104 protein-coding genes and 1 tRNA gene (1 of these 105 only partly in view) are annotated in these 115,343 nt (G+C 40.0%); 56 read left to right on the top strand and 49 right to left on the bottom strand.

Annotated features, from left to right (window positions below; all coding sequences use genetic code 11):
- The 6 genes from AACM45_RS02370 to AACM45_RS02345 all read left to right on the top strand — a co-directional run.
- On the top strand, positions 1 to 529 hold the final stretch of the coding sequence (locus AACM45_RS02370) for an alpha-ketoacid dehydrogenase subunit alpha/beta (protein WP_339140463.1). It extends 1,883 nt beyond the left edge of the window; 529 of the gene's 2,412 nt are visible here — the last part of the coding sequence; the start codon falls outside the window, past its left edge; the stop codon is at positions 527 to 529.
- A 54-nt stretch (positions 530 to 583) separates the two neighbouring features.
- Positions 584 to 1,759, top strand: coding sequence for a helix-turn-helix domain-containing protein (locus tag AACM45_RS02365; RefSeq protein ID WP_339140462.1), 1,176 nt, complete (start codon positions 584 to 586; stop codon positions 1,757 to 1,759).
- A 116-nt stretch (positions 1,760 to 1,875) separates the two neighbouring features.
- Positions 1,876 to 2,367, top strand: a complete 492-nt coding sequence (locus AACM45_RS02360) for a DoxX family protein (RefSeq protein ID WP_339140460.1) — start codon at positions 1,876 to 1,878, stop codon at positions 2,365 to 2,367.
- Positions 2,364 to 2,858, top strand: a complete 495-nt coding sequence (locus tag AACM45_RS02355; RefSeq protein ID WP_339140459.1) for a hypothetical protein — start codon at positions 2,364 to 2,366, stop codon at positions 2,856 to 2,858. Before AACM45_RS02360 ends, AACM45_RS02355 begins: the two co-directional genes overlap by 4 nt.
- Positions 2,855 to 3,247, top strand: a complete 393-nt coding sequence (locus tag AACM45_RS02350) for a hypothetical protein (protein ID WP_339140457.1) — start codon at positions 2,855 to 2,857, stop codon at positions 3,245 to 3,247. Before AACM45_RS02355 ends, AACM45_RS02350 begins: the two co-directional genes overlap by 4 nt.
- A gap of 223 nt (positions 3,248 to 3,470) precedes the next feature.
- Entirely contained in the window at positions 3,471 to 3,851 is a 381-nt protein-coding gene (locus AACM45_RS02345; protein ID WP_339140455.1) for a DoxX family protein, read from the top strand.
- On the opposite strand, the gene holA is transcribed toward AACM45_RS02345, so the two are convergent.
- Positions 3,852 to 4,853 carry a DNA polymerase III subunit delta gene (gene holA / locus AACM45_RS02340; RefSeq protein WP_339140454.1) on the bottom strand — a complete coding sequence of 334 codons (1,002 nt, stop codon included), beginning with the start codon at positions 4,851 to 4,853 and terminating at the stop codon, positions 3,852 to 3,854. It lies immediately after the preceding gene.
- Positions 4,854 to 4,879: 26 nt separating this feature from the next.
- Between holA and AACM45_RS02335 the strand changes: the two genes are divergently transcribed.
- The 3 genes from AACM45_RS02335 (at position 4,880) to AACM45_RS02325 (ending at position 7,279) form a co-directional block, all read left to right on the top strand.
- The gene (locus AACM45_RS02335; RefSeq protein ID WP_339140453.1) at positions 4,880 to 5,326 is read left to right on the top strand and encodes a type I restriction enzyme HsdR N-terminal domain-containing protein; all 447 of its coding nucleotides are present in this window, start codon (positions 4,880 to 4,882) and stop codon (positions 5,324 to 5,326) included.
- Between the two features lie 12 nt (positions 5,327 to 5,338).
- A complete protein-coding gene (locus tag AACM45_RS02330) occupies positions 5,339 to 6,340 on the top strand; it encodes a glycosyltransferase family 2 protein (RefSeq protein WP_339140452.1) in 1,002 nt (333 codons plus the stop codon).
- Positions 6,341 to 6,427: 87 nt separating this feature from the next.
- On the top strand, positions 6,428 to 7,279 hold the full coding sequence (locus AACM45_RS02325; RefSeq protein WP_339140451.1) for an OmpA/MotB family protein: 852 nt from the start codon (positions 6,428 to 6,430) through the stop codon (positions 7,277 to 7,279).
- Positions 7,280 to 7,445: 166 nt separating this feature from the next.
- Here AACM45_RS02325 and AACM45_RS02320 read toward each other — a convergent pair whose 3' ends face one another.
- Together AACM45_RS02320 and AACM45_RS02315 are read right to left on the bottom strand one after the other, a co-directional pair.
- On the bottom strand, positions 7,446 to 8,069 hold the full coding sequence (locus AACM45_RS02320) for an L-threonylcarbamoyladenylate synthase (RefSeq protein WP_339140450.1): 624 nt from the start codon (positions 8,067 to 8,069) through the stop codon (positions 7,446 to 7,448).
- Positions 8,070 to 8,102: 33 nt separating this feature from the next.
- Positions 8,103 to 10,427, bottom strand: coding sequence for an ATP-dependent helicase (locus tag AACM45_RS02315; protein ID WP_339140449.1), 2,325 nt, complete (start codon positions 10,425 to 10,427; stop codon positions 8,103 to 8,105).
- 126 nt (positions 10,428 to 10,553) lie between these two features.
- Between AACM45_RS02315 and AACM45_RS02310 the strand changes: the two genes are divergently transcribed.
- The 4 genes from AACM45_RS02310 to AACM45_RS02295 are packed head-to-tail and all read left to right on the top strand — an operon-like array spanning position 10,554 to position 14,735.
- Complete coding sequence (locus tag AACM45_RS02310; protein WP_339140448.1) at positions 10,554 to 11,090, top strand: DsrE family protein; 537 nt, start codon at positions 10,554 to 10,556, stop codon at positions 11,088 to 11,090.
- Positions 11,091 to 11,101: 11 nt separating this feature from the next.
- Positions 11,102 to 12,382 (top strand): amidohydrolase, encoded by a 1,281-nt coding sequence (locus tag AACM45_RS02305; protein ID WP_339140447.1) that lies wholly within the window; start codon positions 11,102 to 11,104, stop codon positions 12,380 to 12,382.
- Positions 12,383 to 12,401: 19 nt separating this feature from the next.
- Positions 12,402 to 13,961 carry an FMN-binding glutamate synthase family protein gene (locus AACM45_RS02300; RefSeq protein WP_339140446.1) on the top strand — a complete coding sequence of 520 codons (1,560 nt, stop codon included), beginning with the start codon at positions 12,402 to 12,404 and terminating at the stop codon, positions 13,959 to 13,961.
- A gap of 6 nt (positions 13,962 to 13,967) precedes the next feature.
- A complete protein-coding gene (locus AACM45_RS02295; RefSeq protein ID WP_339140445.1) occupies positions 13,968 to 14,735 on the top strand; it encodes a hypothetical protein in 768 nt (255 codons plus the stop codon).
- Positions 14,736 to 14,746: 11 nt separating this feature from the next.
- Here the strand turns inward: AACM45_RS02295 and AACM45_RS02290 are convergent, their stop codons facing one another.
- Positions 14,747 to 16,396, bottom strand: coding sequence for a hypothetical protein (locus AACM45_RS02290; RefSeq protein ID WP_339140444.1), 1,650 nt, complete (start codon positions 16,394 to 16,396; stop codon positions 14,747 to 14,749).
- A gap of 146 nt (positions 16,397 to 16,542) precedes the next feature.
- On the opposite strand from AACM45_RS02290, the gene AACM45_RS02285 reads away from it, so the two are divergent.
- Complete coding sequence (locus tag AACM45_RS02285; protein ID WP_339140443.1) at positions 16,543 to 17,061, top strand: DUF7935 family protein; 519 nt, start codon at positions 16,543 to 16,545, stop codon at positions 17,059 to 17,061.
- A gap of 186 nt (positions 17,062 to 17,247) precedes the next feature.
- On the opposite strand, the gene AACM45_RS02280 is transcribed toward AACM45_RS02285, so the two are convergent.
- Complete coding sequence (locus AACM45_RS02280) at positions 17,248 to 18,162, bottom strand: patatin-like phospholipase family protein (RefSeq protein ID WP_339140442.1); 915 nt, start codon at positions 18,160 to 18,162, stop codon at positions 17,248 to 17,250.
- The gene (locus tag AACM45_RS02275; RefSeq protein WP_339140441.1) at positions 18,159 to 20,246 is read right to left on the bottom strand and encodes a M1 family metallopeptidase; all 2,088 of its coding nucleotides are present in this window, start codon (positions 20,244 to 20,246) and stop codon (positions 18,159 to 18,161) included. The genes AACM45_RS02280 and AACM45_RS02275 overlap by 4 nt, the downstream gene beginning before the upstream one ends.
- 46 nt (positions 20,247 to 20,292) lie before the next feature.
- Here AACM45_RS02275 and recG point away from each other — a divergent pair, with 46 nt between their 5' ends.
- From recG to AACM45_RS02255, 4 genes are all read left to right on the top strand, one after another.
- Complete coding sequence (recG, locus tag AACM45_RS02270) at positions 20,293 to 22,398, top strand: ATP-dependent DNA helicase RecG (RefSeq protein WP_339140440.1); 2,106 nt, start codon at positions 20,293 to 20,295, stop codon at positions 22,396 to 22,398.
- 78 nt (positions 22,399 to 22,476) lie between these two features.
- Positions 22,477 to 24,108 carry a hypothetical protein gene (locus AACM45_RS02265; RefSeq protein WP_339140439.1) on the top strand — a complete coding sequence of 544 codons (1,632 nt, stop codon included), beginning with the start codon at positions 22,477 to 22,479 and terminating at the stop codon, positions 24,106 to 24,108.
- 38 nt (positions 24,109 to 24,146) lie between these two features.
- Positions 24,147 to 24,311: a hypothetical protein gene (locus AACM45_RS02260; RefSeq protein ID WP_339141182.1), complete on the top strand. Its 165-nt coding sequence runs from the start codon at positions 24,147 to 24,149 to the stop codon at positions 24,309 to 24,311.
- Between the two features lie 66 nt (positions 24,312 to 24,377).
- Positions 24,378 to 25,976, top strand: coding sequence for a hypothetical protein (locus AACM45_RS02255; RefSeq protein ID WP_339140438.1), 1,599 nt, complete (start codon positions 24,378 to 24,380; stop codon positions 25,974 to 25,976).
- Between the two features lie 69 nt (positions 25,977 to 26,045).
- Here AACM45_RS02255 and AACM45_RS02250 read toward each other — a convergent pair whose 3' ends face one another.
- The 3 genes from AACM45_RS02250 to AACM45_RS02240 all read right to left on the bottom strand — a co-directional run bounded on the left by AACM45_RS02250 (position 26,046) and on the right by AACM45_RS02240 (position 29,835).
- Complete coding sequence (locus AACM45_RS02250; RefSeq protein WP_339140437.1) at positions 26,046 to 27,323, bottom strand: hypothetical protein; 1,278 nt, start codon at positions 27,321 to 27,323, stop codon at positions 26,046 to 26,048.
- A 27-nt stretch (positions 27,324 to 27,350) separates the two neighbouring features.
- Positions 27,351 to 28,601: a hypothetical protein gene (locus AACM45_RS02245; protein WP_339140436.1), complete on the bottom strand. Its 1,251-nt coding sequence runs from the start codon at positions 28,599 to 28,601 to the stop codon at positions 27,351 to 27,353.
- 124 nt (positions 28,602 to 28,725) lie between these two features.
- Positions 28,726 to 29,835 (bottom strand): DUF2911 domain-containing protein, encoded by a 1,110-nt coding sequence (locus tag AACM45_RS02240; protein ID WP_339140435.1) that lies wholly within the window; start codon positions 29,833 to 29,835, stop codon positions 28,726 to 28,728.
- A gap of 289 nt (positions 29,836 to 30,124) precedes the next feature.
- On the opposite strand from AACM45_RS02240, the gene leuC reads away from it, so the two are divergent.
- From leuC to AACM45_RS02195, 9 genes are all read left to right on the top strand, one after another.
- Positions 30,125 to 31,537 carry a 3-isopropylmalate dehydratase large subunit gene (gene leuC / locus AACM45_RS02235; protein ID WP_339140434.1) on the top strand — a complete coding sequence of 471 codons (1,413 nt, stop codon included), beginning with the start codon at positions 30,125 to 30,127 and terminating at the stop codon, positions 31,535 to 31,537.
- Between the two features lie 50 nt (positions 31,538 to 31,587).
- Positions 31,588 to 31,935 carry a four helix bundle protein gene (locus tag AACM45_RS02230; protein WP_339140433.1) on the top strand — a complete coding sequence of 116 codons (348 nt, stop codon included), beginning with the start codon at positions 31,588 to 31,590 and terminating at the stop codon, positions 31,933 to 31,935.
- Between the two features lie 42 nt (positions 31,936 to 31,977).
- Entirely contained in the window at positions 31,978 to 32,574 is a 597-nt protein-coding gene (leuD, locus tag AACM45_RS02225) for a 3-isopropylmalate dehydratase small subunit (RefSeq protein ID WP_339140432.1), read from the top strand.
- 8 nt (positions 32,575 to 32,582) lie between these two features.
- Positions 32,583 to 34,097: an alpha-isopropylmalate synthase regulatory domain-containing protein gene (locus AACM45_RS02220; protein WP_445227718.1), complete on the top strand. Its 1,515-nt coding sequence runs from the start codon at positions 32,583 to 32,585 to the stop codon at positions 34,095 to 34,097.
- Positions 34,098 to 34,148: 51 nt separating this feature from the next.
- On the top strand, positions 34,149 to 34,418 hold the full coding sequence (locus AACM45_RS02215) for a four helix bundle protein (protein WP_339140431.1): 270 nt from the start codon (positions 34,149 to 34,151) through the stop codon (positions 34,416 to 34,418).
- A 140-nt stretch (positions 34,419 to 34,558) separates the two neighbouring features.
- Positions 34,559 to 35,617 (top strand): 3-isopropylmalate dehydrogenase, encoded by a 1,059-nt coding sequence (leuB, locus tag AACM45_RS02210; protein WP_339140430.1) that lies wholly within the window; start codon positions 34,559 to 34,561, stop codon positions 35,615 to 35,617.
- Between the two features lie 154 nt (positions 35,618 to 35,771).
- Entirely contained in the window at positions 35,772 to 37,385 is a 1,614-nt protein-coding gene (locus AACM45_RS02205; RefSeq protein WP_339140429.1) for a GH39 family glycosyl hydrolase, read from the top strand.
- Positions 37,386 to 37,421: 36 nt separating this feature from the next.
- Positions 37,422 to 38,330, top strand: a complete 909-nt coding sequence (locus AACM45_RS02200; protein WP_339140428.1) for a helix-turn-helix domain-containing protein — start codon at positions 37,422 to 37,424, stop codon at positions 38,328 to 38,330.
- Positions 38,331 to 38,453: 123 nt separating this feature from the next.
- Complete coding sequence (locus tag AACM45_RS02195) at positions 38,454 to 39,290, top strand: nuclear transport factor 2 family protein (RefSeq protein WP_339140427.1); 837 nt, start codon at positions 38,454 to 38,456, stop codon at positions 39,288 to 39,290.
- A 91-nt stretch (positions 39,291 to 39,381) separates the two neighbouring features.
- On the opposite strand, the gene AACM45_RS02190 is transcribed toward AACM45_RS02195, so the two are convergent.
- The 6 genes from AACM45_RS02190 to ilvD all read right to left on the bottom strand — a co-directional run bounded on the left by AACM45_RS02190 (position 39,382) and on the right by ilvD (position 47,241).
- The gene (locus tag AACM45_RS02190; RefSeq protein WP_339140426.1) at positions 39,382 to 40,965 is read right to left on the bottom strand and encodes an NADP-dependent glyceraldehyde-3-phosphate dehydrogenase; all 1,584 of its coding nucleotides are present in this window, start codon (positions 40,963 to 40,965) and stop codon (positions 39,382 to 39,384) included.
- Between the two features lie 151 nt (positions 40,966 to 41,116).
- A complete protein-coding gene (ilvC, locus tag AACM45_RS02185; RefSeq protein WP_339140425.1) occupies positions 41,117 to 42,589 on the bottom strand; it encodes a ketol-acid reductoisomerase in 1,473 nt (490 codons plus the stop codon).
- A 29-nt stretch (positions 42,590 to 42,618) separates the two neighbouring features.
- Complete coding sequence (ilvN, locus tag AACM45_RS02180) at positions 42,619 to 43,143, bottom strand: acetolactate synthase small subunit (RefSeq protein ID WP_339140424.1); 525 nt, start codon at positions 43,141 to 43,143, stop codon at positions 42,619 to 42,621.
- 57 nt (positions 43,144 to 43,200) lie between these two features.
- Positions 43,201 to 43,779, bottom strand: coding sequence for an O-methyltransferase (locus tag AACM45_RS02175; protein WP_339140423.1), 579 nt, complete (start codon positions 43,777 to 43,779; stop codon positions 43,201 to 43,203).
- A 6-nt stretch (positions 43,780 to 43,785) separates the two neighbouring features.
- Positions 43,786 to 45,519: a biosynthetic-type acetolactate synthase large subunit gene (gene ilvB, locus AACM45_RS02170; RefSeq protein ID WP_339140422.1), complete on the bottom strand. Its 1,734-nt coding sequence runs from the start codon at positions 45,517 to 45,519 to the stop codon at positions 43,786 to 43,788.
- A gap of 45 nt (positions 45,520 to 45,564) precedes the next feature.
- Positions 45,565 to 47,241, bottom strand: coding sequence for a dihydroxy-acid dehydratase (ilvD, locus tag AACM45_RS02165; RefSeq protein ID WP_339140421.1), 1,677 nt, complete (start codon positions 47,239 to 47,241; stop codon positions 45,565 to 45,567).
- Positions 47,242 to 47,535: 294 nt separating this feature from the next.
- Between ilvD and AACM45_RS02160 the strand changes: the two genes are divergently transcribed.
- Positions 47,536 to 48,264 carry a nitroreductase family protein gene (locus AACM45_RS02160; protein ID WP_339141179.1) on the top strand — a complete coding sequence of 243 codons (729 nt, stop codon included), beginning with the start codon at positions 47,536 to 47,538 and terminating at the stop codon, positions 48,262 to 48,264.
- Here the strand turns inward: AACM45_RS02160 and AACM45_RS02155 are convergent.
- From AACM45_RS02155 to AACM45_RS02140, 4 genes are read right to left on the bottom strand one after another with little or no spacing between them, the layout of a single operon-like run.
- Positions 48,261 to 49,100, bottom strand: a complete 840-nt coding sequence (locus tag AACM45_RS02155) for a 5-oxoprolinase subunit C family protein (protein WP_339140420.1) — start codon at positions 49,098 to 49,100, stop codon at positions 48,261 to 48,263. The genes AACM45_RS02160 and AACM45_RS02155 overlap by 4 nt on opposite strands.
- Positions 49,093 to 49,824 (bottom strand): 5-oxoprolinase subunit PxpB, encoded by a 732-nt coding sequence (gene pxpB / locus AACM45_RS02150; protein WP_339140419.1) that lies wholly within the window; start codon positions 49,822 to 49,824, stop codon positions 49,093 to 49,095. The genes AACM45_RS02155 and pxpB overlap by 8 nt, the downstream gene beginning before the upstream one ends.
- Entirely contained in the window at positions 49,821 to 50,564 is a 744-nt protein-coding gene (gene pxpA, locus AACM45_RS02145) for a 5-oxoprolinase subunit PxpA (RefSeq protein ID WP_339140418.1), read from the bottom strand. Before pxpA ends, pxpB begins: the two co-directional genes overlap by 4 nt.
- Entirely contained in the window at positions 50,565 to 51,758 is a 1,194-nt protein-coding gene (locus tag AACM45_RS02140) for an Nramp family divalent metal transporter (RefSeq protein WP_339140417.1), read from the bottom strand.
- 178 nt (positions 51,759 to 51,936) lie between these two features.
- Between AACM45_RS02140 and AACM45_RS02135 the strand changes: the two genes are divergently transcribed.
- The 5 genes from AACM45_RS02135 to AACM45_RS02115 all read left to right on the top strand — a co-directional run bounded on the left by AACM45_RS02135 (position 51,937) and on the right by AACM45_RS02115 (position 58,979).
- Entirely contained in the window at positions 51,937 to 52,380 is a 444-nt protein-coding gene (locus AACM45_RS02135; protein ID WP_339140416.1) for a hypothetical protein, read from the top strand.
- A 62-nt stretch (positions 52,381 to 52,442) separates the two neighbouring features.
- A complete protein-coding gene (locus AACM45_RS02130; RefSeq protein WP_339140415.1) occupies positions 52,443 to 54,338 on the top strand; it encodes a glycoside hydrolase family 2 protein in 1,896 nt (631 codons plus the stop codon).
- Between the two features lie 170 nt (positions 54,339 to 54,508).
- Positions 54,509 to 55,936 carry a transporter substrate-binding domain-containing protein gene (locus AACM45_RS02125; protein WP_339140414.1) on the top strand — a complete coding sequence of 476 codons (1,428 nt, stop codon included), beginning with the start codon at positions 54,509 to 54,511 and terminating at the stop codon, positions 55,934 to 55,936.
- A 305-nt stretch (positions 55,937 to 56,241) separates the two neighbouring features.
- Positions 56,242 to 57,972, top strand: coding sequence for an amidohydrolase (locus AACM45_RS02120; protein WP_339140413.1), 1,731 nt, complete (start codon positions 56,242 to 56,244; stop codon positions 57,970 to 57,972).
- A 5-nt stretch (positions 57,973 to 57,977) separates the two neighbouring features.
- Entirely contained in the window at positions 57,978 to 58,979 is a 1,002-nt protein-coding gene (locus tag AACM45_RS02115; protein ID WP_339140412.1) for a metal-dependent hydrolase, read from the top strand.
- 86 nt (positions 58,980 to 59,065) lie between these two features.
- Here AACM45_RS02115 and AACM45_RS02110 read toward each other — a convergent pair whose 3' ends face one another.
- From AACM45_RS02110 to AACM45_RS02055, 12 genes are all read right to left on the bottom strand, one after another.
- Positions 59,066 to 60,601: a YifB family Mg chelatase-like AAA ATPase gene (locus AACM45_RS02110; protein ID WP_339140411.1), complete on the bottom strand. Its 1,536-nt coding sequence runs from the start codon at positions 60,599 to 60,601 to the stop codon at positions 59,066 to 59,068.
- 41 nt (positions 60,602 to 60,642) lie between these two features.
- A complete protein-coding gene (locus tag AACM45_RS02105) occupies positions 60,643 to 62,412 on the bottom strand; it encodes a hypothetical protein (protein WP_339140410.1) in 1,770 nt (589 codons plus the stop codon).
- Positions 62,413 to 62,422: 10 nt separating this feature from the next.
- On the bottom strand, positions 62,423 to 63,715 hold the full coding sequence (locus tag AACM45_RS02100; RefSeq protein WP_339140409.1) for a DUF4249 domain-containing protein: 1,293 nt from the start codon (positions 63,713 to 63,715) through the stop codon (positions 62,423 to 62,425).
- A complete protein-coding gene (locus AACM45_RS02095; protein ID WP_339140408.1) occupies positions 63,712 to 65,019 on the bottom strand; it encodes a DUF4249 family protein in 1,308 nt (435 codons plus the stop codon). The genes AACM45_RS02100 and AACM45_RS02095 overlap by 4 nt, the downstream gene beginning before the upstream one ends.
- Positions 65,016 to 66,323, bottom strand: a complete 1,308-nt coding sequence (locus AACM45_RS02090; protein WP_339140407.1) for a DUF4249 family protein — start codon at positions 66,321 to 66,323, stop codon at positions 65,016 to 65,018. The genes AACM45_RS02095 and AACM45_RS02090 overlap by 4 nt, the downstream gene beginning before the upstream one ends.
- A complete protein-coding gene (locus AACM45_RS02085) occupies positions 66,320 to 67,609 on the bottom strand; it encodes a DUF4249 domain-containing protein (protein ID WP_339140406.1) in 1,290 nt (429 codons plus the stop codon). Before AACM45_RS02085 ends, AACM45_RS02090 begins: the two co-directional genes overlap by 4 nt.
- A 22-nt stretch (positions 67,610 to 67,631) precedes the next feature.
- Positions 67,632 to 70,424, bottom strand: coding sequence for a TonB-dependent receptor (locus AACM45_RS02080; protein WP_339140405.1), 2,793 nt, complete (start codon positions 70,422 to 70,424; stop codon positions 67,632 to 67,634).
- A 75-nt stretch (positions 70,425 to 70,499) separates the two neighbouring features.
- Positions 70,500 to 72,896 (bottom strand): penicillin acylase family protein, encoded by a 2,397-nt coding sequence (locus AACM45_RS02075; protein ID WP_339140404.1) that lies wholly within the window; start codon positions 72,894 to 72,896, stop codon positions 70,500 to 70,502.
- Positions 72,897 to 72,958: 62 nt separating this feature from the next.
- Positions 72,959 to 74,932, bottom strand: coding sequence for a protein-disulfide reductase DsbD family protein (locus AACM45_RS02070; protein WP_339140403.1), 1,974 nt, complete (start codon positions 74,930 to 74,932; stop codon positions 72,959 to 72,961).
- Positions 74,929 to 76,236: a tRNA lysidine(34) synthetase TilS gene (tilS, locus tag AACM45_RS02065; protein WP_339140402.1), complete on the bottom strand. Its 1,308-nt coding sequence runs from the start codon at positions 76,234 to 76,236 to the stop codon at positions 74,929 to 74,931. The genes AACM45_RS02070 and tilS overlap by 4 nt, the downstream gene beginning before the upstream one ends.
- Positions 76,237 to 76,254: 18 nt before the next feature.
- Positions 76,255 to 77,550: an anthranilate synthase component I family protein gene (locus AACM45_RS02060; RefSeq protein WP_339140401.1), complete on the bottom strand. Its 1,296-nt coding sequence runs from the start codon at positions 77,548 to 77,550 to the stop codon at positions 76,255 to 76,257.
- A gap of 10 nt (positions 77,551 to 77,560) precedes the next feature.
- Positions 77,561 to 77,734 carry a hypothetical protein gene (locus tag AACM45_RS02055; RefSeq protein ID WP_339140400.1) on the bottom strand — a complete coding sequence of 58 codons (174 nt, stop codon included), beginning with the start codon at positions 77,732 to 77,734 and terminating at the stop codon, positions 77,561 to 77,563.
- A gap of 131 nt (positions 77,735 to 77,865) precedes the next feature.
- Between AACM45_RS02055 and AACM45_RS02050 the strand changes: the two genes are divergently transcribed.
- Together AACM45_RS02050 and AACM45_RS02045 are read left to right on the top strand one after the other, a co-directional pair.
- Complete coding sequence (locus AACM45_RS02050; protein WP_339140399.1) at positions 77,866 to 79,059, top strand: acyltransferase family protein; 1,194 nt, start codon at positions 77,866 to 77,868, stop codon at positions 79,057 to 79,059.
- Between the two features lie 232 nt (positions 79,060 to 79,291).
- A complete protein-coding gene (locus AACM45_RS02045) occupies positions 79,292 to 80,701 on the top strand; it encodes a DUF3179 domain-containing protein (protein WP_339140398.1) in 1,410 nt (469 codons plus the stop codon).
- A 30-nt stretch (positions 80,702 to 80,731) separates the two neighbouring features.
- Here AACM45_RS02045 and AACM45_RS02040 read toward each other — a convergent pair whose 3' ends face one another.
- From AACM45_RS02040 to AACM45_RS02030, 3 genes are all read right to left on the bottom strand, one after another.
- Positions 80,732 to 81,469: a hypothetical protein gene (locus AACM45_RS02040; protein ID WP_339140397.1), complete on the bottom strand. Its 738-nt coding sequence runs from the start codon at positions 81,467 to 81,469 to the stop codon at positions 80,732 to 80,734.
- 12 nt (positions 81,470 to 81,481) lie between these two features.
- Positions 81,482 to 82,888 carry a dihydrolipoyl dehydrogenase gene (lpdA, locus tag AACM45_RS02035; RefSeq protein ID WP_339140396.1) on the bottom strand — a complete coding sequence of 469 codons (1,407 nt, stop codon included), beginning with the start codon at positions 82,886 to 82,888 and terminating at the stop codon, positions 81,482 to 81,484.
- Positions 82,889 to 82,981: 93 nt separating this feature from the next.
- Positions 82,982 to 83,185 carry a hypothetical protein gene (locus AACM45_RS02030; protein WP_339140395.1) on the bottom strand — a complete coding sequence of 68 codons (204 nt, stop codon included), beginning with the start codon at positions 83,183 to 83,185 and terminating at the stop codon, positions 82,982 to 82,984.
- Here AACM45_RS02030 and AACM45_RS02025 point away from each other — a divergent pair.
- Positions 83,175 to 83,423 (top strand): hypothetical protein, encoded by a 249-nt coding sequence (locus AACM45_RS02025; RefSeq protein ID WP_339140394.1) that lies wholly within the window; start codon positions 83,175 to 83,177, stop codon positions 83,421 to 83,423. The genes AACM45_RS02030 and AACM45_RS02025 overlap by 11 nt on opposite strands.
- A 34-nt stretch (positions 83,424 to 83,457) precedes the next feature.
- Here AACM45_RS02025 and AACM45_RS02020 read toward each other — a convergent pair whose 3' ends face one another.
- Positions 83,458 to 83,916: an Lrp/AsnC family transcriptional regulator gene (locus tag AACM45_RS02020; protein WP_339140393.1), complete on the bottom strand. Its 459-nt coding sequence runs from the start codon at positions 83,914 to 83,916 to the stop codon at positions 83,458 to 83,460.
- Between the two features lie 151 nt (positions 83,917 to 84,067).
- Here AACM45_RS02020 and AACM45_RS02015 point away from each other — a divergent pair, with 151 nt between their 5' ends.
- The 8 genes from AACM45_RS02015 to ribB all read left to right on the top strand — a co-directional run bounded on the left by AACM45_RS02015 (position 84,068) and on the right by ribB (position 93,488).
- Positions 84,068 to 85,291 (top strand): aminotransferase class I/II-fold pyridoxal phosphate-dependent enzyme, encoded by a 1,224-nt coding sequence (locus AACM45_RS02015; RefSeq protein WP_339140392.1) that lies wholly within the window; start codon positions 84,068 to 84,070, stop codon positions 85,289 to 85,291.
- Between the two features lie 66 nt (positions 85,292 to 85,357).
- Positions 85,358 to 86,848 carry a Na+/H+ antiporter NhaC gene (nhaC, locus tag AACM45_RS02010; RefSeq protein WP_339140391.1) on the top strand — a complete coding sequence of 497 codons (1,491 nt, stop codon included), beginning with the start codon at positions 85,358 to 85,360 and terminating at the stop codon, positions 86,846 to 86,848.
- 71 nt (positions 86,849 to 86,919) lie between these two features.
- Entirely contained in the window at positions 86,920 to 87,426 is a 507-nt protein-coding gene (tpx, locus tag AACM45_RS02005; protein ID WP_339140390.1) for a thiol peroxidase, read from the top strand.
- The gene (locus tag AACM45_RS02000; RefSeq protein ID WP_339140389.1) at positions 87,419 to 87,784 is read left to right on the top strand and encodes a diacylglycerol kinase; all 366 of its coding nucleotides are present in this window, start codon (positions 87,419 to 87,421) and stop codon (positions 87,782 to 87,784) included. The genes tpx and AACM45_RS02000 overlap by 8 nt, the downstream gene beginning before the upstream one ends.
- A 61-nt stretch (positions 87,785 to 87,845) precedes the next feature.
- Entirely contained in the window at positions 87,846 to 90,209 is a 2,364-nt protein-coding gene (locus AACM45_RS01995; RefSeq protein WP_339140388.1) for a DNA translocase FtsK, read from the top strand.
- Positions 90,210 to 90,219: 10 nt separating this feature from the next.
- Positions 90,220 to 90,867, top strand: a complete 648-nt coding sequence (locus tag AACM45_RS01990; protein WP_339140387.1) for a LolA family protein — start codon at positions 90,220 to 90,222, stop codon at positions 90,865 to 90,867.
- A gap of 4 nt (positions 90,868 to 90,871) precedes the next feature.
- The gene (locus AACM45_RS01985) at positions 90,872 to 92,353 is read left to right on the top strand and encodes an LptF/LptG family permease (RefSeq protein WP_445227717.1); all 1,482 of its coding nucleotides are present in this window, start codon (positions 90,872 to 90,874) and stop codon (positions 92,351 to 92,353) included.
- Positions 92,346 to 93,488, top strand: a complete 1,143-nt coding sequence (gene ribB / locus AACM45_RS01980; protein ID WP_339140386.1) for a 3,4-dihydroxy-2-butanone-4-phosphate synthase — start codon at positions 92,346 to 92,348, stop codon at positions 93,486 to 93,488. The genes AACM45_RS01985 and ribB overlap by 8 nt, the downstream gene beginning before the upstream one ends.
- A 53-nt stretch (positions 93,489 to 93,541) precedes the next feature.
- Here the strand turns inward: ribB and AACM45_RS01975 are convergent, their stop codons facing one another.
- The 12 genes from AACM45_RS01975 to AACM45_RS01920 form a co-directional block, all read right to left on the bottom strand.
- Positions 93,542 to 94,156: a hypothetical protein gene (locus AACM45_RS01975; protein ID WP_339140385.1), complete on the bottom strand. Its 615-nt coding sequence runs from the start codon at positions 94,154 to 94,156 to the stop codon at positions 93,542 to 93,544.
- A complete protein-coding gene (locus AACM45_RS01970; RefSeq protein ID WP_339140384.1) occupies positions 94,153 to 94,659 on the bottom strand; it encodes an RNA polymerase sigma factor in 507 nt (168 codons plus the stop codon). Before AACM45_RS01970 ends, AACM45_RS01975 begins: the two co-directional genes overlap by 4 nt.
- A gap of 74 nt (positions 94,660 to 94,733) precedes the next feature.
- Complete coding sequence (locus AACM45_RS01965; protein ID WP_339140383.1) at positions 94,734 to 95,933, bottom strand: DegT/DnrJ/EryC1/StrS family aminotransferase; 1,200 nt, start codon at positions 95,931 to 95,933, stop codon at positions 94,734 to 94,736.
- A gap of 258 nt (positions 95,934 to 96,191) precedes the next feature.
- Positions 96,192 to 96,947, bottom strand: a complete 756-nt coding sequence (locus AACM45_RS01960) for a sulfite exporter TauE/SafE family protein (protein WP_339141176.1) — start codon at positions 96,945 to 96,947, stop codon at positions 96,192 to 96,194.
- Between the two features lie 115 nt (positions 96,948 to 97,062).
- Positions 97,063 to 97,953 carry a DUF5777 family beta-barrel protein gene (locus tag AACM45_RS01955; RefSeq protein WP_339140382.1) on the bottom strand — a complete coding sequence of 297 codons (891 nt, stop codon included), beginning with the start codon at positions 97,951 to 97,953 and terminating at the stop codon, positions 97,063 to 97,065.
- Positions 97,943 to 98,491 (bottom strand): YceI family protein, encoded by a 549-nt coding sequence (locus tag AACM45_RS01950; protein WP_339140381.1) that lies wholly within the window; start codon positions 98,489 to 98,491, stop codon positions 97,943 to 97,945. The genes AACM45_RS01955 and AACM45_RS01950 overlap by 11 nt, the downstream gene beginning before the upstream one ends.
- A 1-nt stretch (position 98,492) precedes the next feature.
- Complete coding sequence (locus tag AACM45_RS01945; RefSeq protein WP_339140380.1) at positions 98,493 to 98,903, bottom strand: OB-fold protein; 411 nt, start codon at positions 98,901 to 98,903, stop codon at positions 98,493 to 98,495.
- Between the two features lie 116 nt (positions 98,904 to 99,019).
- Positions 99,020 to 99,280 carry a hypothetical protein gene (locus tag AACM45_RS01940; protein WP_339140379.1) on the bottom strand — a complete coding sequence of 87 codons (261 nt, stop codon included), beginning with the start codon at positions 99,278 to 99,280 and terminating at the stop codon, positions 99,020 to 99,022.
- 8 nt (positions 99,281 to 99,288) lie between these two features.
- Positions 99,289 to 100,143 carry a DUF5777 family beta-barrel protein gene (locus AACM45_RS01935; RefSeq protein ID WP_339140378.1) on the bottom strand — a complete coding sequence of 285 codons (855 nt, stop codon included), beginning with the start codon at positions 100,141 to 100,143 and terminating at the stop codon, positions 99,289 to 99,291.
- Positions 100,140 to 100,550, bottom strand: coding sequence for an OB-fold protein (locus AACM45_RS01930; protein ID WP_339140377.1), 411 nt, complete (start codon positions 100,548 to 100,550; stop codon positions 100,140 to 100,142). Before AACM45_RS01930 ends, AACM45_RS01935 begins: the two co-directional genes overlap by 4 nt.
- Positions 100,547 to 101,110 carry a YceI family protein gene (locus AACM45_RS01925; protein ID WP_339140376.1) on the bottom strand — a complete coding sequence of 188 codons (564 nt, stop codon included), beginning with the start codon at positions 101,108 to 101,110 and terminating at the stop codon, positions 100,547 to 100,549. The genes AACM45_RS01930 and AACM45_RS01925 overlap by 4 nt, the downstream gene beginning before the upstream one ends.
- A 31-nt stretch (positions 101,111 to 101,141) precedes the next feature.
- A complete protein-coding gene (locus AACM45_RS01920) occupies positions 101,142 to 101,534 on the bottom strand; it encodes a hypothetical protein (RefSeq protein ID WP_339140375.1) in 393 nt (130 codons plus the stop codon).
- A 215-nt stretch (positions 101,535 to 101,749) separates the two neighbouring features.
- On the opposite strand from AACM45_RS01920, the gene AACM45_RS01915 reads away from it, so the two are divergent.
- From AACM45_RS01915 to AACM45_RS01905, 3 genes are all read left to right on the top strand, one after another.
- Positions 101,750 to 102,859 carry a LytR/AlgR family response regulator transcription factor gene (locus AACM45_RS01915; protein ID WP_339140374.1) on the top strand — a complete coding sequence of 370 codons (1,110 nt, stop codon included), beginning with the start codon at positions 101,750 to 101,752 and terminating at the stop codon, positions 102,857 to 102,859.
- A gap of 81 nt (positions 102,860 to 102,940) precedes the next feature.
- Positions 102,941 to 103,025: transfer RNA gene (locus AACM45_RS01910), tRNA-Ser, on the top strand.
- A gap of 353 nt (positions 103,026 to 103,378) precedes the next feature.
- Positions 103,379 to 103,576 carry a hypothetical protein gene (locus AACM45_RS01905; RefSeq protein WP_339140373.1) on the top strand — a complete coding sequence of 66 codons (198 nt, stop codon included), beginning with the start codon at positions 103,379 to 103,381 and terminating at the stop codon, positions 103,574 to 103,576.
- Positions 103,577 to 103,704: 128 nt separating this feature from the next.
- On the opposite strand, the gene AACM45_RS01900 is transcribed toward AACM45_RS01905, so the two are convergent.
- On the bottom strand, positions 103,705 to 104,337 hold the full coding sequence (locus AACM45_RS01900; protein ID WP_339140372.1) for a response regulator transcription factor: 633 nt from the start codon (positions 104,335 to 104,337) through the stop codon (positions 103,705 to 103,707).
- Positions 104,338 to 104,393: 56 nt separating this feature from the next.
- Positions 104,394 to 107,300, bottom strand: coding sequence for a ligand-binding sensor domain-containing protein (locus AACM45_RS01895; protein ID WP_339140371.1), 2,907 nt, complete (start codon positions 107,298 to 107,300; stop codon positions 104,394 to 104,396).
- Positions 107,301 to 107,581: 281 nt separating this feature from the next.
- Here AACM45_RS01895 and AACM45_RS01890 point away from each other — a divergent pair, with 281 nt between their 5' ends.
- The 9 genes from AACM45_RS01890 to AACM45_RS01850 all read left to right on the top strand — a co-directional run bounded on the left by AACM45_RS01890 (position 107,582) and on the right by AACM45_RS01850 (position 115,210).
- Positions 107,582 to 108,097, top strand: a complete 516-nt coding sequence (locus AACM45_RS01890; protein ID WP_339140370.1) for a RidA family protein — start codon at positions 107,582 to 107,584, stop codon at positions 108,095 to 108,097.
- 46 nt (positions 108,098 to 108,143) lie between these two features.
- The gene (locus tag AACM45_RS01885; protein ID WP_339140369.1) at positions 108,144 to 108,776 is read left to right on the top strand and encodes a DUF2306 domain-containing protein; all 633 of its coding nucleotides are present in this window, start codon (positions 108,144 to 108,146) and stop codon (positions 108,774 to 108,776) included.
- 121 nt (positions 108,777 to 108,897) lie between these two features.
- Positions 108,898 to 109,689, top strand: coding sequence for a DUF6090 family protein (locus tag AACM45_RS01880; RefSeq protein WP_339140368.1), 792 nt, complete (start codon positions 108,898 to 108,900; stop codon positions 109,687 to 109,689).
- A 33-nt stretch (positions 109,690 to 109,722) separates the two neighbouring features.
- Complete coding sequence (locus AACM45_RS01875) at positions 109,723 to 110,487, top strand: DUF6090 family protein (protein WP_339140367.1); 765 nt, start codon at positions 109,723 to 109,725, stop codon at positions 110,485 to 110,487.
- Between the two features lie 49 nt (positions 110,488 to 110,536).
- Entirely contained in the window at positions 110,537 to 111,814 is a 1,278-nt protein-coding gene (locus AACM45_RS01870) for a metal-dependent hydrolase family protein (protein WP_339140366.1), read from the top strand.
- A gap of 58 nt (positions 111,815 to 111,872) precedes the next feature.
- Positions 111,873 to 113,054, top strand: a complete 1,182-nt coding sequence (locus AACM45_RS01865) for a DUF1624 domain-containing protein (protein WP_339140365.1) — start codon at positions 111,873 to 111,875, stop codon at positions 113,052 to 113,054.
- Positions 113,055 to 113,070: 16 nt separating this feature from the next.
- On the top strand, positions 113,071 to 113,850 hold the full coding sequence (locus AACM45_RS01860; RefSeq protein ID WP_339140364.1) for a DUF6090 family protein: 780 nt from the start codon (positions 113,071 to 113,073) through the stop codon (positions 113,848 to 113,850).
- A 77-nt stretch (positions 113,851 to 113,927) separates the two neighbouring features.
- The gene (locus tag AACM45_RS01855) at positions 113,928 to 114,410 is read left to right on the top strand and encodes a hypothetical protein (protein WP_339140363.1); all 483 of its coding nucleotides are present in this window, start codon (positions 113,928 to 113,930) and stop codon (positions 114,408 to 114,410) included.
- Complete coding sequence (locus AACM45_RS01850) at positions 114,407 to 115,210, top strand: DUF6090 family protein (protein ID WP_339140362.1); 804 nt, start codon at positions 114,407 to 114,409, stop codon at positions 115,208 to 115,210. The genes AACM45_RS01855 and AACM45_RS01850 overlap by 4 nt, the downstream gene beginning before the upstream one ends.
- Positions 115,211 to 115,343 lie beyond the last annotated feature (133 nt).

The raw sequence follows: 115,343 nt of genomic DNA, 5'->3' as shown, positions 1-115,343 counted from the left end.
TAACGAGCCGGCCTTGATCATCGAAAGCTTGAATGGATACCGTCTCAAAGAAGCAAAACCAGCTAATCTAGGGGAGTTTTGTACTCCAATCGGTGTTGTGGAAACTGTAAAGACCGGTAACGATATTACCTTGTTATCTTACGGATCGACACTGCGTATTGTTCAAAAAGTAGCTAAGGAGCTACAAGAAGTCGGTATTGATGCAGAAGTCATAGATGCACAGACCTTACTTCCGTTTGACATCAATCACGATGTCGTCAAAAGTATTCAGAAAACCAATCGGTTATTGATTATCGATGAAGATGTACCGGGCGGATGTTCAGCGTACCTTCTGCACGAACTTATCGATAAACAAGGGGCTTACAAGTATCTCGACAGCGAGCCGCAGACACTTACCGCAAAATCGCACAGGCCTGCCTATGCAACCGACGGGGACTACTTCTCAAAACCCAACGAAGAGGATATTTTTGAAAAAGTCTATGAAATAATGCACGAGGTTGCGCCACATGACTACCCGCAACTACGGTAATTGGCTTCGAAATTCTGAAATTGTTTGTATTTTCAACACAATCTTTAGAATACCATGCTTCTATTGTTTCCAGATTTTAATATCCATAGCACCCCCCTACTCTTTCTTTCCATTCAAGGATTAATTTTTGCACTATTGTTGTGCTACAGGTATTTGAAAAAAAGAAATGTATCCGATTTATTCCTTTTTTTGATATTACTCATTACCTGCTATTCGCAAACCTGTTACACCATTGGTTTTATGGGCTGGTACGATACTTTTAGAAATACAAAGGTGAACTATTGGTTGATTCCAATGTCCGTAGCCCTTTTACCCTTGATATACCTCTATGTAAAGTCCATTACCATGACATCTTTTAAATTTAAAAAGAAGGATTGGCTGCATTTTGTACCTGCGTTTTTAATCATAGCATACCGGGTCGTAATATATACTTACGACGCCTCTTTGGATGGATTCAACACAACCCAAAACGGATATTTGAAAATAAATCTGGACGAACCTTTTGTACTGCCGATTTATGCCATATTAGGTTATTTTCAAAACCTCTTGTACCTCGCCTTTACGTTTCAATTGTTCTACTTCTATAGAAAGAAAATCAAGGGATTTTTTTCCAATACCTATAAAATGGAGTTGAATTGGATCCTTAGCTTTTTGGTGCTGTATGCGCTCTTGTTTGTTTACGACTTCGCACAAACTACAGTGAGCAACTTGGTAATTGAGTTGAATTACATGCAACAATGGTGGATGACCCTATATACAGGCCTCATTATCATCTATGTAGGGGTGATGGGTTTTTTCACGGACACTACGAAACTTCAAAAACTGAATTTCAGCTTTACGCCCAACCGATCTAGTATTCCGAACTTAGATGATGTTGAAAAGTCCATATCGCCTGACGATATTGCCTCCCTAAAGGCACTTATGTCAAATCAAAAACCGTATTTAAACCCTGATTTGAATTTAGCCGATTTGGCCCAAATGGCGCGTATGAACCGGGCACAACTTTCAGAAACCATTAATTCGGGATTTGATATGAACTTCAATGATTTTGTCAACAAATATCGCGTTGAGGAATTCAAACGAAAGCTTGATGATAAGGTCCATCAAAAACTATCACTACTGGGCATAGCTTTTGAATGTGGATTTAACAGTAAGGCAACTTTCAATCGTGTCTTCAAAAAATTGACCAACACCTCCCCTACAGAATATTTAAAGACCGGAATTTCGTAGTCAATTCGATAATCTAAGACGTCTCAAATCGTATTTGAGCCCTTTGAATATCAATTTGAGTCGCACAACGCATGGGCTTTCATGACATTTGTTTCAACAATCACAAAAACAGTATCATGAAGAACATTTTGAAAATTTTGGTTACACCCATTTTGCAAAAGCATTGGTTTGCGGATCTCATTTTTGCGATAATGCGCTTTATTGCAGGTATGTTATTGGCTTTGAGTTTTGGAGCTGATAAGTTCGGTATGCCATGGACCCCTGATGGACAAAACCTCAATTTGTTTGAAGTATCGGCTTGGTTTCCTAAAGATGTTGCCGAATATGGGGGAATATTCGCCTTAATGCCTGTTTTCTTTGCATGGATGGGTGCTTTCAGCGAAGCGGTCGGGGGCCTCTTTCTTGCGTTTGGCCTAAAGACCAGAATTGCCTCTTTCTTGATTATGTGCACCATGCTTGTGGCGATATTCATGCAGAAATGGGGTCAAGGTACTTGGGGCATGCTTCCTGCCATGGGTTTTTTATGGCTCTCTATTTATAATCTTTATCTGGGTTCCGGTCGATTTGGTTTAGACCATATCATAACGAATAAATTTCTAAAATCATGAGGTATCGTATTTTGATTATTGCCGTATTAACAATCAACCATGTAAATGCGCAGCAAACAACCTTGAACATTGAAGATTTAATCTTTTTGGACAATACCCGTTGGAAAGGCACCTTAATGTATGTCAATTATAGCGATGGAAAAGAAGTTGATATTTCAAAAGAATTGAAAATTACGATTCAAGGCAATAAACTTATTATGGAGAACACCTATCCCAATGAACCAAAAGCCAACACACGACAGGCCATAAAACTCCGTAAAAATGGAGCCTACTTTGGAAAGGAAAAAATAAGTTCAGTCGATAAACAATCCAATGGCAATCTTACCATACGCACTAAGACCATAGGAAAGGATAACGGTGTAAAGGCCTTTTTGATCAAAACCTATACAATTGCCAGCGAGACACTGATGATAGCCAAAGAAGTGCAGGTACTTGGCAGTTCTAGAATATTCTTAAGAAATAAATCCTTATTTAAAAAACATCAACCATGAAAATAAAATCAATTATCGGAGTAACTATCGTGACGTTTCTATTTTTAGTAAGCTGTGTTCAGAAAGAACATGAAAAAACCGTCACTTTCAAAGTGAATATGGGACAAGAACAAAACGTGCAAAATGTAGGATTAAGAGGTCAATTCACAAACCCTTCTTGGGAAGTGACCATACCAATGTCAGATGAAAACGGTGATGGAATTTTTGAGGTTACCTTAAATGAAATGACCGCCCAAAATAGTGTGACCTTTAAGTTTGTTAAAAACAATGATGAATTTGAGCTTCAAGATCTGCCCAATCGATTGATACGGTTTAAGTATCGACCGGAAGTCATTATTTATGAAGGGATGTTCGACAATACCAACGGAAAACAAAAAGACATACAATGAAATCAATTGCATGATTATTACCGTTGTGCCCGAAACCTGAGGTGTTGATAAGAACGAAGCCCAAGTCGAAAGGTTGCCCTGATTTTAGTTCAAAAACGTGACTTGTATGTGTTTGTACCATCAAATCAATCACTGCGTTCATCACTTGATTTTTTTGCTAAAAATCTACGGTTTTTCAATTTCTACTGAAAAAGAATACATTTGCGATATAAAATTCCCCCGAATGAAAATCGCAGGTATCCAACATTTAGGTCTCGCCTTGTTACGAATAGTACCATCTGCCATAATGGCTTTCGTACATGGTCTGCCAAAGCTCCAAAATTTATTGAACGGCAACTTTGAGTTTCCGAACCCTATCGGTATTGGAGCCGCCCCTTCTTTGTTTTTGACGGTGATTGGAGAATTTGTAGCACCGATCCTAATCATTATTGGTTTCAAAACACGTATCGCCGCAGTACCGGCATTAATAACGATGTTAGTGGCTGCTTTTATTACCCATGGCGCAGACCCTTTCGCCAAAAAGGAATTGGCAGTACTTTTTGCGGTATTCTTTGCAGTGATCTTTCTAGTCGGGCCAGGGAAGTACAGTATAGACAAAAAATAATTAGAAGATTGCGGCAAGTAGTTCTTTCAAAAGGTCGTGCTGTGACATATTTTGAGACCCGACGCCCTTACCCTTTAAATCAAGGTTTCTGAGTTTGGTTATGATTTGGCTTACCCTTTTCATTGGGTAATTCTTTGAGGCAATCTGATATTCATTCACAAAATATGGATTCACCCCGAGCGCCTTGGCGACCTGCCCCGATGAGCGATCGGTAAGGCCATGGTATCGCAATAATTGGGTGAAGAAATTATAGAGTAAACTAATCGTCAAGACGAATGGGTTGTCTTTTGGGTTTTGACCAAAATAGGTAATGATACGGGTCGCCTTTTCAACATTGTGTTCCCCTACTGCTTTTTTCAGTTCGAAATTATTGAAATCCTTACTGATTCCGATATGTTTTTCAATATGTATCGGGTTAATTTCAGTTTGGCGGTCAATAACCAAGAACAGCTTTTCAAGTTCGTTGTTTATTTTACTTAAATCCGTACCTAAAAACTCTACAAGCAAGGCCGCCGCTTTAGGGGTGATTTTATATCCCTTACCTGAAAGTACCCTTCGTATCCAGTCCGCTACTTGATTTTCATAAAGTTTTTTGCTCTCGAACAATAGGCCATGTTTCATAATGGCCTTGTAAAGCTTCTTTCGCTTGTCGAGCTTTTTGTACTTATAACAAACCACTAAGACCGTTGTTTTCTGCGGGTTTTCAGCATAGCCCACAAGTTGTTCTATTGTTCTTGAAAGGTGTTGCGCCTCTTTCACGATAACAACTTGGTATTCTGCCATCATGGGGTACCTCTTTGCATTCGAGACTACTTCATCGATAGAAGTATCCCGACCATAAATAGTCATCTGATTAAACCCCCGCTCTGCTTCCGTTAAAACATTTTCAGCAATATAATCCGCTATTTTGTCGATGTAATAGGGTTCGTCACCCATCAAAAAGTATATCGGTTTCAACGCCCCGCCATTAATAGCCGTAACAATTTTTTTGGCTTCCTCCATTAAAAAAAAATCATCAAATTTGCGCTATGCAGAAGCTCAACTTTCCGCACTATCATTTTCGGTTTAAAAATACCGAAAATAGTAGCTCTATTTTTGATATTGTACGTAAAAAGTTTGTCATCTTACAACCAGAAGAATGGGTGCGACAGCACGTTGTTCGTTTCTTAAATGAAACCAAGGGCTATCCGTTAAGCCTCATCAATGTTGAAAAACAATTATTGATCAATGGATTGAGAAAAAGATATGACATCATTGTTTTTAATTCAGATGGAAGCGTTCGGATCCTTGTAGAATGTAAGGCTCCTGATATTACGATACATCAACATGTTTTTGACCAAATAGCAATCTACAATCGAGATGTGAAATCAAGTTTTCTAATGGTAACCAATGGTATGTCGCACTATTATTGCCATATGGACGCCAAAGCGGAAAAGTATCATTTTCTCAAGGAAATTCCTGATTTTAACCGTTAATTTGCATCCGTTTTGAGACTAGCGATTGTCATATTGAACTGGAACGGGGCACAATTACTGAAAGATTATGTTCCTTTGGTATTGAAAAACTCCAATGATGCAAAAGTCTACGTTATTGACAATGCCTCAACTGACGATTCGGTACAAATACTTCAAGATCGCTTTCCAGAGGTGGTCATTGTTCAAAACAAACAGAATCTTGGTTTCGCAGGTGGATACAATGAAGGTCTAAAGACCATCGATGCTGATATTTTTTGCCTGCTCAATTCCGATGTTGAAGTAACCCCTGATTGGACAAAACCCATTTTAAGGGTCTTCAAAGACAATGCGGACGTTGCCATTGCCCAACCTAAGATATTGGATTTAAAAAAGCGTGACCATTTTGAGTATGCCGGTGCTGGTGGTGGTTTTATTGATAAGTTTGGCTATCCCTTTTGCAGGGGAAGAATATTTCAAGCAATTGAGAAAGATAAGGGTCAGTATGATGATATCACCGAGGTTTTCTGGGCAACCGGTGCATGTATGTTCGTAAGAAAGTCCGTTTTTTCTAAATTGAATGGGTTCGATGCCGATTATTTTGCCCATCAAGAGGAAATTGATCTATGTTGGCGTGCACAAAACAAAGGATTAAAAGTATTTTATATTGGCCACAGTAAAGTATACCATTTGGGTGGTTTTACCTTGAAAAATTCCAATCCGAACAAGACCTTCTTGAATTTTAGGAATTCTTTGTATTCCATTACCAAGAACCTACCATTGCACCGATCGTTACCCCTTGTCTTTATTCGTCTACTACTTGACGGAGTGGCGGCAGTACGCTTTGTGACACAATTAAGGGTCAAGCACAGTTTTGCGATTTTAAGGGCACATTTGAGTTTTTACGCCCATTTTTTTGAACTACTTGAAAAGCGTGAAAAAAATAAATTTATGCCAAAATACTATATCACGAAATCCATTGTGTGGTCTCACTTCGTAAATGAAGTGAAGAATTTTAACATTTTAGTAAAAGATTAACGAAGTTAGAATACCGCTGATTTCCAATTATCCTAATTTTGACAAATGTTAAAAACAACGAAATTAAATAATAAAATAAAACCACTTATGAAGAAATTAATTTTAGGAACCTTAGGTGCTGCTGTATTGTTAACCTCATGTGTATCTCAAAAGAAATATGCCGAACTTGAGGCAAAGCATAAAGAAGCACAAGATTTATTGAACTCGGCCACGGTTAAATTGAACGAGTGTTTAGAAGAAAAATCCACGGCGACCTCAGAAGCCCAATCACTTAGGGATCAAGTGAAGTTTTTAAAAGCGAATAACCAAGTGCTTATTGATAATATGGGCAACTTGACCGAACTAAGTGCTAAAGGCGCTGAAAACCTTGAAAAATCTTTGGAAAGTATTCAAGAAAAGGATTTGACGATTCGAAGACTACAAGATGCCGTTACCCGAAGGGACTCTGTAAACCTTTCATTGGTTCAAAGCTTAAAGGGTGTTCTTGGCAACCTTGACGATGATGATATCGAGGTCAGTGTAGAGAAAGGTGTGGTATTCGTCTCCATCTCTGATAAGTTATTGTTTAGAAGTGGAAGTTACAATGTTACCGCTGCTGCCAAAGAAGTTTTGGGTAAAGTAGCCAAGGTGGTCAACAACAAGCCTGATTTCGAATTTATGGTTGAAGGTCATACCGATGATGTTCCTTACCGAAAAGGTGTCTTATTGGACAACTGGGACCTTAGTGCGAAAAGGGCGACTTCAATCGTTAGGATATTACAGAACGATTATGGTGTAGATCCAAAAAGGATGACGGCTGCCGGTAGGGCGGAATTCATACCGGTGTCTGCAACCGATAAGTCTAAAAACAGAAGGACCCGTATCGTTGTGCTACCAAAAATCGATCAATTCTATAGCATGATCGAAGAAGGAATGAAGGATCCAGCAATCAACAAATAAGTCTATATTGTTAAATGAATAGGAAAAAGCGGCCTTCGAGCCGCTTTTTTTATTGGCACCGCCAAAGGGCATAATACTCCGAGGCTTGCCTCAAAATTAAACGTTTGTTTCCTATGAATGCCTCGCAGGCTTCCCCCGAGGTAGTTTACTATGGCCATCTTTACCACTACCATAGAATGTCTGTAGTTCCCTTTCCTTCACGAATGATTTCTGGCTCGAAATCAGATAGATCAATTATCGTTGAGGCAACATTATCCCCATAACCCCCATCAACGACCACATCGACCAAATTCTGCCATTTTTCAAAAATCAATTCAGGATCGGTGGTATATTCCAAAACATCATCATCATCGCGAATTGAGGTAGATACGATAGGATTTCCCAATGTTTTGACCAACATTCTGGCAATGGTATTATCTGGAACGCGAATACCAACGGTCTTCCTTTTTTTAAAGTCTTTCGGTAAATTCGTGTTACCAGGCAAAATAAAGGTATAAGGCCCAGGAAGTGAACGCTTTAAAATTTTAAAAGTACTCGTATCGATTTGGCGGACATAGTCTGATAAATTGCTCAAATCATAACAAATGAATGACCAGTTGGCCTTGGCTAACTTGATTCCTTTTATACGGGCTATTTTTTCCAAGGCCTTTGAATTGGTAATATCACAACCCAAACCATAAACCGTATCCGTAGGATAAATGATCAGTCCTCCATTACGAAGCACTTTGACGACCTTGTCAATTTGTGCTTGATTCGGATTATCCTCATATATTCTGATGAATTCGGCCATATCTAAATTGTGCCAAGCAAATGCTTTGCTATTTTATGTTAGTACCTCTAGTTTGGCGAAACGCAATAACAATTTCTTTACGTCACCGCGCTCAAAACGAATTTCAGCTTTCTTATCATTACCGGCACCCTCGATCTTCAAAACCGTTCCTTTTCCGAATCGGGTATGGTTGACCAAAACGCCTTCGGTTAAATTTGAATCAACAGTATTGGTGTTTTTTGAAGGATTGGACAATGTGGGTTTTAATTTTCGGAGCTTTCGCAACTGGGTTTCATTAGGGGTGCCAACTGCTGGTGGCGTTCCATTTTTAGGTTTTATTTGCCGTAGTTTTGATTTATCGACATCACCGAAAATATTGGCATCAAGCATTGATTTATATCGGTATCCGTCGTTCACCGGTGTCAGGTTTTCAACATACTGTTCCGCTATTTCCTCAAGAAAACGGCTCGGTTCGGCATCAATCAATTTTCCCCAACGATAGCGGTTTTGGGTATACGTTAGATAGGCCTGCTTTTCTGCCCTGGTCAAGGCCACATAGAACAACCTTCGCTCCTCCTCCAATTCACTTCTGGTGTTCATACTCATTGCCGAGGGAAAAAGGTCTTCTTCCATGCCGACAATATAGACATACGGAAACTCCAATCCCTTCGCCAAATGTATGGTCATCAGCGCGACCCTATCATCATCACCGGTATCCTTATCCAAATCGGTAGCCAAGGCTACATCTTCTAAAAACTCGGTTAAACTACCGGTGGCATCCGCCAATTCTTTCTGCCCTTCAACAAAGTCTTTTATCCCATTGAGCAATTCCTCGATATTTTCCATCTTACCGATACCCTCAGGAGTCCCATCCTTTTTGAATTCCAGTAACAGTCCGGTTTTTTTGGCAACATGTTCGGCCAGGGTGAAGGCATCTGAGCCTTCATTCATGATTTGAAAACTCTTGATCATGGTAACAAAATCCTCAAGTTTTCGCTTTGTCCCTGCATTGATCTTCAAGTCGATTTTTGATAGGTTATCCATTACCTCAAAAATGGAGCGACCGTAATGATTAGCGGCAACGGTCAATTTATCAACCGAGGTCTGGCCAATTCCCCTTGTCGGAAAATTGATGACCCTTTTCAGGGCTTCCTCATCTTTGGGGTTGATGACCAATCGTAAATAGGCCAAAACATCTTTTATCTCTTTTCGTTGATAAAATGATAACCCGCCATAGATGCGATAGGGAATATCACGTTTACGTAACGCATCCTCAATGGCACGGGATTGTGAGTTGGTTCGATACAGTACCGCAAATGCACCGTTCGACATTTGATGCTGCATTCGATTTTCAAATATGGAGGAAGCTACATACCTTCCCTCTTCCGCATCGGTTTCGCTGCGGTGTATCTTTATCAAATCACCATCATCATTGGCTGTCCAAACCTCTTTCTCCAGTTGATTCTTATTATTGGCAATGATAGAGTTAGCGGCATTAACGATATTCTTGGTAGAACGATAATTCTGTTCTAACCGATACATCGCCACATCATCATAGTCACGTTGAAAATTGAGGATGTTACTAATATTGGCACCACGAAAAGAGTAAATACTTTGGGCATCATCACCTACCACGCAAATATTTTGATAGCGGTCTGCCAAAGCCTTTACGATGAGATATTGAGAGTGGTTGGTATCTTGATACTCATCGACCAAAATGTACCGAAAACGATTCTGGTACTTCATCAAAACCTCTGGGAAACGGGTCAATAATTCATTGGTACGCAATAATAAATCATCAAAATCCATAGCACCAGCCTTAAAACAGCGATCTACGTAATTCTGATAGATTTCCCCTAACCTCGGACGCTTAGCCATAGCATCAGCCTCCATCAACTCTGGGTTCTGAAAGTAGGCCTTCACCGTTATAAGACTATTCTTATATGAAGATATTCGATTTTGGATTTGTTTGTATTTATAGATATCCTTGTCCAATCCCATTTCTTTGATAATGGAAGCGATAAGACGTTGTGAATCTTGCGTATCATAGATGGTAAAGTTGCTCGGGTACCCTAACTTATCCCCATCAAAGCGCAGTAATTTGGCAAAAACAGAATGAAAGGTACCCATCCAAAGGTTTTTAGCCTCTGAATTACCAACGATATCGGCAATTCGCTTTTTCATTTCACGTGCCGCTTTATTGGTAAAGGTCAATGCCAAAATATTAAAGGAATCAACACCTTGGTCCATTAAGTGGGCAATACGATAGGTAAGTACCCTTGTTTTACCCGAACCTGCTCCCGCAATGACCATCAAGGGGCCATCTTTATGCAAAACAGGGGCCCTTTGGGCCTCATTAAGCTCATCTATGTACGACATCGAAACTTACTTTAGAACTCCTCTAAATGTGAAAGTAGCTAATCTAATGCTATGGATAAAACGAAGCTGCAAATACTTTTAAACAGTGAATTGTATTTCTTCGGATTTTGAATATATTTATCCCTTATGTTAAGATTACTACCATTCATTTTAGTCGCCGGTATTTCCACCATGCTTTTTGGTCAAGAAAAAAAAACCGGACCTATAATCAAGGATTTTGGAAAGGTTTGGACTATTGAAAATACTGATTACCAAATACATGCCGATACCGAATTCAAAGTGGTCTTTGATATTATGAACACCCCTGAAGATTTGGGCCAGCGTAATGCGAGCATTGAGACCGCCGCACGTTTTTTAAATATGCACGCACAGAAAGGTGTCGCAAAAGAAAATATGAAAGTGGCTTTAGTGGTGCATAACAAAGCATCAAAAGATATTAGTACAAATGAAGCCTATAAAGACAGGTACGGGGTCGCAAATCCGAATTCAGAAATGATAGTCCAATTAATGGATGCCGGGGTCGAATTCATTTTCTGCGGACAATCTTCAATTTCCAGAAATTTTCCTATTGAAGAAACCATACCAGGGGTACAACTATCCCTATCTGCAATGACAGCCTTGATCCAACTTCAAAATGACGGTTATCGTCTTATAAAATTTTAAATCCAAAGCTTATGAAATATGTAGTAGTATTAGCGATAGGTCTGTTTACCACAGGGCTATTTGCCCAGGGTCCGAACCTTGAGAAAGATTATGCAGCAATAGAGGATAAGGTCATTGAATGGCGGCATGATATCCATCAGAATCCTGAATTGGGTAATCGTGAATTCAAGACCGCCGAGAAAATTGCAAAGCATCTCAAATCCCTAGGCATTGAAGTACAGACGGGTGTTGCCCATACAGGTGTCGTTGGAGTCTTAAAGGGGGACAAAGCCGGCAAAGTAGTCGCCCTTCGCGCCGATATCGATGCACTACCGGTAACCGAAAGAAACGATTTACCGTTCAAGTCAACGGTGACCTCTGAGTTTTTAGGGGAAAAGGTTGGCGTCATGCACGCATGCGGACATGATACCCATACCGCTATTCTTATGGGGGTTGCCGAAGTACTCTCTAAGAATAAAGATAAGATCAATGGTACGGTGAAGTTCATTTTTCAACCTGCTGAGGAAGGTCCGCCACCAGGTGAAGAGGGTGGTGCGTTATTGATGGTCAAAGAGGGGGTATTAAAGAACCCCGATGTAGATGCCATTTTTGGGTTGCATATCAATTCACAAACCCCAGTAGGGATGATTCGCTACAAGTCAGGGGGCACCATGGCCGCGGCACAGAGTTTTACCATCAAGGTAAAAGGGAAACAAAGTCATGGCTCACAACCTTGGTCGGGAGTTGACCCAATTTTGATCAGTGCGAAAATTATTGATGGCTTGCAGACCATTATCAGTCGTGAAACGGAATTAACCAACGAAGCTGCGGTGATTACAGTTGGTAAGATAAAGAGCGGCGTGCGATTCAACATTATACCCGAAAGTGCTGAAATGATAGGTACCATACGCACCTTGGACTATGATATGAAAGATAAGCTCAACAGAAGAATGGTTGAAATGGTCGAGACCATTGCAAAGGCTTATGGAGGTACGGCAACCTGTGAAATAAAGGATGCCACCGATATCACTTATAATGACCCTGCTTTAGTCACACGAATGCTACCCACTTTGCAAAGGGTAGCTGGCGACACTAACGTTGTTACGGCAAAGGCCATTACCGGTGCTGAGGACTTTTCTTATTTTCAACGCGATGTGCCCGGTTTCTTTTTCTTTCTGGGTGGTATGACACCTGGTAATACCGAGTCATTTCCACATCATACCCCTGATTTTCTAATTGATGATGCCGGAATGCAGTTGGGGGTTAAAGCGATGACCGAATTGACATTGGATTACCTAAATAACGGACAATAGCTGAGATTGAATTACCTACATGGAAAATATCACTGATTTTCTAGGCAATGTACCTTGGTGGCTATGGATCGTAACCTTCATACTTCTCGTAGCGATTAGGGATGTTTTTTTGCAACGGTCACATACGATAAACCATAACTTCCCCGTGGTGGGACACCTTCGTTACTGGTTGGAAAGTATTGGTCCGGAAATGCGGCAATATTTTGTTGCGAACAATCGCGAAGAACTCCCTTTCAACCGTATAGAACGGGGTTGGATATATGCATCGGCAAAGAAGGAAAACAATTACGAAGGCTTTGGTACGGACCGTGATATTTATGCCCATCAGCATATTTTCGTAAAAAATGCCATGATAGGATATCAGGTATCAGAGGGGCATCCAAACTTCGAAGATCCCTATTTTCTGGCTTGCGCAAAGGTTATTGGAGCCTATAATAAACGAAAGAAACCTTTTCGACCTGCTTCCGTAATCAATGTTTCTGCGATGAGCTTTGGTTCACTGTCAGCCGCGGCAGTAGAAGCAATGAACAAAGGGGTTGCAAAGGCTGGGGCATATCATAATACCGGAGAAGGCGGACTTTCACCTTATCACAAAAAAGGGGGCGATGTGGTCTTTCACTTTGGCACGGGTTATTTTGGGGTAAGATCTAAAGATGGGAACTTTTCAATTGAAAAGATGAAAATATTGGTCGATGAAAATCCATGTATAAAGGCTATTGAAATAAAGCTTTCACAGGGCGCCAAACCTGGTAAGGGCGGTGTTCTACCAGGATCGAAGATATCAAGGGAAATTGCGGAAATCAGAGGCGTTGAAATTGGAAAAGACGTGCTTTCACCTGCGACCCATAAGGCGTTTGATTCCATACCCGAGTTGTTGCAACTGATTGAACGTATTGCGGACGAAACAGGACTTCCAGTTGGTATAAAAGCTGCAATCGGCAAATTGGACCAATGGGATGAATTGACCGATTTAATGAAGAAAACGGGTAAGGGCCCTGATTTCATCACTATTGATGGTGGTGAGGGTGGTACAGGTGCCGCTCCCCCAAGTTTTGCCGATCATGTGTCCCTACCATGGGTCTATGGCTTTGCAACTATCTACAAGTTATTTCAAGATAAAGGTCTTTGCGGTAGGGTTGTTTTTATTGGCAGTGGTAAACTCGGTTTTCCGGCAAAAGCCGCGATGGCTTTCGCAATGGGGGTAGATTGCATTAATGTAGCCCGTGAGGCGATGATGAGCATCGGTTGTATTCAAGCACAGGTTTGCCATACGAATCGATGTCCGGCGGGCGTGGCTACACAAAGTAAATGGCTACAGGCCGGTATTGATGTTTCCTTAAAATCAAATCGTTTGGCGCAATATTTCAAAACCTTTCAAAAAGAGTTTCTTGAGGTAACCCACGCCGCAGGTTATCAACATCCCTGTCAATTTACCATGAATGATATTCAAGTTAACGTAGATGATGATTACCTTAGCAGCGATTTAAAGACCGTTTACGGCTATGAAAAGACGCCAGTTGCTTTTGAATCGATGAAAGAACTACACGACTGTATCTATTTAGGTGGTAAACCCAATTAATGAACTATGACAAAAATTTCTACTTTTCTTATTGTATTGGTTTTTATGGCTTTTTCGCTACATGCACAAAAAAAGAGCGAGTTAATTGCCAAAATCAGCGAATTGGAAACTACTATTTCGGCATTGAACGATTCGGTATCAGTGGCCAATCGTCAAATCAACGCTTCAAATTCCAGAGCGGAAGTTTTGGCCAAAGAGAATCTTGACCTTAAGGATGCCAATGCGACGCTCTTGCAAAACCTGACCAGTTTCTCAAAGATTTCAAAACAAAATACCGCGTCGGTCAATAGCGCATTGACCAGCTTAAAAAAGAAAGAAGACCAATTAAAAGTCATTACCGACACGTTCTCAAAAAACGATTCCCTGGCGATAGCCACTTTTACCCAAATTAGACAAAGTTTGGGTGCTGAGGCCAAAATGGGTGTTAGCAATGGTGTTGTTGTCATCTCAAACAGCTTGGCAGAACTTTTCGGTTCCGATTCTGAATCAAAACTTTCAGAAACGGGGATTGCGTGGACCGCCAAAATAGCAGAAGTCATCAAAACATACCCCAATAGGGCCATAACCGTTGAAGGCCTTAATATTACTGGAGAGTTTGAAATTACTTTGAACCAAACATCGGCTATCGTCAATGAACTTATTAAAACGGATGGCCTACAACCTGAAAAAATAAATACAGTGGTTAAGGATGGTAATTTCAAAGAGGGAATAAATATAAAGATCGGACCCGACCACGGCGAATTTTACGAAATGGTGAAAAAGGAATTCAAATAATTGTAATATAGTCAATATTTAGATTCAAGCAGTTCCTTTTTATTCAATTTGGATTCTTTTTTATCCGATGAAGATACTGATATGGGAAACCTGAGTGATTTAAATCCCTTTTCTTCTGTTTGCAGATTCAAATTTCCAAGTGCAAAATAATCTGCAATTTGAGAAAATCTGTCGATATTCTCAAAATTCACAGCTACGGCATATTCAATTGACAACCCATCAGGAGAATAAAAAGTATCATTAAGATCTTCCGTGATTTGCGGTGGGAATTCCAAAAATGGAGTAGTATTACGACCATTAATATTATCAAAAGTTCTATGAACCCATATGAATCTCTTGGAAGGTTCTGTGAAATTTATGGGACCACTACTTTTGGAACTTCGAATTAGGTAATAATCAACTCCTTCGTTCCCATTTGACTCTAGATAAAAAAATCCTTCTATCACACCGAAATCAATCATATCCCAATTTGGAGCATTTAGGTTCAATGAATTTCCAAATTGCTCATTGATAAAGGTTCTACCATTTAAAGAATATCTAACTCTATTTTTATAGAATTCTAAGCCGTTCAAAATAGGTAAATCCAAGTATTCTGAAGAATTATCCAGACCTATACTATAAATACTATGACTGACATCGTTCATCAAATCAATTTCAGTTTCATATCCCCAACGATCAAATCTAAATGTTCCATTATCAAACGCTGGCGCCGATTGGCTTATAAAATCATCCATTGGGGAAAAATTGTTTTCATCTAACGGCACCGATATTTCTGTAGAGGATTGTTCGGGATTTATCGTTGTGTATAAATAATCCTCTTTTTTACCTATTTCATTAGCGCATACAAAGATGGTCTCGGGGTATTCAAAATCAATACCTAGTATTTCAGTGGATTCAAAACCTCCAATACTGTTAACCAAATAATTTGTTCCTCTAGCAAAATACTTTGAAAAATTACTTACAGGATCAATGGTTTGTATTTCAAATTTGACCTTACCGTTTGGAGAAAAAGCCTCAGATTGAACTGTTTGCCTGCGGAATTGCCCTAGATTTAACAAATAAGATGTATTAACCAAATTATGAATCACATTGCCACCATCAGTATCATATTGTGTAATGGTATAATAGACTTGGTCTTCGTTAATGATTGAATCCGTGTAAATTTTATTTACTCCTATGACGGGCTTAAAATACTGTATTAGCTTACCATTTAAATCATTAAAAAACACCCATGTGCCGTCTTTATCAGCCTGTTCATCAGCTCCAAATTCAAACTGCATGATCAAGTGTTTAAATTCAAGTGGATATTCTTCGGTAAAACTATTATTTTGATTATCCGTTGATATGATTTTTAAAACCGCATTTCCAACAGGAAATTTATAGGGGCTCAATGTAAACTCAAATTGGGTGTCTGAAGTTGAAAAAAGTTCTTCTCCATCCAAAAGTATTTGTGTGGTGGTGGCGGACTCATCACTAACAGAAATGGTCAAATTGCTATTAACTTCAACTACAGCGTTCAAACCATCAATTGAGACTGTAGGTTCTTGAATATCTATAGTGTCAGGGTTTTCGTCTGTTGGATTCGGATCTTCCTGATTATCTCCTTGACTGCATGAAGCCAGTAAATACACGAAAACTAACCATCTAACTTTTATAAACATATTCAAAATTTATTTTACAAACATATTGATAATTCCAATCGGTGAAGATACATTTTTCAAAAACGCTTCTTAATAGTCAAAATTATATGATAACAGCTATAATTTTTTCTTTTTACTAACGTTTTTAGTCCAAACCAAAACACACGATGAGCGGAGATCAAATTTTTCAATTGTTTGCCTATTTATTACCCTCTGTGGTTACAGGTGCTATTGCTTTTTATTTTTTTAGGTTACATACCAGAAATGAAGAAGGTAGGAGACGTTTTCTGTTACACAAGGATTCACAAAAAGAAACCTTGCCAATCAGGTTGCAGGCCTATGAACGAATGGCGTTATTTTTAGAACGTATTTCAATAAACAACTTGGTCGTTCGTGTTGCACCACAAGGTCAGGATAAATCAAAATATGAGAACCTGCTTATCAAACAAGTAGAGAATGAATTCGATCACAACTTATCGCAACAAATATATATGACGGATGAATGCTGGAATATCATAAAAGCAGCCAAAAGTGCTACCATACAGATTATTCGCTCTGCAGCGATGAGTGAAACCGATTCCGCTGATAAACTAAGGGAAGATATCTTAAATCAGACCATAGACAAACAATCGCCATCAAATACCGCACTATCTTTTGTCAAAAAAGAGATTGGGGAATTATGGTAACAAGCCTCTTGACTAGACGATAGGGCCTTACTCCTACTTCCAACGTTCCTACATATAAAAACTGGATGTTTTTCAATTTTAACTTGACTCCAGAGCTTGAGTTTGAACTTGACTCTTGAGCTTGAGCTTGAATTTGACTCTTGAGTTTGAGCTTGTATTTGACTCTTGAGCTTGGGTTTGTATTTACTACTCCTGAAGTTCCGGTTCAATGGGCATGCTTTCCACGTTTTTGTTTTTAGCGTACAAATACCCCTTTTTCCACCATAATGTCATTTTTTCTTTATCGAATATCAATGAATTGGTCGTCAATACCACTGGCGTATAATATAAGTTGATTATGGCATCGTGCTGCGTGGCGGCCAATTTACCGATCCTAATATTTTGATTTTCAATTCGATCTAGAACAAAACTGAACATATTGGTCAGCAATTCAAAAGGATTTCGTGATGGCATTCGGTTGTAATAGGTGACCTCGGTACGCAAAACCACAACATCCACTTCCGTTGCGCCCCGATGTATGGCCTCTTCTATGGGCACCAGACTTCCTAATCCCCCATCGGCATATTCGCAACCATTCTTTTTGGCCAAGCTCATAAATGGGGTATAGTTTGATGAGATCCATATCCAATCACAGAACTCTTCATAAGTACACTCATTGATGGATTTGTATTCCACATGATTAAGGGAAAGGTTCGACACCGTTACTACAATATCAATCGGGCCGTTTTTCAGCGTTTCAAACTCGTCACGGGTGATACTGTCGTAAATCAGATCACGAAGGTTCTCACTTTCACCGAATGTTCGTTTGCCCCTAATGAAATTTCTAATGATTTTCCAATGGTTCATTGAAATAATGTCGACACCATGTTTTTTCTTGACCATAAATGGACAACTATTGAAAATACTACTTTGGTTTACCGAAGAATAAATATCCCGAATCTTATCAATCTTATTCAATGCCAAATGCGATATCAACAGGCTTCCGGTAGAGGTGCCTATAAAAATATCGTACTTATGACCAGCTTGTTCAATAAGGAATTGGGCGACACCCCCAGCAAAAGCCCCTTTACTGCCCCCTCCAGAAATCACAAGCGCCCTCATGGTGTCAATAGTTTTAGCAAAGCATCTTTTTGCTTCATGGTTAGAGAATCGGATATATCTAACAGTCGTGTTTTATAGTCGCTACTTTCGCCCATTTGTCGAATTAAATTTCTAGAAGACTTTTTAAATTGCCAGACATCATGCGTCGAAGCCCTTACAAGGCTTAACAGTGAAGCATCATTGAAGGCATTAATACGATAAAGATATTGAAAAGCCAATTGCCGCACCTCAAAATGTTCGCTGAGATTGGTATACCCATTAAACTCATCATAATAACTTCGTTTTTCCCCTAGGTTATAGTCTTGTGTTAACAAGGCTAAAGTCAACCACAATAAGCGAACGTTCTTATTGGGTAGGCCTATAACCCCATTAAGTTTGTCTAAATAGGTCTTTCTATCGGCAGGAAATGCGCTCCAGAGTTTGAAAAGAACGCTTTCTTGGGTCACATAACTGGCATCCATAAGCATTTGCTCGAAAGCTGTTTTTAAACCAATGCCCACTTCAGGAATCGTAAGGGCGATTGCTTGCCGAATCGCTAGGCTTTCCCCTTTAATAATCGTAACCAAGGTGGAATCTGAAATTCGAAGTCCATACTCAAATAAAAAATTACGCTTGAATGCTTTGGGCATTTCATCGCTCCATAGCGACATTAGTTTTTTTTCATTAAATGCGGCACTGTCCGTATTTTGGACCTGCATGTCATTGAATAGTTTGATGGATTTCGATTTAGAACCCAAATAAGTTATCGTCTGTTCCCACGGAAATGTTTCGGATTCCAACCATGTTTTTCGGTATTGATCTAGTTGTATTCCTGAAGCGGATTCCATCTCAACTATAAGATTATCAACGGTGGCATTTGAAAATTGATGTTTCGTCAAATAAGCCCGTATTCCCAATGAAAAATATGAATCCCCGATGATTTCCCTAAGCATGACCAATGCCCAAGCTCCTTTTTCATAAAAAGTAAGGCTATCGGACTTCGGGTCAACTAAAGCCTCACCCTCTCCCCGCTCTGACCTCTTTCGTAAAGTTCTGGCAACGTCAAACAACTTCCAGTAAAAATGTTCATTACCAAATAGCTCTTTTTCTGCGAGATAGGCATAATACGTCGCAAAACCCTCATGCAGCCAGTGATGGTCGCCACTTGCCTCAGTAACCAAATTACCAAACCATTGATGGGCAAGTTCATGGGCGTTGACGTTGACATAATTCTTATCTACAAAAGCCGTTGAATCAATTACATATTGATTGGAAAAGATAGTACAAGCCGTGTTTTCCATTCCCGCGTACAAAAAATCCTGAACGGGTACTTGTTTGTAATTTTGCCATGGATAGGAAACACCGATTTCCCCTTCCAAAAAATCAAAGATTTCTTTGGTATAGCGGTACGTAGGTTCTACTTTCAAACTGTCTTTGGGTTCATAATACAGTTCAATAGGAACCCCAGAGGAGGATTTAATTACTTTCTTATCAAAATTTCCGACAACAAAAGCCGCTAAATAACTGCTCATGGGCTTTTGCATATCAAAGGACCAAGAAAACTTCTCTTCAGGGGGATATTCACTTCCTCCAATTAGCTTTCCATTTGCAATCGCTGATAATTGTCTATCTATTGTAAGAATTAAATCAATCTCAATTTTCTCATTCATGTTATCAAAACTGGGCAACCAATGACTTGTGTATTTACCTTGGCCTTGGGTCCAAATTTGTTCATTTCCTTTAACCTTATCATCCCAACCCATGAAATAGACAGTTTGCTTAGGCGTGCAACTATAAGACAGATAAAGCTTATGTGCACCTAATTCATCAGGTGCTTTAAACCCTAATCTTTTACCATCATTCTTATGTTCTATTCTTTTACCATTTAGGGTTATATCAGTGAAAGTCATTGCTATCGCATCAATAAAAACTGAATCGGTATTATGATTTAAATTAAAAGTATATACTCCTCGCCCTATAATTTCCTTTGTGGTGGGCATAGGAAAGACTTCAACATTAACATTGGTAAAGTCTAAGGCAAGTTGCTGTTGGGCAAAAAGCGGAAAAGTGGAAAAAATAAGAAATACAAACAGAATCAACCTCATAAAAGCAAAGTAGTAAAAGTCAATCCAAATTACATATTTTAGTCTGATGAATCCCAATTTTCTACAAACACCTGTAGTCTATCTTAAAGGAGTAGGTCCGAACCGTGCTGAAATCCTTAAAACTGAACTAGGAATAGAAACCTATGGTGATTTATTACAACTATATCCAAACCGGTACTTGGATAAAACCCAGTATTACAAAATCAACCAATTGAAAGATAGTGGTGCCGATGTTCAAATACTGGGCAAGATCATTCACTTGAAAACGGTTGAACAAAAGCGTGGCAAACGTTTGGTCGCCACTTTTATCGATGATACCGGGCAACTAGAGCTCGTTTGGTTCAGGGGTCAGAAATGGATTCGTGAAAACTTGAAATTAAACGAACCTTACGTCATTTTTGGACGCATCAACCGCTATGGCAGTACTTTTTCGATGCCCCATCCAGAAATGGAGTTGCTACAACAACATCAGGCCGGATTGAAAGTGAGCATGCAACCCATTTATCCCTCCACAGAGAAATTGAGCAACTCGGGCATTACCAATAGGGTCGTATCAAAATTGATACAACAACTCTTTATGGAAACCAAGGCAAATTTTGATGAAACGCTTTCAGAAAACCTTATCGCGGATCTTAAACTGGTATCTAAGGCTGATGCGCTTCTGAATATCCATTTCCCAAAAAGTCAAGAATTATTGGCCAAAGCACAGTTTCGGCTGAAGTTTGAAGAACTCTTTTTTGTGCAATTGCAACTTTTGAACAAAAAAGTCATCCGTAAGCATAAAATCAAAGGGCTGCCTTTTGATCAAGTAGGTGAAAAATTCAATGCTTTTTTTCAAAATCACCTCCCCTTTGAACTGACTAGGGCCCAAAAACGGGTAATGAAAGAAATTCGAAACGATTTAGGGAGCAGTGCCCAGATGAATCGATTACTGCAAGGTGATGTAGGTTCTGGCAAGACCATTGTGGCATTAATGTGTATGCTATTGGCCATAGATAATGGTTTTCAAGCATGTTTGATGGCACCAACCGAAATCTTGGCCAATCAGCACTATACCAGCTTAAAGGAACTTTTGAAAGACATGGATGTTTCGATTGAATTACTTACGGGTTCCGTGAAAAAATCTGCCCGTAAACCCATCCATGAACAACTAGAAAACGGAACACTCCATATTTTAGTGGGTACCCATGCCGTTTTGGAGGATAAGGTACAGTTCAAGAACCTAGGCTTGGCCGTTATTGATGAACAACACCGTTTTGGGGTAGCACAGCGTTCTAAACTATGGCATAAAAACAACTTACCCCCACATATACTAGTAATGACGGCAACCCCAATTCCACGAACATTGGCCATGAGTTTATATGGTGATTTGGACATTTCGGTGATTGATGAGCTTCCTCCAGGGAGAAAACCCATTAAAACAGTACATCGGTATGATGCCAATCGGTTGAAGGTATTTCGGTTTATTAAAGATGAGATTAAAAAAGGACGTCAAGTTTATATAGTATATCCATTAATTCAAGAGTCTGAAGCTTTGGACTACAAAGACCTAATGGACGGTTATGAAAGTATTGCCCGTGAATTTCCCCTACCCGATTATCAAATCTCCATCGTACACGGCCAAATGAAACCACAGGATAAGGACTATGAAATGGAGCGTTTTGTTCGTGGGGAAACCCAAATCATGGTGGCCACTACGGTCATAGAAGTTGGTGTTAACGTACCTAACGCCTCTGTGATGATTATAGAAAGTGCAGAACGTTTCGGACTATCACAACTGCATCAATTACGGGGCCGCGTAGGTCGTGGGGCAGAACAAAGTTTCTGTATATTGATGACAGGGTACAAATTGTCAAACGACAGTAAAACCCGATTGGAAACCATGGTTCGCACCAATGATGGTTTTGAAATCGCCGAAGTAGATTTAAAACTTCGCGGACCTGGCGATTTAATGGGTACCCAACAAAGCGGCCTATTGAACCTTAAGATTGCAGATATTGTAAAGGATAACCAGATTCTAAAATCCGCACGGTATTATGCCATACAATTGTTGAAAGTGGACCCTAAAATGGAAAAATCCGAACATTTGAGTATTCGAAAAGCATATGCCAATCTGGTCAAAGATAAAGCTATTTGGGGGTATATTAGCTAGGTATTAAATTTCGTAATTTAGTTTCTTAGAATAAAAAAATAAATTTAGCGTTAAAAATTTAAACCAATCTTTCGTAAAATGTATAGAAAACTACTTTTGCTTCCTTTTCTGTTCTTAATAATAAATGGATGTGATTCAGAAGAGAGCGAACAAACCAATTTGCCAGATGATACTGTGGGAGAAGTTGACACCACGGCACCAATACCTACAATTACTGGTTTAGAGTTAGATTTAGAGGTCGCTACTACCATTGATATTTCTATTCAAGAAGCCTCTGACATAGAAGAAATTTTAGTTTTCGTAAATCAGTCAGAAATATTGAATACTAAAGAAAAAACATTTTCATTTGAGTTAAATCCTTTTGATTATCCAAATGGGGAAAACACCCTTTCCATCATTGCAAAAGATTCGGAAGGCAATCAAAGTGAAGAAAACCAAACTTTTGAAGTCAATAAATTGTTAGCTAGTATTGCCTCTCCATACTTAATAGATAATGGTAGGGTATTCATTTCTGCAAATAAAATGACCGGTGAGTTAATCACAACCGTAGAGGTATTTAGGGATTTCGAAATTGTAAAATTATATGCAGATGATGATTTTACCGAACAACCTATAGTTGTCACATCTTATGTGATGCTCGGAGAAAATAATCTGGTCATTTCTGAGATAAAATCCATCGCTAGCATCACACCTGGCACCGACTTGGTTAAATTTCAAGACAATGCAAGATCCTGGACCGAAAACACCTTTCGACCAGGTCAGGACTACGACTATTTTTCATTTAGTGTTGAAGAAATTGAATCTGAGAGAATTGCTCGTTCACTCTCTGGGGGAAGTGGAATTGGTTTAACTGATTTTGTTGGTGTTTCAATCGGCAATGTCATGGAGCAAACAAATGGATTTACAGGTAATCTCCGAGGTCGTGGTTCAAGTAACAGTACCCTAAACAATATACTCATTCATACAACAAATTCATCACTAGGTCCCGATTTTGAAAAAATAACTATGAACGATTATAAATATTTGTTCGTAAACGACCCTAACGGACAGTCCATTTCTTATTCACAATTTCGTTCACTGGATAAAATAGGTGAAATCCAGTTGCCTAATAATGTAGAACCGTATTTTATAGAAGTAAGTGGGTATAAGGATGAAACAGCGTATCATAACCAGAATTATTCATCAATGTATACTTCGTCATTAGAAAACGTGGTCAACGGAGCCATTGAAATACCTATTGTAGATGATTTTAATCTTATCATAAGTAATATTAGTTTTTCCATTAATGGATATAGTCGTATGAGTGCTTCAGTTGTTGGCGAAAAAAGTATCGAAATTCCTAATTGGAATGCTCAAAAGAGTCAAGAATCAATTTTTTTGACAGGAGATTTCGATTTATTCAAACTATCTTTCTCAAAAACATCACCAAGCGGGGATAGACTAGTAAGTTGGGAATATTTTCATGAAAAACAAGATGAAGTCAAACTTAATATTGAGTCTTTTGAATTTCCTGAAATAATCGAGTCGCTCGCAGAGATTAGCCAGTATGATCTAGAATCAATTAAGACCCCAGACAGAGAAAATATAGAGCTTATTGGTTCTACAGGAAACTTAAAATATGAGGAGTTATTATTTGACAGACAAAATGGAATACCTCGGCCCTATAATGCAGCTCCAGTGGATGTATATACGTTGACCACTACGCTGTAGTTTGATGGGGTCTTTATACATGAGGAAGGGTTTACAAAATTGCCGATATCGTAAAAGACAATAAAATTCTAAAATCCGTACGGTATTATGCCATACAATTGTTGAAAGTGGACCCTAAAATGGAAAAATCCGAACATTTGAGTATTCGAAAAGCATATACCAATCTGGTCAAGGATAAGGCTATTTGGGGTTATATTAGTTAAACTTTGGTGCCAAACCTCAAAGTAATCTAAATAAAACCTCGTTAAATTTAACACCTTGTAAAAAATATGATTCATAAACTACTTACGTTAGCCATAATTTCTCTTTTAATATTAGGTTGCAATAATGAAGACAATACTATACAACCCGAAGAAACCAGCGAAGAAGTGGATACAACCCCACCTGTTCTCTCTATAGTTGATCTTCAAGAGGAACTAGAAAACGGAATAGAAGTTGCCACAACATTAAATATTTCAATTCAAGATGAATCCAATACGGTAAGTACTTCCGTTCTAATTAATGCCCGAGAGATTTTAAAAAGTAACCAAAAGTCCTTTTCATTTGAAATAAATCCTTTTGATTTTCCCAATGGGGAAAACACCCTTTCCATAGTTTCATCTGATTCAGAAGGCAATCAAAGTGAACAAACCCAAACCTTTGAAGTCAACAAGTTACTTGTATCAATAGCGGCACCTCTTGTACCATCAGATTCCCAATTATTCTTTTCTGTAAATACCATGGATGGAGATCTGGTGGCCTTTGCTCCGGTCAATAGACCTTTAGAGATTGTAAAACTATATGCCAATGATAACTTTACTGTACAGCCAATTGTTGTTACCTCCTATGAAATGCAACCTCAATCAATCAACAAGGCTAGTTTAGAATCAATTGCAAATATCCAACCTGGTACTAATTTAGTTGGATTTCAAGAAGCAGCAGGTTTACGCACTGAAAATACCGTAGATACGAGCCCATATTTGGACAATGGGATTGTTTTGGATATTACTGGCATCACTACGGAAAAATTAGCAAATTCCCTTTTTGGAGCAGGGTTCAATCATGGTGCAACTTCACATAATATTGTTAGTCAAAATTCTGAATATACAGCTCAGCTTTTTTTTCGCTTTCAGCAGTCCCAAACCGTTAGAAACGCTATTATTTATCCCTCTGGCTTTTTTATTGATCCTGAAGAAGAGCAGATTTCAATTGAAGATTATAAATATCTTTTTATTCAAAACCCATCAAATTCAACGTTTTCCTTTCAAGACTTCAAGATTCCAGCTACCACTGAGTATGTAAATATTCCAAGTTCTACAACTTCTTATCTTGTTCGGACATTTGGATTTTCTGATAACGAAGCATTTGTAAATAATGATTTTCGTTATATCTATGACTTAAATTTTGAAAATATAAATAATACTGTCGAAGTTCCGGTAATTGATGAATTTCAAATTTTAAGAAACAGTTTATTATTAAATCTTGATGATAGGCGAAGACTTGAAGTATCAACTTTAGGGTTTAAAGATATTACATTGCCTGATTGGACGGCTGTCCGTTCTGGTAATACCATTAACATGAGTGGAGAGCTTGACAAGTTCACTTTATCTTTTATTCTAGGCGATAATCCAGATATTTCAATGGCTTGGTCCTTTACGGATAAGTATACAGAAAATTATGAAATGCCTTTTGAAACGTTCGTTTTTCCTGATGAATTTATTAATTATGCCAACGAACAAAGTTTAAGTCTTGTAGATTTTAATACCAGAGGTATATTTAGAGTAGAACAATTCAATTCTTCTGAACCCCTAGATTACGAAGAACTTCTATTTAGCATTTTCACCTATACCCAACTTGGTGATGTTTATATTCTTCGGACAGATTTGTAGAGAATAGATGATTTTTTTGGATTACTACTCGTTCAATTAATAAAAGAGAGGGCCATTCAAGGGTATTGATTATCGCCTAACCACTATTTGTTCAAGCCAAGGTCTTCTTTCAAATTCATATTCGTAAAGAATTTCGCCATCAAAATTCATATAGACCAAACCAATAAAATCCGGATTGTCTTCAAGAAAAGGACCTTCGATAAATCCATGATAGAGAACAGCAAAAGTCTCTGATTTCAAATCGAATATATGTTCCTTTGGTTGTCGAAATGGATTTGGAGCGGTAATACCATTATCTCTGAAATATTCTCGGTAGACATCAGAGTCAAAGCTAATGGAACTATTGGTCTGAAAATCATAGACTCCAGGAAAAACTTCTAATTCTTCAAAATTGAAAATCATGAAACCTACTTTATTCTCGTAAATGTAAGCTTTACCAATTCGATCACCTATAATTAAACCTTCAAAGTTTGAAACTTCATTGGAGAATAGGGTTTGTCCACTTTCCAAATCAACTAAATCTAAAAAATTGGAATTCCTTCTGACTATCATTTTTTGATTATCGACAAGGGGAATTTTTCGCTCTCCATTTATATTGTCATAGAGAATTTCATTAGACCTAGCATTGTAAACTATCAAACCATCCCTATCGATAGACTGACCTTCATTCCCTTCATTTAAATTATTGAAATGAAAAAAGTAATGATTGTCAGTAGCCCAAAGTAGATTAAAAGAGTCCCCCATAGTAGCTCCTTCTATCTTGGGAAATATTTGATTTTCATTGGCAGCCTTGTTCCTTGTAATCGGAATGATATCATCAGGTGTCTCACATAAATCATAATTAAAGAACAATACACTATCAGAATTCGCTGCAAAATGGGTTCCAGTAAAAAAACAGTTTTCTTCCGGCGATAATAAATCTGATCGTAACACGGAAAAAACCTCCCCCGTGTTGAGATTATACGTCACGAATTCTCTTTCTTCAAAATTTGTACCCTGAGCAAAAATTAAAATATTATCCTGTCCATTTTCAAAGGCGAAAGCTTTTAGGTCCAGATTGGCCAATGAAGTCAAGTTTATAATTGAAGATGCATTAGTACTATTTTGCATAAAATCTATTGATAGAAACTCTCCCTCTTGTACAGCAGGATTAGAAAAATCTTTAAGTACAACCGTAATTGAAAATGGAAATGTAAAAGATTCTTCTCCCTCCTCCATCTCCTCTCCTTCTAGTTCTTCCTCAACAACAACTTCATCATCTGGTGGGCTAACTACCTGTGGTTCTGAAGAATCCGAACTACAGGCTATGAAGAGAGCAATAGTGACTAGAAGAAATGGTTTTTTCATGATATAAGGTTACTAAAAGTTAAATATTTATTTTAACAATTGAATCGGCTGAATTGGAATTTGCTTTTTTTCCAAAACATTACCCCCAAAATCAACCGCGAACAATGCAAAAGACTTATTACCAACAGAAGCATCTGCTATGCCAGAGACTCCTACCAAGAAAATGTTGTTCTCAACGTCTACCACAAAACTTTGTGGAGAGGCCCTCCAAGCTATTTCATCCCCTTCAAACTGCGTTATCTCTTCGTTTATATTAAGAAAAGATACTTGACCGGTTCTAAGATTATAAATTGCCGGACTGAATAGAGGTCCCGGTTGTGGACCAATAGCAGCAAAATAATAGTTTTCCCCGAAAATAGTCTGTTGAATTTCGGCAGAACTTAAATCTTGTTTCAAAAAAGTTGTAGAACCCGGAACTTCAATTGATTCCAAGATATTTGAAGAAATATCATATCTGTAATTTAGCGCTCCGAATATATAACAATTACCAAGTTCATCTCCGACCAGATTATAGTTGTCTGCCACCATCTCCGTATTCGCCCCCAAAATTTCAAAATTTTCAAGGTCTATTACGTGGAAAGATGTTCTGGCATTTACATCGGTTGAATTTTCGGTCCAAAAAATGTAGATGGTTTGACCAAATTTTCTCAATACTAAATCGGTAAAGGTTCCGCCACGAAATCTATCTATTTTTAATTCTCGTTTTTCTTCTGTTGATATATTGATTTCCCACAAACTATATTCGGCCAAAAAGTCATTGGGGTCTCTGGTTGATTCGTCCACAACCAGAACGTAAAGAAAATCTTTACTGAATTCAATGGTGACTACTTCGGCGCTTGAAATATCAACTTCAATTTTCTTCGTTTCGCCTGTAGTAAAATTCTTGAAATAAGGTACCCTAAAATCCACCCCAAGTTCAACATTGAAATCAGAATTTAACACCAAAAGCCCATCTTTATTTGCCATAAATCGTTCACCTCTTAAATCCAGAATACCTAAATCTGAATAAATATCAAGAGGTGGCTCTCCAATTTCAGATGAAGAATCGTACAATAACAATTCTCTTGCCAAGTTTCCTGTGCCCTGAAGCTCTTTGCCTAACACGGTAATATCCCCCAAAAGGGAAATTTCTTCCATTTCATCTTCAGAAGAGTCTTCTTCCTCTTCTTCAACCACTATTTCGTCATCAGGCTGAGTGACAGCCTCTGGTTCAGAAGAATCTGAACTGCATGAAATAAAAAAGGAAGTAAAACATACCGATAAAAAGAGTTTTTTCATAGTACTCAACATTTTTTGCAAATCAATACAAAAACAGTCTGAATTCAAAATTGTTTCGGTCAAGAGGTACGAAAAAGCTCCTAGTGAGAACTGGGAGCTTTCTAATTATATTAGGTAGTATCTATCAATTAATATCCATTCCCTCCTGGAGCTTGGTTAAATTAGCGGCAATAGCATTTTGGTTCTGAGCATCTGGTGCTCTATTTTGGGCTTTTTTGATATGTTTTATAGCTGCTTTATAGTTACCAACCGCAGCATATCCCCTAGCCAAACCATAATCTACCGGCCATTGGTTTTTATGGGTTTTGGCATTCCATTGAAATACTTCCAAAGCCTTCTCTTTTTGTCCGGCGTTAATTAGTTGCCTACCATAACCATGTACGTCAAAAACCGTACCCAGGGGCATTGCTTCATCCATAACGGTAGTCGCTTCATCCATTTTGCCCTGCTTCATTAAAATCTGTGCTTTTAAAGCCATGTTGTTAAAGGTCTTTTGGCTAAAGAATTGACCCGAAATAGCGGCATCAATCCAGCCCATGGCTTCATCTAAATCCCCTCCATTGTTCAAAGCATAATTGGCAGCTTGTTCCCAAGTTTGACGGTTGAATCCTTCTTGATTTTGCATTTTGGAACGGATATCCGTCAGAACAATATCAGTCACCGGAACCTCTATTTTAAATGGAAACTGTTTTTTTTCCCAATTCAATGATGCCATTGCGGAACTAGCGTCTACTTCGTTGAATTCATATCTTAACTGCTCAACATGTGGAATTTCAGTAGTTGAAATGTCTACTGAAAGTACATCTTCCGATGGTTCATAGAAATAGCTTCCCCACGCCCCATGGTTCTTCGAAAAAATGACTTTAGCCGTATTGTTTTCGTTGACCACCATATGAAGTCCATAGGTCCCAGCCTGCAATTTCTCACCTCCTATTTCAATATCATGGGTCGTTCTGAAAATGGTATTTTCATTGGCCCCTGCCCTCCATGGCGATTCCTTCGCTGTGCCAAATCCAAAGTTATTCATTCCATAGGGTACCAGGGCGCCCCATATTTCCCTGTCGTTGACACTAGGTCTAGAGTATACGATTTCTACATCAGTGATACCTATTCGCTGTGACACGGTCGCCATTTGACTACCCCGAGGTAGATCTAACTGACTAAAACCGTTTGTAGTAAAACCTAAGACCATTATTGAAAATAATGATGCGAGTTTTGGGTAACATTTTTTCATGGGTTTGTTTTTTATTGAAAACTGAATTTATGGTTGTCTCTAAAAATAACCATAGTACCGACCGCAATAACCTACGATTTTGTTAAATGGGGTTTAAAACTGTTAAAATGATTGTAATCGACCAATGAAACCGCCATTTAAAGTATGTAAAGTCCATACATTCCCATAGAAAACAATGGCGTTATTGAGTTCGGAATGTCCTTGAACGTCGTAATTTACTTTGGTACGAACACCTGTCATTACAACCACAATTTTTACATTAGCAAGTCAAAATTGAAACGTTGATAACATGAGCAATACACTCTTTGATAAGGTCTGGGATGCCCACGTAGTAAAAAGAATAAATAATGGTCCGGATGTGTTCTTTATTGACCGTCATTTGGTTCATGAGGTAACCAGTCCGGTTGCATTTTTGGGTTTAAAGAATAGAAGTACTCCTGTTTTATATCCAGAACGGACTTTCGCAACTGCAGATCATAACACCCCCACTATTAACCAACATTTACCAGTAGCCGATCCGCTATCGGCAAATCAGCTTGAAGCCCTTGAAAAAAATGCGACTGAACATGGTATTCCCTATTGGGGCCTAGGCCATGAAAAAAACGGTATCGTTCATGTAATCGGTCCAGAAAATGGCATTACGTTACCTGGTGCAACCATAGTATGTGGTGATTCGCATACCTCCACCCATGGTGCTTTTGGTGCTATAGCCTTTGGTATTGGTACTTCTGAAGTTGAGATGGTATTGGCAACACAGTGCATCATGCAACCAAAACCCAAAAGTATGCGTATCAACATTAATGGGGAACTTAGTTTTGGGGTTACCCCAAAAGATGTTGCGCTTTATATCATTTCAAAATTATCCACCTCCGGAGCAACAGGTTATTTTGTGGAATATGCAGGTGAAGTTTTCAGAAACATGAGTATGGAAGGTCGTATGACCGTGTGTAACCTAAGTATTGAAATGGGCGCACGTGGCGGTATGATAGCGCCTGATGAGAAAACCTTTGAATATATCAAAGGAAGGGAATTCACCCCAAAGGGTGAAGCTTGGAACAAGGCCATGGACTACTGGCAAACCCTTTATTCAGAAGACAATGCAGAGTTCGACAAAGAATTGACTTTTGATGCTGCCGATATTGAACCGATGATTACCTATGGTACAAATCCAGGCATGGGCACGGGAATCAGCAATGGAATTCCGACGGCGGAAACCATGGAAGGTGGTGTTGCTACGTATAGAAAGTCATTGGCGTATATGGATTTTAATGAAGGTGACGACATCAAGGGGAAACCCATTGATTTTGTCTTTTTGGGAAGTTGTACCAATGGACGTATTGAAGATTTTAGGGCATTCGCCTCTATTGTAAAAGGAAGGAAAAAAGCGGATAATGTCACTGCTTGGCTGGTACCAGGTTCCCACAAGGTAGAAGATGCCATTAAAGAAGAAGGGATCTTGAATATTTTGCATGATGCTGGTTTCCAACTTCGTGAACCAGGCTGCTCTGCGTGTTTGGCCATGAACGATGATAAAATTCCGGCAGGAAAATATGCTGTAAGCACATCGAATAGAAACTTTGAAGGTCGCCAGGGGCCTGGGGCTAGAACATTATTGGCCAGTCCATTAGTTGCCGCGGCAGCCGCAGTTACCGGTAAGGTGACCGATCCTAGGGAATTAATGGAGGAAATGGTTGTTCGCTAAGCGCAATTCGCTTTACGCTTAGAGGAAATAGAATTGGATCATTAATAAAGATGAGGGATTACAGGAAATATAAGGTTTGGGAATTGGGCCATCAATTGACTTTAGCTATTTATGCCATGACCAAAAAGTTTCCTAAAGAAGAAACCTATGGTATTCCTTCCCAAATGAGAAGATCATCGTATTCGATTCCAGCAAATATAGCTGAAGGCTGTGGTCGTGAGTCTGATGCGGAATTCAGACGTTTTTTAGTCATTTCGCAAGGTTCTGCAAGTGAATTGGAATATTTTCTAATTCTTGCTAAAGATTTAAATTTTCTTAAGGAACAAGATTTTGAAAAGTTTGACGATGAGGTCAATAAAGTAAAAAGAAGTTTAAACAATTTGATCAACAAAATTTAACTGCGCATGACGTAAAGCGATTAGCGCATAAAACTATCAAAAATGGCATACGATAAATTCAACATATTAAAAAGCACCGCAGTTCCACTTCCTATAGAAAATGTGGATACGGACCAAATTATTCCCGCACGTTTCTTAAAGGCTACGGAGCGTAAAGGTTTTGGCGATAACCTATTTCGGGATTGGAGGTATAACCCAGATAATACACCCAAAGAGCATTTTGTCTTGAACAATCCCATTTACAGTGGTAAAATTTTAGTAGGAGGTAAAAACTTTGGTTCGGGTTCCTCTAGGGAACATGCGGCATGGGCGGTTTATGACTATGGGTTTCGATGTGTGGTTTCTAGCTTTTTTGCTGATATTTTCCGTAATAATTGTTTGAATATCGGTGTACTTCCAGTTCAAATAAGCCCTGAATTTCTCGATAAGGTTTTTAAGGCCATCGAAGCAGATCCAAAAACGGAATTCGAAGTGAATTTACCAGAACAGACCATTACCATTTTAGCAACTGGAGAACTGGAGACTTTTGGTATCAATGAATATAAAAAAGGCAACCTATCTAACGGATTTGATGATATTGATTACCTATTGAATCTTAAAGAAGACATTCAAACCTTTGCCGAAACAAGACCTTTTTAATACGAATAATGGCGAGAACCATTGAAATTATGGACACCACCCTTAGGGATGGTGAACAAACCTCAGGCGTATCTTTTACCGCTTCAGAAAAACTTACCCTTGCTAAATTGTTACTTGGCGAGCTTAAAGTTGACCGTATAGAAGTTGCTTCTGCACGGGTTTCTGAAGGGGAATTCAATGCGGTAAGGAATATCACGACATGGGCAGCTGAAAATCACTGTGCCGACAAAGTTGAAGTGTTGACCTTCGTAGATGGGGGCACTTCCATTGAATGGATGAAAAAGGCCGGTGCAAAAGTTCAAAACCTATTAACCAAAGGTTCTTTGAATCATTTGACCCATCAGTTAAAAAAGACCCCGGAACAACACTTTGCCGAAATAGAAAAGGTAATCCATTTAGCAAGGGAATCTGGCATTCAAACCAACGTATACCTAGAAGATTGGAGTAATGGTATGCGAAACTCACAAGATTACGTTTTTCGATTTTTAGATTTTCTGGTAACACAGCCCATCAAGAGAATATTGTTGCCCGATACTCTCGGAATTTTAACCCATACCGAAACTTTTGAGTATTTAGAAAAGATTATAAAACGGTATCCAAATAGTCATTTTGATTTTCATGGTCATAATGACTATGATTTAGGGGTGGCCAATGTCATGGAAGCGGTTAAAGCGGGTTGCCATGGTTTGCACTTAACCGTTAATGGAATGGGAGAACGTGCTGGCAATGCGCCATTGGCAAGCACCATTGCCGTTATAAATGATTTTTTACCTGACGCGAAAACGGCGGTAAATGAATCTTCACTGTATAAGGTCAGCAAATTAGTATCGGCATTTACAGGCTTTGGAATTCCTGCGAACAAACCAATTGTAGGTGATAATGTTTTTACGCAAACTGCTGGAATTCATGCAGATGGAGATAGTAAGAATAATCTTTACTTTAGCGATTTAATGCCCGAGCGTTTCGGTAGAAAACGTAAATATGCCTTGGGTAAAATGTCTGGTAAGGCAAATATTCAAAAGAATTTACAAGAGTTGGGCCTAACCTTAAATGATGATGAGCTTAAAACAGTTACAGCGCGAATCATAGAACTTGGTGATAAAAAAGAAAAGGTTACCAAAGAAGACTTGCCCTATATTATTTCTGATGTGCTTGACAGTTCGGCTTTTCAACAAAAAGTTTTCATCAAGTCTTATGTATTGACCCATGCAAAAGGCTTACAACCTTCAACTACGCTTTCAATAGAAGTTGACGGAAAGGTCTTTGAAGAAAACGCCCAAGGCGATGGTCAGTTTGATGCTTTTATGAATGCCTTGCACAAAGTATACAATAGGATTGAAATTAAACTTCCAACCTTAATCGATTATGCAGTTCGTATTCCCCCAGGAAGTAATTCTGACGCCCTCTGTGAAACTATGATAACATGGAAGGGTAAAAAACAAGATTTTATGACGACAGGTTTAGATTCAGACCAAACGGTGTCTGCCATAAAAGCTACTGAAAAAATGCTCAACATAATATAATTGGCCATTCGCAAATCGGCTTAACGCTATTCGCGTTTTGTCTTAGTTTAAATGAGAGATTTTAAAAAATATAAGGTTTGGGAATTAGGACATGAAATTACTTTAGAAATCTATCGCATTACCAAAGATTTTCCAAAAGAAGAGTTATATGGAATGACTTCGCAGATGAGAAGAGCAGCTTATTCTATTTCTTCTAATATTGTTGAAGGATGTGGTCGAGAATCCAATGCGGAGTTCCGACGTTTTCCAATTATTTCTCAAGGTTCTGCTAGCGAATTAGAGTATTTTACGATTTTAGCAAAGGATTCTAGGGTATGTTGACAACGACTCGTTTAAAACTATTTTAGATAAGGTCAATAAAGTAAGACGAAGTACAAATAATTTAATAAACAAGATTTAACAAAAAGCAAAAGACGAAAAGCGCATTGCGTAAGGCGTTTTAAGCGTAAAGCGAGTAAAATATGAAAATGAACATCGCCTTATTGGCAGGAGACGGAATCGGACCTGAAGTTATAGATCAAGCCGTAAAAGTCGTAGACGCGGTTGCCAACAAATTCGGACATGAGATTACATGGGCACCAGCACTCACTGGGGCTGCGGCCATTGATGCAGTGGGTGAACCCTATCCTGATGAGACCCATGCCGTTTGCGAAGCTGCTGATGCCGTTTTGTTCGGTGCGATTGGGCACCCCCGTTTCGACAATGACCCCTCGGCCAAAGTGCGCCCAGAGCAGGGATTGTTAAAAATGAGGCAAAAATTGGGGCTTTTTGCCAACGTACGCCCGACATTTACTTTTCCATCCCTAATTGACAAGTCGCCCTTAAAAAGAGAGCGTATAGAAGGAACTGATTTGGTCTTTTTCCGTGAACTGACCAGCGGTGTGTATTTTGGGGAGCGTGGAAGAAAAGATGATGGAAATACCGCTTTCGATACCATGAGTTATCAACGCTTTGAAATACAGCGATTGGCTAAAAAAGGATTTGAAGCAGCCATGGCCCGAGGCAAAAAATTATGTTGTGTCGATAAAGCCAATGTTTTGGAATCTTCCCGTTTGTGGCGCGAAACGGTCCAGGCCATGGAAAAAGAATATCCAGAGGTGGAGGTTTCGTATGAGTTCGTAGATGCCGTGGCAATGCGATTGGTACAATGGCCAAGCGATTACGATGTCTTGATCACCGAAAATTTGTTTGGGGATATTTTGACCGATGAAGCTTCTGTAATATCAGGCTCTATGGGCTTGATGCCCTCAGCATCTTTAGGTGAGAAAACAGCCCTGTTTGAACCGATTCATGGATCGTATCCACAAGCAGCGGGTAAAGATATCGCAAATCCACTTGCAACGGTGCTTTCCGCAGCCATGATGTTTGAAACGGCTTTCGGACTAAACGATGAAGCCCAAGCCATTCGTGAGGTAGTAAACAAGTCATTGGCAGATGGTGTTGTTACCGAAGACTTGGCAGAAGGGGGAAAAGCGTATAAAACCAGTGAAGTAGGTAATTGGCTCGCTGAGAATATTTAGGTATTACTACAATTCCCTAAGGGTTTCGTAGCGCTTCAGAAAAAAGTTGGTTTATGGGTTAAAGCAGAAGTTGTATTTCGACTTCTGCTTTTTTTATGGGATTTGGTTTTAAAATTAAAGCTATCTTAAGGCAACTAAAAATTCAATGTACAGAATGAGGAATAGGTGTTATTTGCTACTAATCGTGCTTATCTTTTCATGTGCCCCTTCAGAAAAATCGACTAAAAGGGCCATAACGATTGATTTTTCCCAACCCCAAAAGCAATTGGTTCCTTTTTGGACAGCTACGGGTTTTTCCCCTGCCCAAATGGTGGGGCAAAATGAAATGAAGGATGTTTTAAGGGATATTGGTGAACTACCCGACAAAGGTCTGGGTTATATTCGACCGCACTATCTTTTGAATCTTATTACCGTGCAGCAGTTAGCTTCTGAAACACCTCGGTATGACTGGTCAAGATTGGATGCCGTACTGGATGAAATCGTGAACAATGATCTCAAAATGATTTTTGAGCTTATGGGAACACCATCAAATACTGTTGACATCAATGATTACAGCACCGATTTTGATAACCTTGAAAATCCGGAGCAAATTCACCTTTGGAAAAAATTTGTAACCGATTTAGCCCTACACTTAGAAAGTCGTTATGGAAAAGAAACCATACGCTCGTGGTATTTTGAAACGACTAATGAGCCTGACCTTGATTTTTTCTGGAAATATGATGTCGCCACATTTTTGAATTATTATGACGCATGTTCTGAGGGATTGCGGGAAGCCGATGCGAATTTACGCTTTGGTGGACCTGGTACTGCCAACGATTTACAACCCGTCTTCAAAGAATTATTGGCACATTGTGATTCGGGCATCAATTTTTTTACCGGGAAACAAGGGGTTCGATTAGACTTCATTTCGGTGCATATGAAAGATGATCCGTATGATATGTTGAAACGGGAATTGACTACCGTGGGTTATATCAGAAAAAACCATCCTAAGTTTACCGAACTTCCTTTTATCAATGATGAAGCGGATCCGATGGCCGGCTGGTCCAGGGATTTTTGGTGGCGCCGCGGTGCTTGGTATGCGGCTTTTGTGGCCCAAAATATCGATGTACACCAAAAAAAGTTGATTGATTCGGCGAAAGTCAACTATACCTTTCAAAGTAACGACCATGCCTTTATGGGGGGATGGCACGCGCGTACAACGCACGCTTTATTCTATAACCCTAAAGACAGCACACAGTATCGGTTGGTACCTAAACCGGTATTGACGGTAATGGATAAGATTGCTGAATTAGGGGATACCTACATCGATGTGGACATTCCTAAAGATATGCAACGCTATTTTGGTGTGATGGCCACATTAAAGGGAAAAGATTCCCTTGTGCTAATGGTGTACAACAAAACGGATTTTGATGCGAATACGCATGACCCGGAAGTGGACATGCCTGAGCCCACCACAGCACAAAAGGAATTGATGAAAAGGCAGGCAGTAAACTTAAAATTAGAACTAAGAAATATTCCGTTTAAAGCATTCTCTTTAACCCAATATCAGATTGATCAAGAAAATACGAATCCATACGAAACATGGGTTGCTATGGGGAGTCCGAAATATCCATCTGAAGCGCAGTACGAGGCCCTTTTAAAAAAGGGTAAGCCAGAAAAAATACGTGAATTGACATCCCTTAAAATGGAAAATAGTGCCTATGCTACTGAAGTGGATCTGCCATCCCCAGCAGTAAGCTTTTTGGTATTGGAAAAAATAAAAAAGTAAGTTCCATGTAGCGCCATACCATACCTCATAAAGTGAATGACCAATAACAGCAACATACTTCATTTTAAAGAAATGAACGATTTGTATAAGCATATCGACGTGCCAGTACAAACTACAAACCCAAATCTTCATATTTACCGCTTTTCTGATTTTACTGAAAATTCAATTAAGTCAATTCAACCCCACACCAAAGATTTTTATCAAGTATCATTTATTCGAAGATTTGGAAATTCCACATTGAACATCAACCAACAAACAGTCAATGAGGTAAATAGCGTTCTTTATTTTATTTCCCCAAATCATATTTATTCATGGGTCAGGGACCAACAAATTGATGGATACATCCTAAATTTCAAACAAGACTACCTATCATTAAAGCCCGAAGCGTTTCAAAGACAATTTTTATTCTTTGGACTTGATAAACTGAATGCAATTCCGATTGATAAAAACGGGAATGAAAGGGTCGATGCCATTTTTGAAGAATTCTATTCGGAATATCATCAACCGAGAAGTTCATTTTCTGAAGAGATTCTAAAGCACTACTTGCAAGTAGTGCTTTACAAATGCCTCGACCTGTACCAGAAAAGAGAAAAAACTATCAATGAATTACCCAATGACCAAGGTCTTTTTGTAAAGTATCAAAATCTTATCAATAACCATTACTTATCAAAAAGAAGTATTAAGGAATATGCGGCTTTATTGAATGTCACGCCAAACCACTTAAGTGAGACCATCAAAAGGACCACAGGTAAAAACGCCTTGCACTATATTAACCAAAGATTACTTTTAGAGGCAAAGAATCTTTTGAAATTTGGCAATGACGATATCAAACAAATTGCCTACACCTTGAATTTTGCCTCACCATCTCATTTTGGCAAATTTTTCAAGAAATATATACTTAAAACCCCTGCTACGTATCGCAAAGAACAGCAATCCGAGAAATAGGACATTCCTTCCATTTTTTGTTATATCCAGAGTGGGATTACGGAAATACTTTTACATCAATAAAAAATGAACAAGATGAAAAAAGGTATTATTCTATTCGTAACACTACTAATATTTACAATCATGAAAGCACAAGAAACACTAAAATTCAAGGTAATTGGTGGATATCAATTCGCAGAAGGATATTCCATTCAAAACAAAGAACCATTTATTTTTGCCCAAGCCGGACAACTGACGGGTTCATGGCATTGGGAATTTGAAAACGGTAAAAAAGGGAATACCCATATTAACGGGGCCACTGCGAACCGAGTTTCATACAACGGAAAACACCAACTTTTCGGGACAATGAAAATCAATATGTTTGAGTTTGAAGGTTCTGCACCTGAAACTGATTTATTGTTCCTATCCTACAAAGCAAAAAAATTCGAATTGGAAGGAAGCCAAGTGACCATAAAGGTATCGGGTGAGTTCACTGGAGGAACTGGCAAATATCAGGGTGCAAGAGGTTGGCTAACGGTGACTTCAATTAATGGTTTCTTTGAAGATGGAAAAGGAGAGATAATCCTTGGAGAAACTCCAGTCATAACAGAAGAACAGGTAGTACAATGGACGAACGATTATTTCAAGGCTACCCAAAGTGGAAATGCCAAAATCTGGGCGAACTCTTTTGCCGATAATGTTTATCTCAACGATCCCTATGGAAGCCCATCACCAAACAATAGGGAAGAAATCATTAAAATTGGAGAGAACTTTATGTCTGCTTTTAAATCCACGGGGCTTTACCCCGACTACATTTATGTTAAAGGACTGGTAGCAACTTCAAAATGGACGGGCAAGGGTATTACCAATGACGGTAAGGAAGCTACCTTTGAGGGAGTAAATGTGACTACCTACAACGAAAAAGGTAAAATTGTAAGTCACATCGGATATTGGAATCCTGAAAATATGGAAATCAAATAATTGCTTGGCATAGCAATGTGCATAAAAAATGGTGGTTCGAGGTAAAATCCGAACCGCCTTCTTGTTCTATAAAAGTATATGACCATAATTACTACAAAATATAATCCGTACTCAGAAAGTTGCTCACTTTCGCCTCCAAAAGCTGTTCAATAGTTTCATTGTTCAAATCATTGTCCTTAAACGCCACAAACGTTCGAATCGAGAAGGAACGCAGCGCATCGTGTACGCTCAACGTCGCTTGGGCCGAGTCTTTTCTGCCCGTAAATGGATATACATCCGGTCCGCGTTGGCATGAGCTATTCAAATTGACCCTACAAACCAAGTTTGCCAAGGTATCGATTAGTGGCGACAGGCTGTACACATCTTTTCCGAACAGACTTACTTGTTGTCCGTAATTGGATTCCGCCATATCATCCAAGGGTTCTGAAATATCTTGAAAAGAAAGTACCGGAATAATAGGTCCGAATTGTTCTTCTTGATAGACCCTCATATCTTTTAAGACTGGATATAACACTGCAGGCCAGATATAATTGTCCGAATGTTGTCCTCCTTTTTCGTTTTGTATTTCAGCTCCTTTGGCTACGGCATCATCCAATAACTCTTGAATATAAGTTGGTTTTCCAGGTTCTGGTAAGGGGGTCAATTGTACCCCCTCTTCCCAAGGGTTGCCAAATTTCAAGGCATCGATGCGTTTCGAAAAACGCTTTAAAAATTCCGATTTGATTGCCTCATGTACATATACCACCTTTAAAGCCGTGCAACGTTGGCCATTAAATGAGGTGGTGCCGGTAATGACTTCATCAATCGTTAAATCCAGATCCGCATCTGGTAAAATAATTGCTGGATTCTTAGCTTCCAAACCTAAAACCAAACGAAGTCGGTTACTTTTGGGGTGTTGTTCTTGCAATGCATTGGCCGATTTACTATTTCCGATCAACGCCAAGACATCCACTTTTCCAGTTTTCATTATGGGAGCAGCCACTGCCCTACCCCTACCGAATACGATATTGACGACTCCTTTTGGGAAACTTGTTTGAAAGGCCTCCAAAAGCGGTGTTATCAACAGTACCCCATGCTTTGCAGGTTTGAATACGGTCGTATTCCCCATAATTATTGCAGGAATCAACAATGCAAAAGTCTCGTTCAGTGGATAATTGTATGGTCCCAAACATAACACGACACCCAATGGTCCACGACGAATATGGGCATAGACACCTTGATGCTTATGAAACTTGGCACTATTGCGGTCCAATTGCTTATATTCTTCGATGGTATCGTAGATGTATTCTACGGTACGGTCGAATTCTTTATATGAATCAGGTTTTGATTTCCCAATTTCCCACATCAGCAATGTTACCACCGCTTCACGTTGCCCCTCCATCTTGTTGACGAAGTTTTCCATGCATTCGATACGGTCTTTGACCTTCATTGTTGGCCATACCCCTTGACCTTGGTCATACGCCTTTAAAGCAGCATCCAATGCATCAAGGGCCTCTGCCTCTCCCATATCTGGAATGCTACCGAGTAATGTTGGCTTATAATCAGATGTTGAAGAAATTGTGGAATACACTTCTGAGGTCTTTCCTTCCCAAGATTTCAAGTCTCCGTTGACCAGATATTCGGTCTGATCTATAGTCTCCGTTATTTGAAATTTTTCTGGAATGTTGTTTTTCATAGTGTTGGTTTTATAGGACTGGAAAGACTGGAACCATGTCATTTCAAGCGCTGTTGAGAATGGCTACTTCTCGATTTTAAAGCATCTCGAGCCTGACCGTCCAGCAGGCGCTCGATGTGATATTTCTACTTATTTATAGCCATTTCAACTATCAAACAATCGGTTTCATTGCGGTCATCGACTCCCTTAAACGTGTACCAACGATTTCTACCGGATGTTCCCGTAGTTCCTTATTCACATGAATCAGTTTTGCATTGTCAACCCCATTATCATCTGTATCAAAGGCTTTGCCGATAACATCTGTATCGATTTTCTTCATGAAATCAGTCAATAACGGCTTGCAAGCATGGTCAAAAAGATAGCATCCGTACTCGGCGGTATCAGAAATGACCCTGTTCATTTCAAAAAGTTTTTTCCTCGCAATGGTATTGGCAATGAGGGGAGTCTCATGAAGTGACTCGTAATATGCCGATTCGGCAATAATTCCCGATTCCGTCATCGATTCAAAAGCCAACTCAACGCCAGCTCTAACTAAAGCAATCATCAAAACACCATTGTCATAAAACTCTTGTTCGGTAATTTCCATAGCACCGGCTGGTGTTTTTTCAAAAGCGGTCTCGCCAGTCTCGGCCCGCCATGTCAATAAGTTCTTATCATCATTTGCCCAATCTTCCATCATGGTCTTTGAAAAATGACCGGTCATGATATCGTCCATATGCTTTCTGAAAAGCGGACGCATGATGTCTTTCAGTTCTTCCGACAATTCAAAGGCCTTTATTTTAGCTGGATTTGACAAACGGTCCATCATATTGGTGATTCCGCCATATTTCATGCCCTCCGTGATAGTTTCCCACCCGTACTGTATCAATTTGGAAGCATATCCGGCATCAATTCCTTTTTCAATCATTTTATCAAAACATAGGATGGATCCTGTTTGCAATAAACCACAAAGTATGGTCTGCTCACCCATCAAATCTGATTTTACTTCAGCCACGAACGAAGATTCCAGAACGCCAGCTTTATGCCCTCCGGTACCGGCAGCATATGCTTTTGCTTGGCCCAAACCTTTACCTTCTGGGTCATTTTCTGGATGTACTGCTATTAAAGTAGGGACCCCGAAACCCCTTTTGTATTCTTCTCGAACTTCAGAACCAGGGCTTTTAGGGGCTACCATGATTACCGTAAGATCTTTGCGGATCTGTATCCCTTCCTCCACGATATTGAAACCATGGGAATATGATAGTGTTGCTCCTTCTTTCATCAAAGGCATCACTGCACTAACAACATTGGTATGCTGTTTATCAGGTGTTAAGTTAATGACAACATCCGCGGACGGAATCAACGCTTCATAGGTACCCACATTGAAATTGTTCTCGGTTGCATTTTTATAAGACTGTCGTTGTTCTTTGATCGCTGCCTCTCTTAGCGCATATGAAATATCCAAACCAGAATCACGCATGTTAAGCCCCTGGTTCAATCCCTGTGCACCACAACCAACGATAACGATTTTTTTTCCTTTAAGGGCACTGACCCCATCAGAAAATTCAAAAGGTTCCATAAAACGGCATTTACCTAATTGGTCCAGTTTTTCTCTTAATGATAGGGTATTAAAATAATTTGTCATTTTCTAAAGGTTCTATTTGAATATGTAAGTTATTTGATTGATTCTTCCAACAATTGGGTTATTGGCATTGCTTCTTTGGTAACGGTGATTCTACCAGACCGTACAAATTGCAAAATTCCGAAAGGCTCTAAAGCATCATGCATTTCATCAATTTCATGGCGCCTACCTGTTTTTGCCAATACAAAAAAGTCTCGGCTTACAGTAACTATTTGCGAGTTGCTTTCTTTGATGATGTTCTGGATTTGCCGCTCATCAAATAGCAATGCTGATGCAATTTTAAACAATGCGGATTCTTGATAGATGGTTTCATCATCGGTATGATAAAAAGCTTTGATCACTTCTATCTGCTTTTCAATCTGACCTACTATTTTCCGTGTCCAATCTTCAGTCGTAAATACTACGATTGTAAATTTCGAAACTTGTTCAATTTCTGATTTTGAGACATTTAAGCTTTCAATATTGATGTGACGCTTCAAGAATATCCCAGATATTCTATTTAACAAACCAACATTGTTCTCGGAGTACACCGAAATCGTAAACCATTGATTTTCCATAATTTATTCTCTTAGCACCAATTCGTAAAACCTTGAGGTGCACTATCTATTTAATTACTACTTTTTAACGGCAATCAATACTCCGGTAGACCAATCCATTTTCGTCAATGTAAAATCTTCCCGTTTCCCTAAATAACCGACCAGCCTATCCACATTTTCTTGGTGGCCATCAGGCCAGTTGGGCTGGGCCGTCATATCATCTATGACGTAGAAACCACCTGGTTTTACCAAGTTCAATGTTTCATCTATCTCACTATATTTTCCGGGCCAGGCGTCAGCGAAAATCAAATCAAAGGGAGTTCCATCATAGTTCTCGATCCATTGGCTGCCATCTTCACATCGCACCACTACCCGTTCATTATCTTTAAATTTTTTTTTTACAATTTCAATAAGTTCGGCATCATTGTCTATGGTAATCAATGTAGACCTTTCGTCCATACCATCTACCATCCAGGCCAATGACAAACCAATGCCCGTGCCCAGCTCTAAAAAATTACCGTTTGGTTTTGATGCTATTAAGGTCTTTAAAAGTGTCCCAATATATACATCGGAAGGCATTGAAAAGCCTATATCCTTACATTTTTGAAGCAAATCGGGATAAACCCTTGGCACATCCAATATATTGGTTTGATCCATGGCGTTTTATTTCAATCTAATATCAGAAACAGAGGCTCCAGAGGGAATCATCGGAAACACGTTATCCTCTTTTTCGACTTTTACCTCTAAGAAATAGGGCTTATTGGAAGAAATCATTTCTTCAACGGCACTTTTCAGGTCTTCCCTTTTACTGACACTCTTGGCCTCAATGTGATAGCCTTCCGCTATCTTCACAAAATCAGGATTCACCATCACAGTGGAAGCGTATCTTTTGTCAAAAAACAATTCTTGCCATTGCCGTACCATACCCAAATGATCGTTGTTGAGCACTACGATTTTGACGGGAATCTGATGTTGGAAAATTACACCTAACTCTTGAATGGTCATTTGATAGCCACCATCGCCAATGATTGCCACTACTTCCCGTTCTGGTGCACCTTGTTTGGCCCCAATTGCGGCAGGTAAGGCAAAACCCATAGTACCCAATCCACCAGAGGTAATATTGCTTTTTGACTGTTCGAATTTCGCATAGCGACAGGCAATCATCTGGTGTTGCCCTACGTCGGTCACTATAACCGCTTTGTTTTTGGCGGCAATATTTATTTCTTCAACGACCTCACCCATTGTAAGCCTCGGTTTGGTAGGGTGGATATCGTTTTCTATAACCGTTTTAAACTCTTCCTCATATTTCTTATCAAATTCTTTATGCCAAGCATCATGACTATTTTCTTTGACAAAAGGTAACAAAGCAGCTAAAGTGTCTTTGGCATTGCCCAAGACTGCGATATCGGCTTTGACATTTTTATTGATTTCGGCTGGGTCTATTTCAAAATGTACCACATTGGCCTGTTTGGCATAGGTGTCTAAGCTGCCCGTAACACGGTCATCAAAACGCATGCCTATAGCGAGTAACAAATCACATTCATTGGTCAATACATTAGGGCCATAATTACCATGCATCCCTACCATACCCACATTTAGGGGATGACTCGTGGGGATTGCCGATTCCCCCATAATCGTCCAAGCGGCTGGTATGCCGGCCTTTTCAATCAGAGCCTTTAATTCTTTTTCCGCTTTACCCAAAATCACCCCTTGTCCCCAAACGATATAAGGTTTTTTTGCATTGTTGATTAATTCTGCAGCAGCTTTTATGGATTCCATATCCGGTTTTGGAACGGGATTGTAACTGCGGACCTTAGTACATTTTTCGTAGGTAAAATCCAATTCATCAAATTGGGCATTCTTGGTAATATCCACCAATACCGGTCCTGGCCTACCCGATTTAGCGATATAAAAGGCCTTTGCTATGATTTCCGGTATTTCAGAGGCTTTGGTGATTTGATAATTCCATTTTGTGACCGGTGTTGAAATTCCAACAATATCGGTCTCTTGAAAAGCATCAGAACCCAACAAATGTCTCGGAACTTGGCCTGTTATGCATACCATTGGCGTAGAGTCTATTTGCGCGTCGGCCAAACCAGTAACCAAATTCGTGGCCCCAGGGCCTGAGGTTGCCATTGCCACCCCTACCCTTCCGCTCACTCGGGCATAGCCTTGGGCAGCATGGGTAGCACCCTGCTCGTGACGTGTCAAAATATGGGTGAGTTTATCTTGAAATTTATATAATTCGTCGTACACCGGCATAATGGCCCCACCCGGATACCCATAAATCAAATCTACCCCTTCTGCCAAAAGACAGTGTATAATCGCTTCAGCTCCGGTTATTTTCATAGCGACATTATTATTTTTCGTTGGCTTTTGTGCATTTAATGTTTCCATAATTAAAACTCAACTATTAAGTTTAAAACCTGCTCAATATTGTTGCTAAAACATATCGGTTACACAGCCTTTTGAGGCTGATGAGACGATTTTTGCATACTTGTATAAGCTTCCTTTGCTAACCTTTAGCTCAGGCTGTTTCCAATTTACTTTTCGTTTACTGAGCTCTTCTTCAGAAAGAGCTACCGATATGGTATTTTTCTCGGCATCAATGGTAATGATGTCACCGTCTTCAATCAATGCAATGTTACCCCCTTCTTGTGCTTCTGGGGCTATATGACCGACCACAAACCCATGGGTTCCACCAGAAAAACGTCCGTCGGTAATCAAGGCAACATCTTTGCCCAAGCCTGCGCCCATAATAGCCGCTGTTGGTTTCAACATTTCAGGCATTCCAGGTCCTCCCTTCGGCCCTTCATATCGAATGACCACTACTTCCCCCTTTTTAACCTTACCTTCTCGAATACCATCGTTCGCAGCAAATTCTCCCTCAAAAACCTTTGCAGGACCTGAGAAATGCAACCCTTCCTTACCAGTGATTTTGGCTACGGAACCCTCGGTAGCGATGTTTCCGAACAATATCCTGATATGCCCTGTTTCTTTGATAGGATTATTTACATCTTTTACCACCTGTTGTCCATCATTCAAACTTGGCACATCGGCCAAGTTTTCGGCAATGGTTTTTCCGGTCACAGTCAAACAATCACCATGCAACATTCCTTTTTCCAACATAAACTTTAGCACAGCCGGAATTCCACCTACACGGTGTACATCTTCCATAAGGTATTTGCCACTGGGCTTTAAATCGGCTAAAAAGGGTGTGGTATCACTGATACGTTGAAAATCATCCAATCCGAATTCAATTTCAGCGGCTTTGGCAATAGCTAAAAAATGGAGTACGGCATTCGTAGACCCGCCAAGCACGGTAATCAACCGCACCGCGTTTTCCAAAGATTTTTTGGTAATGATATCCAAAGGTTTGATATCGTGTTCGATTAAGTGACGTAAGGCGCGCCCTGAAGCGATACAGTCAGCTTTCTTTTCCGTACCCGTAGCGGGGTTTGAGGAGTTATAGGGCATCGCCATGCCCAAGGCCTCTATCGCCGAAGCCATCGTGTTTGCGGTATACATACCGCCACATGCACCAGCCCCAGGGCACGCATTCTGTATCACGGCTTTGTAATCTTCTTCATTTAGGGCGCCCGCCACTTTTTCTCCCCAAGCTTCGAAAGCGGATACTACATCCAACTTTTTATCTTTTAGGCATCCTGAGGCAATGGTACCCCCATATACCAATACGGAAGGTCTATTCAAACGAATCATGGCCATCAAGGCTCCAGGCATGTTTTTATCGCATCCCACGACCGTAACCAATCCATCGTAGTTCATAGCTTGCACCACGGTTTCCATAGAATCGGCGATGACATCACGTGATGGCAACGAATAGCGCATTCCATAGGTACCCATTGATATGCCGTCGCTAACCCCAATCGTATTGAAAATCAAGCCCACCAAGTCTGCTTCTTGAACACCCTGCTTTACATAGGTTGAAAGTTCATTTAGGTGCATGTTACACGGATTGCCCTCATAGCCTGTACTGCCAATACCTATAAAAGGTTTCTTTAAATCGTCTTCAGTCAGTCCTATGGCATACAACATGGCCTGCGCGGCAGGTTGTGTTGGGTCTTGGGTAACGTTCTTGCTATATTTATTCAGTTCCATTCAATAGTTGCTTTCAAAATCGTGAAATCCATAAATCTTCTAGGATAATCAAAAATAATTGTTTCGATAAGCGTTTTTTTTTAACAAATATGTAGTTGCTAAACTCATTTAAATTTTTATTTATGTATCTGTCAGTATATCAATAAAATAACCTTATTTAAAATACCATATCCACTCCTTGGGCCAAAGCATTGTTTTTATTGATATGCCTACCGTAACCGTTCTTTTTCAATTGAAACGATTACTATTTTGTACGCCCTGATTCAGACTTCAACATTTACTATTTTTGATGCCATGGAAAAAACAGTGACCGAAGCAATCGCATATAGACGTTCCGTTAGGGTCTATGATCAAGAAAAGGAAATAAGCGCGGACAGGGTAAAAGCATGTATTAAGAATGCCACCTTAGCTGCCACGAGCAGTAATCTTCAGCTCTGGGAATTCTATCACATCTTGGATGGGGAACTACTTCATAAAATGACCAAAGCATGCCTCGGGCAGAATGCCGCAAAATACGCTAAGCAAATGGTAGTGGTAGTCACACGAAAAGACTTGTGGCGAGAACGCGCAAAGGCCAATGTAGATTTCATAAAATCCAACATTGGTGATAAAAGCCCTTCAGCCTATAGTAGGCGTGAGAAGTTTGCCCTTGCCTATTACCAAAAGTTGATTCCGACCGTATATTTTGATGTTCTTGGGATAATGGGATGGATAAAGTATTTGGTTTTTCAAGTCATCGGTTTATTCAAACCTATTTACAGGCAAGTACGTAAAGCTGACATGCGTATTGTAGCCCATAAAAGTGCTGGATTGGCAGCACAGAACTTCATGATCAGTATGGCAGCCATTGGTTATGATACCTGCCCTATGGAAGGAAGTGATACCCTGCGAATCAAAAAACTACTGGGCCTACCGTTCGGGGCAGAGATAAACATGGTCATTAGCTGTGGTATTAGGTCTGAAAATGGTATCTATGGCGACCGATTCCGTGTTCCGTTCGAAAAGGTATATCACAAGGTCTAGGTCAATTTAAAACTAATGCCATCACCTGCCCTTTTTTGTGCTAAAACACAAATTGCTTCCTCACTTAATTGTAATATTCTAGGGTACCCCCCCGTAGTTTGACCATCTTTCATCAAAATAATCAACTTCCCCGCCGGTGTTACTTGTACCGTGCCGGCCAAGGTTGCGGAAGTTAGCATGCTATTGGTATGTTTTGGAAGGTGTTCATTAAGTTGATAGGCCATTCTATTATTTTCTTTGGCGACGGTAAATTCTTTCGAGAAAAGTAGTTTTAACTGTTCGTCACTTAACATCCCATATTCGGGTCCTTTTTGCACTTTTAGTTGCCGATCCTGAAAATAAGAGCCTATTTTCAAGGCAGTGATCTTTGGTTTGAAATTAGCCGCTTCCTCAAATACAAGTTCTTCAAATTCTGCTATACATTTAGCGGAGGTAAGCGGCAGGTACTGCGAAGAACTGCCCAATACCACCTCAGTCTTAAAGCCACCTTTTACGGCCAAGTACCCACGAAATCCAGATTCCAATCTCCCGTATGAAAGAATATCACCTTTTTGAACCTCATGTACCATATAATTGGTAATCGGTTCATTGTTTAGGGTGGCCGATAGTTCGGCACCGGTCAAGCAGATAAAAGTCCTATTCTCAAAAAGCAAGGTAGGCCCTGTCATCGTAATCTCTAAAACAGGGGCATTATGTGGATTTTCCAATAATAGATTGGCTTTGTCTAGGGCTTTTTTATCCATTGCTCCAGAGATTGGAACGCCCTTATTGCGGTAGCCAAAACGACCGTTGTCTTGAATGGACGTAAAAAAACCGGATTTCAACACTTTAACCATTCAAGGGGATTTTCTCAGGTTCATAAATACCCACTTCACCCTCAATCTTATAGAGTTGATGTTCTGCTTTTGAGATCGGTTTGAATTTTATTTTATCACCAACACTGACAAAACAGGGTTTTTCAGCTTTTACGTTGAACATTGGAATGGGACAGTTTCCAATAATATTCCACCCTCCGGGAGAATCTTGCGGATAAATACCTGTTTGTTTTCCTGCCAAACCCACTGCTCCTTTACCGACCTTTAATCGAGGTGTGGCCTTTCTATTGATTTCAAGATTTTTAGGCAAACCTCCCAAATACATAAAACCAGGTAAAAACCCTATGCCAAAGACCGTGTATTCATATGAGGAATGTCTCTCGACCAGTTCATTAAGACTAATATTGAGTTTCGCCGCTACGTCTTCGGCATCAATGCCAAACTCCAAATCATAACAAACGGGTAATGTCCAAAGAAAGCGATCCGCTTTGGCCCCATAATCCAATTCAGCATATAATCGGGCCAATGTATTTTCGACCTTTTGAAATTCAATGCTATCTACATTATTTATCAAAGTCAACGAGTTGTAGGCAGGTACCACCTCCCAAGAAGCATCAAACTCCATTTGCAAAAGTCGGTTGAACTGCAAGATATCTTCTAGAATCTTTTCGTCTACCACAGCAGGCCACTCCATTAATATGGCGCTTTCGCCAAATGGCCGTATGATAATGGGGTAACTTTTCACTTGCTGATATTGACTTGGTGTTTGGGTAATTCAGTAGAAAGATACATCAATATTTCGAAAGCCGAACTGGTATCACCATGTATACAGAAGGTATCTGCCTTAATTTCCATTCGTTTACCAGAAGGTGTCTGTATACTACTTTCTTTAACCATGCGTAAGATGTGTTTTAAAACCGCCTCTGGCTTTGTAATGAGTGCCTTCGCTGAGCTTCTGGGGAGTAAATTCAGGCCGTCACTATAGTTTCTATCGGCAAAGGCCTCATATTTTATCCTGAAACCTTGTTTTAATGCTTCCTTGGCAATTACGGTGTTATAGGGAACATATAAATGGCATTTATCCCTATAGGCCGAAACCGATTCTAAATATACTTTGGCCAAACTAATATCTTTTGCCATATTATTATAGAGTGCCCCGTGCGCTTTTATATGATGAAAAGTAGCTTTTTCCGCTATCGTAATACGTTCGAACAACTGCAACTGATCCCTTATACTCCTTTTTAAGGCATGGGGGGTAATGTCCATACTGGAACGTCCGAAATTTATACGATCGGGATAACTTGGGTGTGCCCCAATTTTAACCTGATGCATTTTCGCCAACTGTATCACTTCCTTTATGGTCGCTTCATCACCTGCATGCCCGCCACAAGCAATATTACAAGAGCTGGTCAAGGGAAGTAATTGTGCCTCGTTACCGATTCCCTCACCTACATCACAGTTGATATCTATAGCTATCCTTTCCATTTAAAATAATCCAAATACCTTCAACACGCTTTTCAGGCCCAAAAAAAATGCAACGCCAACGATCGCAAATCCCATGATGTTTTGAAGCATTGTATTCTTATAAGGCCCCATGACCTTGGTGTTATTGACCATCCAAATCAATAGTATGGCGATTACCGGTAATAAGATTCCATTGGCGATTTGTGCGAACTTGATAATTTCAATTGGTTTGATGTCAAAAGAAAGGAACAACACCCCTATCACCAAAATCAGCAACCAAACGATTCTAAAACGCCAATCTTTCAATTCCGCGTTCCAACCAAAACAGTTATTGGTAACGTAAGCTGCGGCCAATGGTGCCGTAATGGACGAGGTAATCCCCGCAGCAAATAGTCCTAAACCCATACAATATTGTGCCGCTTCACCATATAAAGGCTCCAATCCCTTGGCCAAATCCATGACGCCGGCAACCTCTTTGGTCTCCATGGCCGCCGCTGCGATGATAATACAAGAAGAAACGAGCCCGCCAAGTCCAATTGACAATACGGTATCCCATCTTGCGGTTTTTAGGTCGTTTTTCGATTTCCACTTCTCATTGACCAATGAAGCATGTAGAAAAAGGTTATAAGGCACGACCGTTGTGCCTATCAAGGCGATCACGGTCAGCAGACTTTCATTAGGTAAACTTGGCACGAACAATCCCTTGAGCAACAAACCCAGTTGGGGCTTGGTCAAGATAGCCGTTATGATAAACGACAGGCTCATCAAAAAAATCAATCCTAAAAAGACCTTTTCGATCACTTTATAATTCCCCATCCATAGGGGGATAAAAGCACAAAACCCTATGATAAAAGGATACAGGGTATTATGGTTCGTACCGAAAAGTGCTTCCAATCCTAAAACGGCCCCTCCGATATTACCCCCTTCGTAAGCGGCATTGCCCACCAAAATAGCCCCTAGTACAATTGTGATGACCAAGATCCTCACCCATCTTACCGTCAATTGTCCTTTAATGCTCGTTGCAAGTCCTTTTTGGGTAATGATCCCCAACCGAGACGACATTTCCTGCAGCACCATGGTAGCCACAATGGAAAGTAACATGGCCCATAATAGCGCATATCCGAAACCCACCCCGGCCAAAGTACAGGCGGTGATCGTACCCGGACCGATAAATGCGGCCGCCACCAAAACCCCAGGCCCTATTTTTTTAAACATCGTTAAAAATTTTCACCACACAAAATAGCAGTTTCCCAACAGGCTACCTTGCATTTTATCTAAAAAAATGCATTTCATCTAAAAAGTGGGTGTCATACATCGAACCGATATACGAATTAAAAAATGTCAAAGTTATAATAGTCCCAAATTGACAAATTGACCAAACTGACCTACTTACATGGCATGTATAGATTGTAATAAAAATATTGGCTATGATACGTTTAAAAATTCAACCGAAACCTTAGGGGTTGAATTATGTGAGCGTCATACCCGACTTATTGAAAAAGTAATCGCGGAAAACAATACCCCCGTTGAAGCCATTCAACTCTTTTACGCATTAAAAGAGGCCGGGGCCAACCCTATGTTAGAATGGTGGGATGGCCAGAAATCCATAGATATTGCAATCTCAAGGGTAAAGCTCAACATTGAAATCGACACCGATTATCAGATGATTACCCATGAACAGGCCATCAACGATCTTGAAGAGGCCATGCATTCTTTTAAGAATGGGTTTACCACGATTCGTATTCCACACGTAGTCATCAAATACTATCTTAAAGATACCGTAAACAACGTTTTGGGCATCATACAGGGGTTACGGGCGAATATCAAGGTTATTTAATTCTGAGGACCTACATTTAGTGAGATTTTGGTAACTTGACCAAGACCAATCATACTGACTAAATGAAATTATATAGCATCCACAGGCATTTTCCGGCACACTTATGCAAAGTATACAAACGTAATCTCAGTATAACGGTCGTTGTGATGGCCATGACCTATTTACCAACCGCTGCCCAGTATGAGGTTGCCGTTCCACAAAATGTATTCAACCGAAAAAAAACTTCGCTAAATGGCGATTGGAATTATTTCGTAGACCGCTATGAAGCGTTTTATTACGACTTCGTACGGGTACCTTTTGATTCTTCTTCGTTGGGCAAAAGGGATTTTGCAGCGCTTGATGGTAAAGCGAAGAACAAGACGGAACGCTATGAATATAGCTTTGAAGGGAGTGAAAAAATCAGGGTTCCTGGTGATTGGAACAGTCAGGCAAAAGAATTGCTCTATTACGAAGGCTCCATATGGTATAGAAAAGGTTTTGATTTAAAGGAAATAAGGCAAAACCAAAAGTTGCTATTGCATTTCGGTGCCGCTAATTATCGTGCCGATGTTTATGTGAATGGTGAAAAGGCCGGTGTACATATCGGTGGTTTTACCCCGTTTGCATTTGACATTTCAACATTGGTTAAAGCAGGTGAAAATTCGTTAGTGGTCAGAGTTGATAACAAAAGAGCCAAAGAAGCCGTGCCAACCGATGTTACCGATTGGTGGAATTATGGTGGAATCACAAGGGATGTTTCATTACTTGAATTCCCTAAAGTATTCATACAAGACTACCATGTTCAGCTTAACCCCGAAAAATCAGATGAACTATATGGATATGTGGAGTTATCAGAATCTTACTCAGGTCCCGTTTATTTACGTTCGAAAGATTTAAAGGTCACGATAACACTCGACTTTAAGAATCAAAAGAAAGTCTTTTTCAATAAAAAACTAACGAGAAGTTTTATCCGATGGAGTCCACAGCAGCCAAAGCTATATGATTTTGAGCTAAGTGTTTCTGAAGATAAGGTATCTGATAAAATCGGGCTTCGAACAATCACTACCAAAGGCAATCAATTGTTGCTCAATGGTAAGCCCCTTTTTTTGAGGGGAATATGTGCCCATGAAGAAAACCCTATCAGGGGTGGCCGAAATACCTCAAAGGAAGATGCCTTGCAATTGTTCAAATGGGCGAAAGACTTGAATGCCAATTATATGCGTTTGGCGCACTACCCTCATAATGAATACATGCCCAGAATTGCAGACTCATTGGGCATATTATTGTGGGAAGAGATTCCGGTGTATTGGACCATAGATTGGACCAATGATGCTACGTATCAAAATGCAGAAAAACAGCTTACCGATATGATAGCAAGGGATCGCAATCGCTCTAGCGTAATTGTTTGGTCATTGGCCAACGAAACGCCCAATACGGACGAAAGATTGGTTTTTTTAAAAAAAATAGCGGCAAAAACGAAATCTTTGGATAGTACAAGGCTACTTTCAGCGGCACTTTTCAAACAAAATTTAGGTAACAGTGCCTATACGATTTCAGACCCTTTCGCACAGTACTCTGATATTGTTAGTTTTAACCAATACTTGGGTTGGTACGAGGGTACCCCTGATGTTTTGGCCAAAGCTTCTTTTAGCCTTTCCGAAAAAAAACCTGTAATCGTTAGTGAGTTTGGAGCTGGCGCCAAATATGGGTTTCGGGCAGATAACTTAACGAGGTGGTCTGAAGATTATCAGAACTATCTATACCAAGAAACCTTGGGGTTTTTGGATAGGATTCCAAATTTGGTCGGTTTTTCCCCCTGGATATTGGCTGATTTCAGAAGCCCCCGAAGGCAGCTACCTAATATTCAAGATGGATGGAATCGAAAAGGCCTGGTCAGCCAAGAAGGTAAATACAAACAAGCCTTCTATACACTTCAAGAGTACTATAAAGCCAAAAAGGATACTTATGAAGGGCATTAATTGGCGAAAATGGTCAAACACTATAGGGCTTAGCAACAAATCAGGGATATTGAAGGGGTTGAATTACCCCACAACGGTACAATCTGGAGTTTTAACCCCTGAAACCTTAAATTCAATTTCTAATTATAGTCTTTGTGTATCAGTTTTTAATACCCTTGATAAATAGCAAAATGAAATTACGCTATTTTTTTTTCGGGATTTGTCTTGTCACTTTTCTAAGTTGTAAAAAAGATAAGACCTCAGTCAAACAAACTACTGAAACACCTATTACGAGAGACCTTTCTGAAATAAAGAAAGATGGCAAATTAAAGGTTTTGATTGCTTACAGTGGAACAAGTTATTTTCTATATCGGGGGCGCCCCATGGGGTATGAATACGAACTGCTCGAGCACCTTGCCGAGCATTTGGATTTGGAATTGGAAATCATCATTTCCAATGATCTAGACGAATTGCTGACCAGTTTAAAAGCTGGTGATGCGGATCTTGTGGCTTACGGATTGGCAATTACCAATGATAGAAAAAAATTGGCCGCCTTTACCGATTACCTCTATGTGACAGAACAGGTTTTGGTACAAAAAAAGCCGGTAAACTGGCGTAAAATGACTCTTGACGATATCAAAAAAAGTATCGTTCAAAATCCCTTGGAGCTGATTGGGGATACCGTATCGGTAAGAAAAAATACTTCTTATTATAAGAGGTTAAGGAATCTCTCAACCGAAATGGGAGGTGAAATCATCATAGACACTTTACAAGGCAATCTTTCAACCGCCGAGATTATTAAAATGGTCGTCGATGGTAAAATCAAATATACCATTGCAGATAAAAACCTGGCAACAATCAATGCCTCATATTTTCCCATATTGGATACCGGGGTTCCCGTCAGTTTTTCACAACGCATTGCTTGGGCAGTACGACCAAATGCTACCGAATTATTGGATGCAACAAATTCTTGGATAAGGGACTTCAAGAAAAAAGCGGAATACAATGTGCTGTACAACAAATACTTTAAAAATAAACGTCGGTTCAAAAAACGGGTGAAAAGCGAGTTTTACAGCATAAATACCAACGAAATCAGTCCGTATGACGATATCATCAAAAAGAATTCAGAAACCATCGGTTGGGATTGGCGGTTGATCGCTGCCCTTATCTATCAAGAGTCCCGTTTTGAAAATGAGGCCAGCGCATGGTCAGGTGCTGAGGGATTAATGCAAATGATGCCAGGTACGGCTGAAGACCTAGGGGTTACCGATCGCTTAAATCCGAATGAAAATATCCGTGGTGGCGTGACCTACCTCAAACAGTTGCATGACGGTCACGCCGATATCAATGACAGCATCGAACGTATCAAGTTTACACTTGCCGCTTATAATTGTGGTTATTTTCATGTAAAAGATGCGCAGAAATTGGCAGAATTAAATGGATTGAACCCACAGGTTTGGGACAACCATGTTGCTGAAATGATTTTGGCCCTTTCGTACCCCAAAAACTATGCTCGAAAAGAAATCAAATATGGTTATGTAAATGGATTGGAACCGTTTAATTATGTCAATGACATTTTTGAACGTTATAACCACTATATCAAGTTTATCAAAGAGTAAGTCTTGATATCCCTCTTGATTCACACTGCTATCTTTAAACTACCGCCGTCAGTAAATAGTCCCCTAATTCCCATATATGATTACGCTGTAAACGTCTAGTCAAGCGCAGTCAAGACTGCTTCGATATTATTAGAAAGTTTTCGAATGCGCTCGAACGGACACGAAATTATTTTTAAAACACTGGTCAATAATGACATACGGTTTTGTCGTAATATGATTTATCTACTAATCGCTATCAAATTATATAAATCCTTCTATTTTGATGATTATTTAATTGTAAATTAAACCGATTAAAACCAACATTCATGAAATTTAGAAGTCTAACGCGATGCCTACTTGCATTCATCTTAATTGTATTTTTCTCATGTTCAGAAAACAAAAAAGAAGCGGCCACACTACTCATTCATGGCGGACCGATTTATACGGTTGATACTACAAAGTCTAAGGTCGAAGCCGTTGCGATAAAGAACAATATCATATTGTTTGCTGGAAGCATGGAGGAAGCCGAAGCTTATCAAGTAGAAGATACCGAAGTGCTCGATTTAAAAGGAAAAACCATGACTCCAGGATTAATTGAGGGTCATGGTCATTTTATGGGTTTGGGGTACAATGAACTGAACCTTGATTTGATCAATACTACAAGCTATCAAGAAATCATTGATGCCGTTGCTGAAAAAGTAAAGACCGTAAAACCGGGGGAATGGATATTAGGCAGGGGTTGGCACCAAAGTAAATGGGTCGAAATGCCAGAAAATTTGGTCAATGGTTTTCAAACCCATGACAGGTTAAGTGAAGTATCTCATGATAATCCCGTCTATTTGGGCCATGCAAGCGGCCATGCCGGATTTGCAAATGCCAAAGCCATGGAAATTGCCGGGCTTCAAGTACTTTCAAAAGAGGGCATCGATAAATTCACCATTGAAGGTGGTGAGGTAATGCGTGACGGGTTGGGTAGGCCCACAGGGATTTTTAATGAACGTGCCCAAACACTGATTACCAAACACATTCCTGAAACGACCGCAGAAAGAAATAATCAAGCATTCGAATTGGCAGTAGCGGCATGCCATAGAAACGGTATAACAGGTTTTCATGATGCCGGTATCGGTAGGGAGACCATTGCGCTCTATGAACAAATGAAAACATCCAATAAAATGAACGTACGTTTGTACTGCATGCTGACCGGATGGGATAAGGATTTACTAACCGAATGGTACAAGAGAGGCCCTATGATAGATTCCGACAATACATTTACCATACGTTCAGTGAAACTAAACTGTGATGGAGCCTTAGGTTCAAGGGGGGCTTGGTTATTAGATGAATATTCAGATCGACCCGGTCACTTTGGTCATGAGACCCTACCCATGCCCTTTGTCAAAGAAACCGCTTTAAACGGTCTACGAAATGGGTTTCAAGTTTGTGCCCATGCAATCGGTGATCGTGCCAATAAAGAAATATTGGACCGTTACGAGTATGCATTCAATGAATTGCCCAATATGGTTGACGACCATCGTTTTCGAATAGAACATGCACAACATTTGCACCCCGACGATATTCCAAGATTTGCCGCTTTAGGGGTCATACCAGCGATGCAAGCGGTCCATTTGTCCTCAGACCGACCATGGGCTATAGACCGCTTGGGTGAAAAACGAATAAAAGAAGGCGCCTACATGTGGCAAACCTTACTAAAAAGTGGCGTTCCCATTGTAAATGGTACTGACGTGCCCGTTGAACCCTTGAATCCGATAGCTAGTTTATATGCCAGTTTTACGAGAAAAACATTGAAGGGCCTGCCTGATGAAGGTTATGAACCCGAAGAGCGGATGACACGGGAACAGGCCTTGAGGTCTTACACCCTAGATGCGGCATATGGGGCATTCGAAGAAAACATAAAGGGTTCCATTACACCCGGAAAATTAGCGGATTTCACGATTTATAATCAAGACTTAATGACCGTTTCTGAAGATAAGTTTTTAGGAACCGAAGTGATGATGACCATCTACGATGGTAAGATCGTTTATAACAAAATCGCCGATTAGAAGGATTGGACTCGTTGACCCAAATAGTACTAGGTGCTGCCGCTGGTGAGGCCGTTTTAGGTAAAAAAGTAGGGAACAAAGCCATGTTTTGGGGTGCCGTAGCGGGTACCATTCCTGATTTGGACGTCATGGCCAATTTTTTCACTGATACCGTATCGGCTATTGAGATTCACCGTGGATTTAGCCATTCCATCTTCTTTGCGATACTAGGTGCACCCATCTTTGGTTGGCTGGTTTGGCTACTTTATAAAAAACAAAAAGCCACTTGGAAAGATTGGTCATGGCTATTCTTTTGGGGACTCTTCACACATCCCCTATTGGATGCTTTTACCACTTGGGGCACGCAATTGTTTTGGCCACTTAAAATACGATTGGCCTTTCAATCCATTTTTGTGATAGACCCATTGTACACCTTACCCTTTTTAGTGCTTTTGATATTGGCCATGCGGCACGCCAAGGGCAGTAAAAAAAGAAAACGGTTCAATAAATTGGGACTGCTGCTCAGTACCCTATATCTGGCGATAGGATTACTTTTAAAAGGCTTTGCCTATCAAGAATTCGTAACCGCCCTAGAGGAACAAGGTATTGCCTATCGCGAAATCGATACCAGGCCCTCCCCTTTCAATACCATGCTTTGGATGGCAAATGTTGAACTGGAAGAGTCTTATTTAATAGGAACGTATTCCCTTTTTGATTCCAAACCGATATCATATCGACAAATTCCAAAGAACCATCATGTATTGGAAGTTCTCAAATATGAGGATAAGATACAGCGACTTATCACAATTACCGAAGGCTGGTACGCCATGACTAAAAAAGGCGATAATATCTTTTTTAACGATTTACGGTTTGGGCTATTAAGTTTAGACCCCAATGAGGAACAGTTTGCCTTTTCGTACGAACTTAAAGAGACCGAAAACGGACTTGAAGTAAATGAAGTACCCAAATTTCGTGAGGATGGCAAAAAGTTGATTTTCGCTTTATGGGAGCGAATTAAAGGAAACTAAAGTATGTTTGCTACAAATACGAAATTCTAAATTTAAAAGTTACTTCGACTGCGCTCAGTTTGACACCACAAGACAAGCGATGAAACCTACCCCAACCAACCCTCGCGATCCAAAGAGCGATATTGAATGGCCTCGCTGATATGATTCCCCGTAATTGACACGACACCTTCCAAGTCGGCAATGGTACGGGCTACTTTTAGAATTCTATCGTAAGCACGTGCAGAGAGATTTAAACGTTCCATCGCATTTTTAAGCAACTCTTTGGAGTCCGTATCCAAAACACAGAACGTCCTTATCTGTTTGGTGCTCATTTGGGCATTGTAGTGTATATTTTCAAAAGCTGCAAATCGATTAGTTTGTATTTCCCGTGCAGCGGTTACCCTTTTACGAATTTCAACACTCCCCTCGCCTTTTCTATCATCAGAAAGCTTTTCAAAAGGTACTGGGGTCACTTCGATATGGATGTCAATTCGATCTAACAACGGCCCTGAGATTTTACTTAGATACCGTTGCATTTCGGCTGGCGAAGAAGTAACAGGGGCGTCTGGATCGTTAAAATACCCTCCAGGACTCGGGTTCATACTGGCCACCAACATAAAACTACTAGGGTAGGTCACTGTAAATCGAGCTCTTGAGATGGTCACTTCCCGATCCTCTAAAGGCTGTCGCATCACTTCTAATACCCCTCGTTTAAATTCTGGTAGTTCATCTAGAAACAACACCCCATTATGCGAAAGCGATATCTCACCTGGTTGTGGATAGGCACCACCCCCGACCAGGGCAACATCTGAAATGGTGTGATGGGGAGAACGAAAAGGGCGTTGGCTCATTAAGCCCATATTTTTTACTTTACCAACCACACTATGAATCTTGGTAGTCTCTAAAGCCTCATGCAAGGTCATTGGCGGCAAAATTGATGGCAACCGTTTTGCCAACATCGTCTTACCCGCACCAGGAGGGCCTATCAGAATAATGTTGTGTCCCCCGGCGGCGGCTATTTCCATACAGCGTTTGATACTTTCTTGGCCCTTTACATCAGAAAAATCAAATTCTGGGAAATCCAAACTCTTGTAAAACTCGGCCCTGGTATCAATGATGGTTTGCTCTAAAGGTTTTTCTTTATCAAAAAACTCAATGACCTCTTTTATAGTATCAACACCATAGACTTGTAGACCATTGACTATGGCGGCCTCTTTGGCATTTTCTTTTGGTAAGATAAACCCTTTATAACCTTCTTCTTTGGCCTTTATGGCGATGGGTAAGGCCCCTTTAATGGGTTGTACCGTGCCATCCAATGAAAGCTCCCCCATAATCAAGTACTTCTCAATGTCTTCGGATTTAATTTGATTGGAGGCCGCCAAAATGCCCAAAGCTAAAGTCAAATCATAGGCGGAACCTTCTTTGCGAAGATCGGCCGGTGCCATATTGATCGTTATCTTCTTCCCGGGAATTTTATAACCATTATTCTGAAGTGCTGCGGCAATACGATAATTACTTTCTTTAATGGCGTTGTCGGGCAGGCCTACCAAATGGTATCCAATTCCCTTATCAATATTGACCTCAACGGTAACAGTAGTGGCTTCCACCCCGAAAACGGCACTACCAAAGACTTTAATGAGCATAGTTCGTGATTGTGTTCTAAACCATTATCTATAAGGTTAAATCAGGGTTCCAACCCGACTGAAATTGTCTTTTTCAAGGAAATTGGCTTACCATACGTCGTATACCCTTCTAAAACAATCTCAAAATCACCTGATAGGTCGGAAGTAAAGAACTCATATTCATAATTGTTACCATCAACCACAATATTAGGCTGCCAGAATAAGACCCTTCGATAATCTGGAATTCGATCTAGCCCCACATTATTTGGCTCGTCATATTTTTGCTTAAAATAATTCTTAACAGGAAATAAAGGTTTAAGATCTGACCTTGACATATTCTTTCCTTCATAGGTCTCATAAAAATCATTATCAAAAGTTTCAATCGAAACAATACCTTGATACATTCCTCCGCCCATTTGAAACTGATCGCGAACGACACGAATACGCTCAATCAAAGTGGCATCAAAATCCCTGATGGTTTTTGGATTCGGAATAAATACCCCGTCAATCAAAACTATGGATGGAAAAGAATTGAAATCTTCGTCATAACGCTCAAAGTCTTGGGCTACCCTTATAAAATGACCATATTTGGAATTTCTTCTAAAACCGACGTTTTCAACAATTTCAACCAAGGTTTCCTCTAGGGTCGGAAAACGTGTATACTCATCCAAAAGCACTGTTTCAGGTATTCCACCATCAAAAGAATCTATGGGGTCTTTAAGAAGGATAGAGTCTGGTTTCGCCTTGAAAAACTGATTCTCAACTTGATTTTGAATACTGCGTTCTAAAATCAAATCTTTAAAATCAGATGAAAAATTATAGGCCCTGAACGTCAATGACTCCAGCTCAGGAGGGTTTTTGGCACCCATTACCAGATCGACGGATAAGCTATCGTTCAATGGTTGCACTATCGGCGTTGGAACCTTATAATCTTTGCGCAAATAGCTGTAAAACGTACCAGATTCATTGGTATTTGCAAATTTCAATAAAAACTCCTGACCTGGCATGGTTATGACCGTCGTAATATTAGGTACGGGTTTTCCATCTTCCTTGTCAAACACCCTACCAAATATTAATTCGCCACGTTGTTCAGGTAAGAAGATACTATCGCCCACTTTTTGGTCAATCGCCTTCTTTAATTTTGGTGCATTTCTCGCATCTACAACAGCACGTTTTGCCCCTTTCTTGGTAAAGTCGTTTTTCTTGGATACCGATATGTGGTACGTACCATTCCCTAAATACGATTTGTAATTTTTTAAACTTAATTTGACCAATGCCCTTGTACCATAATTCACTTTATCGGTCTGTAGTTCTAAAGTTGCGGAATCTGATACGATTGTTCGTAAATCGGCATCCATATTGGAGGGTTCCCCATTTTGGCCCAAAAATTCGGATTGGTTCGCCAAATAGGGATTAATAATGACCACATCATCTTGAAAAAATTGATCGATCCCTGCATTCCGTATCCAATTCGTATAGGCAATCAATTTATAATTGCCAGATCTCAGTTCTGAAGGAATAAAAAAGTCACCTTCAGCCATGCCCTTTTCAAGTTTTAACTTATGTTCAAACATGATATCGCCATCTTTATCCACCAATAACACATACGCGATCTTACTAATCGTACTGGTTCTTCCACTTTGCGCGTTCATCACATGTATGGAATAATTTAAATATTCCCCCGGAAACAATACCGCTCCCGTATGGTGCATAAAAACGCGTTCTAAAGGGGTACGTTGTAATGCCAAGAGTTCTGAACCATCTGAAATTACATATTGTGAATTTCCATAAAGGGCCAATAAGAGAAACAGTACTGCTGCTATTTTTTTCATATGTGTTATTTTATTCCGTCCAAAATTCCGGTATACGATTACTGCCTAATGCGGTACAATCACCGCAAGGCCTTTGTGTTACAAAAAAAGGTCCTTCACAGAGCCCTTGCCCTGAAGACAAGAAAAATTCTATCTCCTCGGCCTTTATATAATCGATCAAAGGCCTTGGAACACCACAGTCGTCCATAGTGAATACCCCATCTCGTTCAGGATTACCCAGCGGCGGGGCAAATACCCTTTCGCAGTTCAAACCATCAAAATAAGGGGGTAAATCCTCATTTGGGAAAAAATCCTCATAATTAAAGAACAGCCTTCTACTTGCAATACTGGCCACTTCAAAATAACCAATGACCAAAGCTTCAGGATTGTTCACAGCTGCGATATTCCCTTCAATAAAACCAGGTTGAATAGCACTGAAAACACTCTCGCTTTCGGAAAATTGGAGCAAGGTATTGTAAAATTTAGCGGCATCTGGGGATTGTACGAACTGATTTACTAAAATACTGTATCGATGCGACAAAATGGGATCATTCCTATTGATAAAACGCACCAAATTCCCATCCGTTCGACCCTCGTTCAAAACAAGGCCATCTGACAATATGATATCATTTGACGCAACCGTATTAAAACATACCCGTTCTTCTTGTTGCCTAGGCACCAATCTCACATCGGGGTATAGAATTTCGGTAAACTCTTGATTGACCTCATCAAAGGTAAATTCCACTTCTTCCCTGATTATCTCAAATTCGGTCGATGTCCAATTCGGTGCAATTATTTTATAGGTTTCCTCATAGACATACCTGTAGTTGTTAAAATTATTATCGGGGTTTGAACTGTCTACGAAAATCGCCATTCCATCAACCCCACTATCGCTAATTACCCGTTCTGCATAGATATTATCGATTATCGAGACCCCAGCACTGGAAACCAATTCAGATTGATAATTGGTACCATCCGGCGTAGAAATCCGCAATTGATATGACCTTCCCGTTTGAGCGGCAAAAGGCACTTCAGAAAAATAGTTGCCCACCGCATCACTTATAAAATTAAAGGTGTTTCCTAGATCATCATCAACCTGAACAGTGGCCCCAACCTCAAAAACCGCGGTACTATCGTTGCCAAACTGTTGCCCCCTACTTAAGGTAACCTTTTGATTTTTCAATTCATCCGTTAGTGTTGCCTCGACTATCAAAACTTCCGTTATGTCTATATCTGCCTGTAAATCAGTAGCAATAGCGATTTCTTCAACACATCCCGTAATAAAAAAGGATAGTACAAGTAGTATATAAACACAATTTCTCATTCTTCTATCCAAAATTCGGGTACCACGTTTGTTCCTATTCGTGTGCAATCACCACAAGCGCTTGCCACGTAAAGATAAGGCCCAGGACAGGTACCAAGGTTTAAACTATTAACGTCAACATAACTAATTACCCCTAAATCAATCCTTTCAATGATGGACTGCGGACAATCATTTACAAACTCACCCATAAAACAATAGCTGACATGTGACTCAGGGGATGAATGTACCCCACAATCGAATGGAAACGGGGGTAATGGTTCATCTGGGTAAAAATCACTGTAATTAAAAAACAACCTTGTCTTAGAAACGGAGGCCACATCAAAAAAACCGATTGCCGCCCCTTCCCTACCATTATCCGCGGTTATATTACCTTCTAAAAAACCAGGTTGGACTTGGGAAAAAACATTATCGGATTGGCTAAAATTATCGAGTTGTTCATAAAAACCGAATGCCTCGGGACTTGAGACCAATTGGGCTACCTCAATACTATACCGGTGTGATATCGCAAAATTGGAACGCCCTAAAAACCGCACCATAAAATCTTCAAGTCCACTACCATTTAAGTTGGATAATTGTGTTTGCACGATCGTATTCGATTCTTCTGTGGCATAGCATACGCGTTGTTCTTCGGTGCGGTCTACGATTTCGAGATCATAGGTGGGTACCGGTAAGGCACACGGATCGTAGTTGGTCAACCTAAATTCTTGCGGTCGCCACAAAGGGGCAATGATCTTATACGTTTCACTGTAAGTGAACCTTAAATTTTGGCTATTACCGTCTACTGAATTGTTGGTTATAAAAATACCGATACCCTCTGCCCCGGTATCACTGGTTGTTTTCGCCGCATGAATACCGTCAATTTCGGCGACCCCCTGAATTTGCATAGGTTCTGAAGAAAAGCTTCTGCCATTGGATGTCGTTATCAATAATTGGTATGTCGTAGCTAGCTGAGCGGCAAATGCGATAGATGATTCATAAATACCAGGATCCACTTCATCAAAACCGTACTCCACCCCATTTCCATCGACGACCACTACCTGGGCATTTTCCTCGTAGTTGACCAGGTCCCTTTCAATATCCCTGGGTGGCGTAAAAGGGGTATATACAGAATCAATTTGAAGGTCTAATATGGTATCGATCGTGCTAAGTGTTATCGTATGCTTTTTGAGCTCATTGGTCAATGTACCCTCCACGATCAAAATATCCTCTGGGTCATTGCCTGAAGTTGTAATGGCAAGGTCCACTTCATCAACACAATTGTAAAAAAGTATACCAAGTACGATATATAAGACAATTCTTCTCATTCCTCAATCCAAAATTCCGGTATTTCATTACTTCCCAATGTCGTACAGTCACCACAGGGCCTGAAAACAAATACATGTGGCCCCGGACAGACCCCAATATTACCATCGTTTGCCCTTACATAAGATATCAGATCCAAGTTCACCCGTTCAATGACTGATTGCGGACAATCATTTCTACCACCTGGCCCTGAAAAACAAAAAGATGTGTGTGATTCGGGGGCCGAAATTTCATCACAATTGAAAACGTAAGGTGGTAATGGCTCATTTGGGTAGAAATCGGAGTAGTTAAAAAACAAACGTCTTTTAGACACCGATACCACATCAAAAAAACCAATTATGGTACCCTGTTCCCCATTATCAGCGGATAAGTTACCTTCCAAAAAACCTGGTTGTACCTGAGAGAACACATTACCCGTCTCACTAAAACTGTTCAACTGGTCATAAAAACCGTAGGAAGCCGCGCCTGATACCATTTGGGTGACCTCTATACTGTACCTGTGGGAGAGGATGTAATTTTCCCGGCCTATAAATCGCACCATAAACCGTTCTATACCATCACTTTCCGGGTTGTTCTGCTCTGCCTGTATAATGGTGTTCGACGATTCGTTTCCAAAGCAGACCTGTTCTTCTTGTTCCCTGACCACGATTTCTAAATCATATGTTGGCACGGGTAATGCACAAGGATCGTAATTGGTAAGAAGAAAATCTTTTTCGGCCCAAAAAGGGGCGATGATCTTAAAAGTCTCGTCATACGTAAACCTCAAGTTTTGCACGTTACCGGATATTGAATTGTTATCAATGAAAATTCCAACCCCTTCCGCACCTGTGCCACTAATTGTTTTTTCAGCATAGATATCCGCAATTTCAGAAACACCTTCAACCGACATGGGTTCTGAAGAAAACCCGCGACCATCATCGGTAACGATATTTAATTGATAGGAGTTATCCATTTCGGCAGCAAATGGTGTTCTTGATTCATAAATACCAGGGCTCCCTTCTTCAAATTCAAAAACCGTTCCATTGGCGTCGGTTACGGTAACCGTTGCATTTTCTTCATAGGGCACCAAATCCCTATTGATATCACGAACTGGTGTAAAAGGGTTGAAAATGGAATCAATACCCAGATCTACCAAGGTGTCTATGCGGCTCAATATGACACTATGGTTCTTAAGCTCGTTGGTTATGCCGCCTTCGACAATCAGAATGCCTTGGGTCCTATTTGCGGAACCAATGCCAATATCCAATTCATCGAGGCAACCGACCACAATAAAAGAAAGTGCTACTATGTATATCCATTTCTTCACTCTTCAATCCAAAATTCAGGGGGTACGTTACTGCCGAACTCCCTACAGTCTACACAACCCAATGGTTTTACTACAAAAGGCGCCCTATCAGGTTCCCCATCGGCATCCAAGACCTGATAATTTTCATTCGTATCATGATAACCGATTAGCCCTGCCAGTATTCCATCGATGAGCGGGGAATTCGAGGTGCCATCAATTACAATCTTACCGTCAATCTCAGTGGCGTGAAAGCCTTCAGGATATAATGGGGGTTCACTTGCAAACTCACAATTGATGACATAAGGTGGTAATTCCTCATCAGGAAAGAGATCGGTATAATTAAAAAACACCCGTTTTTCGCTATATGAGCTCAATTCGAAATACCCTAAAACCAAATCATCGGTATTTTCCGCATTAATATTTCCTTCAATCAAGCCCGTTTGTACATTACTGAAGACACTTTCGTTGTTCGAAAAGTCACTAAGGATCTGATAAAAAGAAGCCGCCTCAGCGTCTAAATGATATTGCTTTACTAAAATGCTATATCGATGTGCGATATAATAATTTTCCCTTGATAAAAAACGTACTTCAAAACCTTCCAAATTATTCGTAACCAATTCTTCGGTAGAGGCAAGAATCAAATCATTTGAATTCGAAGAGGCAAAACAGACCTTTGCGGGCTCTTGTCTTGCCGCAATGGTAACATCCCAACCATCATCATCCTCACAGAAAAAATCATAGTCGATTTCATCCCATGAGAAAGGATTGAAATCCGGGGCTATGATCTTTGTGGTCTCCAGATATTCATATCTATAATAATCTGGCCCTGTATTGGCACTGTTTCCTTCAACATCCAGAACAATGGAGACCCCTTCCAAACCTGAATTGTTTATTACTCGTGTGGGCGTGATGGCTGCGATAGTGGTTTCGCTTGGTAATTCTTGAGGTGTTGAAAGAAACCTACTGCCATCCGTTCGCGTGATTTGTAATGTATACGTTCGACCTTGTGTCAATTGCAATGCATTTGCAGATGTGTAGACCCCAGGAGAATCTTCTATAAAATCCGTAGTGTTATTCAAATCGTCTACTAAAACCACTTCCGCACCTGTTTCCGGGTTTGGGTCGATCGCGTCGAAATCAAACGTATTCGAAAGCAAGACCGTCTGTGGTCGAAGTTCATTAGTCAACCGGGCATCTACTACCAGTGCCGTTTCCAGTTCATTAATCTGCGCATCAAATTCTTCGACACAACCGATAAAACCATGCATCAAACAAAGTAGGCCTAGCCATATTATCTTCTTTTTCATATCCAATTATCTTTAGCAATTTTCAAAACTTAAAATTATAGGTGATCGAAGGTATCGGTATGGCAAAGATCGAACTTTGCAATGCCCTTACTTCCCCATCTTCCGTTACAAAAAATACGGAGTATGGATTGTTTCTACCCAATACATTATACACGGAAATCGTGATAAAACTATGGGCAAGCTTCTGTTTTTTATGATTTCCCTCGATATTGACACCCAAATCGAGACGATAAAAATCAGGTATACGAAACTCATTGCGGTTACTGAAAGCAACGAAATCAGCATTATTAAATCGAAAGGTTCCTATTGGAAACGTAACGGGACGACCGGTTTGGTATACGAAATTTGCTGAAAAACTGTACCGTTTCGTAAGTTTATAATTGGCAATCAAGCTGACGTCATGGGGTCGATCGAAGTTGGAAGGGAAAAAATCCCCGTTGTTAATGCGCTCTTCACTAAACTCACTATCAAAACGATATAGGGACCTTGAATACGTGTAAGATAGCCAACCATTAAAATCGCCTTTGTTCTTTTTTGCCAAAAACTCCACGCCATATGCCTTTCCATCCCCTTGCAGCACCTCGGTCTCTACATTCTCATTTAAAAAAAGATTGGCCCCCGTTCTAAAGTCAAGAACATCGTCAAGACTTTTATAATATCCTTCAAGGCTCAACTCATATTCATTGTCCTTAAAATTTTTGTACAACCCAAGGCTAGCTTGATAACCAGTTTGGGGCCTAATATTGGCATCAGACAGTTTCCAAGTGTCAATCGGGGAAACGGTAGTATTGTTCGATAAGGTATGGATAAACTGATAGGCATTGTTAAAACTCGCCTTAATCGAGAAGTCTGGGGTAAAAAGATAACGGGCCGACATCCTTGCCTCAGGTCCGCCATATGTTTCGATGATCTCGCCACTACTAAAAGATAGAGTGTCTACCACCGTAGATTCGTTTCGCGGTTGTCCTTCGGCATAAGTCCGCTGTGTTCCTGGCCCAAGGGCTGCGAAAAAGGCATAGCGCACACCCAAATTCAGTAACAAACGGTCTGAGACCTTGTACTCATCCCCTATAAACAGTGCACCTTCGAAGGCCTGCTCCTCATCAATAAAAGTACTTTGAACATCCGACTCGTCGTTTAGCGGCTCAATACTGCCGGGGTTTACCGAGTAATACTTACCCGATATGCCATAATCCAGGGCATGCTTGTCGTTTAACCTAGTTCTAAGTTTATACTTTAGTTCTGTTTCATTCACATTATAGTTCAAGTCAAAATCATTGTTCGCCTCACCATCAAAGTCTATCCCAAAGCGGTAGTCACTATTTGCGAGTAAAAGTGCCCCATTGGTGGTTTCCGTAAGTTTGTGGTCCCATTTGGCCGAGAATAACCTGTTACTGTAGTTATATAGTGAATCTGATGTAATACTAAAGGCATCCCTACTGTAATATGCCGTACCCTTAATCTCACTATTTTCATTAAATCGATGGTGGTATTTTAGGATACCGTCAAAAAATGATGCCTCACTGTTGTTTAAGGATTCCTCATCCAAAGAACGAAGGATCCAATCCGCATAAGCGCCACGGGCGCCGACGACAAGGGAAGACGTATCTTTTTTTATGGGAATTTCCAACGCCAGGTTACCCGTAACGGGACCAATAGAGCCTTCACCTGCCAATTTTTCGACATTCCCATTTTTCGTGTGAATGTCCAACACAGAGGAAAGTCGCCCACCAAATTCGACCGGTGGAGCTCCTTTATAAATATCAACCCCGGCCGTTGTAAAAGGATTTAGGGCTTGAAAAATACCGAAAAAGTGTTGCGGATTATAAATTACGGCATCATCCAATAAGACCAGGTTTTGATCGGTTTTACCACCGCGTACATTTAGACCGGTCGCCCCTTCACCCGCCGATGAGATACCGGGCAGTGCCTTTGCTATCTCCAAAATATTGCGTTCACCTAATACCAAAGGTATGTTTTTTGATTCCTCAGAGTCGATTTGCTCACTACCGGTAATGGCTTCTTCCACATTTTTTGCGGCGTCAGCCTCAACTACCACTTCATCAAGACGTTCCAGGCTTTCATCTAGATAAAGGTCAAATGAACCATCACTGTACATAATGACCTCTTGTTCTACATTTTGTATGCCCATGGCCGATACCGACAAGACATTATAGCCCGCCGGAAGTTCCATGGAATAACGGCCTTGGGTATCGGTTGCCGTAAATACGTTGGCCTCTTTAACCCGAATGGCCAGATCAGGAACCACCTCGCCAGAACTTAAGTTGATTGCCCTACCTTGTAAGGTATATCTTGATTTTTGTTGTGAACCGCTCTTGCCAACCCGAACAATGGGTCTTTTTCTTTCTTTATTCTGCTGTTCCTCGGTTAAGAATATCGGGGGAGGTAAATTGGTGACCGAAGTATTTTCATTTGCCGTGCTTACACTATCTTGGGTATTGCCAAAAAACCGATTTGGCAGTTGGTCATAAACAACCGCGTTTTTAAGTAGGAACACCCTTTTCTCAGATTCTAAAATATAAAAATTCAAGTCCGTACCTTCAAGCAATTCCGTAAGGATATCATTCAAATTTTCATTGCCATCAAAAGTCTTTCCCTCAATATCCGTTATCCAATCCTCTAAAAAGAAGAATCGATATCCGGTATCCCCTTCCAATCGCAGCAATGTTGACCTCAAGGTATTGTCATCGGTGTTTACCGTCGTTTGGCCTTCTTGGGAAACCAATATGGCAGTGGTTAAAAAGCATAAAAATAAGAGGAGTACGTCGCGAAGATTTGAGACGTTTTTGTTCAAAGCATGCATGTTGGTCGAATTAGCTTTTGTAAAATACTAAACATAGTATTTAAAAACTAAAAAAACCGGTCCCATTTATCCTTTTGGCACAAAATTTAAAATAGATGCCGATTTTTTGATGATTTCTTCTTTGTTCATCATCATTTTACGAAATTCGCCATTGATGTAAAGTTCAGCTTGATCTTTGTAATAGGGACTCAGCGGATTTCCTGATTGCCCTGTGGGTAATATACTCATACTATTCTCAATATCTGAAAAATCAACAATACGCCGTGTAGAGGGACCTGAACTTACCTTGTAAAGACCAGTACTATCATACGGAAACGACATGTTATTGATAACCTCCCTACTCCCATTTACCGAAAAGGGCCCCACATTGAAATATTTTCGAAGCGAAGGTACTTGCCCGATGGGGTGACCATGTTCTAAGGTATGCACGTTGCCCCATTGCCACAGTGACGTGTCCTCACCGAAATCACTGATTAAAGAGGCCCAAGCATCGGCAAAAGACTTCATGGCAATATCGGCACGGGTTTCTTTTTTTTCAGGTGTCAAAACATTGTCCCACCATACGCCTACTTCCCTTTTCGTACCGTGTACTATCTGACGTTTTGACAAATGTGTGCCTAAAAATTGTTTAAAAAGATCTTTCCCCAATTCGTCTTCAAAAGTGTTCTTTAAAACATAATACACGCATCTATGATACAGTGTGGCACTGATACTTTCTACAGGATAATCACCCTTCCAATTTTTTAAGGCATCCAATTGCACCAGTTGCTCTTCATTCAAGTACGTAATATCGATTAACTTGATCATCTCGGTAACAAGGTCCGGGTTTACGGAGGACGTATCGTCCAAGATCATTTTGGCCACCGACTCCTTATCCCAATCATTCTTTTCTTCCAATAGTTGAACGATTCGTTTTCCCCTATTCTCAGGCAGATAGTAACCAGGATATAGCATGCCAGCAATGGAATCAGGTTGATTATTGGCGGAATACACATACTTCCAGGGTGGGTTAATGGCTTGGGGGTTTTCCTCAAAATCCAAATAGCGAATGGGTTCAGCCTTGCCCAACGTACCGTCAAGAATAAATTTTGTTGATACGCTATCGGGCATTTGATACAGCTTAGCAGACGCCCACCAAGCTACATTTCCATCTTTATCACCATACATCACGTTGAGGCCAGGGGCGTGTATTTTAGGCAAGGCTTTTTGAAATTCATCAATATTGGTTGCATGAGATATCCCATATAAAGCATCCAACACCTCATTTTCAAGCTTGGTATAGATCCAAGACATGGCCACGGGAGCCTCTTCTTGTATTTGGTTCGCAAAATCATTCAGTACGGGTCCGTGTCTTGTTTTTTTGTAATCGAAACTAATCGGGGAGGCATCTTTTACCTCAATGGTCTTTGAAACGGTCTCATAGGGTTGCCAACCGTTCTCGGTCATATAAGTATCGTTGTCATCAGGATTTGTTTTTTCGTAATAAAAGTCGATATCATCGTTTTCGAACATCGTCAGCCCATAGGCCAAATTCTTATCATGACCAAGCAGTGGAAATGGCACCCCGGCCAAATGATACCCATACTTTTCATAGGTGGGGGTACTGATATGCGCTTCGTACCAAACCGAAGGTTGGGCAAAGCCGATATGGGGGTCGTTTGCCAATATCACTTTACCATTCTTGGTCTTTTCAGGGGAAAGTACCCAACTATTACTACCGACGAATTGAGGAATAGGTAATTTACTTAGGGCCTTGTTCCAGTTCACTTGAACTGATGTCGCTATGGAGTCGGTGGTTTGCCATCGATAGTTTTTAATCCATGTCGAAGTGGTATCCGAAACTATGGCCAAGTCTGCTAAATACGACTCGCCCAATTTATTTTTAATGGTAGACAATAATGGATCGGTCTTATGGGCCATTGCGAAACTAAAGGCCATATAGCCCACGGCATCATAGATATCCTCTAAAATAAATGGCTCTTTATCAAGCCCAGTCAAGTAAAACTCTACCGGGGTCGGACCTTTCTCGATAAATTTATTGATGCCTGCCAAATAGGCTTCCGAAAGCTTGACCATTTCACTATTTCGATCAAGGCTCGCCACTGTTTTCTTGGTATGTTCATCAATACCTAAGGCAATAAAGAACTTATCCGTTTCAACCAAATCCTTTCCGAACACCTCTGATAACCTACCTTTGGCAACCCGCCTTAAAAGTTCCATTTGCCATAACCTATCTTGGGCATGCACATAACCAAGGGTTTTAAAAGCATCGATTTTATTTGAGGAATAGATATGCGGAATACCATAAGCATCAAAATAAACCGTTACTTCATCCCGTAAGATATCAAGTTCTTTTTCCCCACTATAGGTCGGTGTTAACGTATTGATGAAAATAAAGACGGCAAATACCAATAAGGCTAGAATTACAACAAACCACAGTAAGAACCTTTTTACTTTTTTCATGTCGGTAGTAATGTGTTGAAGAACTAAAGTTAGCCTTATTTATTGGAACGCAAAAAGACCGGTCAATCCATCAAAATCGCATATTGTTTTAAACCTGATTGCAACCAGGCCTTATACGTTTCGACATCAACATATTGAACTGCTGAATTCAAGATTTCCAAATCTGGTGAGAGCAGCACATAATAGGGTTGCGATGCCGATCCGAAATTTATGGTTTGAAAAGTACCCCATTTTTGACCTATGGTCTCTATGGTCTTTATTCGGCCGGAATCATATTCAAAATCAAATTGAAGGTCTGAGGGCAATTCCTTTCTGTCATCTACATAGAGCGATATCAAGACATAATCATCGCGTAACATCGGATATATTTTTGAATCGCTCCAAACGTTTTCTTCCATTCTTCGGCAATTGACGCAGGCCCAACCGGTGAAGTCCAATAATATGGGTTTGTTCGCTTTTTTTGCAAAGGCCACCCCTTCGTCAAAGTCCTTAAAACAATTCAAACCTAAAGGACAGTCGGTCCCGCTCTTTTGGTAGCTGTAAAAATCAGGTGGGGGAAAACCACTTAGAGCTTTCAAATTAACGATATTGAAAAGGCCTAAAACCAAATAAAGCGCAATTGCCGAACTCACAATGCCCGTAAGTTTTCTACCCTTGGCAAGACGTTGGCTTGGGGCATCATGCGGAAACTTGAAGAGCCCAAAAAGGTATAGGGCCAACAGTACGAAAAGTACCGCCCAAATCCCTAAAAAGAGTTCCCTTTTAAAAATCCCCCAATTGCCGACCAGGTCTGCATTGGAAAGAAACTTGAATGCAAGGGCCAGCTCCAAAAAACCCAAAACCACTTTTAAGGTGGTCATCCAACCACCTGACTTGGGCAACGAGCCCAACCACGCAGGAAACAAGGCAAACAACATAAATGGTAAGGCCAAGGCCAAACCGAAACCGATCATACCTGCTGACAGGTTAAGCGCTACCTCACCTTCGGCCAAGGTGGTACTACCCAATAACACCCCCAGAATAGGCCCAGTGCAAGAGAATGAGACTATGGCAAGGGTCAATGCCATAAAAAAGATACCCAGGCCGCCGCCCACCTTTGTTGACGCACTATCCATTTTGTTTCCCCAAGAACTAGGCAGGGTCAATTCATAATATCCGAAGAACGAAAATGCAAAGAAGACGAAAATGGCAAAAAATAATAGGTTTAGCCAAATATTGGTGGCAACGGTGTTCAGAATTTGGGGATCTACGGAATCGAACACATGAAACGGAAGACTCAATAAAAAATAGATAAGAACAATAAAAAAACCATACAGTACGGCATTCGCAATACCCTTGGTCTTATTCGTCGATTGTTTGGTGAAAAAGGAAACGGTCAAAGGAATCATTGGAAAAACACAAGGGGTGAACAAGGCAATCAAGCCACCAATAAAGCCAAGGCCAAAAACCATCCACAACTGTGATTTGCCAGAGCTTTCGAGTTTGTCTTGATTCAAAAGTGCTTCATTTTTCAAATTCAACTTTAGGGCTTCCGTCATGGCCAAACTTCGTTCATCCAATGTCTTATCAGTGGCGATAAAGCTTGTTCCATCTAAAGAGATGTCAAAAGCCTTCTGTTCTAAAACACAAACCTCTTTACAGATTTGATAATACAAAATCACCGAGATTTGTCGCACCCCTGGTTTCAACAACTTTATTTTTTGTTTGAAAAGGGCCTGCCCTTTAAAGAAGGTCTCTTCAACATCAAATACCTCTGTATATTTCTTATAGGTTTTACCCTCCACCGTTTTTCCAATCAGTTCGTAATCGGTACCTGCCCCTTTGAACTCAAATTCACTCGGCATGCTTCCCCCTTCTGCGGTATATAGGGAATAGATATACCATTCTTTGAAAATAGCTGCCTTAAAAACAAGTTCAAATTCCGTGTCACTTATTTTAACGACTTCATGGCTCCAAACTGCAGGTTCATCGTCAGATTGACCATACGTCAAAAAGAAGCTCAGCACTAGACCTATACTTACCAGTATTTTATTCATTCTTTCCATTCAATTTTTTGTATGTGCTTGGTCTTATCCGTTACCTTAAACCGATTATCCGCCCTTTTTCCAACAATCCAAACTATCGCATCCCCAGAACATAGTAGCCACTGCGATTCTTTAGTGAAAACATCCATTTTTTCATCTTTGAAAAATTTGGAAACTTTTTTCTTGCCCCCCATTCCAAAAGGATAAAAATAGTCGCCATTTTTCCATTTTCTTAACAGCAACGGATACTTTAACTTTTCTTTATCCACATAGAGTGCATTCGTTGTGGTTTTGCCAAGTTCATGAACGTTCTGTATTCTAAGCGTAATGGGATGTGCTATGGCCTTTTGTCCTTCTTGAATATAAAAAATCACCTGTTCTTTTGGTCTTAGTGGGGATAGTATTAAATGCTGCCGATCCTTTAGCAACCTATGGGTCGCGGAACGCACTTCCTTTCCGCTCATTGCGGTCAACAAATCAGCAACATTATCCCATTCCGTGAATCCAAATTCGTGGAACAACAAATGCATATAGGGTTTTAACGGAACTAAACGTAAAAGCTTGTCTACAGACATTTTAATGGTATCATCACTCGTTTCAAATAAAGAAGTCTGTAATTGCAATCGCGTACTTTCCAGCAGTAAGGAGGTAGCCTTTAAATGATTTTGGGTCTTTAGAAAATTGGTCAAAAAATTGGCATTCAAGTTTTTTAATTCTGGAATGACCTTATGACGAATTTTATTCCGTAAGTATTTGGTTTCTTGATTACTGCTATCTTCTCGCCATGAGAGTTTCCTTTTCTTTGCATAGGTCACGATCTCATCCCTTGAAAAGGCAAGTAAGGGTCGCACGACCTTATCGTTTATGGCAGATATACCTTTTAATCCCTCAATACCCGTACCCCTCGCAAGATTGATGATAAAAGTTTCTAGGTCGTCATCTGCGTGATGTGCAGTGAGTACGAAATCAAACCCCTCTTTGTTGGCCAGTTCATTAAACCAGCCATACCTCAGATCACGGGCAACCATTTGTACGGAATCACCGGTATTCTCAACCATAGATTTAGTATCGAACGATATTCCATAAAATGGCACCCCATAATGTTTCGCTTTTTTGGCGACAAACGCTGAATCTTCGTCACTGTCACTGCCCCGAAGGTTGAAATTACAATGTGCCAATGCCATATTGAGTTTGTACCCCGCACAAAGATGTACCAATACCATGCTATCAACACCCCCACTGCAAGCTACCAATAAAGTAGCATCCCATAGAAACGGAAATTGTTCTTTAAGCTGGTTTTCAAACTTCGCTCGCATCTTGTAAAATTAACGATATCAATTGCTTTCTAGCACATCGCGCATTGCTTTGGCTTTTAAGAGGCATTCTTCATATTCTTTTAAAGGTTCTGATTTGGCGGTAATGGCGCTTCCAACGGAAAAGGACAAATACCGTTTTTCAGCATTATATAGAATACTTCGAATGACGACATTAAAGTCAAAGTTCTTATTAGGGTCAAAATACCCGACCGCCCCGCTATAGAGCCCCCTTTTAGTTTCTTCGACCCTTTCGATCACCTTCATGGCCGAGACTTTTGGGGTACCGGTCATGCTACCCATAGGAAAGGTGTCTTTCAACAATTGAACCGCATCCAGGTCTTCTTCGGTTTTAGAGGAAACCGTTGATATCATCTGATGTACTTGTTCAAAGGTATAAACCTTGCAAAGTTCCTCGACGGTGACGGAACCCTTAACCGCGCTTTTCGACAAATCATTCCTGACCAAATCTACGATCATGATATTCTCGGTGCGCTCTTTGGTATCGTTTTCAAGTCGTATTTTAAATTGTTCATCTTTAAATGCGTTTGTTGAACGGCCAGCGGTGCCCTTTATAGGCTGTGAAATTACGGTATCTCCATTTTTTTTTAAGTATCGCTCGGGAGAGGCACAAAGTAAATAATGATTATCGAGCCGCAAGAAAGCAGCAAAAGGCGCTTTTGAAATCCGGTTCAAGTGTAAAAAACTCTTGACAACATCTATATACGAATGCTCTGCATAAAACTCTTGACAGATATTGACTTCATAAATAGTACCCTTTTTGATTTCTTCAAGAACCGCCCTTACTTTGTCCAAGTATGCCTCTTTATGGATTCGAAGCTTTATTTTAGGCTTATTACCAACAGAAGCGGTCTTCCCTTCCCTGCAAGCGCTTATTTCCTTAAAATCGCCAGCCACTTCGTCCGCATATTTTTCTAGATAGAGGAATTCGACAGTTTCGTTGGTAAGCCGGATCAACTTTTTAGGTTGAAAAAAATGAAGCTGCCCAAAACCGATTCCGTCAAAATTGTTTGAGGATAATGCCTCCAGTTCATTTTTCAAATCGTAAGACAAATAACCAAAAAGCCAATCGTTAAGTTTTTGATTGAAATCTGAAAGTTTTTGAAACCCATCGGCTGCAGCTATACTAAGATGCTGCGCTGCACCTAATGCCAAAAGCACTTCAAATGACGAATGTTTGTCTTTATGACCATTACTATCCAAAAAAAGAACGGTGTCAAACCGCTGCGCCCAATACAACAACGCATCTTTAAAAAGGACAAAATCCTCAATGGCAAAAGTGGTCTTTACTCGCAAGTAGGGCAGTTTACGGTTGGGTTAGAATTTTTTTTTTGGAATTTTGATATGGATTGGATAGGTCATAATCGGTTCCACCGGGTTGAACATCGTATCTTACCGCTAACAAAACCGTTGGATACAACGATTCATGGTTAATGGATATGAAAGGATTACCATCGGCAAATGCCAATATCTTAGCCATGGACTAAAATCTTTAATTATTCCACTAAAATACCGTAAAAAGTAAAAATCAGCCTGAATTTTGTCTAATTTTGCCCAGCAAAACATCTGAAAGTACTTGTATACAAGTATATAGCTTAAATAAATTTGAGCATGAAACCAGGTTCGACCAGACTATTTTTTATTGATACCATGCGTACGTGGGCAATATTGATGATGTTGCAAGGCCATTTTATCGACGGCCTGCTTGATCCGATTTTTAGGGACGTTGAAAATTCAGTTTTTCTGGTGTGGCGTTATTTTAGGGGAATAACAGCACCTGTATTTTTTACGGTCTCCGGTTTCATTTTCACTTATCTACTGGTACGATCGAAAGAAAAAGGTTTTGACAACCCTAGGGTCAAAAAAGGCGTACAACGGGGATTGCAGTTGCTACTGATAGGCTATTTACTTCGTCTGAACCTATTTGGTCTGTTCTCAGGTGAAATATACGATAGCTTTTATTTGGTCGATGTGTTGCACTGTATCGGACTTTCGATATTGACCATTATCTCGATTTATGTATTGGCCTCAAAATATAAAAGTTCATTATTACCCGTAATATTTTTAAGTATTACGTTATTGCTGTTCTTGTTCGAACCTTTGTACAAACAATGGTCTTTTGATTTTCTACCGACCAGTCTGGCCAACTATTTTACAAAAGCGAATGGTTCTGTATTCACCATAATACCATGGTTAGGCTATGCGACCATAGGAGCATTCTTTTCACTGCTGTTCACGAAATATCAGGCACATAAGAATTTGTACAAGTATGCCATTGGCATTTCTTTACTGGGCGGTATCTGCTTGGTTTTCTTTTCATCGGATTTTTTTATTGCAACTTATGAGGCCACGGGCATCGAAATGTTCCGCATGATTGAACAAAACAATTACCTTTTTATTCGTTTGGGGGACGTGCTCTTGGTCTTCTCGATGTTCATGGTATTTAGAAAGTTCCTTACCAATAACATCATATTGAAAATAGGCTCAAATACCTTGTCTATTTATGTTATCCATTTTATAGTGCTTTATGGAAGTTTTACGGGTTTAGGGCTTTATGGGTTTCTTCACCACCAATTGAATCCCATGACCGTGGTATTCGGTGCCTTGGCCTTTATGATACTGTGCACTTTTCTTGCCTTGCAATACGATAAGAAGGAAGAATCGATTAAAGGTGCTATTCGATTCGGCTTTCGTTATCTTAGAATCAGGGGTTATCTCATACTGAAGACCCTAAATCCAGTTTTAAAAGCCCTAGGCTTTCGTATTAAAATGATACTCGTCCGATTATTTGCCCTAAGCAAGTAATTTATTATTGAACACCATTTTCGGGCGTGTATATGCCAAAATACCATTGACAGGTCCTTCCCCAAAAATGTAGTCTTCCCTTACGCTTTTTTGAAAGCAATCCTACCATCAATCAGAATCAAGATGGTTAAACAGATATGATTTTCGAACGACGATATCAGCCGCTATCTTAAATGTTAGTTAAAGCGATTAGTGACGTACAAATTTTACGACCAAGGCTTAAAATCGGGTTATGTTATTTCATTTTAAGACCAAAAGTTTCATGTTTTTATTGGCCTATGTGGCCGTAGCAACATCGTACTATTTTAGCGGAAAAACGACGGACAGCGAGGGCGAGGAACTTAACTATGACATGGTTTCCCCTACAGATTATTTTCTGACCCTCTTTGAGCAACCAGATTCGAATAAAGCAGATAAGGCCTACAACTATATTGACCAAAACTGGAAGGACACTTATCAAATTTTGCTGATCGAGACGGCCTATTTTTCACAAAATTCAAAAAATGCGCTTAAGTTGGTCGACCTGCTGGAAAAGAAGACCGATCAAAACTTTGGTCTTGATTTTGACAAGTGGTTTCAATGGTATTGGAACAAAGCCGTTGATTATGATGAGGACTACTATAATTTTAAGGCAAAATTGCACAAACGGATTGATTCGCGGTTTGAGAAATATTTCTTGAATCGCTCAGAACAATCGAAAATCAGATTGGACGAGGTACGATGGGGCGGTGTGTTACAAGATGGTATACCCCCCTTGCGCAACCCGAGAATGTTATCTTCTGATAAAGCGAATTATTTGAGGGATGGTGCTACGGTATTCGGTATCGAAGTGAATGGAGAGGCCCGAGCTTATCCGAAACAAATACTGGCATGGCATGAACTTTTCACGGACACGGTTGGAGGTGAAAATGTGGCTGGAGTATACTGCACTTTATGCGGAACCGTAATTTTATACAAATCGGATTTTAAGGGCGTAAAGCACCAATTGGGTACGAGTGGTTTTTTATACCGCTCAAACAAACTCATGTACGATCGAGCAACACAATCACTTTGGAGCACTCTTGAGGGAGAACCCGTTATAGGGCCGCTGGTCGGAAAGGGAATAAAATTGGAGTATTTAAGCGTAGTCACCACAACCTGGGGGGAATGGAAAAAAAGACACCCTGATACAAAAGTACTATCGATGCAAACAGGGCACCGAAGGGACTATCGTGAAGGGGTAGCCTACCAAGAATATTTTGCGACCGACGACCTCATGTTTACCGTACCCATTATTGACAAAAGACTGAACAATAAAGATGAGGTACTTGCCATTAGATCCCCTAAATTCCCTGAAAAGAACTTAGCCATAAGCAGTGATTTCTTACGAAAGAACCCTGTTTATAAAAACCAACTCGGAGACATCCACTTTACCGTTTTTACGGATGACTCTGGCGCACATCGCGTTTTTAAAACAAAAGAAAATTCCTTTAAAGTTTATGATGGCCAAAGTACGACAGTCGATGACAATGGCATCACTTGGACCATTGAGGAATCTAAAATGGTCTCCGCTACTGATGAGGTATTTGAACGTCTTGAAACCTTCAATGCATTCTGGTTCGGTTATCAGGCCGCATTTCCAGATGTTACGCTAATAAAATAAAGGGGTTCTTTGACTTTAAAGATGGATTGCTTATTGCCCTTCCACAGAAATCTCACCATCAAGTAATAATTGCTCGACAATAGGTCTCATCGAGAAAAAGGTTTGTCCTGAATTGATTTTAGGATGGTACCAAGTTTGTACAATGGCCCGATCAAAATCGGAGAGTATGTTATTGGGAGATCCAGAACACATAAAGCTACGTATCATTCCGTCATTGATACCACAGGTATTGTCCGTAGCATGGTGAAAGCCAAGTATGTGCCCTAATTCATGTTTGAATAAACCACCACCATCATTTTCTACCCAGATACGTCCTGAGGTAATTTCACCATCTTCTTCTGCGAAATGAAAAGCCAACCCGCTTTTACCCTCGGTATTGATATCTGGCCATATCGTCTTGACCTCTTCACTACTGCCTAAGAACAAATGTACGTTGGCACTTTCAAGTTCACTTACCACCTGAATTGAGGTTCCGTCGGTTATGAGCAAATTGAATTCATCAATTGACCGCTCTACCAGACTACGATAGGCTTGATCGATACTACCATCTAAAAAAACCTTGACTTCACTTTTCCACTTTCTACTAAATGTGATACCGACGCTATTCACCGCTAGTCTAAAGGCAACATGTTCAAACTCGTCTAAAAATTCAAGCTGTAAGGGCGTCAATTCGGTTTCGCTGATACCTTCAGGTTCTTCAGGGGAATTTGAACCCGTTGAACAAGAGAGGAAAACAACCAAAACAAAAAAAACGACCTTTCTGAACATGATATTACTTAGCTAAATATGCAGTGCCCTATCTTCAGTAGCCGCCAACGCCGCCTCTTTGACCGCTTCGGCATATGTCGGATGTGCATGGCTCATACGCGCCATATCCTCCGCTGAGGCCCTAAATTCCATAGCCGTCACCGCTTCTGTTATCAAGTCGGCACAACGTGCACCGATCATATGTACCCCCAAAACCTCATCGGTATTTTTATCAGCCAATATTTTTACGAATCCATCAATATCCATACTGGCACGGGCCCTACCCAAAGCCCGCATTGGAAATTGTCCAACTTTATATTCAATACCTGCTTCTTTCAGTTCTTCTTCCGTTTTACCGACGGCCGCTACTTCGGGCCAAGTATACACCACGCCAGGGATGAGATTGTAGTCGATATGCGGTTTTTGGCCCGCCAAGATTTCGGCAACCATTGTTCCCTCCTCTTCCGCTTTATGGGCCAACATGGCACCTTTGACCACGTCGCCTATGGCATAAATATTAGAAACATTGGTTTGAAGATGATCATTGACGGCTATCCTGCCTCGTTCATCCATTTTTACCCCTGCTGCTTCGACGTTTAGACCGTCAGTATATGGCCTTCGACCTACAGAAACTAAACAATAGTCCCCTACAAACTCAACCTCTTCGCCTTTTTTGTTATCCGCTTTTACAATGACTTGGTCATTCTTTCGTTCGACTGATTTTACCTTGTGGGAAAGCTGAAACTTCACTTTTTGTTTTTTCAACACCTTCATCAGCTCTTTTGAAAGTGCTCCATCCATACCGGGAATTATACGGTCCATGTACTCCACAACCGTGACGTCTGCCCCTAAACGTTTGTAGACCTGCCCCAGTTCCAATCCGATAACACCTCCACCGATGATAATCATATGTTTGGGGATTTCTTTGAGTTCGAGTGCCTCTGTAGAGGTTATCACCCGTTCTTTATCTAAGGTGATAAAGGGCAAAGAAGAAGGTTTTGAGCCTGTAGCTATAATGGTATGCTTAGCTTCTATGGTCTCCGTTTTCCCGTCTTCCTTCGCGATATTGATATGTGTGGCATCTTTAAAGCTACCTAAGCCATGAAAGACGTCTATGTCGTTCTTATTCATTAAAAAATCAATCCCCTTGGTGGTTTGATCGACAACGGCCTGCTTGCGTCCAATCATTTTTTCAAGATTGACTTTCACCTCTCCGGGAATCTCAATACCATGCTCTTCAAAATGTTTAACGGCATCCTCATAATGGTGTGAGGAATCCAACAATGCTTTTGAGGGAATGCAGCCGACATTCAAACAAGTACCTCCAAGGGTATCGTATTTTTCAATTATTACCGTTTTCATTCCCAATTGTGCACATCGTATCGCAGCAACATATCCACCAGGTCCAGACCCGATAACAGCTACATCATATTGACTCATATTCGTGGTTTAAAAAGTGATTGTACTTGCGTTTGTCGCAAGGCTATAAAAATGACTACAAAAGTACGAATGTTTTCCATAAAATGGTTTTGCTCAAAATGGTGCCAAGGGAAATTTTGAAGCGGTATAATTCCCCGTCCATAACCCTAAAATGAGCGCCGCATTCATTGCGGAATCCATGACCATTTCTTGGTAGCCATAACCACAAGTCATCACAAATGAAATCTTACCTAAAACAAAAATCGATAATATCAAATGGGGCATATGGTGCCTTCGTAGCACAATGATGGAAGCCATAAAGCCAGCTACAAGTGCTGAAGTAAATAAAGTCAATGTAAGTTACAGATGTTCCATTATTGTAGAAGAACATATGCTTGAACCTTTGAACAAAATGTTTTTCGTGATCGTCGTGAAAATAAATAATGAAAAACCACCTATTATCGTGGCCGCGCCGGTCAGCAGCAATCGATTGTGTGAGGTCATGATTTTAGAAACGTTTTTTGATTACCATGAATGTAAAGACATTTCACGATAACCTCATGTCGTTTAACTTGACGTTAGGTTAAAGTTTAAATAAAAACGGCTGTGGATTTCTTAACGGAATTGATTATAAATGAACTTTGGGTACTGCCTATTTGATCTATTGCGGTCAATTTGTTCACCATGAATTCACGATAGGCTTCCATATCGGACACATTCAAGGTGAGTATATAGTCGTAATCACCGCTGATATGATGACATTCCGAAATCTCTTCCAATTGTAATATTTGGCGTTCAAAGCGCAAGATGTTCTCCTTGGTATGCTGTAACAATTTTACTTGGCATAGAACTGTGAAATCACGATCTATTTTCTTTTTATCGACCAAGGCTACATATTTCGTAATGACACCTTCTCTTTCCAATCGTTTGATTCGTTCGTAAATAGCCGTGGTTGAAAGGTTTAACGAGGTGGCATACTCCTTTGTGGTTTTTTTACAATCCGCTTGTAAAAGGGCAAGTAAGGCCTTATCGATTTTATCAAGTACCATGGCGAAACAAATTCAGGATTTCTGCAAAAATAAGAAGATATTAGAATTAAATTCATCTATTTAAACTATTTATGGTTTTAAATACTATATCTATCCATTTGTATTGATTTTAACTCTATACCATGCTATTTTTACCATAAATTTCAAACTCATGGAGCATAAATCCGCTGATAAAATTCAAGACCTGCAATATTTTGGTGAATTTGGGGGAGTCAATCCCTCTATTTCCGATTCTTCTACCTACACCTTCTTATCGGCCAAAACCATGTTTGACACTTTTGAAGGCAATACCGAGGGCTGTTATCTTTATAGCCGGCATTCGTCACCTTCGAACCTGTATTTAGGTGAGGCCATGGCCGCCCTAGAAGGTACTGAGAGTGCCAATGTCTATGCTAGTGGTATGGGGGCTATAAGTTCTGTGGTCATGCAACTTTGTGATACGGGCGATCATATCATTAGCAGTCGAACAATATATGGCGGCACTTATGCCTTTATGAAAAACTTTATAAAGAAATTCAACATCAAAACGTCGTTTTTAGATATTACGAATCTTGAATTGATCGAGAAAAGTATTACCCCAAAAACCAAAATGATCTATTGCGAGGCCGTTAGCAATCCTTTACTTGAAGTTGCCGATCTACCATTGCTATCAAAAATCGCCAAAAAACACAACATTCCGTTAGTGGTCGATAATACGTTTTCCCCATTAAGCATCAGTGCCGCCAAATTAGGGGCCGATATCGTCATCCATAGCCTAACCAAGTTTATTAACGGCACGAGCGATTGTGTGGCGGGCGCAGTATGTGCTTCTTCTGACTTTTGTCTATCCCTTAAAGATGTCAATAATGGAGCTGCAATGCTTTTTGGCAGTACTTTGGATAGTCTTCGGGCCGCCTCCATTTTAAAAAACTTGAGGACACTTCATATTAGAATAAAAAAACATAGTGAAAATACCTTATATCTTGCCACCCAGTTTGAAAAAGATGGTTTGAAGACCGTCTATCCGGGTCTTAAATCACATTCCGGACACGAGTGCTTCAAAAAGCAAATGACCTCAGAATATGGCTTTGGGGGCCTCATGACCTTGGATGTTGGCAGTTTGGACAAAGCAAATGCCCTTATGGAAATAATGCAAAAAGAAAATCTTGGGTATCTGGCAGTAAGCCTTGGCTTTTACAAAACCCTATTTAGTGCCCCGGGCACTTCGACTTCTTCTGAAATTCCAGAAGGGGAACAAAAAGAAATGGGGCTTTCCGATGGGTTGATACGTTTTTCAATAGGTTTGGACAATGACATCCATAAGACCTATTTGACCATGAAAAGATGTATGGAAAAACTGGGTATCCTCAAAAATGATGCTGTTTTCGTATCGTAGTCAAAACATCAGGTTTGGAGAACAAAGGTCAAAATCGTAATATTACCTGAACCAAACCCAAGATGGATGTCTGACAAACCAAATAAAGCAAAATACCGCGAAAACGAGCAAATTATAGACAACAAAGAATTGAATATTTGGGAAGCCCTGATTCCCGTGTTCGTTTTAGTAGCTATGCTGGCTTACAATGTCTACGTTTTTGGTGACGACGCCTTAAGCGGGTCTAATCAGTTCATTCTTTTGATGGGGGGTGCCGTTGCGGCCATTGTAGGTTTCTTCAATAAGGTTTCGTACAAACAAATGATTGCCGAGGTCAGTGAGAATGTACGCTCAACGACCGGCGCTTTGTTGATTTTACTAATGGTCGGGGCATTATCGGGTAGTTGGCTGGTCAGTGGTATCATTCCTGCGATGATTTACTATGGGCTGCAAATTTTAAATCCCACCATATTTTTAGCGGCCTGTGTCATCATCTGTGCCATCATATCGATAGCTACGGGCAGTAGTTGGACCACGGCGGCCACAGTTGGCATTGCACTTGTTGGAATTGGTGAGGCTTTGGGTATTTCTTTAGGAATGACCGCGGGAGCGGTACTTTCTGGTGCCTATTTTGGCGATAAACTTTCACCACTGAGCGATACCACCAATTTAGCTCCCGCAATGGCCGGTGGTGAGCTTTTCTCCCATATTAGGTACATGACCTTGACCACCGTGCCCACCATAAGTATAACCTTGATTGTTTTTATCATTCTTGGTTTTACGATTGATACTTCGGGCGTTGCGGATACTGACACGATCCTGAATACGATAGAAGCTACCTTTAATATCAACGGATGGCTCTTTTTAGTGCCGGCGGCAGTGATCTTTATGATTGTAAAAAAGGCCCCCCCATTACTTGCTTTACTAATTGGTACGTTATTGGGTAGCGTATTTGCACTGATTTTTCAACCGGATATTATTACCAATCTGGGAGGCGGCAACACGCTCGATTTTGAATCAAGCTATAAAGGCATACTCAATGCGATTACCGTAGATACGGCCATTGAAACCAGCAATCCTGCGCTGAACGATTTATTTTCCTCTGGTGGAATGGCCGGCATGTTGGGTACTATCTGGCTGATTGTCTGTGCGATGGTCTTTGGTGGTATCATGGATGGCATCGGCGCGTTGGCCCGTATTACGAAATCGCTGCTAAATATGGTCACTTCAGACACTGGCCTTTTTGCAAGTACCGGATTGAGCTGTATTGTGTTGAATGGCACTGCCTCAGACCAATACCTCGCTTTGGTGGTACCCGGAAAAATGTTTTCAAAAGCTTATGAAGAACGGGGTTTAGCGCCAGAAAACCTGAGTAGGACATTGGAGGATACCGGTACGGTCACTTCCGTACTTGTACCATGGAATACCTGTGGGGCCTATCATAGTAGTGTACTTGGGGTTGCCGTAGGTGAATACTTCATCTATGCCATTTTCAGCTGGTTAAGTCCAATAATGACGATGTTGTTCGCTGCTTTTAAAATCAAGATAAAGCGGTTGACAACAACTGTAAAAGCTTGAAATTTTAAGGGAACCTATTGGTTTTCGAAGTTGGGTTTCATAACTTCACGGCAAATTAAAAAACAACGGACATGGCATCAATAACCTTGGGTGGAACCCCTGTTACAACTGTAGGGGAATTACCGGAAATAGCAACAAAAGCACCAAATTTCAAATTGACCAAAGTAGACCTTTCCGAGGTCGGTCTGTCAGATTATAGCGGACATAAAGTGGTCATGAATATTTTTCCGAGTGTTGATACGGGCACTTGCGCGAAATCAGTTCGCCAGTTCAACGAAGAAGCAGCTAAGTTAGAAGATGCAAAAGTACTTTGCATTTCTAGGGATTTACCTTTTGCACAACAACGCTTTTGTGGTGCCGAGGGCATTGAGAACGTTGAAATGTTGTCTGACTTTAAAACTGGGGAATTTGGTAAGGCCTATGGTCTTGAATTCGCTACCGGGGGTTTTACCGGCCTTCACTCTCGATGCATTGTGGTCTTGAATGGCGAGGGCAAGGTGTGCTATACGGAACAGGTTAAGGAAACTGCTGATGAACCCAATTACAAAGCCGCACTTGAAGCGTTGATGAATGCCTAAGGAGTCTTTTCTCGTAAACAGGATCAAAAGTGTAGGCTTTGCTTTTAAAGGTCTTTTTCTTCTTATTCGTACAGAGGCCAGTATTAAAATCCAATTTGTGATCGCAGTAGTGATGACCGCCCTAGGGTGTTACTTTGGCTTATCGACCACGGAGTGGATCTTGCAATGTTTGGCGATTGGCCTGGTCATGGGTATCGAAGGTCTCAATACAGCGGTTGAAAAAACCGCTGATTTCGTACATCCTGAATTTGATGAAAAAATCGGCTTCATAAAAGACATTTCCGCCGGTGCCGTAATGATCGTATCCATCATGGCAACTATCGCAGGGCTCTTGATCTATATTCCCAAAATCATTTAGCAAGCCACAACCGTACATTAGCATTGTAAATTTGTAAATTAGCCCCTTATCCCATCGTTACATGGCGAAGAAACGAAGAAAGTCAAAACCTACAACCACTAAAAAGCGTACGTCTTTTCAGCTATCGAAGAAAAACCAGGTGATTCTCGGTAGCTTATTGATTGTTATTAGTATTGCGCTTTTCTTTTCGTTTATTTCATACTATTTCACTTGGCAAGAAGACCAAAGCCTTCTAACCGAATTCGGGGATAGAAATGCGGAGGCATCTAATTTATTGAACAAGTTTGGGGCCGCGGTCAGTCATTTTTTCATGTACCAAGGTTTCGGATTGGCCTCTTTTGTGTTTCCTGTGCTATTGGCAATTACCGGACTTTACCTTTTTCTCGGCTTGGATGGAAAACAGCTATGGGGCAAATGGATTTGGGGTATGGTGTCCGTTATTTGGGTTTCTACCACTTTGGGTTTCCTAGCCATGGAACAACCCTTGTTGGGAGGTTTGATAGGCTATGAGCTAAATGATTTTTTACGTGACTATGTTGGGGCTATCGGAATATTCTTGATACTGTTATTTGCCCTAATCGTCATTTTAGTCCGCCTTTTCAATTTTTCACCTGAAGCCATAGGAAACTATTTTAGGGAAAAAAAGAGTACCCTTTCGAAAGAATTTCAGACAGCTACGACCTCAAACAAAGGGATTGAACCGGATATGGATACCGAAGTGATCCTGCAACCGGAACCCGAAGTTAAAATTGACACCTATACCCACAAAAAGGATATTCCCCCGCTACAAAATGAGGCCGGACTTGATGTGAACCTTCCTGAAGAAGAGCCTGCAATTGACCTTGAGGTCAGTAAGGTAGCAGAAGAAAAAGAGGAAAAGGATATCAAAGCTGAAGAACTGGTAAGGGATTTTGGGGAATTTGACCCTAGATTGGAACTGGGGAGTTATCGCTTTCCAACCTTGGATTTATTGGATCAACATGGTGTCACCGGTGGAATCACCATTAACCAGGAAGAACTTGAGGAAAACAAGAATAGGATCGTCAATACCCTAAAGAACTATAAAATAGGTATTGCACAGATAAAGGCTACTATTGGCCCCACCGTAACCCTATATGAAATAGTTCCGGAAGCGGGAATACGAATCTCAAAAATCAAGAACTTAGAAGACGACATTGCGCTCTCTCTAGCGGCATTGGGTATTCGAATCATTGCCCCCATACCGGGCAAGGGAACCATTGGTATTGAAGTGCCGAACAAAAATGCGACCATTGTTTCAATGCGTTCGGTCATTGCCTCGAAAAAGTTTCAAAATGCGGAAATGCAATTGCCTATTGCCTTTGGCAAGACCATTAGCAATGAGACTTTTGTCGTTGACCTCGCCAAAATGCCACACCTTTTGATGGCCGGTGCCACAGGTCAGGGGAAATCCGTTGGCCTCAATGCCGTCATTACCTCACTACTTTATAAAAAACATCCTGCGGAAATCAAATTTGTATTGGTCGACCCAAAGAAGGTGGAATTGACGCTTTTCAATAAAATCGAGCGTCATTATTTGGCCAAACTTCCTGATTCTGAAGAAGCCATCATTACAGATAACACCAAGGTCATCAATACGCTGAATTCCCTATGTATCGAAATGGATCATCGTTATGAACTGTTGAAGTTGGCATTAGTGCGAAATATCAAAGAATACAACACCAAATTCAAGGCCCGTAAATTGAACCCCAATGACGGACATAAATTTCTGCCGTACATCATTTTAGTGGTTGACGAATTTGCCGATTTGATCATGACCGCTGGCAAAGAGGTAGAAACCCCTATTGCACGATTGGCCCAGTTGGCAAGGGCAATCGGCATCCATTTGATCATTGCAACGCAAAGACCCTCTGTAAATGTAATTACCGGTATTATCAAGGCAAACTTTCCTGCACGTATCGCCTTCAGGGTTACCTCAAAAATCGATTCCCGCACCATTTTAGATGCCCAAGGCGCTGATCAACTTATCGGTAGGGGTGACATGTTGTACACCCAAGGCAACGATGTGACACGTATACAGTGTGCCTTTGTCGATACTCCTGAAGTAGCCAAGATCACTGAGTATATTGGTTCTCAAAGGGCCTACCCCAGTGCCCATGAACTACCCGAGTACGTAGGGGAAGATTCTGGCACGGGTCTTGATTATGATATCGCCGATAGGGATAAAATGTTCAGGGAAGCTGCAGAAGTCATTGTTATTGCACAGCAGGGTTCCGCATCGCTGATCCAACGAAAGTTAAAATTGGGATACAACAGGGCCGGACGCATCATAGATCAATTGGAAGCTGCCGGCATTGTCGGCCCCTTTGAAGGAAGCAAAGCAAGACAGGTACTGGTTCCTGATATATTTGCCCTAGAACAATTATTACAAAACGAGACAAAATAAAAACGAGATCATGTTTAAAAAAACACTATTCCTAATTGCACTAATTGGTTTTGGCCTTACCGCTAGGGGGCAAAACTCACAAAAAGCGAAGGCCCTACTTGATGAGGTATACAATAAGGTTGTTGGTTATGACAATATTCAAATCGAATTTCGATATACCCTTGAAAATACCGAGGCGAACACCAAAAGTGAAACACAAGGCAAGGCGAATCTGGCCGGTGATAAGTACTTAGTCGATTTGTTTGGGGCGAAACAGTTGTTTGATGGTTCTAAGGTCTATACCATCGTTCCTGATAACGAAGAAGTGACCATTGAAGAACCCACCGAAGGTGAAAATACGGTTACCCCTTCAAAAATGTTGACTTTTTATCGAGAAGGCCACACTTATGCTTGGGATATTCTTCAAAATGTTCAAGGCAGAAAAATACAGTTTGTAAAATTAACACCCATCGATACCAATTCTGAAATCAAAGAGATTCTATTGGGTATCGATGCCGAAACCAAACACATACAGCGATTGATTGAGACGGGCATGAACGGTACGAAGACGACGATTACCGTTAATTCTTTCAAAACCAATCAGTCCCTGTCAAAAAGCTTGTTTACTTTTGATGAGGCTAAATATAAAAATGACGGCTATTATATCATAAGAAATTAACGTCTTGAAGTTACTTGACCGCTATATTTTAACGCGTTTTCTTTATAATTTTTTCAGTTCGTTTGTAATATTGATGGTAATCTTTATTTTTCAAACGGTCTGGCTTTTTATTGATGATTTGGCCGGTCGTGACCTTGATATCATCATCATCGGTAAGTTTTTATTTTACCTCATGCCCAATCTTACCGAAAAGGTACTTCCCTTGACCGTATTACTATCATCCATCTTAACTTTTGGCTCATTTGCCGAAAACTATGAGTTCGCGGCCATGAAGGCCTCTGGGGTTTCCTTACAAAGGGCGATGCGCAGTTTAATCATTTTTGTCATACTATTGGGTGGGGTAACCTTCTTTTTTGCCAATAATGTCATTCCACGTTCTGAGCAGAAAATCTTCAACATGCGCAGAAATATTGCCAAAGTGAAACCAGCTGCCGTTATTGTAGAAGGGGTTTTCAGTGATATCGAAGGTACCGATATGAATATTAAGGTGTCGAAAAAATCAGGGGAAAAAGATCGTTTTCTTGATGATGTTATCATTCATCAAAAATCAAGGACGAAAACGAACACAACGGTAATCAAGGCCAAGAAAGGGGAGCTTGTAAGTGAAGAATCGTCAGATATTATTCAACTTGTATTGAACGATGGCAATTACTATCAAGAAATGCAACCAAAATCTGCCACGGATAAAAAAAAGCATCCGTTCAGTAAAGCACAGTTTGAGGTGTACATTAAAAATATCGATATCTCATCCTTAAACGACCAAGACATTGAAAAAGAATCGGATATTACCACCGATAAAATGAAGAATGTCGTTCGATTGAATAAGGATATCGACTCCTTGAAATTGAATAACCTAAAACAGGTTCGGGCATTCTCAAAAAACATTTCGGCGCGTATGGGTGCGTTCCCTTTTAAAGATACCACCAAAGCCGCTCAGGTTCAAAAGTTAAAACAAACGACAACGACCAAGATAGACTCTACATTCGATAAAAGTGACATCGTAACATTGCTTCCAAAATGGCAAAGGGCGCAACTCTTTGAAAATGCAAAAAACAATGTCAGCAATATCTTAAATACCGTTACCGGCAAAAAGCTTGAACTGAACAAACGCTACGAGAACTATAATCGCCATATTCTTTCTTTGCATAAAAAGTTTGCACTGGCCTTTTCTTGTATTATTTTGTTTTTCGTGGGTGCCCCGTTGGGTGCCATCATTCGAAAAGGTGGTTTGGGGCTACCAATGGTTATTGCCATTGTTTTATTTTTGACCTACTATTTTATTGGTGTCTTTGCGGATAACTCAGCAAAAAAAGGTGCCATTCATCCCATTTTTGGAGCTTGGCTGTCTACGCTGATCATGCTTCCCTTGGGTATCTCATTGACAAAAAGGGCCACGGCGGATAGGGGATTAATGAGCTTCGCCAACGTTTTTGATAAGATTACCAAGGTATTCAAAAAGAAAAAAGAAAAAACATCCAATGGCTGAAAATACTATGCTTGAATTTAAGCTTAATACCATTTCAGAAGCTATAGCTGATATTCGTAACGGAAAGGTTGTTATCGTTGTTGATGATGAGAATCGGGAGAATGAAGGTGATTTTTTGGCCGCAGCGGAATTAGTTACGCCTGAAACCATCAATTTTATGGCTACCCATGGTCGCGGATTAATTTGCGCACCACTCACTGAGGGACGTTGTGAAGCGCTAGGGTTACATAAAATGGTATCACATAATACGGACCCTTTAGAAACCGCCTTTACCGTCTCAGTCGATTTGAGGGGAAATGGGGTGACCACGGGCATATCGGCCTCCGATAGGGCGAAAACGGTTGTGGCGCTTACCGATGATGCTACTAAACCCCACGAATTGGCCAGACCCGGACACATTTTTCCCTTGATCGCAAAAGAAGGTGGTGTGCTTAGAAGAACAGGGCATACCGAAGCTGCTATTGATTTTGCGCGGTTGGCCGGACTTAAACCGGCTGGAGTAATCGTCGAGATCATGAATGAAGATGGTAGCATGGCGCGATTACCACAATTAGTGGAAGTCGCTAAAAAGTTTGACCTAAAGATTGTCTCCATCGAAGATCTTATTGCGTATCGCATGGAGCATGACAGCCTAATCGAGAAAAAAGAGGATTTTACGATTCAAACCCGGTTTGGCGAGTTTCGATTGCGTGCCTATAAGCAAACCACTAACGACCAGGTGCACATCGCCCTGACCAAGGGGGATTGGAAAAAAGATGAGCTCGTACTTACCCGAATTAACTCCACCTTGGTAAACAATGATATTCTCGGTACACTGACCAATAATCCTGACAGTAAATTGAACGAAATGTTCAAGGCTATCAATGCCGCCGATAAAGGAGCTTTCGTATTTATCAATCAAGAACCGGAGACCATGAACCTTTTGGGAAGGCTAAAAGAGCTCAAAGGCCTTCAACGTGACGGTATTCTAAAAGCACCGAAAATAGATATGGATGCCAAGGATTTTGGTGTAGGTGCCCAAATTTTGCATGACCTTAATATTTCCAAAATCCGGCTACTAACAAATTCAGAACAGACCAAGCGCGTAGGTATTGTTGGCTACGGATTGGAAATTGTGGAATACGTTACCTATTAAACACTTTGCAAGTTTATCCGTTTAAGGTGTTTAGCTTCGTGAAAGTGTTTCGATTACTGGTCTTCTTTGAGCAACGCCAATAGTTTATTCACTTTTTGCAATCTGGGCAGAAATTCCCTTTTTGCCACCCATTTATTCATTGCATAGGCAACTATTCCGACGAGCATAAAAATCGAAAACTGAATCCAGACCATCTTAGTGCCCGCTATTTCAGACCAAGATTTGTTCCATAGGTTCAGCTTGCCAATCATAACCAGGGCCACTCCACCAAAACAAGGGAAAACGGTCAGTACCATAAATCCATTGGACAAGCGTATATGATTTTTGAGGTATTGCCTATGTTGTTTTAGATAGTCAAGATATGAGCTCGCTTCATTAGGTTTTGTCCTTTTAAGCCTAAGAACGACGTAAATCAAAAACAAGCACCAAAGCATAAGCAAAATCACGCCTACTTTAGCCAAGACACTAGGTAGCCTGAAAGCAACATAGAGCAAAATAAGAAACATAACAATCGCTGAACCTATTGTTCCAAAATCCCATTTTCCCGTAATCTTGTCAAACCTACCCAGACTGGACTGTACCTCTAACAGCAATTTGGATTTCTCAAATTTTATTTGCTCATGCCTCGGTGAGGATTGCCAAATTTGAATCAATTCATTTTCAATCATAGCTTAGCATTTATACAATTCAACAACTTCGTCTTTATTCTTTTCACCTTCACTGCAATGGTATTCTCTTTTAGTCCTGTTATGCTGGCAATTTCCCGGTAGGGTAAGCTTTCGAGATATAGGGTGATTACAGCCTTATCGGCATTATTCAGGTTCCGTACGCAGTTTCGTAGTAACAGCAATCTTACTTCGTCTGGTTTATTCTGATTTTCAACATCAATCTGTTCAATTTCAACACTTTTCAATCGTGAAAACCGCTTTCTTTCGCGTTGTAAATTGGCACGATGCCTCAAACACACATTAAGGGTAATTCGATACATCCATGTCGCTAGGCTTGAATTTGCCTTGAAATTTGGCAAAGCCTTCCATATATTTACCAAAACCTCTTGAAAAAGGTCTTTGGCATCATTGGGATCTTGCGCATAAGAAGAACAGATACGAAGTAGTTTATCTTGTGAATCGTCTAGTGCATCCAAAAAAGTGCTTTTTAAATCTTTGTCCATAAAGATTACCGTCTTTACTTATTTAGTTACCGACAGTCATAAATTATGACAAAAATCCTTGGTTTTTTTGGGAGCTACGGATTTACTATTTGACGGATAATCCCCGCCATTTTTGCTGCCCTCCCATGAACTTCCTTTTCCGTCCAACCAAGTTTCACCAGACATGAAATGTTTCGAGCCATCCAATGGTCAGACTTAGAAAAATCTTCCTTGGTATAATCAGGAATTCCTTCCAAAACATCTTTCGGTAACCGACCAAGGGATTTTTGTTGAAAGAGGTGCCCCCATTTTCGGTAATAGTGCCAGTTGTTATCAAACCAATAAAAACAAGCATCAATTTGCGATTCCCCTAAAGCCTTGTGGACTTTTCGAGTGAGCTCTTCGGTAGGAAGAAAAAAGTTTAAAAAAGAATAATTCTCAACGCCTCCATCGGGTACGCGCCTAAAGGTAATTTCAGGAATATCGGAAAGTACCTTGCGTAAGATGGTATAATGTTTCTCCTGCAGGGCAATGAACTCATCCAATCGATTTATTTGAGCGCAGCCTACGGCCGCATTCAACTCTGAAATTCGAAAATTGTACCCCAAAAAGGGATGGGTCTCCGCACCCCTATCATTTCCAACATGGTCATGACCATGATCTGAATAATGGTCCGCATTCTTATAATAGGTTTCGGTATTGGTTATAATTGCACCACCCTCCCCACAGGTAATCGTCTTTACATAATCGAAAGAAAAACACCCCAAGTCCCCGATACTACCCAAAGGCTTCCCGTTGTAGCTGCCCCCTATCGCCTGACAGGCATCTTCTAACAATAGTAATTGATGTTCGTCACAAATTGCCTTTAAAGCCCCCATGTCTGCCATTGAGCCACACATATGGACCGGCATAACGACCTTGGTCTTTGGGGTTATCGCTTTTTTGACCGCATCGGGATTCAAGGTCAAGGTGTCGTCAATATCAACAAGAATTGGAATTGCACCAACCGCTAAAATAGACTCAAAAGTAGCTACAAAAGTGAAGGTAGGCATGATGACCTCATCTCCTGCCCCTACTCCAGCACTGACCAATGCTACGGTCAATGCCGAGGTTCCGCTGCTGACCAATTGCGCATATTTGGTCTGCATACGAGCGGCCAAAGCCTTTTCTAGTTCTTTGGCTTTCCAATGTCCGTTGCGCATACTGTCAAAACCATAGCGCATTAATACCCCATTATCCAACACATCTTGCACTTGCGCTTTTTCTTGAGCCCCAAATAATTCGAATCCTGGCATAATGGTTTATGGTTTATGGTTAATGGTTAATGGTTAATGGTTAATGGTTAATGGTTAATGGTTAATGGTTAATGGTTAATGGTTAATGGTTAATGGTTAATGGTTAATGGTTAATGGTTAATGGTTAATGGTTAATGGTTAATGGAAATTACAAATTTCATCTGTATCTTCAATGTTCTTTTTACTAGCTCCTCTCCCCTAATCCCTCACTCCTCACTCCTCACTCCTCACTCCTCACTCCTAACTCCTAACTCCTAATTAGGTAAAAAACCACAATTTAATGGCCATGGCAATCACCATAACAATGAGGAAAGACTTTATAAATCCATCTCCCTTCTTGACCGAAAATCGGCTGGCTACCCAAGCCCCTGTTCCATTACCGATAGCCAAGACGAGGCCTATCAGCCATTCTACCTTGTCATTAAAGGCAAATACGGCAAGGGCGGATAACATATAGATAAATACCACTACTACTTTCGTAGCGTTCGCACGAACCAAAGTCATTTTATTTATGAAATGTAGAAAAAGTAACATGAGAAAGCCCAGCCCTGCGTTAATGAATCCACCATAAATTCCGAAGAAAAAGAACACTATGATTCCAATCCATAAGTGCTTGCCCGTAAGTCTTTCCTTCAAATCGGTTGTTTTAATCTTTAGTTTGAAAATGATGATCAGCACCACTGCGATCATGACTATCGCTAGAATCCTATTAAAAGCCTCCCCATCAACGTCAACTGCAATTCTAGCACCGATAATTGCCCCAAAGAGGGCAGAAATCCCTAAATACACATTAAAAGGATATGTGTTTATGCCCTTACTTTTAAAACCGGCGGTAGCCATAGCGGTCTGTACGATAATCGCCACCCTATTTGTACCGTTTGCAACCGCGGGTGGTAGACCCAAAAAAATAAGTATTGGCAATGAAATTAGAGAAGCCCCACCTGCAATGGTATTTATAAAACCGACCACAAAGCCCACAACAACCAATAAAATAAAATGGTACCACTCGTACATTTTATAAAAGTACTGCGGCCGAAGGTGGTATGCCAACATGTTTCCCCCTAAATTTTGTTCCACAACTTCTTGTGTACCGTTATGGGTTTACTTCGTATTTCCCCAAAAATCTTGTTTACTTCTTAAGCTTATTCTTAAAGTGGATTACATAAGTGGCGTTAAAGCCAAAATTCAGGTTGGGATTACGAAAATTGAAGTTATTCCTGGTCTGGGTAATAAAGGTATCTTCTACCATGTTCACTGCATTTGTCAACATAAATTGCAAAAGCACATCCCCAAGTTCCCAATTGACCCCAATGGCAAATGGGTCATGGGTCTCGAACGATTCAATGGGATTCACCGTATGATAATATTCGGAAACTAAGCTCAAATGGCTTCCTAATTTATAGCGGGCCCCTACACCCAAAGCAAAAAAATTGGTCGGGTCATTTGGCTGTGTTCCCAATGATTTATGAACATATGTTGGTGCCAATTGAAACGAAAAGTCTTTCGTTACCTTTTTAGAAAGCAATACCTGGGATGTGAATGCCAATCTATCTGAAAAATCATCGGCGATAGCCTGGTTTGCGATTGGACTACTGTCGTAACTGAAATTTTGGAACAACGTCACCCGAAAAGGAAGTACACCTGCATTTTTGGTTGGTATCCTATACTTGAGGTGAGCATCAAAAAGGCCATCAAAGGTCGTAGCCCCGCCACCGAAGGTGAGATTGTCGGAAATACCATATTCCAAGGCTATTCGACTACTCATTCTATCGGCGATAAAGCTCTGCGACCTTTCAACTGGCAGGTTCCAGAAGCGATTTGCGACAAACACCTCAAGAATACCCTTACTTCTTACTTCAGTTGAATGGCCAATGGTGATTCGGGTCATTTTAAAAGTGGCAGGAATGAATTGGGTTGCTTTAGAAGTTTCAGACTCCAAAATTTCCAACAAATCTTGAGAAAATGACCTGCTCACCGTAAGCAGCACCATGGCCGTAGTAAACGCAATTCTAATCTTCATAAGGCTGATATTCAAATCTAAATTCTACTGAAATACTTTTGGCTATATTTCCTGCAAGTAATGGCGGAATATTGATATCATAGTCTTTTACAAAAGTTTCAAAAACACCGGAAACCATGTAATTATTATCTTGTTTTACAATTTTTGTCTTTATTTCCAACTCTTTGGATTTGCCATGCATGGTAAAAACACCTTTAACAATACGGGTCTGCTCGCCATCGATAGTAGGATCAAAATCTACGATTTCACCTTCAAAAATGGCCTTTGGATAGATATCCGACTCTAAATAACTTTCATTAAAGTGCTCTCGCATCAACGCCTTTTCAAAAATAAAAGCGTTCATTAGCATACGAACCGCAATCTCCTTTTTATCTATATCGATTACACTTAGAACCTGATTGTTTTCGGCTTTTATATCTTCAACTGAAGTATATGAAAAAAAAGAAACCTTCCCTTGTCTTGCAATTACCTTTTCCGTGGCTTTGGGTGGTTTCGCATTAGTGACCATCAAAAGAAAAATGACTAAAATCCTTATCATGCTATTCGCTCTTGACAATTATACAATTCAACATAATGACATCTTTCAACATTCCCTTTAAAAGGCCTTTGATTACCAAAGAATCCCCTTTTTGTATGGTCTTTATCTTATGGGTTTGATTGGAATCCATATCGCATATAATATAGTTTTCTTGTTCGTCATTTCCTTTTAACAAAATAGTTACCCTGTTATTGATAGTGTTGACTTCATGCACAATCCCTGTAACCGCGATGACGGTCTCGCTATCGTACTCTTTTGTGGTTTGCAAGGTAGCAATCAAATTGCCTGCATCATACGACATTTTAGGCGCGATGGCACTAATATCTTGATTCGTTGCATATTTACAACTGATAACGGATAAGGCAAAACAACCAAAGACAATACGATATAAAAATGAAAAATGCCTTATCATATCCAACTTGTACTAACCATAATTAAAACTACTACTTTATAACGGACTTTATATAACATCAGTAATTCAAAATTAAAAGCCTCCCTCAATTGGGAGGCTTCTAAAAACTACTTAAACTAACACAAACATATTTTCGATACCGCTTCATTGGGGTTTGTGAATCGCTCCCCAATTTCGGGGTGACCTATTTCAGATAATACATTTAAGACATCGCATAGCTCATTTGCCCTTAAAAAATTAAAGACTACTAAAGACTCACTTACATATAATTCGATATTTGAAATGGATTTTATTTCGGCCAATCGCGCCTTTATTGCGCTTTTACAACTTGTACAGAATCTATTCTGCACCTGAATTCTTGCTAATTGTATTTCCATTTTATGTATCAATTAAAGACCCTTGAAAGATTAAAACCAAAGAAAAAATCACCATCTCCCCAATCTCCGGTTGCCTGCCCTAAAAAACCATTGGTGTTCATTGGTTGGGCGTTGGTAAAATGCAATTGAAACACATGCCCGCCTGTTTCTATATCGACACCGATGGAAAGTGGATTTACAAATGGTGAGCTAGACGCCCTGTTCAAATGCAGGCCATAATCAAAATTGAGTGAAAATCGTTTTGTCAACTTATGTCTACCACCAAAGCCAAGTACGTATTGTGAGTTGTCTTGTTCATCAATGGCTACCAAATTGTCATGAAAAAAAGTCGGTATCAACTGAAGGGAAAAGTTTTTATTGAATTTTTTTGAAATCAGCATTTGTGCCGTATATCCCAATCTATTTTCAAATTCTAGACCTGGCAAAAATTGCCGGTCCAATGCAGTATTGATAAGAATGTTGTTCGAACTTACGATCGTGAAGGGAAAACCATCCTTTTTCTCTCGTATCAACCTTACCTTTAAAGAAGATTCATAAATCTTTTGAAATGAGCTTCTTGAAACACCGATATTGATTCCATCCGTAATCCCATACAAAAAATTGAGTCGCGTAACCGCTTGATCCAAGCCGAAAAAATCTTCAAAACCCGTTCTTACCGATCCAAAGCGATGTGATACCACAAAATACAGCTCACCTTTTGAGATCATCTTCGTTGATTCAAAATTTACGATTTTCAATCCTTTAAATGCGGCGGTCTTAAACGAACTGGGTTGCACGGAATCAAATTCAGCAAGCAGATCTTCTTGGGCATTGCTACCCAATATTGCAAAAAGAAATATGCTTAATACTATTTTAGTTTTCATTGGTTGTTTTTAATAATGGTTACTTGATCTATTTTTACCAATAGCAGAAATTCATCAAAGCCTATGCATCTGCCTTTGGTCTTTACGATATCACCAACTTTGATATGTTGCTTGTTTCCTTCTAGAAGGTTTGCCTGGACCTTCCCTTCCATTACAATGAAATTTGGCCCCACTTCGGTAATGGTTCCAGAAGTTTCTAAGACTTTGTCCACATATTTGAGGGTGGCGGCTTCGGGGTCATTTAGAAAGTGAAATTGTAGGTCTTCGGCATCCATTGTGAATTCCGTAACTTCTTTGGATATTTCACGTTGTTCAGGATTGATGACCTTTTTATAGACCACAAAACCTGTAATAAGCCCTACTACTAAAATGGCCATGACGATATATCCAATTCTTTTCTTGCTCATGGTCGTAGCTTAAAATTGATTAATACATTTACTTGCTTCGCAATTTTACCTCGAACGATTGCAGGGATCTCAATATCAAAGTCAGAAGGGGCGACCGCAAAGCCACCCTTCATGACAATGGCTCCATTCAATTGATGTAAGCGAACCACTGTTTTGACCTCCTTTTCTTTTCCATGCAATTCTAATTTCCCATCTACTTCAAATTCCTTTGGAGTTTCAGACAAATTGGAGAGGTCAAAATCTCGTAACTTACCTTTGAATATTGCTTTGGGGTATGTTTCGGATTCCATATAATTTTCATTGAAATGCTCTTCCATTAGCGAGTTCTTAAAACGGAATGCCGTAACTAATGCCAAGGAGGCAAATTCACCATTATCGGCATTCAAAACGGCGGTAACCGTATTATTCACAGCTTCAACAGGTTCAAAGAGTTTCTCGGAAGCCTCAAATTTTATGTTACCGGATTTATCGATATATTTTGTTTGTGCTTGTAAACTGTAGACCAATACGTTGATAATAAGTAGTACCAGTGCTAGAAGAAGTGTTCTGTTATTTTTCATTTTTTTGACTTTATTGGATTAGGATTGGAATTTAATTTTCTGGAGTCCCGTTGTCAATCCACTCTTGGATCTGGTCAATGGTATTTTGGGGTAATCGCCCAGCAGGTGGCATTGCACCGGCCGCACCATTTTGCCTCGCCATCGCACTAAGAATGCTATTGGCCCTCTGACTGACTTGCTGAAAATTTTCAAGTGCAAACGGGGCTCCGTTTCTGGGTGGATTGTCGTGACAGCCGATACAACTACCTTGAATAATGGCCTTCACCGTGTTTTCATAGGTGATTCCGGTTGCTTCAACATCGTCGGTTTCATCATCACTACCTTGTTCTTGGTCAAGCCCGATCAAATCATCTTCGCTGTAGTTTGTACAGCTACAGACGACCAGGAAGCATAAAAAAAGCATAATCAACTTAGTTCTCTTCATTTTTTTCTGTTTTAAGTGTTTATGTTAATTAGGATTCAAATGAACCCATATCGTCTGGGATACAACCTATTAACTTTTGTGAAAGGGAATTTTTAGGCTTAATAAGGAATATTTGACCTTGAAAATTTCAAGCTTTTACCATTTAAGTTGAGTAAAGCACGTTCGTACCTACTATATTTTTTAAAGATTCTTATTTTAGCATTTAACAAAGCATCATGCGAAAAGACCGTCTTTATCTGTTGACATTTTTATCGGTTACTTTGATATTTTTAATCATATCAAGCGTTGCCGTTGGCTATTTCGTAAAATTCAGTGCAGATAAGGTACTAGAGACACAATTAGAGTTCAGTAAAAGGGAAGCCAGGGAGGTTGCTTCGTTATTGGGTGCACAATTGGCCAATGGCATTCTTAAAGACACCGTAATCATTTCTTTGCAAGAAAGTATTGAGAATACCGACCAGACGACCGGTTTTGTAAGCATGTTTGATTGGTCAGGCAAAATTGTCTGTCATCCTGATGTTAAGATTATTGGAGAGATTATTAGCCCCGAACAGTCTTTTGTCTCCTCGGTATCCGATAACCTCACTTCAAAAGACTTCTATAACCTATTGCAGGATAAGGAAGAGGTCGGGGGTATTCGAGATTTTGAGGATGGACTACAAGAATCGGAAGTCGTATATCTTTTTCCGGTCAAGAATTCTGACTGGATTATTGCCGCACATGCCAATACCCAAATGGTCATGGCCCAAATTGGTGATTTAAGAAGTAAGTTTTATACCATTTTAATCATCATGGGGCTAGTTATGATCGTTTCTTCGGTAGTTGCGGTTAGGCTAATCGGAAGTACTTATGAAAAAAGATTGGAGACGAAAAACCTAAAACTTTCCAATGAAGTGGTTAATCTGGCAAAGTTAAATAGTGCCGTCAATGCCTACCAGCAGAAAGTAGAGGAAAAATCAGAGGTAAACCTTGAAGATGACGTTGCGACCAAAAGGCGCATACTTACCTATCGTAGAAATGAACTACGGCCGGTGCCTACTACCGATATTGCCTACATTTACACGGAAAGTACCATTACGTATGTGGTCTGTATCGATTCAAAACGTTCAACATCCAATTCAAGTTTGGATGAACTTTTTTCCAATTTGGACAGCACCTATTTTTTTAGGGCCAACAGACAATTCATCATTGCCATTTCAGCAATAGAAAAAATAGTCAAGTATGGTAATAACCAACTTAAAATCTTAGTGAACCCTAATTCTGAAGTAGATATTATCATTAGCAAGAATAGGGCCTCAGAATTCAAACAGTGGCTTAATCTTTAGCTTGTTTTAAAAAAAGCAGCTATAGAACATAAATTTATGTTCCATAGAATAAAAAAGGTTATTATATTTGCACCCGCATTAGGAGAAATGGCAGAGTGGTCGAATGCGGCAGTCTTGAAAACTGTTGAGGGTCACACCTCCGGGGGTTCGAATCCCTCTTTCTCCGCATCAAAAAGCTTCACCGTAAGGTGGAGCTTTTTTGGTTTTCTGTAGACGGAAAGCATAGCTTTCTTAATCATTTTTCACTACATCGAAGTAATTTTTAAATTCATTCGGTATCCGTTCAACTCTCCATGGTTGATTTGATGCTATTTGGTATCGTATTCCATTTAATAACGCTTACTTATTATATCTTGGGCGTTTTCCTTTTCATTTAATGGTGTTTGATTGTATTTAATCTTGTATGATAGACTTTGTAGCACTGTAAAACCAGAGTCCGTCTCTTTCTCCTTCCGCTTACTTCCCATAACGCCATAGCCGTTACCTTTTCGGTAACCACCCTAAAATTTTGATTGGGTAATGAATTATAAAAGGGAAGCTATAACCGATTATGCCGTCTGTTCCAAGAAAATTTTGACCTTTCTGAAGAAATGTATGGTGATGGTCTTGGAAGCGAAAACTGTCGCTTTTTCAGCTACTGTGTTCAAGATTATTTTAGTGAACCGCTTTTTGAGAAATGTAGCGAATGGGGTGGAACGGCTTTTAATTACTGAGTAAATTAATCTATCGACCTAAAAGTGTTATTATTGGATTCCTATTTTGAGGGAGCTTATTTTGATGTAAAACCTTTAACTAAATTAGAAACGCACAACATATTTACGACCTATGAATTTTAATGGTATAAATCAAATCTCATTGTCATAAGATTTCCTGATTAATTCCGCCTTACTGTTAATGTTCAAGGCCTTGTAGATGTTTTTTATGTGGCTACGTACGGTATCTAAAGACACAAACAAATCGTCAGCAATCATTTTATAGCTCTTACCAGCCACAATACCATCAACAATTTCTTGTTGGCGTTTGGTGAGTTTTTGCGACACTTTTTTGCTGGGCGCAAAACGGTTGACCACCTTACGGGCGATGCTGGGCGACATATACGAGCCCCCGGCATACACCACTTCTACCGCTTCCAGTATTTTTGCAAGGGGCGTCTTTTTGGACAAATACGAACAAGCCCCAGCCGAAAGCGCTTTGAAAATCTTGTCATTGTCCTCAAACGTGGTCAACATAATAATATCTACCTCGGAAAATGCATCCAACAACAAGGGGATGCCCTCAATACCCGAAATGCCCAATAAATTGATATCTAATAAAATGATTTCTGGCTCTAACCGATTTTTCACTTTTGCAAAATCAGAAAGAAAACATTCTACCGAAGTAGCCGTTTGCAGTTCAGCAATACCCTCTTGTGCCCCAAAAAAGTCGCGCAAGCTTTCCTGAATCAACAAATCGTCTTCAATGAGGGCTAGAGAAATCATAACTATAAAATTACGAAATGCAACCCGTCAATAAACCACATAACAATGTGAAAAAATCACATTTGAAAAGGCAAGTCCAGTTGTACACTAAAGCCATTTTCGGTATGAAAATTCAGGGTTCCCTTCAATTTTTTGGCACGCATTTTCATATTTGAAAGGCCAAAACCAGTAGATTTATAGGTTTCTTTGTTGCTACCATTATCCTGTATGGTAAACGAGCAACCCTTGGGGCTATTGACAATCTTTATTTGTACCTGCGTGGCATCAGAGTGCCGTACCACATTGTTAATGGCTTCTTTGTAAATCAAGAAAATGTCCTGCTTGGTTTGAGTGGGCAATTTTTTGTCCAGATTTTTGATGCCCTTGCTATTAATGTTGAAGGTGATGCCTTTGGACAACAGGAGTTCTTCGGCTAGTTCCTGCATACGTTCAATCAAGTGGGCAATGGTCTCACGACGGCTGTCTATGCTCCATACCAAATCCCGCATTTGTGAAACGGCATTTCGACTGATATTCCCGATTTTATGCAAACGCTTTTTGTCTTTTTCGCTGGCAGTTGCCTCCAAAAGTTCGGTTTGCATCGCCAAGCCCGATAGCATCGAGCCCACATCATCGTGCAGGTCGCTGGATATTTGGGTACGTAACCGTTCTATAGCCAATATTTGTTGCAGCCGATACCTAAAAACACTATAAACAATGCCTGAAAGAGCCAATAAGACCAACCCAATGAACCACCAACGCTTGTAAAATATTTGCCTTACGGTAATGGGTATGGACAGCACCGAAGCACTCTCTTTGCCGCTAGAATCGGTGCCCTTCACCTTTAACACATAGTTGCCTGCCGGTAGCTGGTTGTATCGGATAGATGTGGCGTTGCCCTGATAAAACCATCGGTCTTCAAAGCCCTCCAACTGGGTGCTAAAAGTATTTTTGTTATTCTGAAAATAGCTGGGCAGTGACCAATTTACTTCAAAATACTGGTCATAAGGCGAAATCTCGAGCTCCGAAAATTCGGTTTGGGCGTAATCGGTTTCAAAATAGTCTTTGGTCTTGCTATTATAACCTGAAATTCCTAAAAACTGTATGTCTGGTGGTTCAACAGGCTGTTCAAGCTCCTTAGGGTCAAACACGTTCACACCATTCATTCCCCCGAAATAAAACAAACCGTTATTGCTTTTAAAAAAAGAGGAATAATTGAATTCATTATGCGAAAGACCGTCTTCAGCGTAAAAGTTTTGAAATTCCCCAGACGACATATCCATAACAGACAAGCCATCGTAGGTACTTATTAATAACGTATTGTTTTCTGTTTTTAAAACACCTACCACATTGTCGTTTGGTAAACCATTGTCCGTTGAATAATGTGCTAAAAGTTCACCATCCCCAGAAATATGTTTTAGGCCACCACCATAAGTACCAACCCATAAACTCCCATCATCATCTTCCAGTATGGACAAAATTTGATAATTACCGAACCCTGGTAGGGTACTTTGATTGTAAGAGGTGACTATTTGGCCTTTAAGGTCAATTTTTATGACGCCATCATTGCGGGTGCCCAACCAAACTTGGTCTTGGTCACGACTTTTTTCAAAAACCCGAATATCCCTGATATTAGAATCAAGCGACTTTGTGCTGAAAATAGGTTTGCTTTTTTTAGACTTGGGGTCAAATAACGTTAAGTGTTCAAAGGTATAGCCAAAGAGCAATTTACCGTTGTCTAACCGAAGTAAACTATTAGGTCCATTAACATTGTTGTTTGATGTAAAGGCATTGTACGTTGTAGTAAGCCCTGTTTTTAAATCTATTTCGCTTAAACCATTTGCTGTAGTATAGGCTTTGGTTTTAGTTTCGTCGGTTACCAAGAAATTGGCATCATATAAGAGGGATATAGGCTTTCCTAAAGCATTTTTTAAGGGCAAGGTGTCGGTTATTCCCGTTTTTGTAGTGTACCAGAGTTTATGCTGATTTTCACATAAGGAAAATATACGACCTTCAAAAGCTTCAAAAATACCGCGCATGGAGTTTCCCCAACCTTCCTTTTCAGATTTAAAGAGCGTTCTAAAAAGTTGTTCTTCGGTCTTTATTTTGAAGAGGCCATTGTCGGTACTTCCCCATAGTAAGCCAGTTTTATCAACAAATAAAGAACTGATTACAGAAAAATCAAAAGTGCTTTTTAATAGGTTGCCATAATTGGTAAAATTGCCCTGAGCATCCATCTTATATACACTGGAATCACTCGAAAACCATATATTATTATTCTTATCTTCTACGGCATGCCTGAAAATTTCATTTGATTTTAGTATGGTTTTGTGAGTCTTGGTTTTAGTATCGAAAATGGCAATGCCACCTGTAGAGTTTGGAAAATAATAGTGGGTGTTATTGCTATCGAAAAAGGAAGGTACATAGTGTATCGCATCACCTGACCAATTATGGGTATCTAATTTTATGTGCTCTAACAACTCGCCTTTAAGACTATATTTGTTGGTTCCCCGAGTGGTTGTCCACCATATAAAACCATCAGCATCTATGGCCACTTGGTTGAAAACACGTTTATAACGATTAATCTGTGCCATAACGTGAAAGGCATTGTTTTCAAACTTTTGAAGGTATAATTTTGAGCTATCCTTTTTTACTTCCCAAAAATCATCGGTAACTACCCATATAGCATTGTCTTTTGTTTTAAAGACATCCAGAACCCTATCTTTTAAGTTGTGTTTTCTGGTGTAGTTTATAATGGAATCTTCAGTTAACCGCAATTGAAATAACTCATCATTGGCCATAAACCATAAGGCATTCTCGGTGGGCTCATAAACCATATTGGCTTTGATGAAGTCTTCTTTAATGTAAAAGGGATTATTGGTATCGCTTGTATAGGCCTTAAAATTTGTACCATCGTAACGATTAAGACCTTGGGTCGTACCAAAATACATTAAACCGGTACTGTCTTGCGTAATATTAGACACGTCTCTAAATAGAAGACCGTGGTCTGTGTTCAGTACATCAATTTGTGAAGGATTTTGAGCGAGCGCATTTCCAATAAAAAAACATATAACAAAGCCGAAAAGAGTTCGTAAATGTCTAATAATAATACTCAAAAGGACTGGCTAAATTGGTTGTAATGTCTAAATATACAGAATAATAGCTCCAAATTTCACATTAAGATGTGGTTGACCCATCAAGTTCTCCATTTTAAATTGCAGAGGTTAATTTATACTTGAGATTACGTGTCTCATTACCAATTATTATGAAAAATTCAATTTTTATTTCATTGGAACAAATGCTTGTTTTTATGGTATCCATATTCTTACTATCAAGCTGCAACCAAGTATCCGAGAAGGAAACCGAAATTGAGGACGAAACAACTTTCGTTATAAAACCAGAATACTTCCTACTACGCCCCGAAGTAGAAAAAGCCTACGGCTACTCACACGCCGTAAAAATTGGCAACATCATTAAAATTTCAGGAGCGGTCAGCATGGGAGATGCTGGAAATCCAACCGCTATTGGCGATATGGAACAACAGATGAAAAACTGTTATGCCGATTTGCAAAAGATACTCACCCACTACGGTTGCACTTTTGATGATGTAGTAAAGGAAGACATTTTTACTACCAATATGCCAAAAATGCTAGAAGTTTCTGGTTACCGTGCTGAGATTTACAAAAACGGATTTCCCACAGGTTCTTGGCTTGAAGTAAAGGCCTTGGCATTGCCAGAATTTATGGTTGAAATTGAGCTTGAGGTGCATAAATCTGAATAAAAGTACGGTCGCACAAGACCATTATCACCAACTAAAACCGATAAAAATGAAAGAATCGAGCACTTTTAAGCTTTCCAAACCCAAATCCTATGTATATGTAGTAGGCTGGGTATTCTTGATAGTATTAGCGGGAAAATTCATCATAAATGATGCTTTGCCCTATTTTGGATTTAACAAAGAAGTTTTGGGTAGGTGGTGGAACTACAAATGGTCTCTAATAGGGCATATTTCAGGAGGGTTTTTAGCTTTGGTAATTGGGCCTTTTCAATTCTGGAAAGCCTTTAGAAACAACTATTTAACAACACATAGATGGCTTGGTAGGATATATCTAATGGCCATTGTAGTAGCAACAGTATCTTCAACCTATTTAGCTTGGACAAGTGCTTTAAAAATACATTGGACTTGGGCAGTCGCCTTGCAAGCTCTAGCATTTGCTTGGATAGTTACTGCATCTATGGCATATATCTCGGTAAGACGGAAACGAATACAACAACACAAAGACTGGATGATAAGAAGTTATGTAGTGACTTTTGGTTTTGTAACATTTCGGTTTTTAGACGGATTGCCATTTGTAGAAAACTTAGGTGATTTTATTGAAACTGGTCCAACAACGATATGGGTTTCTTTTGCAATTCCTTTGTTGATAGCCGAAATATTTATCAGTTGGAATAGAGAATAAAAGCTTCTGAAACTGTCTAAAACCATAATGCTTGGCTTCATTGTCTATCTATAGATTGTGGCTGATTTGTTTATCCTTAATCTAATATGGGTTGCGCATCATTATCAGAAACTACTAACCAATGATTAAATTTTTCCGAAAAATAAGACAAAGACTACTCTCTGACCTGCCTGCCGGCAAGGCAGGAAATAAATTCAGTAAATATCTCATTTATGCCATAGGCGAAATTGTCCTAGTCGTAATAGGGATTTTAATCGCGCTTCAAATCAATAACTGGAGTGAAAATGAAAAAATAAAGAAAGAAGAAAAAATACTTATTACGGGTTTAATACAAAATATTGAAGAGGACATTAAGAGTTTAACATTTGTGACGAAAATAGATAGCACTTTCATAGATGCCAACAGAATACTTCTAAGCGCATTGAAGAATGATTCGATAAGGCGGAATAAACCCTTGCTAAAACAAAAAATTTATGAAGGCTCATTTTCGGCCAGTTTCGTGCCTAATCAAATCATTTTTAATCAAATCCAATTTTCAGGTAAGTTGAATTATATCTTAAACGATTCCATTAAAAATAAAATTCAATCCTACTATGATAATGTTTCAAATGTAATGGACTTTCAGGAAACCAATCTTAAAGTGATATATAGCGCAGGCATTGACCTGATACCATTTTTTAATATCAATTCTGTACTACAAGATGGTTTGCCAGATTTTGCAAAAATGGAAGTGGACGCCTTTGATAATTCATTTTTTTATGAATCTACACAGTCTGATAGCGTAAAAGAGTTTGCAAATAAATCAACTCTCAAACAAGCATTGATGGCACCATTGTACAGTACACACAGTGAATTGCTTCAAGAAGGCATAGCATTAAGGAAACGTTTGATTCAGTATCTAGATGAAAAATAACGAAGACACCTAAGCATAACAAATCAACAAAGAATGATTAAGTTCTTCAGAAACATAAGAAAGCGACTACTTTCCGAAGGAAAAACCAGTAAGTACTTTAAATACGCCATAGGCGAAATCGTCTTAGTCGTCATTGGAATTCTAATAGCCCTTCAAATCAATAACTGGAACGAAGACCGAAAAAACAGCATTACCGAAGCCGATTACTATTGTAGAATTCTGGATGACTTTGTGCTAAATGAGAAGCTCATTGATGAAAATAACGAACTGATAAACAAAAGAATACAACTCACCAAAGCACTGATAAAAGATTTAAATAAGATACCCAATGTTAAGAGTACCATTCTAAACAAATTCATTGCAACTGCCAGGCAAGACGTTTTTGTACCCAGTACCATCACTTTTGACGATATAACATCCTCAGGGCAATTAAAACTATTGAAAGATATTGAATTGAAGAACCGGCTCATAGAGCACCGAGCCTTTTTAAACAACACTTTAAATCTTCTAGAGGAAAACAGGAGTGAAATTGTTAAGAGGGCTGCCAATTATGACCGTATAACAGAACTGGGATATCAAGATGTTGATTATATGAAAAAAGCGCTTGGTGAAGAACTCATTGCTTTATTACCTAAAGTTGATTGGACCAACGACCCTACGCATCCTTATTTCAAAAAGGTTCAGGATAATCTTGTCTTCATTTTGGGGATGCAAATAAGGCAGCGGCAGCATTATGCTAATCTAAAACAAGAAATACAAGAACCCATTAAATTATTAAAAGATAAAAACTGTAACTAACGAAAGCCTGCCTACCGGGGGCAGGCACATTAACCAAAAACTCAAAAAAATGAAAAAACGCTACTTACTTATTGCCTTGTGTTCATTCACCATTTCAATCTATGCGCAAACAAAGCTCCTAAAAGCGGAAGCCTATTTGGATGTAAGCACAGGAAAATTAATTCAACCAGCAAATATTCTTGTTGAAGGTGAATTGATACAATCCATCAATCCCGCTTCCATTCCAGAAAACATAGAAATAATAGACCTAACGGGAAAGATTCTACTACCCGGATTAATGGATATGCACGTTCATCTGGACTTAGACTTTGTAGAGAATTATGAATATCTACTCGTCACCGAAAGTGGAAGCAAGCAAACATTGAGAGCAGCCAGAAACGCTAGAAAAACCCTTTTATCTGGCTTTACCACGGTAAGAAACATTGGCCAGACACACCCTACTATCGAACTTATTGATGTGGCGCTTTCAGAAGCAGAGAAAAATGGGTGGATTGAAGCCCCAAGAATCATTCCCTGCGGACATATGATAGGCATCACGGGAGGACACGCCGATTTAGCGATGATTGCGGGTTATGCAGATGGTATTTTGGATGCGGAACCTGAATATGGCGTAGCAGATGGAAAGGATGAGGTGTTAAGAGCGGTAAGACATCAAATAAAGTATGGTGCGAAAGCCATAAAGATTATGGCTACAGCCGGAGTTTTATCATTAGAAGAATCGCTAGGAGCACAACAACTTACCGATGAAGAAATGAAGACTATTGTAGATGAGGCTAAAAGACATCATATCACAGTAGGCGCCCACGCACACGGAACAGAGGGAATAATCGCCGCCATTAATGCGGGTGTAACGTCTATTGAGCACGGTTCCATATTAGATGATGAAGCCATACAACTAATGATAGAAAAGGGAACCTACCTAGTACCAACTACAGGATTGTTTGATGTAATACCCAAAGGGTATGACAAAATGAACCCGCAGCTTGTTGAGAAAGCCAAGTATATCATTCCTATCGCCACCAAGAGTCACGAAAAAGCTGTTAAAGCGGGCGTTAAAATTGCCCTTGGTACCGATGCACCGCTTATTCCACACGGAATGAATGCAAAGGAGTTATCTGCAATGATTGCCCGTGGAATGACACCTTTGCAGGCCATTAAATCCGCTACCATAATTCCCGCCGAAATGCTCAATCTTAAAGACAGAGGTGAAATAAAGCAAGGGCTACTAGCTGACATCATTGCCATTGAAACGAATCCGCTTCAAAATATAAAAAGTCTGGAAAACGTAGTGTTTGTAATGAAAGGTGGAGTTGTCTATAAAAAGTGAAAATGAAAACCCACACCAAACTCTAGCAGCACTTAGTTAAACCGGGCAAACTCAATGTATGAAACAAATAGCCAACCGAATCGAATCTATTGACATTTTACGAGGCGTGGTGATGGTCATTATGGCCGTAGACCACGTTCGTGATTATTTTCACTACGGGTCTTTTTTTATAGACCCAACGGCTTTAGAAACCACTACGCCAGCTGTTTTCTTCACCCGCTTTATCACCCATTATTGCGCGCCGGTGTTTGTGTTTTTGGCAGGTACGTCGGCATTTTTGTACGGAAGCAAGAAAAGCAAAAAGCAGTTGTTTAAATTTCTGCTGAGCCGCGGTGTTTGGTTAATTGTATTGGAAATAGTTGTAAACAACCTTATCTGGACTTTTGACCTAAGTTACAGCTTGCAAATATTTGGTGTTATTTGGGCCATCGGGTTTAGTATGGTTTGTTTGGCATTTTTAATTTATCTACCGAAAAAAGTGCTTTTCGGCTTGGGTATTTTGTTAGTGGCAGGTCACAATTTGTTGGATGGTTTGGTTATGGAAGGGCAAAGTGTCCTAAGCATTTTGTGGTACGCCTTTCACCAGCAGGAATCTGTATTGGTGAACCCCAACCATTTAATATTGCTTTATTACCCCTTGCTACCCTGGATTGGTATTATGGCACTTGGGTATTTGTTCGGAACCTTTTACCAAAAAGGATTTGACCCCAACACCCGAAAAAAATGGTTGTTGCGCCTCGGTTTTGGATTATTGGTGTTCTTTTTTGTGGTACGCGGCATCAATGGTTATGGCGATTTGGTACCTTGGAGCTATCAAGACACTACTGCCAAGACCATTATTTCGTTTTTTAATGTGACCAAATATCCGCCCTCGTTGTTGTTTTTCTGTATCACCTTGGGGCCTGCCCTATTGTTTTTAGTTGCCATTGAGCGGGTTAAAAACAAATTGACCGATTTCTTTCTGGTATTTGGGCGCGTGCCGCTCTTTTACTATTTCCTGCACGTGTTGGTCATTCATTCATTGGCTATGGGTGCAATGGTACTTTCTGGCGACGATTGGCAAGAGATGGTGCTGACAGGCGAACGTTTCCAGAATGCTTCCCTCATTAATTACGGCTACTCGTTAGCGGTAGTGTATTTGGTTTGGGTAGGCGTGGTCTTGTTGCTGTATCCCATCAGTAAAAGGTATATGCGGTACAAAGCCAACAACCGGGACAAATGGTGGCTAAGTTATTTATAGTTGAAGGTAATTTGATATGATAAAACTATTTAGAAATATTAGAAAGAGACTACTTTCCGAAGGGAAAACTGGACGCTACTTAAAATACGCCATTGGCGAAATCATCCTGGTGGTCATTGGGATTTTAATTGCGCTACAGATAAATGATTGGAATCAATACAAAAAAGACCGAAAATTAGAAGCGCAGTATTATTGTAGGTTATTGGAAGATGTTAGGCAGGATTACAGTAATTATGAATACTCTCTTGACCTATTAGATATAAGAATTAACGCGAATAATATCATAATTCAAAAGTTGCTGGACAATACCATGCCTTTGGACAGTATTGGAGCATATCTTTTAAATTCCGTCAAATTTTCCAATAGAAATTACCGAGCTACTACCGATGCATTTGAGGATATTAAATCGAGTGGAAACCTGAACATTTTAACAGACTTTTCTGTTAAAGATAAATTGGCCTCCTACTATCAGTCAATGAATAGAACCAGCTCTATCATAGAAACTAATGGAAAAGCTATCACAGACAAACGTTTTTTTGAAAAGAAGGATTTTATTAGTTCCGGATGGATAAAAGTGCTAAAGCAATTAAACGGAATTGATACCACAAAAGTCAACCTTGACCTACTGAATTCAAAAGTCAATTTTACTACGGAAGTAAGGGAAATAATGATAAATGATGCCGTCTTTTATTTGGGAATCAACTCTCGCAATAAACAATTGTTGAAATCACTTGAAGATGAAATAGTAGCAATGATTGGTTTGCTTCAAAACAAATGCGCTGAAAACAATGATTAAGTTTTTAAGAAATAGAAGCGCTTAACATCATTTAAAAAGAAAACAGTAAGCATTTAGACCGTTTAAAAACAAATAAAATGAACGAATTACTTCAGGAATATGCTTTAATAGCTGAGATTATATCGGGATTAGCCATTATCATATCATTGATTTTTGTCGGTATTCAAATTAAAAGAAATACCAAGGCAACCCAGGCATCCACGTTTCAAGCTATTGCAGAATTGGATATAAACCTGCTGCTCAATTTTGGTAACTCAAAAGAATTGGCGCAACTCATCTCAACGTTTAGAGAAAACCCAGAGGCCTTAACAGAGGAAGAGCAAAATCACGGGTTTTATTTATTTGGTGCAGAAGTACGGCACGTTGAAAACTTGTTTCTACAATATGAAAATAGAATGTTGAGTGAAAAACATTGGCAATCAAGAAAAGCATTAGTTGATGGCATAGTACTTTCAGGCGGTTTTGGAGCATTGCTCAAACATCCATTTAGAAAGTATTTTGATGGTTCATTTATTGAGTATGGCAATGGCCGAAGACAAAAAATGGGCATAGAAGAATGATAAAATTCTTCAGACATATAAGACAAAATTTACTGTCAGAAGGCAAAACTGTAAAGTACCTCAAATATGCCATTGGCGAAATCGTCCTCGTGGTCATCGGAATATTGATTGCTTTAAGTCTTAATAATTGGAAAAACTATCAAGACGATAGAAAAGAAGAACGAATACTACTGCATAATTTACAGCAAGAGTTTACCAAAAATCTAAATGAACTTCATTCTGACCATAAAATCAATCTCGCAACATTAGAAGCCTCGCATTACTTTTTAGAAACTGACTTAAACACAAAAACACCTAAGCAAACGGATAGTTTAATAGGGCGATTAAGTATGTATGCAACTTTTGACCCAAGTGTTGGATACATTAATCAGGCAATAAGTTCTGGAAAGTTGGATTTAATCCAAAGTGATTCGCTTAAAATCCATCTTAGTCAGTGGTCAGGTGAGCTCAATGATTTACATGAAGACGTTATTGTGAGACGAGAACATTTCTTAAATCATCTTCTTCCAGTGATTAGGAAACATATTCCAGCAAGAAATTCAGATGCTACCCAAGAGCGACCAGATTATCAAAGACTTATGCAAATTAGTCCGATAAAAGTTCCCGATGAGAATTATGCAGAATTTATAACCTCACTTGAAGTAGATGGAGTTATTTATGACCATTATATGAATCAATATTTTGTTTTTATTAATGAAGAAAATATTGAATTATACATTAAACGTGTTTTGGAATTACTATTAAACGAATTAGACTCAAATAACAAAAGTACAACGCTAAAAAATGATTTAGGTTTTTAGAAACGTAAGACAGCGACTTCTTTCCGAAGGAAAAACAAGCATACACTTTAAATAAACAATAGGCTTCAATTTTTGTGGATAGTATGATTCATTTGAAGTAAACTTTCGAGAAAAGCATTAAATATTGCTACTT

This window comes from Croceitalea sp. MTPC5, assembly GCF_036985505.1.
In the GTDB taxonomy this organism is placed as follows: domain Bacteria; phylum Bacteroidota; class Bacteroidia; order Flavobacteriales; family Flavobacteriaceae; genus Croceitalea.
Note: the sequence above shows the minus strand (reverse complement) of the source record. Positions and strands in the feature narration are given on the sequence as shown.

Bases quoted from the DNA above. Each gene is read 5' to 3' on its own strand.
- AACM45_RS02365 (WP_339140462.1), top strand. From the start codon at position 584: ATGCTTCTATTGTTTCCAGATTTTAATATCCATAGCACCCCCCTACTC.
- AACM45_RS02360 (WP_339140460.1), top strand. From the start codon at position 1,876: ATGAAGAACATTTTGAAAATTTTGGTTACACCCATTTTGCAAAAGCAT.
- AACM45_RS02355 (WP_339140459.1), top strand. From the start codon at position 2,364: ATGAGGTATCGTATTTTGATTATTGCCGTATTAACAATCAACCATGTA.
- AACM45_RS02350 (WP_339140457.1), top strand. From the start codon at position 2,855: ATGAAAATAAAATCAATTATCGGAGTAACTATCGTGACGTTTCTATTT.
- AACM45_RS02345 (WP_339140455.1), top strand. From the start codon at position 3,471: ATGAAAATCGCAGGTATCCAACATTTAGGTCTCGCCTTGTTACGAATA.
- holA (WP_339140454.1), bottom strand. From the start codon at position 4,853: ATGGAGGAAGCCAAAAAAATTGTTACGGCTATTAATGGCGGGGCGTTG.
- AACM45_RS02335 (WP_339140453.1), top strand. From the start codon at position 4,880: ATGCAGAAGCTCAACTTTCCGCACTATCATTTTCGGTTTAAAAATACC.
- AACM45_RS02325 (WP_339140451.1), top strand. From the start codon at position 6,428: ATGAAGAAATTAATTTTAGGAACCTTAGGTGCTGCTGTATTGTTAACC.
- AACM45_RS02320 (WP_339140450.1), bottom strand. From the start codon at position 8,069: ATGGCCGAATTCATCAGAATATATGAGGATAATCCGAATCAAGCACAA.
- AACM45_RS02315 (WP_339140449.1), bottom strand. From the start codon at position 10,427: ATGTCGTACATAGATGAGCTTAATGAGGCCCAAAGGGCCCCTGTTTTG.
- AACM45_RS02310 (WP_339140448.1), top strand. From the start codon at position 10,554: ATGTTAAGATTACTACCATTCATTTTAGTCGCCGGTATTTCCACCATG.
- AACM45_RS02305 (WP_339140447.1), top strand. From the start codon at position 11,102: ATGAAATATGTAGTAGTATTAGCGATAGGTCTGTTTACCACAGGGCTA.
- AACM45_RS02300 (WP_339140446.1), top strand. From the start codon at position 12,402: ATGGAAAATATCACTGATTTTCTAGGCAATGTACCTTGGTGGCTATGG.
- AACM45_RS02295 (WP_339140445.1), top strand. From the start codon at position 13,968: ATGACAAAAATTTCTACTTTTCTTATTGTATTGGTTTTTATGGCTTTT.
- AACM45_RS02290 (WP_339140444.1), bottom strand. From the start codon at position 16,396: ATGTTTATAAAAGTTAGATGGTTAGTTTTCGTGTATTTACTGGCTTCA.
- AACM45_RS02285 (WP_339140443.1), top strand. From the start codon at position 16,543: ATGAGCGGAGATCAAATTTTTCAATTGTTTGCCTATTTATTACCCTCT.
- AACM45_RS02280 (WP_339140442.1), bottom strand. From the start codon at position 18,162: ATGAGGGCGCTTGTGATTTCTGGAGGGGGCAGTAAAGGGGCTTTTGCT.
- AACM45_RS02275 (WP_339140441.1), bottom strand. From the start codon at position 20,246: ATGAGGTTGATTCTGTTTGTATTTCTTATTTTTTCCACTTTTCCGCTT.
- recG (WP_339140440.1), top strand. From the start codon at position 20,293: ATGAATCCCAATTTTCTACAAACACCTGTAGTCTATCTTAAAGGAGTA.
- AACM45_RS02265 (WP_339140439.1), top strand. From the start codon at position 22,477: ATGTATAGAAAACTACTTTTGCTTCCTTTTCTGTTCTTAATAATAAAT.
- AACM45_RS02255 (WP_339140438.1), top strand. From the start codon at position 24,378: ATGATTCATAAACTACTTACGTTAGCCATAATTTCTCTTTTAATATTA.
- AACM45_RS02250 (WP_339140437.1), bottom strand. From the start codon at position 27,323: ATGAAAAAACCATTTCTTCTAGTCACTATTGCTCTCTTCATAGCCTGT.
- AACM45_RS02245 (WP_339140436.1), bottom strand. From the start codon at position 28,601: ATGAAAAAACTCTTTTTATCGGTATGTTTTACTTCCTTTTTTATTTCA.
- AACM45_RS02240 (WP_339140435.1), bottom strand. From the start codon at position 29,835: ATGAAAAAATGTTACCCAAAACTCGCATCATTATTTTCAATAATGGTC.
- leuC (WP_339140434.1), top strand. From the start codon at position 30,125: ATGAGCAATACACTCTTTGATAAGGTCTGGGATGCCCACGTAGTAAAA.
- AACM45_RS02230 (WP_339140433.1), top strand. From the start codon at position 31,588: ATGAGGGATTACAGGAAATATAAGGTTTGGGAATTGGGCCATCAATTG.
- leuD (WP_339140432.1), top strand. From the start codon at position 31,978: ATGGCATACGATAAATTCAACATATTAAAAAGCACCGCAGTTCCACTT.
- AACM45_RS02220 (WP_445227718.1), top strand. From the start codon at position 32,583: ATGGCGAGAACCATTGAAATTATGGACACCACCCTTAGGGATGGTGAA.
- AACM45_RS02215 (WP_339140431.1), top strand. From the start codon at position 34,149: ATGAGAGATTTTAAAAAATATAAGGTTTGGGAATTAGGACATGAAATT.
- leuB (WP_339140430.1), top strand. From the start codon at position 34,559: ATGAAAATGAACATCGCCTTATTGGCAGGAGACGGAATCGGACCTGAA.
- AACM45_RS02205 (WP_339140429.1), top strand. From the start codon at position 35,772: ATGAGGAATAGGTGTTATTTGCTACTAATCGTGCTTATCTTTTCATGT.
- AACM45_RS02200 (WP_339140428.1), top strand. From the start codon at position 37,422: ATGACCAATAACAGCAACATACTTCATTTTAAAGAAATGAACGATTTG.
- AACM45_RS02195 (WP_339140427.1), top strand. From the start codon at position 38,454: ATGAAAGCACAAGAAACACTAAAATTCAAGGTAATTGGTGGATATCAA.
- AACM45_RS02190 (WP_339140426.1), bottom strand. From the start codon at position 40,965: ATGAAAAACAACATTCCAGAAAAATTTCAAATAACGGAGACTATAGAT.
- ilvC (WP_339140425.1), bottom strand. From the start codon at position 42,589: ATGACAAATTATTTTAATACCCTATCATTAAGAGAAAAACTGGACCAA.
- ilvN (WP_339140424.1), bottom strand. From the start codon at position 43,143: ATGGAAAATCAATGGTTTACGATTTCGGTGTACTCCGAGAACAATGTT.
- AACM45_RS02175 (WP_339140423.1), bottom strand. From the start codon at position 43,779: ATGGATCAAACCAATATATTGGATGTGCCAAGGGTTTATCCCGATTTG.
- ilvB (WP_339140422.1), bottom strand. From the start codon at position 45,519: ATGGAAACATTAAATGCACAAAAGCCAACGAAAAATAATAATGTCGCT.
- ilvD (WP_339140421.1), bottom strand. From the start codon at position 47,241: ATGGAACTGAATAAATATAGCAAGAACGTTACCCAAGACCCAACACAA.
- AACM45_RS02160 (WP_339141179.1), top strand. From the start codon at position 47,536: ATGGAAAAAACAGTGACCGAAGCAATCGCATATAGACGTTCCGTTAGG.
- AACM45_RS02155 (WP_339140420.1), bottom strand. From the start codon at position 49,100: ATGGTTAAAGTGTTGAAATCCGGTTTTTTTACGTCCATTCAAGACAAC.
- pxpA (WP_339140418.1), bottom strand. From the start codon at position 50,564: ATGGAAAGGATAGCTATAGATATCAACTGTGATGTAGGTGAGGGAATC.
- AACM45_RS02140 (WP_339140417.1), bottom strand. From the start codon at position 51,758: ATGTTTAAAAAAATAGGGCCTGGGGTTTTGGTGGCGGCCGCATTTATC.
- AACM45_RS02135 (WP_339140416.1), top strand. From the start codon at position 51,937: ATGGCATGTATAGATTGTAATAAAAATATTGGCTATGATACGTTTAAA.
- AACM45_RS02130 (WP_339140415.1), top strand. From the start codon at position 52,443: ATGAAATTATATAGCATCCACAGGCATTTTCCGGCACACTTATGCAAA.
- AACM45_RS02125 (WP_339140414.1), top strand. From the start codon at position 54,509: ATGAAATTACGCTATTTTTTTTTCGGGATTTGTCTTGTCACTTTTCTA.
- AACM45_RS02120 (WP_339140413.1), top strand. From the start codon at position 56,242: ATGAAATTTAGAAGTCTAACGCGATGCCTACTTGCATTCATCTTAATT.
- AACM45_RS02110 (WP_339140411.1), bottom strand. From the start codon at position 60,601: ATGCTCATTAAAGTCTTTGGTAGTGCCGTTTTCGGGGTGGAAGCCACT.
- AACM45_RS02105 (WP_339140410.1), bottom strand. From the start codon at position 62,412: ATGAAAAAAATAGCAGCAGTACTGTTTCTCTTATTGGCCCTTTATGGA.
- AACM45_RS02100 (WP_339140409.1), bottom strand. From the start codon at position 63,715: ATGAGAAATTGTGTTTATATACTACTTGTACTATCCTTTTTTATTACG.
- AACM45_RS02095 (WP_339140408.1), bottom strand. From the start codon at position 65,019: ATGAGAAGAATTGTCTTATATATCGTACTTGGTATACTTTTTTACAAT.
- AACM45_RS02085 (WP_339140406.1), bottom strand. From the start codon at position 67,609: ATGAAAAAGAAGATAATATGGCTAGGCCTACTTTGTTTGATGCATGGT.
- AACM45_RS02075 (WP_339140404.1), bottom strand. From the start codon at position 72,896: ATGAAAAAAGTAAAAAGGTTCTTACTGTGGTTTGTTGTAATTCTAGCC.
- AACM45_RS02070 (WP_339140403.1), bottom strand. From the start codon at position 74,932: ATGAATAAAATACTGGTAAGTATAGGTCTAGTGCTGAGCTTCTTTTTG.
- tilS (WP_339140402.1), bottom strand. From the start codon at position 76,236: ATGCGAGCGAAGTTTGAAAACCAGCTTAAAGAACAATTTCCGTTTCTA.
- AACM45_RS02055 (WP_339140400.1), bottom strand. From the start codon at position 77,734: ATGGCTAAGATATTGGCATTTGCCGATGGTAATCCTTTCATATCCATT.
- AACM45_RS02050 (WP_339140399.1), top strand. From the start codon at position 77,866: ATGAAACCAGGTTCGACCAGACTATTTTTTATTGATACCATGCGTACG.
- AACM45_RS02045 (WP_339140398.1), top strand. From the start codon at position 79,292: ATGTTATTTCATTTTAAGACCAAAAGTTTCATGTTTTTATTGGCCTAT.
- AACM45_RS02040 (WP_339140397.1), bottom strand. From the start codon at position 81,469: ATGTTCAGAAAGGTCGTTTTTTTTGTTTTGGTTGTTTTCCTCTCTTGT.
- lpdA (WP_339140396.1), bottom strand. From the start codon at position 82,888: ATGAGTCAATATGATGTAGCTGTTATCGGGTCTGGACCTGGTGGATAT.
- AACM45_RS02025 (WP_339140394.1), top strand. From the start codon at position 83,175: ATGGAAGCCATAAAGCCAGCTACAAGTGCTGAAGTAAATAAAGTCAAT.
- AACM45_RS02030 (WP_339140395.1), bottom strand. From the start codon at position 83,185: ATGGCTTCCATCATTGTGCTACGAAGGCACCATATGCCCCATTTGATA.
- AACM45_RS02020 (WP_339140393.1), bottom strand. From the start codon at position 83,916: ATGGTACTTGATAAAATCGATAAGGCCTTACTTGCCCTTTTACAAGCG.
- AACM45_RS02015 (WP_339140392.1), top strand. From the start codon at position 84,068: ATGGAGCATAAATCCGCTGATAAAATTCAAGACCTGCAATATTTTGGT.
- nhaC (WP_339140391.1), top strand. From the start codon at position 85,358: ATGTCTGACAAACCAAATAAAGCAAAATACCGCGAAAACGAGCAAATT.
- tpx (WP_339140390.1), top strand. From the start codon at position 86,920: ATGGCATCAATAACCTTGGGTGGAACCCCTGTTACAACTGTAGGGGAA.
- AACM45_RS02000 (WP_339140389.1), top strand. From the start codon at position 87,419: ATGCCTAAGGAGTCTTTTCTCGTAAACAGGATCAAAAGTGTAGGCTTT.
- AACM45_RS01995 (WP_339140388.1), top strand. From the start codon at position 87,846: ATGGCGAAGAAACGAAGAAAGTCAAAACCTACAACCACTAAAAAGCGT.
- AACM45_RS01990 (WP_339140387.1), top strand. From the start codon at position 90,220: ATGTTTAAAAAAACACTATTCCTAATTGCACTAATTGGTTTTGGCCTT.
- ribB (WP_339140386.1), top strand. From the start codon at position 92,346: ATGGCTGAAAATACTATGCTTGAATTTAAGCTTAATACCATTTCAGAA.
- AACM45_RS01975 (WP_339140385.1), bottom strand. From the start codon at position 94,156: ATGATTGAAAATGAATTGATTCAAATTTGGCAATCCTCACCGAGGCAT.
- AACM45_RS01970 (WP_339140384.1), bottom strand. From the start codon at position 94,659: ATGGACAAAGATTTAAAAAGCACTTTTTTGGATGCACTAGACGATTCA.
- AACM45_RS01965 (WP_339140383.1), bottom strand. From the start codon at position 95,933: ATGCCAGGATTCGAATTATTTGGGGCTCAAGAAAAAGCGCAAGTGCAA.
- AACM45_RS01960 (WP_339141176.1), bottom strand. From the start codon at position 96,947: ATGTACGAGTGGTACCATTTTATTTTATTGGTTGTTGTGGGCTTTGTG.
- AACM45_RS01955 (WP_339140382.1), bottom strand. From the start codon at position 97,953: ATGAAGATTAGAATTGCGTTTACTACGGCCATGGTGCTGCTTACGGTG.
- AACM45_RS01950 (WP_339140381.1), bottom strand. From the start codon at position 98,491: ATGATAAGGATTTTAGTCATTTTTCTTTTGATGGTCACTAATGCGAAA.
- AACM45_RS01945 (WP_339140380.1), bottom strand. From the start codon at position 98,903: ATGATAAGGCATTTTTCATTTTTATATCGTATTGTCTTTGGTTGTTTT.
- AACM45_RS01940 (WP_339140379.1), bottom strand. From the start codon at position 99,280: ATGGAAATACAATTAGCAAGAATTCAGGTGCAGAATAGATTCTGTACA.
- AACM45_RS01935 (WP_339140378.1), bottom strand. From the start codon at position 100,143: ATGAAAACTAAAATAGTATTAAGCATATTTCTTTTTGCAATATTGGGT.
- AACM45_RS01930 (WP_339140377.1), bottom strand. From the start codon at position 100,550: ATGAGCAAGAAAAGAATTGGATATATCGTCATGGCCATTTTAGTAGTA.
- AACM45_RS01925 (WP_339140376.1), bottom strand. From the start codon at position 101,110: ATGAAAAATAACAGAACACTTCTTCTAGCACTGGTACTACTTATTATC.
- AACM45_RS01920 (WP_339140375.1), bottom strand. From the start codon at position 101,534: ATGAAGAGAACTAAGTTGATTATGCTTTTTTTATGCTTCCTGGTCGTC.
- AACM45_RS01915 (WP_339140374.1), top strand. From the start codon at position 101,750: ATGCGAAAAGACCGTCTTTATCTGTTGACATTTTTATCGGTTACTTTG.
- AACM45_RS01905 (WP_339140373.1), top strand. From the start codon at position 103,379: ATGAATTATAAAAGGGAAGCTATAACCGATTATGCCGTCTGTTCCAAG.
- AACM45_RS01900 (WP_339140372.1), bottom strand. From the start codon at position 104,337: ATGATTTCTCTAGCCCTCATTGAAGACGATTTGTTGATTCAGGAAAGC.
- AACM45_RS01890 (WP_339140370.1), top strand. From the start codon at position 107,582: ATGAAAAATTCAATTTTTATTTCATTGGAACAAATGCTTGTTTTTATG.
- AACM45_RS01885 (WP_339140369.1), top strand. From the start codon at position 108,144: ATGAAAGAATCGAGCACTTTTAAGCTTTCCAAACCCAAATCCTATGTA.
- AACM45_RS01880 (WP_339140368.1), top strand. From the start codon at position 108,898: ATGATTAAATTTTTCCGAAAAATAAGACAAAGACTACTCTCTGACCTG.
- AACM45_RS01875 (WP_339140367.1), top strand. From the start codon at position 109,723: ATGATTAAGTTCTTCAGAAACATAAGAAAGCGACTACTTTCCGAAGGA.
- AACM45_RS01870 (WP_339140366.1), top strand. From the start codon at position 110,537: ATGAAAAAACGCTACTTACTTATTGCCTTGTGTTCATTCACCATTTCA.
- AACM45_RS01865 (WP_339140365.1), top strand. From the start codon at position 111,873: ATGAAACAAATAGCCAACCGAATCGAATCTATTGACATTTTACGAGGC.
- AACM45_RS01860 (WP_339140364.1), top strand. From the start codon at position 113,071: ATGATAAAACTATTTAGAAATATTAGAAAGAGACTACTTTCCGAAGGG.
- AACM45_RS01855 (WP_339140363.1), top strand. From the start codon at position 113,928: ATGAACGAATTACTTCAGGAATATGCTTTAATAGCTGAGATTATATCG.
- AACM45_RS01850 (WP_339140362.1), top strand. From the start codon at position 114,407: ATGATAAAATTCTTCAGACATATAAGACAAAATTTACTGTCAGAAGGC.